The organism is Escherichia sp. WS2035 (assembly GCF_046487065.1).
GTDB lineage: Bacteria > Pseudomonadota > Gammaproteobacteria > Enterobacterales > Enterobacteriaceae > Escherichia > Escherichia coli.
On sequence record NZ_JBJQKD010000017.1, the window covers coordinates 1 to 115,343 of the forward strand.

General features: G+C 51.2%; 104 protein-coding genes and 2 pseudogenes (1 of these 106 running past the window's edge). 57 read left to right on the forward strand and 49 right to left on the reverse strand.

The features are described from left to right. Positions 1-131: 131 nt before the first annotated feature. Together mobB and mobA are read right to left on the reverse strand one after the other, a co-directional pair. Positions 132-659: a molybdopterin-guanine dinucleotide biosynthesis protein MobB gene (mobB, locus tag ACJHX4_RS21970; RefSeq protein ID WP_000907613.1), complete on the reverse strand. Its 528-nt coding sequence runs from the start codon at positions 657-659 to the stop codon at positions 132-134. Then, positions 641-1,225, reverse strand: a complete 585-nt coding sequence (gene mobA / locus ACJHX4_RS21975) for a molybdenum cofactor guanylyltransferase MobA (protein ID WP_001052187.1) — start codon at positions 1,223-1,225, stop codon at positions 641-643. The genes mobB and mobA overlap by 19 nt, the downstream gene beginning before the upstream one ends. 69 nt (positions 1,226-1,294) lie before the next feature. On the opposite strand from mobA, the gene ACJHX4_RS21980 reads away from it, so the two are divergent. The 4 genes from ACJHX4_RS21980 (at position 1,295) to ACJHX4_RS21995 (ending at position 4,854) form a co-directional block, all read left to right on the forward strand. Continuing rightward, entirely contained in the window at positions 1,295-1,564 is a 270-nt protein-coding gene (locus tag ACJHX4_RS21980; protein WP_001295263.1) for a YihD family protein, read from the forward strand. A 76-nt stretch (positions 1,565-1,640) separates the two neighbouring features. Then, positions 1,641-2,627, forward strand: coding sequence for a stress response kinase SrkA (srkA, locus tag ACJHX4_RS21985; protein ID WP_001065497.1), 987 nt, complete (start codon positions 1,641-1,643; stop codon positions 2,625-2,627). A 16-nt stretch (positions 2,628-2,643) separates the two neighbouring features. Beyond that, entirely contained in the window at positions 2,644-3,270 is a 627-nt protein-coding gene (dsbA, locus tag ACJHX4_RS21990) for a thiol:disulfide interchange protein DsbA (protein ID WP_000725344.1), read from the forward strand. 153 nt (positions 3,271-3,423) lie between these two features. Further along, entirely contained in the window at positions 3,424-4,854 is a 1,431-nt protein-coding gene (locus ACJHX4_RS21995; protein WP_001385583.1) for a YdgA family protein, read from the forward strand. A gap of 40 nt (positions 4,855-4,894) precedes the next feature. On the opposite strand, the gene ACJHX4_RS22000 is transcribed toward ACJHX4_RS21995, so the two are convergent. Then, positions 4,895-5,827 (reverse strand): acyltransferase, encoded by a 933-nt coding sequence (locus ACJHX4_RS22000; RefSeq protein WP_001296606.1) that lies wholly within the window; start codon positions 5,825-5,827, stop codon positions 4,895-4,897. Positions 5,828-6,190: 363 nt separating this feature from the next. On the opposite strand from ACJHX4_RS22000, the gene polA reads away from it, so the two are divergent. Beyond that, the gene (gene polA, locus ACJHX4_RS22005) at positions 6,191-8,977 is read left to right on the forward strand and encodes a DNA polymerase I (RefSeq protein ID WP_000249989.1); all 2,787 of its coding nucleotides are present in this window, start codon (positions 6,191-6,193) and stop codon (positions 8,975-8,977) included. 381 nt (positions 8,978-9,358) lie between these two features. On the opposite strand, the gene yihA is transcribed toward polA, so the two are convergent. Next, the gene (yihA, locus tag ACJHX4_RS22010) at positions 9,359-9,991 is read right to left on the reverse strand and encodes a ribosome biogenesis GTP-binding protein YihA/YsxC (RefSeq protein ID WP_000183349.1); all 633 of its coding nucleotides are present in this window, start codon (positions 9,989-9,991) and stop codon (positions 9,359-9,361) included. Positions 9,992-10,287: 296 nt separating this feature from the next. On the opposite strand from yihA, the pseudogene ACJHX4_RS22015 reads away from it, so the two are divergent. The 3 genes and pseudogenes from ACJHX4_RS22015 to hemN all read left to right on the forward strand — a co-directional run bounded on the left by ACJHX4_RS22015 (position 10,288) and on the right by hemN (position 12,644). Continuing rightward, positions 10,288-10,454, forward strand: a pseudogene (locus ACJHX4_RS22015) (hypothetical protein). 118 nt (positions 10,455-10,572) lie between these two features. Beyond that, positions 10,573-11,082 carry a Der GTPase-activating protein YihI gene (gene yihI / locus ACJHX4_RS22020; RefSeq protein WP_001295266.1) on the forward strand — a complete coding sequence of 170 codons (510 nt, stop codon included), beginning with the start codon at positions 10,573-10,575 and terminating at the stop codon, positions 11,080-11,082. A gap of 188 nt (positions 11,083-11,270) precedes the next feature. Continuing rightward, the gene (gene hemN / locus ACJHX4_RS22025; RefSeq protein WP_000116096.1) at positions 11,271-12,644 is read left to right on the forward strand and encodes an oxygen-independent coproporphyrinogen III oxidase; all 1,374 of its coding nucleotides are present in this window, start codon (positions 11,271-11,273) and stop codon (positions 12,642-12,644) included. 232 nt (positions 12,645-12,876) lie between these two features. Here the strand turns inward: hemN and ACJHX4_RS22030 are convergent, their stop codons facing one another. The 4 genes from ACJHX4_RS22030 to glnA form a co-directional block, all read right to left on the reverse strand. Then, on the reverse strand, positions 12,877-12,987 hold the full coding sequence (locus tag ACJHX4_RS22030) for a YshB family small membrane protein (protein WP_000893994.1): 111 nt from the start codon (positions 12,985-12,987) through the stop codon (positions 12,877-12,879). Positions 12,988-13,098: 111 nt separating this feature from the next. Continuing rightward, the gene (glnG, locus tag ACJHX4_RS22035) at positions 13,099-14,508 is read right to left on the reverse strand and encodes a nitrogen regulation protein NR(I) (RefSeq protein WP_001315107.1); all 1,410 of its coding nucleotides are present in this window, start codon (positions 14,506-14,508) and stop codon (positions 13,099-13,101) included. A gap of 11 nt (positions 14,509-14,519) precedes the next feature. After that, positions 14,520-15,569: a nitrogen regulation protein NR(II) gene (gene glnL / locus ACJHX4_RS22040; RefSeq protein ID WP_000190574.1), complete on the reverse strand. Its 1,050-nt coding sequence runs from the start codon at positions 15,567-15,569 to the stop codon at positions 14,520-14,522. A 173-nt stretch (positions 15,570-15,742) separates the two neighbouring features. Next, positions 15,743-17,152, reverse strand: coding sequence for a glutamate--ammonia ligase (gene glnA, locus ACJHX4_RS22045; RefSeq protein WP_001271717.1), 1,410 nt, complete (start codon positions 17,150-17,152; stop codon positions 15,743-15,745). Positions 17,153-17,524: 372 nt separating this feature from the next. Between glnA and typA the strand changes: the two genes are divergently transcribed. Then, positions 17,525-19,348, forward strand: coding sequence for a ribosome-dependent GTPase TypA (gene typA / locus ACJHX4_RS22050; protein ID WP_000570668.1), 1,824 nt, complete (start codon positions 17,525-17,527; stop codon positions 19,346-19,348). Positions 19,349-19,455: 107 nt separating this feature from the next. Here the strand turns inward: typA and ACJHX4_RS22055 are convergent, their stop codons facing one another. Both ACJHX4_RS22055 and ACJHX4_RS22060 read right to left on the reverse strand, forming a co-directional pair. Further along, entirely contained in the window at positions 19,456-20,244 is a 789-nt protein-coding gene (locus tag ACJHX4_RS22055; RefSeq protein ID WP_000022287.1) for a DeoR/GlpR family DNA-binding transcription regulator, read from the reverse strand. 39 nt (positions 20,245-20,283) lie between these two features. Further along, positions 20,284-21,180: a sugar kinase gene (locus ACJHX4_RS22060; RefSeq protein WP_000196715.1), complete on the reverse strand. Its 897-nt coding sequence runs from the start codon at positions 21,178-21,180 to the stop codon at positions 20,284-20,286. A 172-nt stretch (positions 21,181-21,352) separates the two neighbouring features. On the opposite strand from ACJHX4_RS22060, the gene yihU reads away from it, so the two are divergent. From yihU to fabY, 10 genes are all read left to right on the forward strand, one after another. Beyond that, a complete protein-coding gene (gene yihU / locus ACJHX4_RS22065; protein WP_000190782.1) occupies positions 21,353-22,231 on the forward strand; it encodes a sulfolactaldehyde 3-reductase in 879 nt (292 codons plus the stop codon). Between the two features lie 24 nt (positions 22,232-22,255). Beyond that, positions 22,256-23,143 (forward strand): aldolase, encoded by an 888-nt coding sequence (locus tag ACJHX4_RS22070; protein ID WP_000094544.1) that lies wholly within the window; start codon positions 22,256-22,258, stop codon positions 23,141-23,143. A gap of 32 nt (positions 23,144-23,175) precedes the next feature. Next, positions 23,176-24,186, forward strand: coding sequence for a zinc-dependent alcohol dehydrogenase (locus ACJHX4_RS22075; protein WP_000357981.1), 1,011 nt, complete (start codon positions 23,176-23,178; stop codon positions 24,184-24,186). A 69-nt stretch (positions 24,187-24,255) separates the two neighbouring features. Next, positions 24,256-25,689: an MFS transporter gene (locus ACJHX4_RS22080; protein WP_000078433.1), complete on the forward strand. Its 1,434-nt coding sequence runs from the start codon at positions 24,256-24,258 to the stop codon at positions 25,687-25,689. Between the two features lie 98 nt (positions 25,690-25,787). Beyond that, positions 25,788-27,137 carry an MFS transporter gene (locus ACJHX4_RS22085; protein WP_001291196.1) on the forward strand — a complete coding sequence of 450 codons (1,350 nt, stop codon included), beginning with the start codon at positions 25,788-25,790 and terminating at the stop codon, positions 27,135-27,137. After that, entirely contained in the window at positions 27,127-28,014 is an 888-nt protein-coding gene (locus ACJHX4_RS22090) for an aldose 1-epimerase (protein ID WP_001296609.1), read from the forward strand. Before ACJHX4_RS22085 ends, ACJHX4_RS22090 begins: the two co-directional genes overlap by 11 nt. A gap of 140 nt (positions 28,015-28,154) precedes the next feature. Further along, on the forward strand, positions 28,155-28,754 hold the full coding sequence (gene yihX, locus ACJHX4_RS22095; protein ID WP_001296610.1) for a glucose-1-phosphatase: 600 nt from the start codon (positions 28,155-28,157) through the stop codon (positions 28,752-28,754). Beyond that, positions 28,748-29,620 carry a virulence factor BrkB family protein gene (locus tag ACJHX4_RS22100; protein WP_000920762.1) on the forward strand — a complete coding sequence of 291 codons (873 nt, stop codon included), beginning with the start codon at positions 28,748-28,750 and terminating at the stop codon, positions 29,618-29,620. The genes yihX and ACJHX4_RS22100 overlap by 7 nt, the downstream gene beginning before the upstream one ends. Further along, on the forward strand, positions 29,617-30,054 hold the full coding sequence (gene dtd / locus ACJHX4_RS22105) for a D-aminoacyl-tRNA deacylase (RefSeq protein WP_000560981.1): 438 nt from the start codon (positions 29,617-29,619) through the stop codon (positions 30,052-30,054). Before ACJHX4_RS22100 ends, dtd begins: the two co-directional genes overlap by 4 nt. Positions 30,055-30,098: 44 nt before the next feature. Beyond that, complete coding sequence (gene fabY / locus ACJHX4_RS22110) at positions 30,099-31,040, forward strand: fatty acid biosynthesis protein FabY (RefSeq protein ID WP_001297068.1); 942 nt, start codon at positions 30,099-30,101, stop codon at positions 31,038-31,040. Between the two features lie 63 nt (positions 31,041-31,103). Here the strand turns inward: fabY and ACJHX4_RS22115 are convergent, their stop codons facing one another. Further along, complete coding sequence (locus tag ACJHX4_RS22115) at positions 31,104-32,012, reverse strand: alpha/beta hydrolase (RefSeq protein ID WP_001385591.1); 909 nt, start codon at positions 32,010-32,012, stop codon at positions 31,104-31,106. Between the two features lie 228 nt (positions 32,013-32,240). Between ACJHX4_RS22115 and ACJHX4_RS22120 the strand changes: the two genes are divergently transcribed. The 4 genes from ACJHX4_RS22120 to ACJHX4_RS22135 all read left to right on the forward strand — a co-directional run bounded on the left by ACJHX4_RS22120 (position 32,241) and on the right by ACJHX4_RS22135 (position 34,095). After that, positions 32,241-32,552, forward strand: a complete 312-nt coding sequence (locus ACJHX4_RS22120; RefSeq protein WP_000897302.1) for a hypothetical protein — start codon at positions 32,241-32,243, stop codon at positions 32,550-32,552. Then, complete coding sequence (nadS, locus tag ACJHX4_RS22125) at positions 32,553-32,843, forward strand: NadS family protein (protein ID WP_000356397.1); 291 nt, start codon at positions 32,553-32,555, stop codon at positions 32,841-32,843. Between the two features lie 358 nt (positions 32,844-33,201). Further along, a complete protein-coding gene (locus tag ACJHX4_RS22130) occupies positions 33,202-33,480 on the forward strand; it encodes a hypothetical protein (protein WP_001296612.1) in 279 nt (92 codons plus the stop codon). 396 nt (positions 33,481-33,876) lie between these two features. Further along, positions 33,877-34,095, forward strand: a complete 219-nt coding sequence (locus ACJHX4_RS22135; RefSeq protein ID WP_001251293.1) for a CopG family transcriptional regulator — start codon at positions 33,877-33,879, stop codon at positions 34,093-34,095. 184 nt (positions 34,096-34,279) lie between these two features. Here ACJHX4_RS22135 and ACJHX4_RS22140 read toward each other — a convergent pair whose 3' ends face one another. Then, entirely contained in the window at positions 34,280-35,020 is a 741-nt protein-coding gene (locus ACJHX4_RS22140; protein ID WP_000608806.1) for a hypothetical protein, read from the reverse strand. Between the two features lie 24 nt (positions 35,021-35,044). Beyond that, the gene (locus ACJHX4_RS22145; protein WP_001038650.1) at positions 35,045-35,893 is read right to left on the reverse strand and encodes a DUF6708 domain-containing protein; all 849 of its coding nucleotides are present in this window, start codon (positions 35,891-35,893) and stop codon (positions 35,045-35,047) included. Between the two features lie 289 nt (positions 35,894-36,182). Between ACJHX4_RS22145 and ACJHX4_RS22150 the strand changes: the two genes are divergently transcribed. After that, positions 36,183-36,425, forward strand: coding sequence for a CopG family transcriptional regulator (locus ACJHX4_RS22150; RefSeq protein ID WP_001068514.1), 243 nt, complete (start codon positions 36,183-36,185; stop codon positions 36,423-36,425). A gap of 181 nt (positions 36,426-36,606) precedes the next feature. On the opposite strand, the gene fdhE is transcribed toward ACJHX4_RS22150, so the two are convergent. The 4 genes from fdhE to fdnG are packed head-to-tail and all read right to left on the reverse strand — an operon-like array spanning position 36,607 to position 42,130. After that, positions 36,607-37,536 (reverse strand): formate dehydrogenase accessory protein FdhE, encoded by a 930-nt coding sequence (gene fdhE, locus ACJHX4_RS22155; RefSeq protein ID WP_000027696.1) that lies wholly within the window; start codon positions 37,534-37,536, stop codon positions 36,607-36,609. Further along, entirely contained in the window at positions 37,533-38,168 is a 636-nt protein-coding gene (fdoI, locus tag ACJHX4_RS22160; protein ID WP_000829013.1) for a formate dehydrogenase cytochrome b556 subunit, read from the reverse strand. The genes fdhE and fdoI overlap by 4 nt, the downstream gene beginning before the upstream one ends. Beyond that, positions 38,165-39,067, reverse strand: a complete 903-nt coding sequence (fdoH, locus tag ACJHX4_RS22165; protein WP_000331383.1) for a formate dehydrogenase O subunit beta — start codon at positions 39,065-39,067, stop codon at positions 38,165-38,167. The genes fdoI and fdoH overlap by 4 nt, the downstream gene beginning before the upstream one ends. Before the next feature lie 12 nt (positions 39,068-39,079). Then, positions 39,080-42,130 carry a formate dehydrogenase-N subunit alpha gene (gene fdnG / locus ACJHX4_RS22170; protein WP_077633686.1) on the reverse strand — a complete coding sequence of 1,017 codons (3,051 nt, stop codon included), beginning with the start codon at positions 42,128-42,130 and terminating at the stop codon, positions 39,080-39,082. A gap of 193 nt (positions 42,131-42,323) precedes the next feature. Between fdnG and fdhD the strand changes: the two genes are divergently transcribed. The 3 genes and pseudogenes from fdhD (at position 42,324) to ACJHX4_RS22185 (ending at position 45,547) form a co-directional block, all read left to right on the forward strand. Then, the gene (fdhD, locus tag ACJHX4_RS22175; protein ID WP_000753589.1) at positions 42,324-43,157 is read left to right on the forward strand and encodes a formate dehydrogenase accessory sulfurtransferase FdhD; all 834 of its coding nucleotides are present in this window, start codon (positions 42,324-42,326) and stop codon (positions 43,155-43,157) included. Positions 43,158-43,244: 87 nt separating this feature from the next. Beyond that, positions 43,245-43,799 (forward strand): annotated as a pseudogene (locus tag ACJHX4_RS22180) (DUF3829 domain-containing protein); the annotation flags it as partial. Positions 43,800-44,152: 353 nt separating this feature from the next. Next, complete coding sequence (locus tag ACJHX4_RS22185; RefSeq protein WP_000749934.1) at positions 44,153-45,547, forward strand: carbohydrate porin; 1,395 nt, start codon at positions 44,153-44,155, stop codon at positions 45,545-45,547. 40 nt (positions 45,548-45,587) lie between these two features. Here ACJHX4_RS22185 and rhaM read toward each other — a convergent pair whose 3' ends face one another. From rhaM to rhaB, 4 genes are all read right to left on the reverse strand, one after another. Then, on the reverse strand, positions 45,588-45,902 hold the full coding sequence (gene rhaM, locus ACJHX4_RS22190; protein ID WP_000619499.1) for an L-rhamnose mutarotase: 315 nt from the start codon (positions 45,900-45,902) through the stop codon (positions 45,588-45,590). Positions 45,903-45,911: 9 nt separating this feature from the next. Next, positions 45,912-46,736, reverse strand: a complete 825-nt coding sequence (rhaD, locus tag ACJHX4_RS22195) for a rhamnulose-1-phosphate aldolase (RefSeq protein WP_001179746.1) — start codon at positions 46,734-46,736, stop codon at positions 45,912-45,914. A 266-nt stretch (positions 46,737-47,002) separates the two neighbouring features. After that, positions 47,003-48,262, reverse strand: a complete 1,260-nt coding sequence (gene rhaA / locus ACJHX4_RS22200) for an L-rhamnose isomerase (protein ID WP_001296617.1) — start codon at positions 48,260-48,262, stop codon at positions 47,003-47,005. Next, positions 48,259-49,728: a rhamnulokinase gene (gene rhaB, locus ACJHX4_RS22205; protein WP_000144100.1), complete on the reverse strand. Its 1,470-nt coding sequence runs from the start codon at positions 49,726-49,728 to the stop codon at positions 48,259-48,261. The genes rhaA and rhaB overlap by 4 nt, the downstream gene beginning before the upstream one ends. Positions 49,729-50,015: 287 nt before the next feature. On the opposite strand from rhaB, the gene rhaS reads away from it, so the two are divergent. Together rhaS and rhaR are read left to right on the forward strand one after the other, a co-directional pair. Next, positions 50,016-50,852, forward strand: a complete 837-nt coding sequence (rhaS, locus tag ACJHX4_RS22210) for an HTH-type transcriptional activator RhaS (RefSeq protein ID WP_000217147.1) — start codon at positions 50,016-50,018, stop codon at positions 50,850-50,852. Positions 50,853-50,925: 73 nt separating this feature from the next. Beyond that, positions 50,926-51,774 (forward strand): HTH-type transcriptional activator RhaR, encoded by an 849-nt coding sequence (gene rhaR, locus ACJHX4_RS22215; RefSeq protein ID WP_001298410.1) that lies wholly within the window; start codon positions 50,926-50,928, stop codon positions 51,772-51,774. Here rhaR and rhaT read toward each other — a convergent pair. Then, entirely contained in the window at positions 51,771-52,805 is a 1,035-nt protein-coding gene (gene rhaT, locus ACJHX4_RS22220) for an L-rhamnose/proton symporter RhaT (RefSeq protein ID WP_000063507.1), read from the reverse strand. The genes rhaR and rhaT overlap by 4 nt on opposite strands. 284 nt (positions 52,806-53,089) lie before the next feature. Between rhaT and sodA the strand changes: the two genes are divergently transcribed. From sodA to yiiM, 3 genes are all read left to right on the forward strand, one after another. Further along, positions 53,090-53,710: a superoxide dismutase [Mn] gene (gene sodA / locus ACJHX4_RS22225; RefSeq protein WP_001296619.1), complete on the forward strand. Its 621-nt coding sequence runs from the start codon at positions 53,090-53,092 to the stop codon at positions 53,708-53,710. Positions 53,711-53,969: 259 nt separating this feature from the next. Continuing rightward, a complete protein-coding gene (kdgT, locus tag ACJHX4_RS22230; protein WP_001166063.1) occupies positions 53,970-54,953 on the forward strand; it encodes a 2-keto-3-deoxygluconate transporter in 984 nt (327 codons plus the stop codon). A gap of 148 nt (positions 54,954-55,101) precedes the next feature. Beyond that, a complete protein-coding gene (yiiM, locus tag ACJHX4_RS22235; protein ID WP_001270242.1) occupies positions 55,102-55,776 on the forward strand; it encodes a 6-hydroxyaminopurine reductase in 675 nt (224 codons plus the stop codon). A gap of 170 nt (positions 55,777-55,946) precedes the next feature. On the opposite strand, the gene cpxA is transcribed toward yiiM, so the two are convergent. Further along, a complete protein-coding gene (gene cpxA / locus ACJHX4_RS22240) occupies positions 55,947-57,320 on the reverse strand; it encodes an envelope stress sensor histidine kinase CpxA (RefSeq protein WP_000580417.1) in 1,374 nt (457 codons plus the stop codon). Beyond that, positions 57,317-58,015, reverse strand: a complete 699-nt coding sequence (cpxR, locus tag ACJHX4_RS22245) for an envelope stress response regulator transcription factor CpxR (protein ID WP_001033720.1) — start codon at positions 58,013-58,015, stop codon at positions 57,317-57,319. Before cpxR ends, cpxA begins: the two co-directional genes overlap by 4 nt. A gap of 149 nt (positions 58,016-58,164) precedes the next feature. Between cpxR and cpxP the strand changes: the two genes are divergently transcribed. The 5 genes from cpxP to cdh all read left to right on the forward strand — a co-directional run bounded on the left by cpxP (position 58,165) and on the right by cdh (position 63,030). Then, positions 58,165-58,665, forward strand: coding sequence for a cell-envelope stress modulator CpxP (gene cpxP, locus ACJHX4_RS22250; RefSeq protein WP_001223800.1), 501 nt, complete (start codon positions 58,165-58,167; stop codon positions 58,663-58,665). A gap of 148 nt (positions 58,666-58,813) precedes the next feature. Further along, positions 58,814-59,716, forward strand: a complete 903-nt coding sequence (gene fieF / locus ACJHX4_RS22255; protein ID WP_001076748.1) for a CDF family cation-efflux transporter FieF — start codon at positions 58,814-58,816, stop codon at positions 59,714-59,716. Between the two features lie 180 nt (positions 59,717-59,896). Next, a complete protein-coding gene (gene pfkA / locus ACJHX4_RS22260; RefSeq protein ID WP_000591795.1) occupies positions 59,897-60,859 on the forward strand; it encodes a 6-phosphofructokinase in 963 nt (320 codons plus the stop codon). Positions 60,860-61,178: 319 nt separating this feature from the next. Next, positions 61,179-62,168 carry a sulfate/thiosulfate ABC transporter substrate-binding protein Sbp gene (sbp, locus tag ACJHX4_RS22265; protein WP_000758732.1) on the forward strand — a complete coding sequence of 330 codons (990 nt, stop codon included), beginning with the start codon at positions 61,179-61,181 and terminating at the stop codon, positions 62,166-62,168. 106 nt (positions 62,169-62,274) lie between these two features. Then, positions 62,275-63,030 (forward strand): CDP-diacylglycerol diphosphatase, encoded by a 756-nt coding sequence (gene cdh, locus ACJHX4_RS22270; RefSeq protein WP_001296622.1) that lies wholly within the window; start codon positions 62,275-62,277, stop codon positions 63,028-63,030. Between the two features lie 54 nt (positions 63,031-63,084). Here the strand turns inward: cdh and tpiA are convergent, their stop codons facing one another. Both tpiA and ACJHX4_RS22280 read right to left on the reverse strand, forming a co-directional pair. Further along, positions 63,085-63,852 carry a triose-phosphate isomerase gene (gene tpiA, locus ACJHX4_RS22275; protein ID WP_001216325.1) on the reverse strand — a complete coding sequence of 256 codons (768 nt, stop codon included), beginning with the start codon at positions 63,850-63,852 and terminating at the stop codon, positions 63,085-63,087. A gap of 107 nt (positions 63,853-63,959) precedes the next feature. Continuing rightward, complete coding sequence (locus ACJHX4_RS22280) at positions 63,960-64,559, reverse strand: YiiQ family protein (RefSeq protein WP_000802235.1); 600 nt, start codon at positions 64,557-64,559, stop codon at positions 63,960-63,962. Positions 64,560-64,659: 100 nt separating this feature from the next. Between ACJHX4_RS22280 and ACJHX4_RS22285 the strand changes: the two genes are divergently transcribed. The 3 genes from ACJHX4_RS22285 (at position 64,660) to uspD (ending at position 66,066) form a co-directional block, all read left to right on the forward strand. Further along, positions 64,660-65,100 carry a DUF805 domain-containing protein gene (locus tag ACJHX4_RS22285; protein ID WP_000155252.1) on the forward strand — a complete coding sequence of 147 codons (441 nt, stop codon included), beginning with the start codon at positions 64,660-64,662 and terminating at the stop codon, positions 65,098-65,100. A gap of 211 nt (positions 65,101-65,311) precedes the next feature. Next, positions 65,312-65,611 carry a DUF406 domain-containing protein gene (locus ACJHX4_RS22290; RefSeq protein ID WP_000655986.1) on the forward strand — a complete coding sequence of 100 codons (300 nt, stop codon included), beginning with the start codon at positions 65,312-65,314 and terminating at the stop codon, positions 65,609-65,611. A 26-nt stretch (positions 65,612-65,637) separates the two neighbouring features. Continuing rightward, positions 65,638-66,066, forward strand: a complete 429-nt coding sequence (gene uspD / locus ACJHX4_RS22295) for a universal stress protein UspD (RefSeq protein ID WP_000323555.1) — start codon at positions 65,638-65,640, stop codon at positions 66,064-66,066. 4 nt (positions 66,067-66,070) lie between these two features. On the opposite strand, the gene fpr is transcribed toward uspD, so the two are convergent. From fpr to glpF, 4 genes are all read right to left on the reverse strand, one after another. After that, a complete protein-coding gene (gene fpr, locus ACJHX4_RS22300) occupies positions 66,071-66,817 on the reverse strand; it encodes a ferredoxin--NADP(+) reductase (protein WP_000796342.1) in 747 nt (248 codons plus the stop codon). A 96-nt stretch (positions 66,818-66,913) separates the two neighbouring features. Then, positions 66,914-67,924, reverse strand: coding sequence for a class II fructose-bisphosphatase (gene glpX, locus ACJHX4_RS22305; RefSeq protein WP_001250644.1), 1,011 nt, complete (start codon positions 67,922-67,924; stop codon positions 66,914-66,916). 170 nt (positions 67,925-68,094) lie between these two features. Continuing rightward, positions 68,095-69,603 (reverse strand): glycerol kinase GlpK, encoded by a 1,509-nt coding sequence (gene glpK / locus ACJHX4_RS22310; RefSeq protein ID WP_000136804.1) that lies wholly within the window; start codon positions 69,601-69,603, stop codon positions 68,095-68,097. A 22-nt stretch (positions 69,604-69,625) separates the two neighbouring features. Continuing rightward, positions 69,626-70,471, reverse strand: coding sequence for a glycerol uptake facilitator protein GlpF (glpF, locus tag ACJHX4_RS22315; RefSeq protein ID WP_000084268.1), 846 nt, complete (start codon positions 70,469-70,471; stop codon positions 69,626-69,628). A gap of 424 nt (positions 70,472-70,895) precedes the next feature. On the opposite strand from glpF, the gene zapB reads away from it, so the two are divergent. Next, on the forward strand, positions 70,896-71,141 hold the full coding sequence (gene zapB, locus ACJHX4_RS22320) for a septal ring assembly protein ZapB (RefSeq protein ID WP_001296623.1): 246 nt from the start codon (positions 70,896-70,898) through the stop codon (positions 71,139-71,141). 84 nt (positions 71,142-71,225) lie between these two features. On the opposite strand, the gene rraA is transcribed toward zapB, so the two are convergent. The 7 genes from rraA to priA all read right to left on the reverse strand — a co-directional run bounded on the left by rraA (position 71,226) and on the right by priA (position 79,191). Next, positions 71,226-71,711 (reverse strand): ribonuclease E activity regulator RraA, encoded by a 486-nt coding sequence (gene rraA / locus ACJHX4_RS22325; protein ID WP_000872908.1) that lies wholly within the window; start codon positions 71,709-71,711, stop codon positions 71,226-71,228. Positions 71,712-71,803: 92 nt separating this feature from the next. Continuing rightward, a complete protein-coding gene (menA, locus tag ACJHX4_RS22330; protein WP_001305044.1) occupies positions 71,804-72,730 on the reverse strand; it encodes a 1,4-dihydroxy-2-naphthoate polyprenyltransferase in 927 nt (308 codons plus the stop codon). Between the two features lie 66 nt (positions 72,731-72,796). Beyond that, the gene (gene hslU / locus ACJHX4_RS22335) at positions 72,797-74,128 is read right to left on the reverse strand and encodes an HslU--HslV peptidase ATPase subunit (protein ID WP_001293344.1); all 1,332 of its coding nucleotides are present in this window, start codon (positions 74,126-74,128) and stop codon (positions 72,797-72,799) included. A gap of 9 nt (positions 74,129-74,137) precedes the next feature. Beyond that, positions 74,138-74,668, reverse strand: coding sequence for an ATP-dependent protease subunit HslV (gene hslV / locus ACJHX4_RS22340; protein ID WP_000208242.1), 531 nt, complete (start codon positions 74,666-74,668; stop codon positions 74,138-74,140). A gap of 92 nt (positions 74,669-74,760) precedes the next feature. Beyond that, entirely contained in the window at positions 74,761-75,720 is a 960-nt protein-coding gene (ftsN, locus tag ACJHX4_RS22345; protein ID WP_000068834.1) for a cell division protein FtsN, read from the reverse strand. A 91-nt stretch (positions 75,721-75,811) separates the two neighbouring features. Then, entirely contained in the window at positions 75,812-76,837 is a 1,026-nt protein-coding gene (gene cytR, locus ACJHX4_RS22350; protein ID WP_000644908.1) for a DNA-binding transcriptional regulator CytR, read from the reverse strand. Between the two features lie 155 nt (positions 76,838-76,992). Further along, complete coding sequence (gene priA / locus ACJHX4_RS22355) at positions 76,993-79,191, reverse strand: primosomal protein N' (protein ID WP_001296625.1); 2,199 nt, start codon at positions 79,189-79,191, stop codon at positions 76,993-76,995. 202 nt (positions 79,192-79,393) lie between these two features. On the opposite strand from priA, the gene rpmE reads away from it, so the two are divergent. After that, positions 79,394-79,606 carry a 50S ribosomal protein L31 gene (gene rpmE, locus ACJHX4_RS22360; RefSeq protein ID WP_000710769.1) on the forward strand — a complete coding sequence of 71 codons (213 nt, stop codon included), beginning with the start codon at positions 79,394-79,396 and terminating at the stop codon, positions 79,604-79,606. A 60-nt stretch (positions 79,607-79,666) separates the two neighbouring features. Here the strand turns inward: rpmE and ACJHX4_RS22365 are convergent, their stop codons facing one another. Both ACJHX4_RS22365 and metJ read right to left on the reverse strand, forming a co-directional pair. Beyond that, positions 79,667-80,275: a YiiX family permuted papain-like enzyme gene (locus tag ACJHX4_RS22365; protein WP_000702314.1), complete on the reverse strand. Its 609-nt coding sequence runs from the start codon at positions 80,273-80,275 to the stop codon at positions 79,667-79,669. Positions 80,276-80,334: 59 nt separating this feature from the next. After that, positions 80,335-80,652, reverse strand: a complete 318-nt coding sequence (metJ, locus tag ACJHX4_RS22370; RefSeq protein WP_000852812.1) for a met regulon transcriptional regulator MetJ — start codon at positions 80,650-80,652, stop codon at positions 80,335-80,337. A gap of 276 nt (positions 80,653-80,928) precedes the next feature. Between metJ and metB the strand changes: the two genes are divergently transcribed. Together metB and metL are read left to right on the forward strand one after the other, a co-directional pair. Beyond that, positions 80,929-82,089 (forward strand): cystathionine gamma-synthase, encoded by a 1,161-nt coding sequence (metB, locus tag ACJHX4_RS22375; protein WP_000197203.1) that lies wholly within the window; start codon positions 80,929-80,931, stop codon positions 82,087-82,089. Positions 82,090-82,091: 2 nt separating this feature from the next. Further along, the gene (metL, locus tag ACJHX4_RS22380; RefSeq protein WP_000110759.1) at positions 82,092-84,524 is read left to right on the forward strand and encodes a bifunctional aspartate kinase/homoserine dehydrogenase II; all 2,433 of its coding nucleotides are present in this window, start codon (positions 82,092-82,094) and stop codon (positions 84,522-84,524) included. On the opposite strand, the gene ACJHX4_RS22385 is transcribed toward metL, so the two are convergent. Further along, positions 84,488-85,618, reverse strand: coding sequence for a hypothetical protein (locus ACJHX4_RS22385; RefSeq protein WP_000105529.1), 1,131 nt, complete (start codon positions 85,616-85,618; stop codon positions 84,488-84,490). The two genes, metL and ACJHX4_RS22385, sit on opposite strands and share 37 nt — an antisense overlap. 132 nt (positions 85,619-85,750) lie before the next feature. Between ACJHX4_RS22385 and ACJHX4_RS22390 the strand changes: the two genes are divergently transcribed. The 4 genes from ACJHX4_RS22390 to yijE all read left to right on the forward strand — a co-directional run bounded on the left by ACJHX4_RS22390 (position 85,751) and on the right by yijE (position 92,084). Next, a complete protein-coding gene (locus ACJHX4_RS22390) occupies positions 85,751-87,304 on the forward strand; it encodes a bifunctional metallophosphatase/5'-nucleotidase (protein ID WP_000694068.1) in 1,554 nt (517 codons plus the stop codon). A 381-nt stretch (positions 87,305-87,685) separates the two neighbouring features. Continuing rightward, positions 87,686-88,576: a methylenetetrahydrofolate reductase gene (metF, locus tag ACJHX4_RS22395; RefSeq protein WP_000007515.1), complete on the forward strand. Its 891-nt coding sequence runs from the start codon at positions 87,686-87,688 to the stop codon at positions 88,574-88,576. Positions 88,577-88,904: 328 nt separating this feature from the next. After that, the gene (katG, locus tag ACJHX4_RS22400) at positions 88,905-91,085 is read left to right on the forward strand and encodes a catalase/peroxidase HPI (protein ID WP_001296626.1); all 2,181 of its coding nucleotides are present in this window, start codon (positions 88,905-88,907) and stop codon (positions 91,083-91,085) included. A gap of 93 nt (positions 91,086-91,178) precedes the next feature. Continuing rightward, the gene (gene yijE / locus ACJHX4_RS22405; RefSeq protein WP_001271242.1) at positions 91,179-92,084 is read left to right on the forward strand and encodes a cystine transporter YijE; all 906 of its coding nucleotides are present in this window, start codon (positions 91,179-91,181) and stop codon (positions 92,082-92,084) included. A 26-nt stretch (positions 92,085-92,110) separates the two neighbouring features. Here the strand turns inward: yijE and ACJHX4_RS22410 are convergent, their stop codons facing one another. The 4 genes from ACJHX4_RS22410 to ptsP form a co-directional block, all read right to left on the reverse strand. After that, positions 92,111-92,728: a DUF1287 domain-containing protein gene (locus ACJHX4_RS22410; RefSeq protein WP_000647862.1), complete on the reverse strand. Its 618-nt coding sequence runs from the start codon at positions 92,726-92,728 to the stop codon at positions 92,111-92,113. 275 nt (positions 92,729-93,003) lie between these two features. Beyond that, positions 93,004-94,107: a bifunctional L-1,2-propanediol dehydrogenase/glycerol dehydrogenase gene (gldA, locus tag ACJHX4_RS22415; RefSeq protein WP_000374004.1), complete on the reverse strand. Its 1,104-nt coding sequence runs from the start codon at positions 94,105-94,107 to the stop codon at positions 93,004-93,006. A 10-nt stretch (positions 94,108-94,117) separates the two neighbouring features. Then, a complete protein-coding gene (gene fsa / locus ACJHX4_RS22420) occupies positions 94,118-94,780 on the reverse strand; it encodes a fructose-6-phosphate aldolase (RefSeq protein WP_000424857.1) in 663 nt (220 codons plus the stop codon). A gap of 11 nt (positions 94,781-94,791) precedes the next feature. Continuing rightward, positions 94,792-97,293 (reverse strand): phosphoenolpyruvate--protein phosphotransferase, encoded by a 2,502-nt coding sequence (ptsP, locus tag ACJHX4_RS22425; protein ID WP_001185130.1) that lies wholly within the window; start codon positions 97,291-97,293, stop codon positions 94,792-94,794. A gap of 308 nt (positions 97,294-97,601) precedes the next feature. Between ptsP and ACJHX4_RS22430 the strand changes: the two genes are divergently transcribed. The 5 genes from ACJHX4_RS22430 to ACJHX4_RS22450 are packed head-to-tail and all read left to right on the forward strand — an operon-like array spanning position 97,602 to position 102,551. After that, positions 97,602-98,681 carry a PTS fructose transporter subunit EIIC gene (locus ACJHX4_RS22430; RefSeq protein ID WP_001004469.1) on the forward strand — a complete coding sequence of 360 codons (1,080 nt, stop codon included), beginning with the start codon at positions 97,602-97,604 and terminating at the stop codon, positions 98,679-98,681. 14 nt (positions 98,682-98,695) lie between these two features. Next, a complete protein-coding gene (locus tag ACJHX4_RS22435) occupies positions 98,696-99,016 on the forward strand; it encodes a PTS fructose-like transporter subunit IIB (protein WP_000161265.1) in 321 nt (106 codons plus the stop codon). A 50-nt stretch (positions 99,017-99,066) separates the two neighbouring features. Next, positions 99,067-101,364 carry a formate C-acetyltransferase gene (locus tag ACJHX4_RS22440; protein WP_000184861.1) on the forward strand — a complete coding sequence of 766 codons (2,298 nt, stop codon included), beginning with the start codon at positions 99,067-99,069 and terminating at the stop codon, positions 101,362-101,364. Further along, positions 101,330-102,208, forward strand: a complete 879-nt coding sequence (locus ACJHX4_RS22445) for a [formate-C-acetyltransferase]-activating enzyme (RefSeq protein ID WP_000204099.1) — start codon at positions 101,330-101,332, stop codon at positions 102,206-102,208. The genes ACJHX4_RS22440 and ACJHX4_RS22445 overlap by 35 nt, the downstream gene beginning before the upstream one ends. Before the next feature lies 1 nt (position 102,209). Next, positions 102,210-102,551: a PTS fructose-like transporter subunit IIB gene (locus ACJHX4_RS22450; protein ID WP_000323849.1), complete on the forward strand. Its 342-nt coding sequence runs from the start codon at positions 102,210-102,212 to the stop codon at positions 102,549-102,551. Here ACJHX4_RS22450 and ACJHX4_RS22455 read toward each other — a convergent pair. From ACJHX4_RS22455 to argE, 4 genes are all read right to left on the reverse strand, one after another. Next, positions 102,538-103,389, reverse strand: coding sequence for an AraC family transcriptional regulator (locus ACJHX4_RS22455; RefSeq protein ID WP_000274617.1), 852 nt, complete (start codon positions 103,387-103,389; stop codon positions 102,538-102,540). The genes ACJHX4_RS22450 and ACJHX4_RS22455 overlap by 14 nt on opposite strands. A 225-nt stretch (positions 103,390-103,614) precedes the next feature. Further along, positions 103,615-105,348, reverse strand: a complete 1,734-nt coding sequence (locus ACJHX4_RS22460; protein WP_000556298.1) for a phosphoethanolamine transferase CptA — start codon at positions 105,346-105,348, stop codon at positions 103,615-103,617. Between the two features lie 182 nt (positions 105,349-105,530). Then, on the reverse strand, positions 105,531-108,182 hold the full coding sequence (ppc, locus tag ACJHX4_RS22465) for a phosphoenolpyruvate carboxylase (protein WP_001005578.1): 2,652 nt from the start codon (positions 108,180-108,182) through the stop codon (positions 105,531-105,533). A 301-nt stretch (positions 108,183-108,483) separates the two neighbouring features. Continuing rightward, positions 108,484-109,635, reverse strand: coding sequence for an acetylornithine deacetylase (argE, locus tag ACJHX4_RS22470; RefSeq protein ID WP_001296627.1), 1,152 nt, complete (start codon positions 109,633-109,635; stop codon positions 108,484-108,486). A 153-nt stretch (positions 109,636-109,788) separates the two neighbouring features. Between argE and argC the strand changes: the two genes are divergently transcribed. The 4 genes from argC to oxyR all read left to right on the forward strand — a co-directional run bounded on the left by argC (position 109,789) and on the right by oxyR (position 114,195). Next, positions 109,789-110,793, forward strand: coding sequence for an N-acetyl-gamma-glutamyl-phosphate reductase (argC, locus tag ACJHX4_RS22475; protein WP_000935352.1), 1,005 nt, complete (start codon positions 109,789-109,791; stop codon positions 110,791-110,793). Positions 110,794-110,800: 7 nt separating this feature from the next. Then, positions 110,801-111,577 carry an acetylglutamate kinase gene (argB, locus tag ACJHX4_RS22480; protein ID WP_001296628.1) on the forward strand — a complete coding sequence of 259 codons (777 nt, stop codon included), beginning with the start codon at positions 110,801-110,803 and terminating at the stop codon, positions 111,575-111,577. Positions 111,578-111,637: 60 nt separating this feature from the next. Beyond that, entirely contained in the window at positions 111,638-113,011 is a 1,374-nt protein-coding gene (argH, locus tag ACJHX4_RS22485) for an argininosuccinate lyase (protein WP_001230098.1), read from the forward strand. Positions 113,012-113,277: 266 nt separating this feature from the next. Further along, entirely contained in the window at positions 113,278-114,195 is a 918-nt protein-coding gene (gene oxyR, locus ACJHX4_RS22490) for a DNA-binding transcriptional regulator OxyR (protein WP_001025939.1), read from the forward strand. Here oxyR and sthA read toward each other — a convergent pair. Next, a protein-coding gene (gene sthA, locus ACJHX4_RS22495; protein WP_001120810.1) for a Si-specific NAD(P)(+) transhydrogenase crosses the window boundary here: on the reverse strand, positions 114,178-115,343 show its 3' portion. The gene runs 235 nt beyond the window's last position; only the last 1,166 of its 1,401 coding nucleotides appear in the window; its start codon lies beyond the right edge, outside the window; the stop codon is at positions 114,178-114,180. The two genes, oxyR and sthA, sit on opposite strands and share 18 nt — an antisense overlap.

Consider the following 115,343-nt stretch of genomic DNA (forward strand, 5'->3'; position numbering starts at 1 on the left):
CCATGCGAGAGTAGGGAACTGCCAGGCATCAAATTAAGCGAAAGGCCCAGTCGGAAGACTGGGCCTTTTTGCATATGTGCGGAATAAATGCCGGATGCGACGCTGGCGCGTTTGCTTCAGCCTATTCTTGCTTATCCGTCCTGCTTTTGCATCCACTCCACCACAAAATCAGCCAGCCCCTCAACATCATTAATATCCAGTAACGCGACATCAAGATTAAGCGGCACATCACTGGCTACAGCAATAACATGCCTGTCTATCACTAATTCTTCCGGTCGATGTCCGGCTCCATCGCGAAACAGCACAATCTTTGCGATCTCTTCATGCTTAAACCCTTCGACCAGAATCAAATCCAGCTTTGAGGTATCCATTCGACTTGCGAGAAAATGTAGATCCAGCTCTTCTTCGTCTGGTGTTTCCGTCATCAAGGCCCATCGCTGCTGGCTGGCAACGATGGTTTGCGCCGCGCCAGCCTTGCGCAGCTCATAGCTATCTTTGCCCGGTTTATCAACATCCATATCATGGTGCGTATGCTTAATCAGCCCCGGACGGATCCCTCTGGCGCATAATGCCGGGATCAATTTTTTCAGCAGCGTTGTTTTTCCGGTGCCACTCCATGCAGCAAAGGCGAGTAACGGTATCATCGTTTTTCCTGCCATCGGGCAAGCTCCTCTGGCGTATTCACGTTTATAAATGCCTCTTTACGATCGCTGAAATCAACCGCATGACCGCCAGCCAGACGCATAAATGCCATAACCCGGCGTTCTCCTGCTTGCAGATATTCCAGTAATAAAGGCTCAATTGCGCGGTTTACCAGAGCAATAGTCGGGTGATCGCGTTCACCGTCGTGGACCCACACGACAGGCGCATCTTTGCGCTGATGAGTAAGCCGGGCGGCTAAATCATGGGGAATGTAAGGCGTATCGCACGGGCAAAACAAAAACCACTCACCCGCTTCCTGCTGCATTACTGAAAGCATTCCTGCCAGAGGGCCAGGGTAATCCGCCAGTGAATCTTCAATCACTTTCAGACCGCTTACCTGATAGATTTCCTGATGACGATTAGCATTAACCACGACGTGAGAAAGCTGCGTCATAAGCGCGTCAGCGACATGTTGCCATAATGGTTTGCCGTTTAATTCAAGCAATCCTTTATCTACGCCGCCCATTCGTCTGGCTTTACCGCCCGCCAGCACAACGCCTGTTATCGTCGTCATCAGATTCACCGATATCGCCTCTTTTATTGTGGGATTGACCCTGCTAACGTGTCTGTCTCAAGAGTAAGGAGCATTACTATGAAATGTAAACGTCTGAATGAAGTTATTGAACTCCTCCAGCCAGCCTGGCAAAAAGAGCCAGACCTTAACCTGCTGCAATTTTTGCAGAAACTGGCGAAAGAGTCAGGTTTTGACGGCGAACTGGCGGATTTGACGGATGACATTCTGATCTATCACCTGAAAATGCGTGATTCCGCGAAAGATGCGGTGATCCCGGGTTTGCAGAAAGATTATGAAGAAGATTTCAAAACGGCGCTATTACGCGCACGTGGCGTAATTAAAGAGTAAAAGCTTGTAAGCGGCGCAACCAAAATCATCGTGAAATGATATCCTTCATCATTCGTAATGTTTTCCGGATGATGGGATGAACAACAGCGCTTTTACTTTCCAGACACTACACCCGGATACCATCATGGACGCTCTGTTTGAGCATGGGATCCGGGTGGATTCCGGTCTTACCCCGCTTAACAGCTATGAAAACCGTGTCTATCAATTTCAGGACGAAGATCGTCGACGTTTTGTCGTCAAATTTTATCGCCCTGAACGTTGGACAGCCGATCAAATCCTCGAAGAACATCAATTTGCGTTGCAGCTGGTTAACGATGAAGTTCCGGTCGCAGCACCTGTGGCCTTTAATGGTCAGACTTTATTGAACCATCAGGGATTTTATTTCGCTGTTTTTCCAAGCGTCGGTGGTCGCCAGTTCGAAGCTGATAATATCGATCAGATGGAAGCGGTTGGGCGTTATTTAGGGCGTATGCACCAGACGGGGCGCAAACAGCTTTTTATCCATCGCCCGACCATCGGTTTGAATGAATATCTCATTGAGCCACGCAAGCTGTTTGAGGACGCTACACTGATACCTTCCGGGTTGAAAGCGGCATTCCTGAAAGCGACAGATGAGCTGATTGCCGCCGTTACAGCACACTGGCGGGAAGATTTCACCGTTCTGCGGCTACATGGAGACTGCCACGCCGGGAATATTCTCTGGCGCGATGGCCCAATGTTTGTTGATCTGGATGATGCACGTAATGGTCCAGCCGTTCAGGATTTGTGGATGTTGCTCAATGGCGATAAAGCCGAGCAGCGGATGCAACTGGAAACTATTATTGAGGCTTATGAAGAATTTAGCGAGTTCGACACCGCTGAAATCGGACTGATTGAACCTTTACGCGCCATGCGTTTGGTTTATTATCTTGCCTGGCTAATGCGGCGTTGGGCTGATCCCGCGTTCCCGAAAAATTTCCCGTGGTTAACCGGGGAAGATTACTGGCTACGACAGACGGCGACTTTTATAGAACAGGCAAAAGTTCTACAAGAACCCCCTTTGCAATTAACACCTATGTATTAATCGGAGAGAGTAGATCATGAAAAAGATTTGGCTGGCGCTGGCTGGTTTAGTTTTAGCGTTTAGCGCATCGGCGGCGCAGTATGAAGATGGTAAACAGTACACTACCCTGGAAAAACCAGTTGCTGGCGCGCCGCAAGTGCTGGAGTTTTTCTCTTTCTTCTGCCCGCACTGCTATCAGTTTGAAGAAGTTCTGCATATTTCTGATAACGTGAAGAAAAAACTGCCGGAAGGCGTGAAGATGACTAAATACCACGTCAACTTCATGGGGGGTGACCTGGGCAAAGAGCTGACTCAGGCATGGGCTGTGGCGATGGCGCTGGGCGTGGAAGACAAAGTCACAGTTCCGCTGTTTGAAGGCGTACAAAAAACCCAGACCATTCGTTCAGCATCTGATATCCGCGATGTATTTATCAACGCAGGTATTAAAGGTGAAGAGTACGACGCGGCGTGGAACAGCTTCGTGGTGAAATCTCTGGTCGCTCAGCAGGAAAAAGCCGCAGCTGACGTGCAATTGCGTGGTGTTCCGGCGATGTTTGTTAACGGTAAATATCAGCTGAATCCGCAGGGTATGGATACCAGTAATATGGATGTTTTTGTTCAGCAGTATGCTGATACTGTGAAATATCTGTCCGAGAAAAAATAATTCAATGTAAATAACATAAAGCCCGTGAATATTCATGGGCTTTTTTATTATTTAATAAATATAAATACATTCTGATAATGCGTCCTGCTGCTGGACATTATTTCAGCATAAGTGGATATTCAAAGTTTTGCTGTTTTATCAGGGAATATTTATATGATACGTAAGTCAGCTACAGGTGCCATTGTTGCGTTATCCGTAATCTGGGGTGGTGGCACATGGTACACAGGTACGCAAATTCAGCCAGGTGTCGAAAAGTTTATTAAAGATTTTAACGATGCTAAAAAGAAAGGTGAACATGCCTACGACATGACGTTAAGTTATAAAAATTTTGACAAAGGTTTTTTTAATTCCCGTTTTCAAATGCAAATGACATTTGATAACGGTGCACCCGATCTCAATATCAAGCCAGGCCAGAAAGTTGTATTTGATGTGGATGTTGAGCACGGTCCGTTGCCCATCACAATGTTAATGCATGGTAATGTCATCCCAGCACTGGCAGCGGCAAAAGTGAACTTAGTGAATAATGAGCTGACACAACCGCTATTTATCGCCGCGAAAAATAAATCGCCCGTGGAAGCGACATTGCGATTCGCGTTTGGTGGCTCATTCTCCACGACATTAGATGTTGCCCCTGCAGAGTATGGAAAGTTTTCTTTTGGTGAAGGCCAGTTTACTTTTAATGGTGATGATAGTTCATTGTCTAACCTGGATATTGAAGGCAAAGTTGAAGATATTGTTCTGCAATTATCACCAATGAACAAAGTAACGGCGAAAAGTTTTACCATTGATTCTCTGGCGCGATTAGAAGAAAAGAAATTTCCGGTTGGTGAAAGCGAGTCGAAATTTAATCAGATTAACATTATCAATCACGGGGAAGACGTTGCCCAAATCGATGCTTTCGTTGCAAAAACCAAGCTGGATCGCGTTAAAGACAAAGATTATATCAATGTCAATCTGACCTACGAACTTGATAAGTTAACAAAAGGGAATCAGCAACTCGGTAGTGGTGAGTGGTCATTGATTGCTGAATCTATTGATCCCTCAGCGGTGCGCCAATTTATCATCCAGTATAACATTGCGATGCAGAAGCAGCTTGCTGCACACCCTGAGTTAGCAAACGATGAAGTTGCTCTGCAAGAAGTGAATACTGCATTGTTCAAAGAGTATTTACCGTTATTACAAAAAAGTGAGCCGACCATTAAACAACCGGTAAGATGGAAGAATGCACTCGGCGAACTAAATGCCAATCTGGATATCAGTATTGCCGACCCAGCCAAATCTTCATCATCCACAAACAAAGATATTAAATCGCTCAATTTTGATGTGAAATTACCGCTTAATGTCGCCACAGAAACCGCAAAACAGCTTAATTTATCTGAAGGAATGGATGCGGAAAAAGCGCAAAAGCAGTCTGATAAACAAATCAGCGGGATGATGACCTTAGGTCAGATGTTGCAGTTAATCACGATTGACAACAATACCGCCTCGCTGCAACTGCGTTATACACCGGGTAAAGTTGTTTTTAACGGACAGGAGATGAGCGAAGAAGAATTTATGTCTCGTGCCGGACGTTTTGTTCATTAAAATACTCACTCGCCTCTGCTCATTCAGAGGCGAGCAAAATTTACTTGTCCTGCCGCTGTGATGACATCAACGACGTCAGAAGCCGGTCTTTTTCCTGCCACAGTGAGTTCAGCCATTGCTGAAAATGGCGCTTAAAGCTTTTGTCATTGATGTAGTCGCCATGTAACTCATCGGCAATAGGCTGCAAATCCACATGTACGACAATTCGCGTCAGTTTACCGCTTAACATATCGAAGAACGGCTGACGGTTATTGTCCGGATAACACAGCGTAACATTAAGCAGTTTATCGAATTGTTTACCCAGTACATTTAGCGCCATCGCAATGCCTGCCGCCTTTGGTGGCAACAAGTTTTGAAAAGTGGAGTGCGTTTGCTGATGTTTTTCTTGCGTGAAACGGGAGCCTTCAACGAAATTAACAATGGTGGTGGGATGCAGGCGAAACTTTTCACAAGAACGCCGAGTGGTTTCAACATCTTTACCACGTCTCTCCGGATGACGTAATAAATAAGCGCGGGAATAACGCTTCATAAACGGCATATCCAGCGCCCAGCATGCCAGGCCAAGAAAAGGCACCCAGGCCAGCTGCTGCTTGAGGAAATATTTATTCATCGGAATGTGCTTACGAAACAGCACGCACAGTACGACAATATCTGCCCAACTACGGTGGTTACAAATAAGCAGATACCAGTTTTTCTTACTTAACCCTTCCAGCCCGCGAACTTCCCATTGCAGGTGTGGGTTCAGATGCAGTAATACCGCCAGACCTTCACACCAGCAATACATCATAAAATCACAAAAACGCGAAACCTTTCGCCAAATGACTGGCACAGGAAGCAATAGTTTTACAATCCCGGCAATGATGATCGGGACGGAGCAAAAAATAGTGACCAAAATGGTCAATACGATACTCAGCAAAAGGGTTATCGCAGCGAGTATTCTCGTCATAATGAATTTATTCAAAAGGTTAGCCATAGACAGTGCGCTAAAGAAGCGCAAGGCGCAGATTTTAGCAGAAAACGACCCAAATAACGGATGATCCTTAAGGAGAAAAATAATTCATATCTATCCACATTAGAAAAAATCCCATTATCTCAATTATTAGGGATGGCTTTATTTTTAACTGCATGAAAATCAAAGACAAACATCATGCTGTAAAAAGCATGATAATAAATTAAAAGCGATGTAAATAATTTATGCACAAAGTTATCCACATGACGATTTGCGAGCGATCCAGAAGATCTACAAAAGATTTTCACGAAAAGCGGTGAAAAACTCATGTTTTCATCCTGTCTGTGGCATCCTTTACCCATAATCTGATAAACAGGCACGGACATTATGGTTCAGATCCCCCAAAATCCACTTATCCTTGTAGATGGTTCATCTTATCTTTATCGCGCATATCACGCGTTTCCCCCGCTGACTAACAGCGCAGGCGAGCCGACCGGTGCGATGTATGGTGTCCTCAACATGCTGCGCAGTCTGATCATGCAATATAAACCGACGCATGCAGCGGTGGTCTTTGACGCCAAGGGAAAAACCTTTCGTGATGAACTGTTTGAACATTACAAATCACATCGCCCGCCAATGCCGGACGATCTGCGAGCACAAATCGAACCTCTGCACGCGATGGTTAAAGCGATGGGACTGCCGCTGCTGGCGGTTTCTGGCGTAGAAGCGGACGACGTTATCGGTACTCTGGCGCGCGAAGCCGAAAAAGCCGGGCGTCCGGTGCTGATCAGCACTGGCGATAAAGATATGGCGCAGCTGGTGACGCCAAATATTACGCTTATCAACACCATGACGAATACCATCCTCGGACCGGAAGAGGTGGTGAATAAGTACGGCGTGCCGCCAGAACTGATCATCGATTTCCTGGCGCTGATGGGTGACTCCTCCGATAACATCCCTGGCGTACCGGGCGTCGGTGAAAAAACCGCGCAGGCATTGCTGCAAGGTCTTGGCGGGCTGGATACGCTGTATGCCGAGCCAGAAAAAATTGCTGGGTTGAGCTTCCGTGGCGCGAAAACAATGGCAGCCAAGCTCGAGCAAAACAAAGAAGTTGCTTATCTCTCATACCAGCTGGCGACGATTAAAACCGACGTTGAACTGGAGCTGACCTGTGAACAACTGGAAGTGCAGCCACCGGCGGCGGAAGAGTTGTTAGGGCTGTTCAAAAAGTATGAGTTCAAACGCTGGACTGCTGATGTCGAAGCGGGCAAATGGCTACAGGCTAAAGGGGCGAAACCCGCAGCCAGGCCGCAGGAAACCAGTGTTGCAGACGAAGCGCCAGAAGTGACGGCAACGGTGATTTCTTATGACAACTACGTCACCATCCTTGATGAAGAAACACTGAAAGCGTGGATTGCGAAGCTGGAAAAAGCGCCGGTATTTGCATTTGATACCGAAACCGACAGCCTTGATAACATCTCTGCTAACCTGGTCGGGCTTTCTTTTGCTATCGAGCCAGGCGTAGCGGCATATATTCCGGTTGCTCATGATTATCTTGATGCGCCCGATCAAATCTCTCGCGAGCGTGCACTCGAGTTGCTAAAACCGCTGCTGGAAGATGAAAAGGCGCTGAAGGTCGGGCAAAACCTGAAATACGATCGCGGTATTCTGGCGAATTACGGCATTGAGCTGCGTGGGATTGCGTTTGATACCATGCTGGAGTCCTACATTCTCAATAGCGTTGCCGGGCGTCACGATATGGACAGCCTCGCGGAACGTTGGTTGAAGCACAAAACCATCACTTTTGAAGAGATTGCTGGTAAAGGAAAAAATCAACTGACCTTTAACCAGATTGCCCTCGAAGAAGCCGGACGTTACGCCGCCGAAGATGCAGATGTCACCTTGCAGTTGCATCTGAAAATGTGGCCGGATCTGCAAAAACACAAAGGGCCGTTGAACGTCTTCGAGAATATCGAAATGCCGCTGGTGCCGGTGCTTTCACGCATTGAACGTAACGGTGTGAAGATCGATCCGAAAGTGCTGCACAATCACTCTGAAGAGCTCACCTTGCGTCTGGCTGAGCTGGAAAAGAAAGCGCATGAAATTGCAGGTGAAGAATTTAACCTTTCTTCCACCAAGCAGTTACAAACCATTCTGTTTGAAAAACAGGGCATTAAACCGCTGAAGAAAACTCCGGGTGGCGCGCCGTCAACGTCGGAAGAGGTACTGGAAGAACTGGCGCTGGACTATCCGTTGCCAAAAGTGATTCTGGAGTATCGTGGTCTGGCGAAGCTGAAATCGACCTACACCGACAAGCTGCCGTTGATGATCAACCCGAAAACCGGGCGTGTACATACCTCTTATCACCAGGCAGTAACCGCAACGGGACGTTTATCGTCAACCGATCCTAACCTGCAAAACATTCCGGTGCGTAACGAAGAAGGTCGCCGTATCCGCCAGGCGTTTATTGCGCCAGAGGATTATGTGATTGTCTCAGCGGACTACTCGCAGATTGAACTGCGCATTATGGCGCATCTCTCGCGTGACAAAGGCTTGCTGACCGCATTCGCGGAAGGAAAAGATATCCACCGTGCAACGGCGGCAGAAGTGTTTGGTTTGCCACTGGAAACCGTCACCAGCGAGCAACGTCGTAGCGCGAAAGCGATCAACTTTGGTCTGATTTATGGCATGAGTGCTTTCGGTCTGGCGCGGCAATTGAACATTCCACGTAAAGAAGCGCAGAAGTACATGGACCTTTACTTCGAACGCTACCCTGGCGTGCTGGAGTATATGGAACGCACCCGTGCTCAGGCGAAAGAGCAGGGCTACGTTGAAACGCTGGACGGACGCCGTCTGTATCTGCCGGATATCAAATCCAGCAATGGGGCTCGTCGTGCAGCGGCTGAACGTGCAGCCATTAACGCGCCAATGCAGGGAACCGCCGCCGACATTATCAAACGGGCGATGATTGCCGTTGATGCGTGGCTACAGGCTGAGCAACCGCGTGTGCGTATGATCATGCAGGTACACGATGAACTGGTATTTGAAGTCCATAAAGATGATGTCGATGCCGTCGCGAAGCAGATTCATCAACTGATGGAAAACTGTACCCGTCTGGATGTGCCGTTGCTGGTGGAAGTGGGGAGTGGCGAAAACTGGGATCAGGCGCACTAAGATTCGCCTGAACATGCCCTTTTTTCGTAAGTAAGCAACATAAGCTGTCACGTTTTGTGATGGCTATTAGAAATTCCTATGCAACAACTGAAAAAAAATTACAAAAAATGCTTTCTGAACTGAACAAAAAAGAGTAAAGTTAGTCGCGTAGGGTACAGAGGTAAGATGTTCTATCTTTCAGACCTTTTACTTCACGTAATCGGATTTGGCTGAATATTTTAGCCGCCCCAGTCAGTAATGACTGGGGCGTTTTTTATTGGGCGAAAGAAAAGATCCGTAATGCCTGATGCGCCCTGTTTATCAGGCCAACGGTAGAATTGTAATCTATTGAATTTACGGGCCGGATACGCCACATCCGGCACAAGCATTAAGGCAAGAAAATTATTCGCCGTCCTGCGTTTCTTCTACAGGCTGCATCTCGCTAAACCAGGTATCCAGTTTCTGCCGCAGCTTGTCCACGCCTTGTTTCTTCAGCGAAGAAAACGTTTCAACCTGCACATCACCGTTAAACGCCAGCACCGCTTCACGCACCATATTCAATTGCGCTTTACGTGCGCCGCTTGCCAGTTTGTCCGCTTTGGTCAGCAGTACCAGCACGGCGATATTGCTGTCTACCGCCCACTCAATCATCTGCTGATCCAAATCTTTCAGCGGATGGCGAATATCCATTAGCACCACCAGACCTTGCAGGCTCTGACGTTTTTCGAGGTACTCGCCGAGCGCGCGCTGCCATTTGCGCTTCATCTCTTCCGGGACTTCCGCATAACCGTACCCAGGCAAGTCAACCAGACGCTTGCCGTCAGCCACTTCAAACAGGTTGATAAGCTGGGTGCGCCCTGGGGTTTTTGAGGTACGAGCCAGGCTTTTCTGGTTAGTCAGCGTGTTCAGCGCGCTGGATTTACCTGCGTTGGAACGGCCTGCAAAAGCCACTTCAATTCCGGTATCGGAAGGTAGGTGGCGAATATCAGGCGCACTCATCACAAAATGCGTCTGTTGATAATTCAAATTAGTCAAAGCGGTCGTCTCCATCAGTCAAAGCTTTGCGGCGATTATACCTGAACCATAATAAAAGGCGGATTTTTCGGCGTGAGCGTTGTAAGTAAAAGCCATATGCTTTGTGAGACATTGCCGATAGTCTTTATGCGAAATAGCAGAGAAAATTCTGCGACGTATGTCAAATAAGCTATATAAATCAGTGAATTGCTTTTATATAAAACTCTGAAAATGTGCAAATACTGATGGCGGTTGATTGTTTATTTAAAGCAAAGGCGTAAAGTAGCACCCATAGAGCGAGGACGCTAACAGGAACAATGACTCAGGATGAGGGTCAGGAGCGCCAGGAGGCGAAGACAGAGGATTGTCAGGAAGATAAACGTCCGGAGACGTAATTAAATGGAAATGGAATCAACACGGATTGTTCCGGCTAATGGAAAAACAGGGTGTGTTGGCGGCCTGCAAGGATTGTAAGACCCGTTAAGGGTTATGAGTCAGGAAAAAAGGCGACAGAGTAATCTGTCGCCTTTTTTCTTTGCTTGCTTTCTGTTAGATTCCGCCGCAAATCTATACTGAATAAAACGGCTAAAAGACGAACCATTATGAAACCATCATCTTCAAACTCACGCAGCAAAGGTCATGCAAAAGCGCGTCGAAAAACACGCGAGGAGCTGGATCAGGAAGCTCGTGACCGTAAGCGTCAGAAAAAACGTCGTGGTCATGCGCCGGGCAGCCGCGCAGCGGGCGGTAACACCACGTCAGGCAGCAAAGGTCAGAACGCACCAAAAGATCCACGTATTGGCAGTAAAACCCCTATTCCATTGGGCGTGACTGAAAAAGTCACCAAACAGCACAAACCGAAGAGTGAGAAACCTATGCTTTCACCGCAGGCGGAGTTGGAGTTACTGGAAACGGATGAGCGTCTGGATGCGCTGCTGGAACGTCTGGAAGCAGGCGAAACCCTGAGCGCCGAAGAGCAATCCTGGGTGGATGCCAAACTGGATCGTATTGATGAGTTGATGCAGAAACTCGGCCTCTCTTATGACGATGACGAAGAAGAGGAAGAAGACGAGAAGCAAGAAGACATGATGCGTCTGCTGCGGGGCAACTAACGGATTGCCGCCGTGGGCCTTCCCGTTCTGCTGATAACCCTTCCGGTTATATGTTATCTGGTGTGGTTATTCGTTAAACTACAGCGGTTGTCGCGGCGACAAAAGTGGCTGCGCAACCGGCTGATGACTCGAAACGGGCATCCGCCGGTACGCCGTAGCCGCCAGAGACGCCATCGGAAGGAGTGAGCATGTCTGTACAGCAAATCGACTGGGATCTGGCCCTGATCCAGAAATATAACTATTCCGGGCCACGATACACCTCGTACCCGACCGCGCTGGAGTTTTCAGAAGACTTCGGCGAACAGGCGTTTTTACAAGCTGTGGCGCGCTATCCTGAGCGTCCATTATCTCTCTATGTACATATTCCGTTCTGCCATAAGCTTTGTTACTTCTGCGGTTGCAATAAGATTGTTACTCGCCAGCAGCACAAGGCCGATCAGTATCTGGACGCGCTGGAGCAAGAAATCGTCCATCGTGCACCGCTGTTCGCCGGGCGTCACGTCAGCCAATTGCACTGGGGCGGCGGAACGCCGACGTATCTGAATAAAGCGCAAATCAGCCGTCTGATGAAGCTGCTGCGCGAAAACTTCCAGTTCAATGCCGATGCGGAGATCTCGATCGAAGTCGATCCGCGGGAAATCGAACTGGATGTACTCGATCATTTACGCGCCGAAGGCTTTAATCGGCTGAGCATGGGCGTGCAGGACTTCAACAAAGAAGTGCAACGTCTGGTTAACCGCGAGCAGGATGAAGAGTTCATCTTTGCACTGCTTAACCATGCGCGTGAGATTGGCTTTACCTCCACCAACATTGACCTGATTTACGGCCTGCCGAAACAGACGCCGGAGAGTTTCGCCTTTACCCTGAAGCGTGTGGCGGAACTGAACCCTGACCGTCTGAGCGTCTTTAACTACGCGCATTTGCCGACCATTTTTGCCGCCCAGCGCAAAATCAAAGATGCTGACCTGCCGAGTCCGCAGCAAAAACTCGATATCCTGCAGGAAACCATCGCCTTCCTGACACAATCGGGCTATCAGTTTATCGGTATGGATCACTTTGCCCGTCCGGATGACGAGCTGGCGGTGGCCCAGCGTGAAGGCGTGCTGCATCGTAACTTCCAGGGCTACACCACTCAGGGCGATACCGATCTGCTGGGGATGGGCGTTTCCGCCATCAGCATGATTGGCGACTGCTACGCGCAGAACCAGAAAGAGTTGAAGCAGTACTATCAGCAAGTGGATGAACAAGGCAATGCGCTGTGGCGTGGTATTGCGCTAACGCGTGATGACTGTATTCGCCGCGATGTGATTAAGTCGCTCATCTGCAACTTCCGTCTGGATTACGCCCCTATTGAGCAACAGTGGGATTTGCTCTTCGCTGATTACTTTGCGGAAGATCTCAAGCTGCTCGCCCCGTTAGCAAAAGATGGGCTGGTGGATGTGGATGAGAAGGGAATACAGGTGACGGCGAAAGGTCGCTTGCTGATCCGCAACATTTGCATGTGCTTTGATACCTATCTGCGCCAGAAAGCGCGGATGCAGCAGTTCTCTCGGGTGATTTAAATTGTGAATGGCGCTTCGTTTACAAAGTAGAAAACGAAAGCGCCATCAATGTGCTGAGAACAAGATTGCCTGATGCGCTACGCTTATCAGGCCTGCAAAATCTGTTGAAATTATTGCTTTTGTAGGCCGGATAAGGCGTTTACGCCGCATCCGGCAATCAACGCCTGATGCGACGCTGGTTGCGTCTTATCAGGCCTACGACTTTCTCCGCATCCGGCGTAAACAACGAGCTTCAGCTAAACAGCCCTATCATCGCGGCACACAGCACGGCAGCAACAGCAGTTTGCGGTGTGTGGCTGTCAACTGCGCCACTCGATACCAGATTAATTATTGATTCCAGCATAATGACTCTCCCCGTTTTCCGGGCAAGATCATACTGAACTTATCGGAACAGTAAAGCGCAAAATACCAGCAATTTGCGCTCAATAATCAATCTTTACACACAAGCCGTGAATCACTCCATCCCCAGCTCTTTTAACTTACGCGTCAGGGTGTTGCGACCCCAGCCAAGTAGCCGCGCCGCTTCCTGTTTATGCCCCTGCGTATGTCGCAGCGCGGTGGTCAGTAACGTCCGTTCCAGCTCTGGCTGTGCTTCGGAAAGCAGGTTTTGATGACCGGAACGCAGCGCTCTGTCTGCCCACTGTGCTAACAGCGTTGCCCAACTGTCCGGCTGCATGTGTGAAGTGCTTTCCGGTACGTTTGATTCAAACAGTTCGCCAGGCAAATCCTGAATCAACACTTCCTGCCCGGCAGCCATCACCGTTAGCCAGCGACAGGTGTTTTCCAGCTGGCGCACGTTGCCTGGCCACGCCAGACGCGTCAGCGCGGCTTCGGTTTCCGGATGCAGCAACTTCGCTTCTACGCCCAGCTCTCGCGCGGCAACCTGTAAAAAATGGCGCGCCAGACGGGGAATATCTTCCCGACGTTCGCGCAGCGGCGGCAGATGAACGCGGATGACGTTCAGGCGGTGGAACAGATCCTCACGGAACTTGCCTTCCTGCACCCGCTGTTCAAGATTCTGGTGAGTGGCAGCGATAATCCGCACATCTACTTTCACCGGCGCATAGCCGCCAACGCGATAAAACTGACCGTCTGCCAGCACGCGCAGCAAACGCGTCTGCACATCTAGCGGCATATCGCCAATTTCATCGAGAAATAACGTGCCGCCATCAGCCTGTTCAAAACGCCCCTGACGAATGGTATTCGCGCCGGTAAATGCGCCTTTCTCGTGACCAAACAGTTCGGATTCGATCAAATCCTTCGGGATAGCCGCCATATTGAGCGCGATAAACGGCGCTTTGGCTCGCGGACTGTGGCGATGCAGGGCATGAGCGACCAGTTCTTTACCGGTGCCGGATTCGCCGTTAATCAGCACGCTAATAGAAGAACGCGAAAGCCGACCGATAATCCGGAACACGTCCTGCATGGCTGGCGCTTCACCGATGATATCGGTCGTTGGGCCGTTAAGCTGAACATTACGCGGCTGCTGCTGTTCCTGGTAATGACTGATGGCGCGCTCAACCAGCGCCACGGCTTCGTCGATATCAAACGGTTTGGGCAGATAATCAAATGCCCCTTGTTGATAGGCGCTGACGGCAGCATCCAGATCGGAATGTGCGGTCATAATGATGACCGGAAGCATCGGATGGCGCTGTTTAATCTGCTTGAGCAGCGCCAGCCCGTCCATTCCCGGCATACGGATATCTGAAAGCAGCACATCCGGCGTTTTGCTCGCCAGCGCCTCCAGTACTTCCGCGCCGTTCTCAAATGTCGTACAGGTTAAACCCGCTCCAGCGAGCGCACGTTCAAGCACCCAACGGATGGAACTATCGTCATCGACTACCCAGACTATCCCTCGTTGCATAAACGTCACCTTTATTTCCTGATAGGCAGGTAAACCGAGAACTCGGTATGACCTGGCCAACTGGTAAATTCAATTTTGCCTGAATGCTGATCAATCAAATTACGGGCGATGGATAAGCCAAGCCCGGTGCCACCTTCGCGGCCGCTGACCATCGGGTAAAACAGCGTATCCTGCAAATGAGGCGGAATGCCCGGCCCGTTATCTTCCACATCAATCCGCGCCGCCAGCCGATAGCGCTCGCCGTGTAAGGTCAGTTGAAACGCTGTGCGGGTACGTAGAATGATTTCACCACCCTCCGGCCCCAGCGCCTGTAGCGCATTGCGCACAATATTCAGCAAGACCTGTTCAATTTGATCCGGGTCGTGCGCCAGTTCCGGCAGGCTGGGGTCGTAATCCCGAATCAACCGCACGTTGTTCGGCAGTTCCATCGACACCAGCGTCACCACGCGTTCAGCCACTTTGTGAATACTTTCGGTAATGCGCGTACCGGGCAGCTGCGGCCCCAACAGACGGTCGACCAGATTTCGCAGCCGGTCCGCCTGTTCGATAATCACTTTGGTATATTCGAGTAGTGACGGATCAGGTAATGCTTTGCTGAGCAGCTGCGCCGCGCCACGTAAACCGCCAAGCGGATTTTTAATCTCATGTGCCAGGCCGCGCACTAAATCACGGGCAGCAACCTGCTGGGCGTGCTGTAGCTGTTCCTGACTTAAGCGGCGCTGGTTATCCATCGGTGCCATCTCCAGCAGGATCATGCCGTCCGGCATACGCTGAGCCGTCACAGAAAGGATATGCGAGCGCCCGTCGATGACCAGCGTCACTTCGTTATCGGTAAAACCTTGCCCCGCCTCCAGACTTTCTTGCATCAGCTCGATATTTAATGAGAAGTAGCTCAACAGTTCCGGTAACGGTGTACCAAACAATTTGCGGGAGCTTTGGGCGAGCAGTTGTTGCGCGGCGGGGTTGGCGTAATGGATCGCCAGGTTGTCATCGATTAACAAAATACTGTTAATCAGCGAGTTAAGGATCTGCCCAGCATCGGGCTGCGTGCCTGTTGCCATAAAGCAGTCTCCTGAACAGGTTGCACCATTTTAGTGCATTATAGCTTTTTACGGATAAAAAGCGCGAAGCATCAGAGAATTGACGGAGAAAAAAGCCCATGCAGAGATGGGCTGAAAGTTTCCACGGCAACTAAATCCCGGCGTTGTTGCGCCGGGTAGTACAACTTCAACTATTAGACGCTGTAGTACAGCTCAAACTCTACCGGATGCGGAGTCATACGCACGCGGTCATCTTCTTCGCGACGCAGAGCGATGTACGCATCGATCGCTTCATCCGTGAACACGCCACCGGCTTTCAGGAACTCGCGATCCAGATCCAGTTCGTTCAGTGCTTCTTCCAGAGAGCCTGCAACCTGTGGGATCTCTTTCGCTTCTTCTGGCGGCAGGTCATACAGGTTTTTGTCCATGGCTTCGCCCGGATGGATCTTGTTCTTGATGCCATCAAGACCGGCCATCAGCAGGGCAGCAAAGCACAGGTACGGGTTAGCCGCCGGGTCCGGGAAACGTACTTCGATACGACGTGCTTTCGGAGAAGAAACCACCGGAATACGGATAGACGCAGAACGGTTACGCGCAGAGTAAGCCAGCATTACCGGTGCTTCGTAGCCCGGGACCAGACGCTTGTAAGAGTTGGTGGTCGGGTTTGCCAGGGCGTTAATCGCTTTAGCGTGTTTGATTACGCCGCCAATGTAGTACAGCGCCTGTTCAGACAGACCTGCGTATTTGTCGCCAGCAAACAGGTTGACGCCGTTTTTAGACAGCGACATGTGGCAGTGCATACCGGAACCGTTATCACCGAACATCGGTTTTGGCATAAAGGTCGCGGTCTTACCGAAACGGTGCGCCACGTTGTGCACGACATATTTGTAGATCTGAATTTCGTCAGCTTTTTTGGTCATGGTATTGAAGCGGGTAGCCACTTCGTTCTGACCTGCGGTAGCGACTTCGTGGTGATGAGCTTCAACCACCAGACCCATCTGTTCCATCACCAGGCACATTTCAGAACGGATATCCTGAGCTGAGTCTACCGGCGGAACCGGGAAGTAACCGCCTTTCACTGCCGGACGGTGACCTTTGTTACCACCTTCATATTGGGTGGAGGAGTTCCATGCACCTTCGATATCATCGATAGCAACGTGGGAACCGGAGATAGACGATCCGAAACGGATGTCATCGAACAGGAAGAATTCAGGTTCTGGCCCGAACAGTACGGTGTCGGCAATGCCAGTAGAACGCAGGTAATCTTCAGCGCGCTTCGCAATAGAGCGCGGGTCACGGTCATAGCCTTGCAGGGTGCCAGGTTCAAGGATGTCGCAACGGATAATCAGGGTAGAATCGGCGAAGAACGGGTCAATCACTGCGGTGGATGCGTCTGGCATCAGCACCATGTCGGATTCGTTAATGCCTTTCCAGCCGCCAATCGAGGAGCCGTCAAACATTTTGCCTTCTTCGAAGAATTCGGCATTCACCTGATGAGCAGGGATAGTGACGTGCTGTTCTTTACCTTTGGTATCGGTGAAGCGCAAGTCAACAAACTTCACTTCGTGCTCGTTCAGCATCGTCAGTACGTGTTCAGCGGACATACTTTAACTCTCCTGGATTGGTCATTGTCGTCGTGGTAACGAAATCTGCAATTAAATGGGCCGTGTCGCCGTAAAAAAGATAAAGCGAAAACTGTGCCAACTTTTAAATTGCCCCTAAAAGGCGTTATCATGCTTAACATCGTGCAAAAGGGCTGCACCATGATGTGAATGTTGCACCAATATAGTGCTTCAATGGGAACATTAAGCACCATATTGGTGCAATGACCTTTGGATAACCCTTTTTATGCTCCGTGAAAGCGATCACAAAGGGACTCTGCAATACTTGTTTGCGGAGGATGTTTGTGATCCTGTTTTGTAGTGCGATTAATCCGTGTACAATAACGCGCTATTTCTAATGCCTGAGGCAAAGTTGTGATCGAAAAATTGCGTAATATCGCCATCATCGCGCACGTAGACCATGGTAAAACCACCCTGGTAGACAAGCTGCTCCAACAATCCGGTACGTTCGACTCTCGTGCCGAAACCCAAGAGCGCGTGATGGACTCCAACGATTTGGAGAAAGAGCGTGGGATTACCATCCTCGCGAAAAACACCGCTATCAAATGGAATGATTACCGTATCAACATCGTTGATACCCCGGGGCACGCCGACTTCGGTGGTGAAGTTGAACGTGTAATGTCCATGGTAGACTCAGTGCTGCTGGTGGTTGACGCATTTGACGGCCCGATGCCGCAAACGCGCTTCGTAACCAAAAAAGCGTTTGCTTACGGCCTGAAGCCGATTGTTGTTATCAACAAAGTTGACCGCCCTGGCGCGCGTCCTGATTGGGTTGTGGATCAGGTATTCGATCTGTTCGTTAACCTCGACGCGACCGACGAGCAGCTGGACTTCCCGATCGTTTACGCTTCTGCGCTGAACGGTATCGCGGGTCTGGACCACGAAGATATGGCGGAAGACATGACCCCGCTGTACCAGGCGATTGTTGACCACGTTCCTGCGCCGGACGTTGACCTTGACGGTCCGTTCCAGATGCAGATTTCTCAGCTCGATTACAACAGCTATGTTGGCGTTATCGGCATTGGCCGCATCAAGCGCGGTAAAGTGAAGCCGAACCAACAGGTTACTATCATCGATAGCGAAGGCAAAACCCGCAACGCGAAAGTCGGTAAAGTGCTGGGCCACCTCGGTCTGGAACGTATCGAAACCGATCTGGCGGAAGCTGGCGATATCGTGGCGATCACGGGCCTGGGCGAACTGAACATTTCTGACACCGTTTGCGACACGCAAAACGTTGAAGCGCTGCCGGCACTCTCCGTTGATGAGCCGACCGTTTCTATGTTCTTCTGCGTTAACACCTCGCCGTTCTGCGGTAAAGAAGGTAAGTTCGTAACGTCTCGTCAGATCCTGGATCGTCTGAACAAAGAACTGGTACACAACGTTGCGCTGCGCGTAGAAGAAACCGAAGACGCCGATGCGTTCCGCGTTTCTGGTCGTGGCGAACTGCACCTGTCTGTTCTGATCGAAAACATGCGTCGTGAAGGTTTCGAACTGGCGGTATCCCGTCCGAAAGTTATCTTCCGTGAAATCGACGGTCGTAAACAAGAGCCGTATGAAAACGTGACTCTGGACGTTGAAGAACAGCATCAGGGTTCTGTAATGCAGGCGCTGGGCGAACGTAAAGGCGACCTGAAAAACATGAATCCAGACGGTAAAGGCCGTGTACGTCTCGACTACGTGATCCCAAGCCGCGGTCTGATTGGCTTCCGTTCTGAGTTCATGACCATGACTTCCGGTACTGGTCTGCTGTACTCCACCTTCAGCCACTACGACGACGTACGTCCGGGTGAAGTGGGCCAGCGTCAGAACGGCGTACTGATCTCTAACGGTCAGGGTAAAGCGGTCGCGTTCGCACTGTTCGGTCTGCAGGACCGCGGTAAGCTGTTCCTCGGTCACGGTGCAGAAGTTTACGAAGGTCAGATTATCGGTATTCACAGCCGCTCTAACGACCTGACTGTAAACTGCCTGACCGGTAAGAAACTGACCAACATGCGTGCTTCCGGTACTGACGAAGCCGTTGTTCTGGTTCCGCCTATCCGCATGACTCTGGAACAAGCTCTGGAGTTCATCGATGATGACGAACTGGTAGAAGTGACTCCGACCTCTATCCGTATTCGTAAACGTCACCTGACGGAAAACGATCGTCGTCGCGCTAACCGCGCACCGAAAGACGATTAATTTCGTTTTTCAGTCATAAAAAACCTGCCAGCGATGGCAGGTTTTTTTTTGGCTTATGGAAAACAAAATCCGCTGAAATTCCCAGCGGATTTTCCGAAGTTTCAATTTCAGGATACTTCTTGCTCGGCAACCACCAGTTCAACATTCTCTTCACTTAACAACTGGCAGAAAGAATTGGGAGGCGGGGCATCAGTAAAAAAAGCCCTGACATTCCGTGCATTGCCAATTGAAACGGCAGCAGACGCGGTAAACTTCGTATGATCGGCCACTAACAATGTATTCCGCGCATGTTTAATCATCGTTCTCGCGACTAACGCTTCATTGACATCAAATTCCAGTAGGGTGCCGTCATGTTCAATGGCACCTATACTGGTGATTAAATAATCTGCGCGGAAGCCTTCAATAAAATCCACGGCTCCTGGGCCGATAATCCCACCGTTATGAGCGCGTAAAGTGCCTCCCGGCACCATCACTTCAATATCCTGATTCTTATAAAGAATCTGTGCCACACGCAGGCTATTAGTGATAATGCGTAAATCACGCCGGTTGAGTAATGCCCTGGCAACGGCTTCTACGGTTGTACCGATGGTGATAAAGACGGTACAGCGTTCGGGAAGGTAATCGGCGACTGCCTCAGCGATCGCCCGTTTCTCGGCGGTGAGCGAAAGTTCCCGTTGCTCAAAAGCGGTATTCATGACGCTGGAGACGCGCCCGGCCCCTCCATGATGACGGGTGATCAAGCCCTGCTCACTGAGTTTTCGGATATCCCGGCGCACGGTTTGCGTTGAAACATCCAGCAGTTGTGCCAGTTCTTCAATATTCATATAACCGCGTTCTGCGATTAGATGAACGAGTTGGTCATGGCGTGGATTACCTGTCACTTCGATGATACTCATGAATACTCCCTTGCCCCTCCTCGGTAGATGTTTACCATTTTACGCATAAAGTGACAAAAATGATTCGGTTTGCTCACGATTAGGAATGCCGGCCCGACCGCCAGGCTGGGTACATTTCATCGCGGCAACCGCACTGGCAAAACGAATAGCCTCTTTTGTTGGCATTTTTTCTGCCAACGCTACCGCGAGTGCGCCGTGAAAAACATCGCCTGCTCCAGTGGTATCAACCACATTGACAGAAAATGCCTCCTGTTGACACAAATGACCATCTTCAATCCACAACGATCCTTCAGAACCCAGCGTAACATACACTTTACCTGCTGTTTGTGTCGTTGCCTGGAACAAACCTTCTTCAGGTGACTGCAGGCCAGTCATGCGTTTCAGCCCTGGTGTTGAGAACACGGCGTGATCGGCAAGCGCGACAAGTGGAGAAATATCCTGCGGTGTCATATCGGCGTCTAAAAGCGTTGTCACACCCGCAAGGCGCGCTAGCGAGAATGCTTTTTCAGTACCGCTATGCCAGCGAACATCGGCCAGAATCAGATCATAACGAGAGAAATCGATCGCTTCTAACCATTCGGCATCAGTACCGAGATCAGGACTTGGATAATTAACGATAATCCGTTCGCCATGCTGATCAACGAGGATCGCTGATTGCGACGAACGGGCGTTAGGATATCGGCGGCAAAATGCGGTATTGACGCCCCAACCCTCAAGTTCTGCAAGTAAGGTATTTCCACAACTGTCATCGCCGACGCGACCGATGAAATCAACCTCCACGCCAAGCTTTGCGATTGCAACAGCGGCTGTTGCTGCCGGGCCGCCACCAATCTCAAGATAATGATTTGCCTGATATTTCCCGCCACCCTCCGGCAGAGTGGGCAAAGAATAAATTCTGTCCTGAACTGTGATACCCACGCATGCAATTCTGGTCATATTTGTCTTGTCCTGTTTAATTTTGTCGTCTTTGGTCAATTTAAATGACACAAATGATCAAATTAGTGATGCGTGTCGTGTTTTTGAACATAAATTACAAATATGCTCAAAAACAGACGAAAACGAATTTTCAATTGTCATTATTTTGTCAATGTCAGACAGGAGAGTATTCATGGCAACCATTGCATTTCTCGGGCTGGGGCAGATGGGTAGCCCAATGGCTAACAATCTATTGCAAAAAGGGCATTCATTACAGGTATTTGATGTCAATACACAGGCCGTCGATGCGCTAGTTACGCAGGGGGCCACTGCGGCACAAACCCCAGCGGAAGCGGCAGCAAGCGCTGAATTTATCATCACTATGCTTCCCAATGGGGACATTGTTCGACAGGTGCTGTTGGGGGAAAAAGGCGTCTGTGAAACTGTTTCATCTGACGCGTTAGTGATTGATATGTCGACTATTCATCCCTTACAGACCGATGCATTAATACGGGAATTACAAGAAAAAGGCATCAATATGATGGACGCCCCCGTGGGCAGAACGTCAGTGAATGCGATTGATGGCACATTGCTGATTTTAGCGGGCGGCACTGATGAGCAGATTGCGCGTGCACGCCCGATTCTCATGTGCATGGGTAATGAGCTGGTCGAGGCTGGTGGCCCAGGAATGGGGATCCGCGTGAAGCTAATTAACAACTATATGAGCATTGCGCTTAATGCGCTGTCCTCCGAAGCCGCTGTGTTATGTGAGTCACTGGGATTAAATCTTGATGTCGCAATTAAGGTGATGAGTGGTACGGCAGCAGGGAAAGGACATTTTACGACCACCTGGCCTGGCAAAGTGCTGAAAGGCGATCTTTCTCCCGCCTTCATGGTGGACCTGGCATTGAAAGATCTGCGTATTGCAGTTGACGTCGCTCGGAAAACGGGGGCGCCGCTCAATATGGGGATTGCAGCAGAAAGTTATTACGCCGCAGCAAGTCAAGACGGCAAAGGGCGGCAGGACTGGAGCGCCCTGCTAAATCAGGTTCGCCAGCAGGCTGGTCTTTAATTTTATCTATTAACAGGAGTTTCTATGTCATCCCACTTCACCCCATTTACGCTGAAAGATATCTCCCGCCCAGGTGGTGGATTCGCCATGTTAGCTGTCGATCAGCGTGAGGCCATGCGCCTGATGTTTGCGGCAGCAGGGCAGCCAAAACCCATCGCCGACAGTGTACTCACCGATTTTAAAGTTGCCGCGACCCGAATCCTTTCTCCTTATGCTTCTGCCGTTCTGGCGGATAAACAATTTTGTCTTGAACAAATAGTCGAGCAGGGCGCTGTGGCTAATTCTTGCGGCCTGATTGTCGCTGCCGATCTTTTTATCCCAGGTAATGGCATCCCGGTTGATAGCGTTGAAATAGATATGTCCGTCGACCCGCATAAAGCCCGTGAAATGGGGGCTAAGGCAATGAAATTACTTGTACTCTGGCGTGAAGATGAACCCGCAGAGGAACGTCTGGCAATGGTTGATAAATTTGTTCGTCGCTGCCGTAGTGCCGGGCTGGTTAGCATTATTGAACCTGTGGTGCGTCCACCTCGTCGCGGTTGGGACTTTGATCGTGAAAGCGCCATTGTTGCCGCCGCCGCAGAGCTTGGTGGAACAGAGGCTGATCTTTACAAAGCCGAGATGCCATTAGGGGGCAAAGGCGATGAAAAAACCTTACTTGCTGCCTGTCAGCAACTTAACGATCAGATGAAGATGCCGTGGGTAATTCTTTCTTCTGGCGTTGATGCCGATATTTTTGGCCGTGCAGTAAGTATTGCCATGAAAGGTGGTGCGTCGGGCTTCCTGGCTGGACGAGCGGTTTGGGCGTCGGTTGTTGGTGCACAAGATCCACAAACCATGCTGCGCGATGTCTCCGTTCCACGCTTGCAACGGCTGGCTGAAATTGTCGATGAAGGTATCGCGCAACGCTAATCCCCTATGGATATCGATTCTGGAGAATAACAATGGATAAAATTACCCAGGTTTTATTTTCAGATATTGGGAAAGTCACCACTCAATATGTTGAAGTACCACACCAGCAACTTAAACCGCACGAAGTACGGATTGCGCCCGTGTTCTACGGGATATGCGGTTCGGATCTGCATGTTCTGAAAGGCGGTCATCCGTTTGCCAAACCGCCTGTCGTCCCCGGTCATGAAATTGCAGCGCGCGTTACGGAAGTGGGCAGCGACGTTAAAAATGTACAGCCGGGCGATCATGTTGTGGTCGATCCCATCATGGCTTGCATGGAATGCCGAGCCTGCAAAGCAGGACGTTTTAATCTTTGTGAACCACCGCAGGTTGCTGGTTTTCGCGCACCGGGCTTTGCTCGCTCACAACACATTGTTCCTGCGCGTAATTGCCATGTCGCACCAGCCTCTTTACCGCTAAAAGTGTTGGCCTTTGCCGAACCGGCGGCTTGTGCTCGTCACTGCGTTAACCGAATGCCGAAAGCTTCTCTGGAAAGCGTACTGGTGATTGGTGCCGGAACGATAGGCTTATCCATCGTGCAGGCACTGCGCATTATGGGGGCAGGTAAGATTACCGTGATTGAACCTGACGCTGCCAAACGCGCGCTGGCGTTAAAACTGGGCGCAGCAGAAGTTTGGGCACCAGGTGAGCTGGCCGCAGATGTGCGATTTACGGGGGCGATTGATGTCGTTGCAGCGCAGGCCACGCTTAACGATGCATGTACCCGTGTATATGCCGGAGGCACCGTCGTGTGCATGGGCGTACCAAGTGGGCCGCGTGAAATACCATTACCGATGATGCAACGTTTCGAGCGTGACTTGCTCAACTCTGGCATGTACATCCCTGAAGATTTCGATGCTGTTATCGAATGGCTGGCGGATGGGCGGTTTGATACCAGTGAACTGGTTACCGATTTATTTGCCATTGAGGATGCAGCGGCGGCATTCGAACGCGCGCAGCAAAATGACTCCATAAAGGTCATGCTGCAATTTGCGCCGGAATGATTTTCTAAATCTCTGTCTGGCGCTGCGTCACGTCAGCGCCACCCTACAACAATTAAAAAGGACACTGCGATGAGTCAAATCACCAGTCCTGCAACTTATTCAATTAGTCGGCCACAGGACGTAATTGATATTGTTAATAAGAACTCTGCAATCAACACCAGTATCGGCGTTATTTTTATTGCTTTGGGCGGCATATTGATTGATGCCTACCAGGCGGCGATGGTGGGGTTTGGTAATAAATACATTGCCGCTCAATTCGGCATTTCGCCGGGTCTTGCTGCAACCGTCAATGCATCAGTATTAATCGCCGCGTTAATTGGCGGTTTATTAGCGAACCGAGTAATAAACCGCTTTGGGCAAAAGCGGGCATTTATTATTGGCATGGGGCTGTGCACCATCGGTGCTGCAGCGGTAGCTATTGCTCCCAGTATCTGGTGGGTGCTGGTGTGCCGCGTCATCATGGGCTTTGGTTTAGGCATCGACTTCCCTTTGGCAACCAATGCCGTGGCAGAGCTTCGTGGTTCAACGTCGAAGAAAACCGGAACGTCGGTCAACCTCTGGCAAATGGCCTGGTATGTTTCGACAACCGTTGTTTATTTGGTGCTTTTGCCGCTGCTTCTGTCGGGTATCGCTGAAGAACAATTGTGGCGTTACGGAATATTCATCGGAGCTATTTTTGCAGTCATCTTCATGATTTTGCGTTACTTCTTTATTGGTGAATCCGCAATGTGGGCCGCACGCGTCGGGCGTTACCAGGAAGCGTGCGACATTCTGGGAAAACGTTATGGTGTTCAGGCTCGCGTTGCGGCATCGGGTACAACAGAAGCGAAATTCTCGGAAAAAGCAGAGAATAAATACAGTGGTGGATATGGCATCTTATTTAATGATCGTTACCGCAAACGCACCATTCTTGGCTGTGTCGTGGCAACCATGCAGGCGTGGCAATATAACGCCGTAGGTGTTTATCTTCCTCTTACGTTGGCGGGAATAATAAGTGGCGGGCTTACTGGCGCGTTGACCGGTTCTGCCGTCGTGAATGCCCTTTGTGGGGTGACAGGCGGGATGATCGGCTCGTTTATTCTCCAACGACTGGGTACTCGCCGACAGTCGATGTATGGATTTGCTGTTGTGACCTTAGCATTGCTGTCGTTAGGCGCACTGGCAACGACTAATCCCTGGCTGTCTTTAGGGTTATTGGGATCAATTATTTTCTTCCATTCAGCGGGTCCTGGTGGGCTGGGCATGACCATTGCCACACTCTCTTATCCTCCCGCTATTCGCCCTACTGGGGTCGGATTTGCCCGCGCTATTATGCGCACAGGGGCAATTGCAGGACTCATTTTCTGGCCGATGCTGTGGGGTGCGTTGAAAACCGAAGCGTTTTACTGGTTGGCAATCGTGCCATTCCTGGGATTCCTGACCTGTGTATTGATTAATTGGGAACCACTGGGTGCAAATGTTGATGCTGAGGACGCAGAGGTTCTGGCTGAATTGAAGAAATAATTTAATGCGCATCGGTTTAAGCCGATGCGCATTAATTCAAACTGCCCACGTTTAGTGGTTCGTATCCCAGATTTCTCGCCTACCAGGAGAGGAAAATTATGTCTGAAAAGTTACCCGCACCGCGTGAAGGGCTTTCCGGTAAAGCCATGAGACGTGTCGTTATGGGCAGTTTCGCAGGCGCGTTAATGGAATGGTATGACTTCTTTATTTTTGGCACGGCAGCAGGACTGGTATTTGCACCGCTGTTTTATCCAGACAGCGATCCTTTTATAGGTCTTATAGCTTCCTTTGCGACCTTTGGTGTCGGTTTTCTGACTCGTCCTTTAGGTGGCATCGTCTTTGGTCATTTTGGCGATAAAATAGGGCGAAAAATAACGCTTATCTGGACGTTGGCTATTGTCGGTTGCTCCACATTTTTGATTGGTTTTATTCCGACGTATCAGGAAATTGGGATCTGGGCACCGCTCATATTAATGGTGCTACGTTTAATTCAGGGCTTTGGTCTTGGTGGCGAGTACGGCGGAGCGGCATTGATGACCATAGAATCAGCGCCCGAATCCCGACGCGGATTTTTAGGTTCACTCCCGCAAACGGCTGCGTCTGTGGGTATTATGCTGGCAACCGGTATTTTTGCTCTCTGTAACCATTTTCTTACTTCGGAGCAGTTTCTCTCCTGGGGATGGCGCATTCCGTTTTGGCTTTCTGCGGTGATGTTGATCGTTGGGCTGTTTATCCGCCTGCATACCGAAGAAACGCTGGATTTTCAAAAGCAAAAAACGACGAATAATAAAGAAAAGTCCGTTCCTCCGTTGATTGAATTATTCAAAAAACATCCACGAAATATTTTATTGGCACTGGGTGCGAGGCTGGCGGAAAGTGTCTCCTCTAATATTATTAACGCCTTTGGTATTGTCTATATTTCCAGCCAATTAGCATTGTCGCGAGATATTCCCCTGACGGGTATGTTGATTGCCTCGGCGATCGGTATTTTCAGTTGTCCATTGGTTGGATGGTTATCAGATCGTATAGGTCAAAAAAGTCTGTATTTGTCGGGAGCAGGGTTTTGTGTCCTGTTCGCGTTTCCTTTCTTCTTATTACTGGATAGCAAAAGTACGCTCATCATCTGGTGCAGTATGATCCTTGGCTACAACTTAGGTCCGACGATGATGTTTGCCGTGCAGCCAACACTTTTCACCCGCATGTTCGGTACCAAAGTACGATATACCGGCCTTTCTTTTGCTTATCAATTTTCCGCGATTCTTGGCGGACTAAGCCCCCTTATCGCCTCAAGTTTGCTGGCGCTAGGGGGAGGAAAACCGTGGTATGTCGCTCTGTTTTTATTTGCTGTCTCAGTTCTTTCCTTTGTTTGCGTCTGGCTGATTGAGCCAACCGATGAACAAGAAACCGCTTCTTACCGCTACATCAGGGAACAATCTCATGAAAACTGAACGAAAAAACGAGCATTACCTGGCGCTACAACAGGCGTTTGACGCGCCATGGCCTGGGCCTGTAGGAGAGTTAGTGACGCTGGAAAAAGGCAATATTCACCTGCAGATTTATCCGCATGATGGTGCCAGGATAACCTCGTTAAAGGCATTTGGTTCTGAAGTATTACGCCAATGGCAGCCGCAGCGCAGAGCTTTTCAGTATGGCTGTTTCCCAATGGTGCCGTGGGCAGGGCGACTGGGGAATGCGACGCTGAATGCTGGTGGGCAATGTTATTCTTTACCCGCCAATAAACCACCACATGCGTTGCATGGTATGGCTTGTTACTCAACGTGGGAAATCATCGACAAAACAGCAGATTCCCTGACTTTACGTATGCCCCTGACTTCACCGTGGCCCTGGCAAGGGGAAGTGATTCAGACTTTTTTGCTGGAGAACGATGCGCTGGTTTTGCAACTGGAAGTCCATTCATATGCCGATACATTCCCGGCCTCCGCAGGCTGGCATCCGTGGTTTGCGAAAAAGCTGACTCCGCAAAATACAGAATCGTTGCAGGTGCTTTTTGATGCGGACTGGCAAGAAGAAGCGGGTAGTGATGAACTGCCAACTGGAAATCGTATCTCTCCTCAAGTTGGTCCCTGGGATGACTGTTTTGGTTTTTATGACGGGGTGAAGGTTAAGTTACTGTGGCCTGGTAAACTCGCGATGACCATGACCTCTTCTGCAAACAGTCTGGTGGTATTTGATAAACAGCCCGATGCCACCTGTATTAACCCGCTGACTCAGGCACCTAACGCAATAAATCTAACGCCGGAATTTGTGACACCAGATAAGCCGCTGGTCATCGAAACTCGTTGGCAATTTACACCTGAATCTTAACCATTCATCTATTGCGAAAAAGCCAGTGAAATTACTCTGCTTTTTCGCAATCAGCATCACAAGATTACCCTTATTGCCACATAGCCAAACCCATCCTTTCCCGCTACAGTTAATTTCTTGTGGCGCGAAAGGAGGCAAAAATGCTCTATATCTTTGATTTAGGTAATGTGATTGTCGATATCGACTTTAACCGTGTGCTGGGGGCCTGGAGCGATTTAACGCGTGTTCCACTGGCTACGCTTAAGAAGAGTTTCCACATGGGCGAGGCGTTTCATCAGCATGAGCGTGGGGAAATTAGCGACGAAGCGTTCGCAGAGGCACTGTGTCATGAGATGGCCCTGCCGCTAAGCTATGAGCAGTTCTCCCACGGTTGGCAGGCGGTATTTGTTGCGCTACGACCGGAAGTGATCGCCATCATGCATAAACTGCGTGAGCAGGGGCATCGCGTGGTGGTGCTTTCCAATACTAACCGCCTGCATACTACCTTCTGGCCGGAGGAATACCCGGAAATCCGTGATGCTGCTGACCATATCTATCTGTCGCAAGACTTGGGTATGCGCAAACCTGAAGCACGAATTTATCAGCATGTTTTGCGGGCAGAAGGTTTTTCACCAGACGATACGGTCTTTTTCGACGATAACGCCGATAATATAGAAGGAGCTAATCGGCTAGGCATTACTAGTATTCTGGTGAAAGATAAAACCACCATCCCGGACTATTTCGCGAAGGTGTTATGCTAAAAACCATTCAGGACAAAGCCAGGCATCGTACCCGTCCACTATGGGCCTGGCTAAAACTACTCTGGCAACGCATTGATGAGGACAACATGACAACCCTGGCAGGTAACCTTGCCTATGTGTCGTTGCTCTCATTAGTGCCGCTGGTTGCCGTTGTTTTTGCGCTTTTCGCCGCTTTTCCCATGTTTTCCGACGTCAGCATTCAGTTGCGTCACTTTATTTTTGCCAACTTTCTGCCTGCTACTGGCGATGTTATCCAGCGATATATCGAACAGTTTGTCGCCAATTCCAACAAAATGACCGCCGTCGGGGCGTGCGGGCTGATCGTCACGGCGTTATTGTTGATGTACTCCATCGATAGCGCGTTGAATACCATCTGGCGCAGTAAACGAGCGCGACCCAAAATTTACTCGTTTGCCGTGTACTGGATGATTTTAACGCTGGGGCCGCTGCTGGCAGGGGCCAGTCTGGCGATCAGCTCCTATCTGCTTTCCCTGCGCTGGGCGAGCGATCTCAATACTGTCATCGACAACGTGCTGCGTATTTTTCCGCTGCTGTTATCGTGGATCTCCTTTTGGTTGCTGTACAGCATCGTTCCTACCATTCGCGTACCTAACCGCGACGCGATTGTCGGCGCGTTTGTCGCCGCGCTCCTGTTCGAAGCAGGAAAGAAAGGTTTCGCGCTTTATATCACCATGTTCCCGTCATATCAGCTCATTTACGGCGTGCTGGCGGTGATCCCCATTCTCTTTGTTTGGGTCTACTGGACATGGTGTATCGTCTTGCTTGGCGCGGAAATTACTGTCACTCTCGGGGAATACCGCAAATTAAAACAAGCTGCTGAACAAGAAGAAGACGACGAACCATGATTGCATTAATTCAACGCGTAACCCGTGCCAGCGTCACCGTGGAGGGAGAAGTGACGGGTGAAATTGGCGCGGGACTTTTGGTGTTATTGGGTGTCGAAAAGGATGACGACGAACAGAAAGCAAACCGTCTGTGCGAGCGTGTACTCGGCTACCGCATCTTTAGCGATGCCGAAGGCAAGATGAATCTCAACGTGCAACAGGCGGGCGGCAGTGTACTGGTGGTTTCCCAGTTTACCCTTGCCGCAGATACCGAACGGGGGATGCGCCCAAGTTTCTCCAAAGGCGCATCACCGGATCGCGCAGAGGCGTTATATGACTATTTCGTCGAACGCTGCCGTCAGCAAGATATGAACACGCAAACAGGACGCTTCGCTGCGGATATGCAGGTATCGCTGGTCAATGATGGCCCCGTGACATTCTGGTTGCAGGTATGAGCCAGCTTCCAGGGTTGTCACGGGAAACAAGAGAGAGTATCGCTATGTATCACCTTCGGGTTCCACAAACAGAAGAAGAATTAGAGCGTTACTATCAGTTTCGCTGGGAAATGTTGCGTAAGCCCCTGCATCAACCAAAAGGTTCGGAACGCGACGCGTGGGATGCGATGGCGCATCACCAGATGGTCGTCGACGAGCAGGGTAATCTGGTAGCGGTAGGCCGACTGTATATTAATGCCGACAATGAAGCGTCCATTCGCTTTATGGCCGTTCATCCCGACGTGCAGGACAAAGGGTTAGGCACGCTGATGGCGATGACCCTGGAGTCGGTGGCACGTCAGGAAGGCGTTAAGCGCGTGACCTGTAGCGCCCGTGAAGACGCGGTGGAGTTTTTCGCCAAGCTGGGGTTTGTTAATCAGGGTGAAATCACCACGCCAACCACCACGCCGATTCGCCATTTTCTGATGATTAAACCCGTCGCCACTCTGGATGATATTCTTCATCGCGGCGACTGGTGCGCCCAGCTCCAGCAAGCGTGGTATGAACATATCCCGTTAAGCGAAAAAATGGGTGTGCGCATTCAGCAATATACCGGGCAAAAATTTATCACCACCATGCCGGAAACCGGCAATCAGAATCCGCATCACACGCTGTTTGCCGGGAGTTTATTCTCGCTGGCTACGCTCACCGGTTGGGGGCTTATCTGGCTGATGCTGCGCGAACGCCACCTCGGCGGAACGATTATTCTGGCGGATGCGCATATCCGCTACAGCAAGCCGATTAGCGGAAAACCCCATGCGGTAGCCGACCTTGGTGCCTTAAGTGGCGATCTCGACCGTCTGGCGCGCGGACGAAAAGCACGGGTGCAGATGCAAGTAGAAATCTTTGGCGACGAGACGCCGGGTGCAGTGTTTGAAGGCACGTATATCGTTCTGCCCGCGAAGCCATTTGGCCCGTATGAAGAGGGCGGGAACGAAGAAGAGTAGGGGCGTTTTACTTGACTGAAAAGGTTTTCAATCTGAAAACCTTTTCTGGGCCCTGGTCCGGAGTTACCTTCCCGCTCTCCAGGCAACATCCCGTAACGCCGATCGCGCAGCCTCACTGATACCACCTAACTGAAAAAATCCGTGGATAACGCCAAGGTAGCGTTGGCAGGTGCATTGCACTCCTTGCCCTGTCATGCGGTGATACAACGCTTCACCTTCATCGCAAAGTGGGTCGTATTCAGCGGTAATGATATGTACAGGTGGCAAGCCATTGAAATCATTGCGCCAAATAGGGCTGGCTTCAGGATGCCTGCGTTCAATGCCTGGCAGGTACATCTCAAAGCCGCTCAGTAAAGTGTCGCGTGTGATGATGTAATCGTGACCATTGCGTATGTAGCTTTCGAAATGCGCAGTCGCATCAAGCATAGGATAAATTAAGATGAGTTGTGCTGGTTGCCACTCGCCAGCACGCTTCAATCGCAAAGCAGTTACCAGCGCCAGATGCCCTCCCGCACTGTCACCGGCAAGAGTTATTCGTTGTTTATCAACGCCGAGTCGTTCGGCGTGTTGCCGGACTAATTCTGCACCTCGTTGTGCATCATCATGGGCGGCGGGGAAAGTATGTTCCGGTGCCAGCCGATACTGGACGGCAATAACCCGACATTGCCCGTAATAGGCTAACTGGCGCAGCTGGTTGTCGTGAGTTGCGAACCCGCCGCTAACAAAACAGCCACCGTAGTAATAAATTATCGTCGGGAGTAATGTCGGGGCATTCAGCGGTGACACTATTCGTAAGGTCATCCCTTCAAGTTCGATAGTCTGAATATCTACCCGCGTTTCTGTCTCACCCGCAAGGACAGCGCTGGCGATATAGCCCTCTCTGCGCTGCGTAATACTTTGTTGGCGCGATGAGGGGCGACCCGCAGCGATAAACTCTTCGACTAACTCTGCAATTCCTTTTTCCAGTGCCATAGTAGAACTCATTTTGCTGTATGAATGTACAGTTTTATACACCCGTTTTTGCTGGATGGATACAGGGAAATTCACGGGCGTGAAAAATCTGGAAAGCGCCTCGCAAATGTAAAGACAAACCCGGCAGAGACGTGGTTTTGCTGGAGCACTATCAGTAAGCTAGTGGTTTCAATGGTACGTCAATGACGTACAAAAAGGATTGTTGCTCTAAGCCAATGGCGTATAATTATGCTCTTCATCGAAACGGAAATTTTTACTGAAGATGTTCAAAAACTGCTGAACGACGATGAATTCAGTCGTTTTCAGTTTTTCCTGGCCTTGAATCCTGACTATGGTGAGGTAATACCTGAAACTGGTGGGTTAAGAAAGGTTCGATGGGTCTCAGGAGGAAAGGGGAAACGTGCTGGTGTCAGGGTTATTTACTTTCATCAGGTTAAACATTATGAGATCAGATTACTGCTTATTTATCGTAAGGGTATTAAAGATGATCTGTCTCCCCAGGAAAAAGCAATGCTCCGGTTGTTAAATACGAGGTGGTAAATGGATAAGGCACTTTTTGAGCGGTTGACTCACAGCATGGCCCAGATGAATGAAATTATTGAAGGAACGCGACAGCCTTCACGGACTTTTGAAGTTGATGCTATGAAAATCAAAGAAATACGCCGCGCTTCAGGGTTGTCACAATCTAAATTTGCCGATCTTATTTCCGTAAGCGTAGACACGTTGCGTAACTGGGAGCAGGGGCGACGTTCACCGACCGGGCCTGCAAAGGCTTTGCTGCGAGCGATTGCCAATGATCCGCAACATGTGCTGCAAGCACTTAACCGTTAGAGGCATGGTTATGCCATACAGAAAGCACCAGCATTCAGAACTCCTATGAAAGCGGCATAGTGCCGCCTGTTCAGGAGTTTTGCTATGACCCGTAATCGTGCTGAACGTCGCCATCATATGGTGCGATTAAAAAAAATCCGCTGTCGTTATCGCACTGCAGGCGATGGAAGCAAAAAAGCATCAGGTATTTGCTTTCGTACTCCCTGTATTTGTTCTTGTTGGATGTGTGGGCATCGACGCTATCATAATGGTCCCCGCGTATCGGAAATTCGTGCAAAAGCACGCTATGCGAATTAAGGGAAAATGATGAACTATTTTAAGGAAGCACATTTTTAGAACTCTTAACAGGAGACTAAAAATGTCCACGTTTAATACGCGTAAAGATAGGGATCGTAATGGTAAAGCGAAGCCGCATAAGCATTCAGGGATCCCAACACTTACAGGTAAATGGCGTCACCCTTCAATGGATTGTTGGGTAAACTACAGTACACCGGGCGATCATGAATGGAAGCGGCTCTATACTACGCTTCGCCGTCGCGCAGATGATCGACGCCAATGTCATCGGGTAATGCAGGGGGATGATCCGGAAGGAATCGTCTGGTTCCCGGACTGTTATCCACAAATTTACTACTACTAACAATTAAAGACCGGTTGGTGCGGCACTGACCGGTCGTTATGAATGGTAGATTTCACCTTAACCCCTGGTGCGGTAAAGCTGCTGACTTTTTCGGGTACACCATCCTGATGAAGCAAATGAAGACCCAATCAAAAAAATATTCTTGAATATAAAATATTTATAGCATCCATAATTCATCCTTATTATTTGTTGTTTCTTTTCTGTAGATGTGCCCCCGCTTAATTAAAAGTAATAAACCATTTTTGAGTAACAATTGAAATAACTGCAACTGTTACATTATCTTTGGATGCAGTCTCGCAAAAACAAAACGACATGCAAAAATCCGCTTTTTTTAAATGATTTTTCGGCGTAATTTTCGCACATACATTAATGAGTAATATATGTAAGGTGGTGGCAATGGCGATGAATACGGTTTTTCTTCATTTATCAGAAGAGGCAATTAAACGGCTGAACAAGCTTCGGGGCTGGCGTAAGGTTTCGCGCTCTGCAATTTTACGCGAAGCGGTAGAGCAATATCTGGAGCGTCAGCAATTTCCGGTGCGTAAGGCAAAAAGTGACAGGCAAAGGGGTGAGGTAGTTGGTGTTGAAGAACAGGGTAAGTGGCATGAGGAATGACAAAAAGAGTCGTGCTTATTAACAGCAATGTTTTGTCATTCTGGAACATAAAATCAACATGCCAGATGCCTTTATTCTGGCATCAATCAGATTGAATTTGTGCTCACTAACAGGAAAAATTGATCACAGGGAATGCATAAACTTTATAGATATCGCTCCTGATATCATCCAGGATAATAAACTATCAAAAGCTGTATCTGGACCGGTTTTTACGGAAATCATAAGTGGTAAATTTTTCGTTACATAATATTCTGCTATCGTATTCACTTTTATCGTCATGAGATTTTAGGTAAACATCCTTATGCAACCCATGATTTTTCACAAATAAAACCAGATTAAGATTCGGCTGGTAGTGATTATGTGCTTCATCATAACCAAATAAAAGCTCTTCCCGGCGGCAGAGAAAACAAGCTGTTTTTCCTGGTGCGATTTTTAATTTGATGTGGGGACGTGGGAAATTAGTCCAAAGATTGCCATCGTCATCACACTGGTTAATGTTAAAGCCATAGGGTGCGAAAGAAGCAACTGACGCAGGGTGTACACTAGTTTTAAGCTGGTTTTTGCGGCGAATCCATTCATTAGCAGACAGAAATTCCCCCGCCATGATGACAGCGGTATGAATATTATCCTTCATCCATTTATCCGCTAATTCTCTGGAATTAAATGTGGGTCGGTTAGCGGTAAATGTAAGCGGAAGCGAGGGTAGAGGAAACGGTACAATATCACCTATATCATCATGCCATATATAGTTTGGCCATTGGTTTCCTGGTTGTAGGTGATAACGCAGGGCTTTTGACCCACCGGTATAAAAATGGGCATCTGCTGGTAATGTAGAACGAACAATTCCCTTACCCTTAAAGGCAACTTCTCGCACAAAAAATTCTAAAAATAATACCGGCCAAGGAAGAGTAAGTTTGTTAATCATAGTCGAAATCCTTCATTATTATGCTTATTCAGACAGTATCTTTGAGCTTCTGGAACGTTTATCCATTTCTTTTGGCCATTTAAATAGCCAATTGTTTCTTAAAAAAATAAATGGTTGTGGTTTGTTCTTTGCACCAGACACAGTTTTATAAGCCATATAATTATGGCAATAAAGCCATATTTGGGGGATATAGTTCTTTTGTCTTGCCATTTCTTGTGCACTCCACGGTGCACGGGTTGTATAAACGCGTGTCTGTCGCAGTGCATTTATATCATTTTCTCTATTAACTACCAGATGTAATCCATTGTAAGGCATACTTTTACTGAAATGTCTACTCACCTCCCAACCTTCAACATCTTTCCAGTCATATTCATGAAAAGTGAGTTTTATTTTTCCAAAGAAGATATTGCCTTCAATAATTAAATCTGAAACATAAATTTTTTGTGTTTTTCTGTTAAATCTTATAGGAAGATAATGTGGCGTGAAAAAAGCAATTTTTGCAGCGCCAGGTAATATAAAACAGCCAAGCACAAATGCAAGTAGATACAGAAATAACAAGTCACTATTAAAGCCCATCTCATAAAATGAGAATGCAACAATAGATAATATCGAGATGGAAAGTAGTGAAAGCATAAATCCCAGGAATACATAACCGGCAACCATCCAGAATGGTGAGCGTCTGAACTCCATATAGATATCATTAACTTCGGTATACCACGGCATTTCTGGCGCAGAAAGGTTTTCCCTGGCGTGAATGGGTAGCAGACTTAACTCTAAATTCTTAGAAGTGATGGGCCTACCGCCTACTTCCTTAATTTCTCTGGCAAAAAATTTTTGCATTTCGGTGTAAGAAATTGATTCGTTTTTATTCATTATATCTGTTCCGTTCCCTGACGACTTATCGTTTTTTCTTGGTAGATGACATTAAGCTATTGGATGTGAGAAAGGCAACTTTATAGAGTAAATTCAGAAAGAGTAGAAATTTTCACACGACTGTTTTCACTTCCATTTTTTACTGGTTTTCGTAATAACTGCAACTGTTACATCGTATCTGGAAAACGCCTCGCAAAAATAAAAAGTGATGCGTAAATGCGCTTTCTTTAAAGATTCGACAAGGGTACTTTTCTCTCCATAGATTCAAAATGATATTGGCGAGATATTTATGAACCCTCTGGCAGGTATGGATATGAGCAGAATTTTACTCGATTTATCGAATGAGGTGATTAAGCAACTTGATGATCTTGAGGTGCAGCGTAATCTTCCGCGTGCAGACCTATTACGGGAAGCGGTAGATCAATACCTGGTAAATCAATCGCAAACAGCAAGAACCAGTGTTCCTGGCATCTGGCAAGGGTGTGAGGAAGATGGTGTCGAATACCTGCGTAAGCTGCGCGAGAAATGGTAATGGCAAAAAGATTTGGCTATTTGATATCGATATCCTTATCGATTTTCTCAGCGTGAAAATTGAGGCCAAACAGGCACTGGCGGCATAGCTTGAGGAGGTAACGCGGAATACGAGAGATAGTGTCGTCACACCCTATGAACTGTAATCCGGGCGACCTGCGCCACCCGGAAAACGTCAGAGATTACTCCCCTTCACCCGGAAACAGGAACGGGTTGATGGAACTACGGGCATAGCCTTCTTGCTCCATTCGCGCGTCCAGTACCAGAGAGGCGAGGTCATCTGCCACGGCTTCAACTTTCGGTTCTTTTTCCTGATAAAGAATCTTCAGGTAAGTGCCGCAGTCATCGCAGCTTTCGGCTTTAATCGCGGCCTGTTCGTCATCCAGCGACCAGTAATGCAGTTTGCCGCTCTGTTCACAGTTGCTGCATTTTACGCGCACTACGTGCCATTCAGTTTCACACAGGTTGCAGTGCAGGTAACGCAGACCCTGAGTGGTGCCAATTTGCACCATGCTGGACACCGGCATAGAGCCACATACCGGGCAATATTGACGTTGTTCGCCGTATTCAGCGCGGGCTTTGCCGGGGATCAGATTAGCCATCTGCGCCCAGTAGAGCGACAGCGCAGCCCAGATAAACGGCGCTTTATCGCTGCTGACGGACGAGAAATCAGAGGCAAACAGTGCGCTGGCCATATCTTCCAGCTCCTGAGTCGATGCCTTCTCCAGATTCTCAATCACTGCCAGCGCCGGGCCGCTCATTTCAGGTTTCAGCTCAGCAATCAGCGCCATCAGCAGCTTTTGCCAGTGCTTATCACGCGGCAGAACGTGAATATCCAGCGGGGGCTTGCCTTGTGCGCTGGCTTCTTTAATGCGCGTGGTCAGATCCATCTCCAGCGGATGGTCGTACAGCACCACTTCCTGGGCGTGGGCGATAAGCGCAGCAAAGCGCAGGTAATCACCCAGCGGATTATGTTCTGCCAGCTCGCGCAGACGCTCGGCGCGGCGGTTGTATAAATTCTTGAGCCGAGGGAACAATAACGGCGGAATCATATCCGCCGTACGTTTCTCGCTCGAACCCAGCTCATCTTGCGGGATTATGCGAATACTCATTCAGCTTTCTTTTCCGTTGTCTTGCGGACCTCACGGTACCAGCGCGGGTGATGTTTCTTTGCCCATGCGCTGGTCACCCATCCTTCCACCATGGCGGTAATCGTGCCTTTCACCCAAAGGGCGGCGTAGATATGCACCATGATAACCACAATTAACGCCACTGCGGCAAATGAATGCAGCATTAACGCGAATCGGATCACCGGGATTGAGAAAGCAGGCGCAAAATAAGGACGCCAGATAATCACGCCGCTCACCAGCAACAGGACCAGGAAAATAATCGCCGCCCAGAAAACGCATTTCTGACCGAAGTTATAACGCCCGGTGTCACCTACTTCCTCGTTGACGACGATCTTACGAATATTCTTCGCCCAAAAGATATCATCCCGATTGATTAGGTTGTGATGCCAGTAACGGAAAAACATGATGATGAACGAGGCAAACATAACCACGCCGACAAACGGATGCAGAATTCGTGCCAGCTGCGGTGTGCCCATGATTTGCATCAACCAGTTGAAGGACGGGAACAAAAAGCCCAGCCCGCTCACCGCCGCCAGGATGAAGCAGAAGGCGGTGATCCAGTGGTTGATACGTTCCGGCGCGGTGTAGCGCACGATGGTGTCACGTCGTTTCATTTGCGCTCCTCGTCTTTCTCTTCGTGCAGATTATTCTCTTCCTCATCCGCACGGTTCGGACCGACACCCACGTAGTGGAAGATACTGGCTGCGAAGGTAGCCGCAAAGCCAACAGCTGCGAGTGGTTTCCAGATGCCTTTCCAGAATTTCACGGTTTCGCTGATTTCCGGGTTCTCCGGCAAGCCATGATACAGATTTGGCTTGTCAGCATGGTGCAGTACGTACATAACGTGTGTACCACCGACGCCTGCCGGATCGTACAGACCCGCATTGTCGTAACCGCGGGTTTTCAGCTCCGCCACGCGCTCGCTCGCCAGCGTTTTCATCGACTCTTTCGTACCGAAGTGAATCGCGCCCGTTGGGCAGGTCTTCACGCAGGCCGGTTCTTGCCCAACCACCACGCGGTCAACGCACAACGTACATTTGTAGACGCGGTTGTCTTCCGGGTTGAGGCGTGGCACGTTGAACGGGCACCCTGCGATGCAATAACCGCAGCCGATGCACTGCTCGGACTGGAAGTCGACGATACCATTGGCATACTGAATAATTGCCCCTTCCGCCGGGCATGCTTTCAGGCAGCCTGGATCGGAACAGTGCATACAGCCGTCTTTGCGGATCAGCCATTCCAGTTTGTCGTTCTGCTCCACTTCCGAGAATCGCATCACCGTCCACGATTTGGCACTTAAATCATTGGGGTTGTCGTACACCCCAATGTTATTGCCGACGGTATCGCGAATGTCGTTCCACTCTGAACACGCCACCTGACAGGCTTTACAGCCGATACAGGTGGTAACGTCGATGAGTTTCGCCACTTCTTCCTGGAAGTCCCGCGCCTGAGGCGCGGGGGTCAGACCGTTAGTCGCGGAACGACGAATGATATCTTGCGATTGATAAGCCATATGTCGTCTCCGTTACACCTTTTCCACATTCACAAGGAAGGACTTAAACTCCGGCGTCTGCGTGTTCGCATCACCGACGAATGGCGTCAACGTATTGGCAATAAAGCCTTTTTTCGCAACACCTTCATAGCCCCAGTGAATCGGAATACCGATGGTATCGATATCTTTGCCGTTTGCTTTCAGCGTGCGAATACGTTTGGTCACTACCGCTTTGGCTTTGATATAGCCACGGTTGGAGGAGACTTTCACAGTATCGCCCTGGGCAATGCCAAGTTTATTCGCCAGCGACTCCCCGATTTCCACAAACTGCTCTGGTTGCAAAATCGCGTTCAACAGCGCGTGTTTGGTCCAGTAGTGGAAGTGCTCGGTCAGACGATAGGTGGTTCCGACATACGGGAACTTATCGGCTTTCCCCAATGCTTCGGCATCGTCTTTAAAGATACGCGCCGCCGGATTCGAGATAACGTTTGGATGCAGCGGGTTAGTTCCCAGCGGCGTTTCAAACGGCTCGTAGTGTTCCGGGAACGGACCTTCCGCCATCTTATCGAGGGCAAACAGACGCCCCATGCCTTCCTGCTGCATGATAAACGGCCCGACGCCACTGCCCGGAGGCGCTGCGCTGTAGTCCGGAATATCCCAGCCGGTCCACTTAGTGCCGTCCCATTTCAGCAACTGACGCTTCGGATCCCACGGGTTACCCTGCGGATCTGCGGAGGCGCGGTTATACAGAATGCGGCGGTTAAGCGGCCATGCCCATGCCCAGCCCAGCGTGTTACCGAGGCCAGACGGATCGGCGTTATCACGACGCGCCATCTGGTTGCCTTCTGGCGTCCAGCTACCGGCGAAAATCCAGCAGCCACAGGAGGTTGTACCGTCATCGCGCAGTTGAGCGAACGAGCTAAGTTGTTGGCCTTTCTTGACAATAACCGCACCGGTTGCCGGATCGGTAATATCGGCCAGCGCCTTACCGTTGCTCTCCATCGCCACTTCTTCCGACTTCGGCTCATGCGGGATGGCGTAGTTCCAGGTCATGTTCAGCACCTGGTCCGGGTTCGCGCCACCCTGTTCGGCATACATCTTGCGCAAGCGCAGGAAGATACCGGAGAGGATCTCGCCATCAGTCAGCGCAATCCCCGGGGCGTCCGCACCTTTCCAGTGCCACTGCAACCAGCGACCAGAGTTAACGATTGAACCGTTCTCTTCCGCGAAGCAGGTCGATGGCAGACGGAACACTTCGGTCTGGATCTTCGACGAGTCAACTTCGTTCAGTTCACCGTGGTTCTGCCAGAAGTTAGAGGTTTCAGTGTTCAGCGGGTCGATAGTCACGAGGAATTTCAGCTTCGACAGACAGCCGATCACTTTGTTTTTGTTCGGGAATGAGGCAACAGGGTTAAAGCCCTGGCAGATATAGCCATTGACCTTGCCCTCTTTCATCATCTCGAAGTATTGCAGGACGTCGTAGCCTTTATCCCACTTCGGCAACCAGTCAAAGCCCCAGCTATTTTCCGCCGTCGCTTTATCACCAAAGAAGGCCTTCATCATAGAGACGAAGAATTTCGGGTAGTTGCCCCAGTAGTTAACCTGGCCTTCCAGCAGTGGTTTCGGCGTGTTGGCGGTAAGGTAAGTTTGCAGATCGGTCTGCTTCTCGCTTGGCAGCGTCATGTAACCTGGCAGACTCTGCGACAGCAGCCCCAGGTCCGTCAGCCCCTGAATATTGGAGTGACCGCGCAGGGCGTTAACGCCGCCGCCAGCCATCCCCATATTGCCGAGCAGCAACTGGATCATCGCCATCGTACGGATGTTCTGCGCACCGATGGAGTGTTGCGTCCAGCCGAGGGCGTAAAGGAACGAGGCAGTTTTATCGTGAGCACTGGTCTCTGCGATGTATTCGCAGACTTTCAGGAATGCGTCTTTTGGCGTACCGCAGATGTTTTCAACCACATCTGGCGTGTAGCGGGAAACGTGCTGTTTCAGCAAGTTCCACACGCAACGTGGATGTTGCAGGGTAGTATCGCGTTTGGCGAAGCCGTTTTCGTCCAGTTCGTAAGTCCAGGTGGACTTATCGTACTTGCGTTTTTCCGCGTCGTAGCCGGTGAACAGGCCATCTTCAAAGCCGTAATCCTCACGCACGATCAGGCTAGCGTTGGTATAGGCTTCGGTGTATTCGCGGTTGAATTTTTCATTGTTCAGCAGGTACAGCAATACGCCTGACAGGAAAGCAATGTCAGTACCGGAACGGATAGGGGCATAGTAGTCAGCCACCGCCGCTGTACGCGTAAAGCGAGGATCGATCACAATCAGCTTCGCGCCGTTGTGAATTTTGGCTTCCATCGCCCAGCGGAACCCGACCGGGTGAGCTTCAGCGGCGTTACCGCCCATCACCACGACGAGGTTGGCATTCTTGATGTCGACCCAGTGGTTGGTCATCGCACCGCGACCAAATGTTGGAGCAAGACTTGCTACCGTTGGTCCGTGTCAGACACGCGCCTGGTTGTCGACCGCGAGCATACCCAGCGCGCGGGAGAATTTTTGCGTTAAATAGCCGGTTTCGTTGCTCGACGCGGAAGCACACAGCATCCCGGTGGAGAGCCAGCGGTTAACAGTCACGCCTTCGGCGTTTTGCGCAATGTAGTTTGCATCGCGGTCTTCTTTCATCAGTTTGGCGATGCGATCAAACGCCTCTTCCCAACTGATTTGCTGCCATTTATCAGAACCTGGCGCACGGTATTCCGGAAACTTCAGACGGCTTTCGGAGTGGATGAAATCCACCAGGCCAGCGCCTTTCGGACAAAGTGCTCCGCGGTTGACCGGGTGATCCGGGTCACCTTCGATATGGAAGATAGATGCTTTGGCGTTTTTTGCTCCGTCACCGAGGCTGTACATCAACAGCCCACAGCCTACGGAACAATAGGTGCAGGTATTACGGGTTTCGCGGGTGCGCAGCAGTTTATACTGCCGGGTTTCCGCGAGTGCTACGCTGGGTGCAAAACCCAGTGCCGCTGCCGTGGTGCCTGCCATACCGCCAGCGCAGATCTTAAAGAACTGCCTTCTGCTGACCTGCATGGATTGCTCCTTGTTTCGACATTGTCACGTCCCATTTACATTCGCTTGCTGCGTGTGCAGGGAGTGGGAGTTATTTTTCTTTGCGGAAGGGGCCGCAAAGGTCCAGAATTGGCTCAATTTCCCTCCATCCAGGAAGGGTTTGTAACAGAATACCATAATGTTGGTGTGTGTGTTCTTATCTGGTTAATAGAAAGTGAAAAAAACACAGCAAAAAGAAATCGAGAATGTGACAAATATCACAGGTGTTCGTCAAATTGAGTTATGGCGGCGTGATGATTTACAACACCCACGGTTAGATGAGGTGGCGGAAGAAGTTCCCGTTGCGCTGGTCTACAACGGCATTTCGCACGTGGTGATGATGGCGTCGCCCAAAGACCTTGAGTACTTTGCGCTCGGTTTTTCGCTTTCCGAAGGAATTATCGAAAGCCCGCGCGATATCTTCGGCATGGATGTCGTTCCTTCCTGTAATGGCCTGGAAGTACAAATTGAGCTTTCCAGCCGCCGCTTTATGGGGTTGAAGGAACGTCGCCGGGCGCTGGCGGGACGTACGGGCTGTGGCGTATGCGGTGTAGAACAGCTTAACGATATCGGTAAACCGGTGCAGCCGCTGCCGTTCACCCAGACGTTTGATCTCAACAAACTGGATGATGCATTACGTCATCTCAATGATTTCCAGCCAGTGGGGCAACTGACTGGTTGTACTCACGCCGCTGCATGGATGTTGCCATCTGGCGAACTGGTCGGCGGGCATGAAGACGTGGGTCGCCATGTGGCGCTGGACAAACTGTTAGGCCGCCGATCACAAGAAGGGGAAAGCTGGCAGCAAGGTGCGGTGCTGGTTTCCAGCCGTGCCAGTTATGAAATGGTGCAAAAGTCGGCGATGTGCGGCGTAGAGATTTTGTTTGCGGTGTCTGCCGCGACCACACTTGCTGTAGAAGTGGCTGAGCGCTGTAATCTGACGCTGGTGGGCTTTTGTAAACCGGGTCGGGCGACGGTTTATACCCATCCGCAGCGTTTGAGCAATTAATTAAAATAAGTCCTGCGATATATATTAAATTACAGGACTTATTCATTTCGTGAATTTTGTTATTTTTTTATAAACAAAACGCGTGTAGTGGCGTTAATGCCTGCGCTGCAACCTATTGATGGCGTGGCGGTGAGTTATATTGATGCTGCCGTAGCGTTGGGTAATACCATTAACGAAATGGATAAATATTACACCCAGGAAAATTATAAAGACGATGCGTTTGCGAAAGGGAAAACATTCCACTACTACTCTCTGGCAGTCATGATTTCAGCGAAACAAATTAATAACCTGATATCGCAAGATAAGTTTGATGCAGAAGCGGCAATGAAGAAAGTGTCTGAACTGGAAACGCTGGTGGCGCAAGCCAAAGAAGCGGATAAAAGCGGCATGAATTTCTCGTTTATTAATTCGGCAGGCCAGTATCAACTCGAGGCTAAAAAATACGTTCGCCGCATCAGAGATAAAGTCCCGTACTCTGACTGGGATAAAGAGCAACTTCAGGACGCAAACTCAAGCTGGATGGCCGAAGACTCATTTCCACGAGCGTTATGCGATTACAACGAAATGGTCGATGAAATATTTCAGTTAATTGTAATCGCGGGGCGGGTTTGTGATGAGCACGGATATGTCACGAAGTCGTAACAATATAAAGCAGAGTGAAGGATAAATTTTGTGAATAAAGTATCATTATTTAATGATTTTGTGAATGTTAAAATATCTCAGATAATTTGTTTAAGCGTTATTTATATTTGTGGCTTATGAGTCAGCGTGAATCATATCTAATATTTTTTACGATATTTAGTTAAAAACGGCACTATTGTTATATTCCTCACGTTCCAGGAAATCAGCGGATTTACTCATATTATATGGCGGGATACTATCCATCGGCCTGCTGAAGTTGGATTAAAAATTCGAAAGTGCACACCTTATATTTCTCTATATACGTATTCCTTTTGGAAAGCGTAGGGTCTCCTTTATTTCAGGGAACGTAAATAATGAAAAAATCGACATTATCTTTAGCCATCGGTTTATTATTGGCATGTAGTACCGGTATGGCAAAAACACAGCATTTAACGCTGGAACAACGCATGGCATTGCTGGAAGAACGCCTGGAAGCGGCAGAAATGCGGGCAGCAAAAGCAGAGGGGCAGGTTAAACAGCTTCAGACACAACAAGCCGCCGAGATCCGCGAAATTAAAACCGCACAGGGCAACACGCCGGTAAACGGTCAATCAACGACGGAGTCAGAGAAGAAAAACGCCACCCCGCCTAATCTCCTGCTTTCAGGGTATGGCGATTTAAAAATCTACGGTGACGTAGAATTTAATATGGATGCGGAAAGTAATCATGGCCTGCTGGCAATGACCAACGCTGATGTGAATAGCGATCCCACTAATGAACAGTGGAATCTCAATGGTCGTATTCTGTTAGGTTTTGATGGTATGCGAAAACTGGATAATGGCTATTTCGCTGGGTTCTCCGCACAACCGCTGGGGGATATGCACGGTTCAGTAAATATCGATGATGCGGTTTTCTTCTTTGGCAAAGAAAACGACTGGAAGGTCAAAGTAGGCCGTTTTGAAGCCTACGATATGTTCCCGCTGAATCAGGATACCTTTGTTGAACATTCCGGTAATACTGCGAACGATCTTTATGACGATGGCAGCGGTTATATCTATATGATGAAAGAGGGCCGCGGGCGTTCTAACGCTGGCGGTAATTTCCTCGTCAGCAAACAACTCGATAACTGGTATTTTGAATTAAACACGTTACTGGAAGACGGAACATCTTTATATAACGACGGTAATTATCATGGACGCGATATGGAACAGCAGAAAAATGTTGCTTATCTGCGTCCGGTAATTGCCTGGTCGCCGACGGAAGAATTCACCGTTTCCGCAGCGATGGAAGCGAACGTGGTAAATAATGCTTATGGTTATACCGATAGCAAGGGTAATTTTGTCGATCAGTCCGATCGTACCGGTTATGGCATGAGCATGACCTGGAATGGCCTGAAAACCGATCCGGAAAATGGCATCGTGGTTAATCTTAATACCGCCTATTTAGATGCTAATAATGAGAAAGATTTCACCGCTGGGATTAACGCGCTGTGGAAACGTTTCGAGCTGGGTTATATCTACGCACATAATAAGATTGATGAATTTAGTGGCGTGGTTTGTGATAACGATTGCTGGATTGATGATGAAGGAACATACAACATTCACACCATTCATGCGTCTTATCAGTTCGCTAATGTGATGGATATGGAGAACTTTAATATTTACCTCGGCACGTATTACTCCATTCTGGATAGCGACGGCGATAAGATACACGGCGACGATAGTGATGACCGTTACGGCGCACGCGTTCGCTTTAAATACTTCTTCTGATGAAAGGGCGGTGCTGGATATTTTCCGGCACCGCAACTCATTAAGGCAGGTAAAACACTTCTTGCAGTTCGCTACTGACTGGGCTGTTATCCGCATTAGCGGGCATAACGTCGGTCATATATTTCCACCAACGTTGGCAAACATCTGTACTGGCAACCGCATTCCACCGCTCTTCAGATTCAATCTCTATCGTGGCAAATAGCAGATTACGCGCTTTGTCGAGATAGATGGCGTAGTTATGCGCACCGTGAGATTTCAGCACTGCTTCCAGTTCCGGCCAGATGGGATTATGCCGACGCTGATACTCTTCGTGGGCGTCGGGGTTTACCTGCATGACAAAGGCTTTGCGGATCATGTTTGCTCCTTACAGCGCCAGCGCACTGGCGAGTGGTGTAACGCCGAAACGCTGGCCGAGCGCTATCAACTCTTCACGGCTGATGGTCTGTTTCATGCCGCCCATCGAATAAACCTTCACTAATACTTGTGCTGATTTTTCTGCGGTGTCGATTAAACCGAAGGTTTCATCCAGCGTCGGCCCGCTGCCGAACACACCGTGGAAGGGCCACAACACCAGCGAATGTTTTTGCATCTCTTGTGCAGTTGCCTGGCCGATTTCGTCCGTGCCGGGCACCATCCACGGCAGAATGCCAACGCCATCCGGGAATACCACCAGACACTCGGTGCTGCCTTCCCACAGTTGGCGAGTGAAGACCGCGGTGTCGTTTTCAAGTACATAGGTGAGGGCGATCAGGTTGGTGGCGTGGCAGTGCATGATCACCCGATCTTTACCGTTGGTGGCTTTAATGCGCTCGCAGTGGGAGAGAAAGTGAGCCGGAAGTTCAGAAGTGGGAACGGCTTCGTTGGTTAACCCCCAAAGAATGTGGTAGCCCGCGCCGTCGCTGTCGACTTTTACGATGCCTAAGTTAGCCGCAGGATCAAGCTGGACGTTACGGAAGAATTTGCCGGAGCCGGTGACAATAAACGGTGTATTTGCCAGTAAAGGCATGGGCTGGCTGAGCGGGATATAGCGCGGTTGTTGGTGAAAATTGTCGTGATATGGTGCGATATCGGCGTCATCCAGGCGCAGCGTCAGGTTGCCGCCGTTGCGCTCGTCCCAGCCTTTCAGCCAGGCATCGGTGGTGGCTTTGATCATTCCCTGGACAAACCAGGACTGGGTTATGTTTTGCATGTTCTGTGTTCCTGTTAATTCGGTGTTGTCGGATGCACGACCTGTAGGCCGGATAAGGCACTCGCGCCACATCCGGCAATCAATGCCTGATGCGACGCTGTCGCGTCTTATCAGGCCTACAACTGTTGCTGACCCGTAGGCCGGATAAGGCACTCGTGCCGCATCCGGCAATCAATGCCTGATGCGACGCTGTCGCGTCTTATCAGGCCTACAACTATTGCCGACCCGTAGGCCGGATAAGGCACTTGTGCCGCATCCGGCAGTGTTTACCCGCGGCGACTCAAAATTTTTTTCTCATAAGTCCGCACGTTCTCCAGCCATTCGCTACCCGCTGGCGTATCGTGACGCTGACAATACATTTCCCATACCGCCTGCCACGGCAACGATTTCTGCTCTTCCAGTAGCGCCAGACGCGCAGTGTAATCGCCCGCCGCTTCCAGCTTGCGTAGCTCAGCGGTAGGTTCCAGCAACGCACGCAGCAGGGCTTTTTTCATATTGCGTGTACCAATGACCCACGCGGCAATGCGGTTGATAGAGGCATCGAAGAAGTCGAGGCCGATATGCACCCGGTCGAGCAGATCGTGACGAACAATCTCACTGGCAATCGCCTGGGTTTCATCATCCAGCAGCACTACGTGATCGCTGTCCCAGCGAACCGGACGGCTGACGTGCAGCAGCAACTGCGGCACATACAGCATGGCGGCGGAAATCTTGTCGGAAATCACTTCAGTCGGGTGGAAATGCCCGGCGTCCAGGCACAGCGCCGTCTGGCGGCTGGTGGCATACCCCAGGTAAAACTCATTGGAGCCAACCGTGTAGCTCTCCGCGCCAATGCCAAACAATTTGCTCTCAACGGCGTCGATATGGTGCGCAGGGTTTAGCTTCTCGCTGATCACTTCATCCAGTGCTGCCAGCAAACGCTGACGCGGGGCGAGACGGTCAACGGTGATATCTTTCATGCCATCCGGGATCCAGATGTTCATCACCGACGGTGTGCCGAGTTGCTCACCAAAATAGGCTGAAACACGGCGGCTGGCTTTACAGTGGTCAATCCAGAACTGGCGAATGCGGTCGTCGGCATGGGAAAGTGTAAAGCCATCGGCGCTTAGCGGATGTGAAAAACAGGAGGGGTTAAAATCCAGACCGAGCTGATTGGCTTTCGCCCATTCAACCCAGTTTTTGAAGTGCTCTGGTTTGATTTGGTCACGTGAGACTGGCGTGTCTGACTCCAGATAAATGGCATGCAAATTAAGCCGTTTTGGCCCCGGAATCAGCCGCATAGCCTGTTCCAGATCGGCACGCAGCTCGCTGGCATTACGCGCTTTGCCCGGATAATTACCAGTAGCCTGAATACCACCGGTCAGCGAACCTTCCGGGTTTTCAAAACCGGAAACATCATCGCCCTGCCAGCAGTGCATTGAAACGGGTAAACGATCAAGTTGGCGCAGTGCCTCCTCGACATCAATCCCTACTGCCGCGAAACGCTGTTTCGCAAGCTCCCAGGCCTGTTCCAGTTGAGTGGTCATGCGCAAAGCTCCTTTGTCTGTCGTGTAGAGTGAATCTGCGCCACATAGTGGGCAATTTCACTGTCAGGATTAGGGGTAAAGGTGGTCAGATTCGCGGTAGTGCTGACGACCTGACGGAAATCATCCACATTGTTGAGTTCATCCAGCGTCATTAACTGGATGCCGATATTGCCGAGCGTCGAGGCTTCAACAGGCCCGGCGATCACCCGAATACCGCAGGCATCGGCACACAGCTGGTTGAGCAGCGTGTTCTGGCAGCCGCCGCCGACAATATGCAGTTGCGAGAAATCTTCACCACGCAGCTGCGCCAGCTCATGCAACACATCGGCATACAGCAGCGCCAGACTGTCGAAAATACAGCGCGCCAGTTCAGCATCACTTTCCGGGATCGGTTGCGCCGTTTCCCGACACGCAGCCTGAATTTCGCTGCACATCTCGTCAGGATTAATAAAGCGATCGTCATTGGGATTGATGATGAAGCGGCAGGCCGGAAGTGCCTGTGTTGCGGCGATAAGCGCCGGAAGATCGTTGATTTGCCGCTCCTGAAGCACTCGCTGAAGCAGCCATAAGCCCATAATATTTTTCAGCACCCGATAGCGACCTTCCGCCCCGCCTTCGTTGGTGATATTGGCTGCCAGCGCCGTGTCATTGGTAAATGGCGTCTGGCTTTCGAAGCCCATCAATGACCAGGTGCCAGAAGAGAGATAAGCGGCGCGTGAACCGTTTAACGGCGAGGCGATAACCGCGCTGGCGGTATCATGGCTGGCAACGGCGACCACCGGAATCTCATTACCCTGCGGGCAAATCCAGTGACCTATGACATTACCCGGATGCGTCGGGCGACCAAACCAGGCTTTGTTGGCACCGCTCCACGCCAGTAGCGACTCGTCCCAGTCGTCGCTATTGATATTGACCAGTTGCGTGGTCGTGGCGTTGGTATATTCCCAGTTCATCTTGCCGGTCAGGCGATAACTAAAGTAATCCGGTATCAGCAAAGCGTGAGCAATGTGTGGAATAAGTTCTGGTTGCTGCTCTGTCAGTGCACGTAGCTGATAGATCGTATTGAAGGGCAAAAACTGGATGCCGCTACGTTGATAAATATCGCGTTTGCCGAGTTGCTGTTGTGCCTGCGCCATTAGGCCATTGGTGCGGCTATCGCGGTAAGCAACGGGCAGACCCACGCGCTGACCGTGCTGGTCGAGCAGCACAAAGTCCACGCCCCAGGTATCAATCCCAATGCTATCGATACGAATCCCTTCCTCGCACACCTTGTTTAATCCAAGGCGAATGGCACTTTCCAGGCTATCCACATTCCAGGTGACATAACCGTTCTGGCTATGCAGGCCATTGTTAAAACGATGGATTTCGCGCAGCGTCAGGCTGCGGCATTCACGCTCGTAACGCGCCAGCATCACGCGCCCACTGGATGCGCCGAGATCGACGGCGACACAATTGCGAAAGGTCATAATGTGATCCTGCTGAATTTCATTACGACCAGTCTAAAAAGCGCCTGAATTCGTGACCTTCTCGTTACTGACAGGAAAATGGGCCATTGGCAACCAGGGAAAGATGAACGTGATGATGTTCACAATTTGCTTCATTGTGGTGATGTGATGCTCACCGCATTTCCTGAAAATTCACGCTGTATCTTGAAAAATCGACGTTTTTTACGTGGTTTTCCGTCGAAAATTTAAGGTAAGAACCTGACCTCGTGATTACTATTTCGCCGTGTTGACGACATCAGGAGGCCAGTATGACCGTATTACATAGTGTGGATTTTTTTCCGTCTGGTAACGCGTCCGTGGCGATAGAACCCCGGCTCCCGCAGGCGGATTTTCCTGAACATCATCATGATTTTCATGAAATTGTGATTGTCGAACATGGCACGGGTATTCATGTATTTAATGGGCAGCCCTATACCATCACCGGTGGGACGGTTTGTTTCGTACGCGATCATGATCGGCATCTGTATGAACATACCGATAATCTGTGTCTGACCAATGTGCTGTATCGCTCGCCGGATCGATTTCAGTTTCTCGCCGGGCTGAATCAGTTGCTGCCACAAGAGCAGGATGGGCAGTATCCGTCTCACTGGCGCGTTAACCATTGCGTATTACAGCAGGTGCGCCAACTGGTTGCACAGTTGGAACAACAAGAAGAGGGAAATGATTTACCCTCGACCGCCAGTCGTGAAATTCTGTTTATGCAATTACTGCTCTTACTGCGTAAAAGCAGTTTGCAGGAGAGCGTGGAAAACAGCGCATCACGTCTCAACTTGCTTCTGGCCTGGCTGGAGGACCATTTTGCCGATGAGGTGAATTGGGATGCAGTGGCGGCTCAATTTTCTCTTTCATTGCGTACGCTACATCGGCAGCTTAAGCAGCAAACGGGACTGACGCCTCAGCGTTACCTGAACCGCCTGCGACTGATGAAAGCCCGACATCTGCTACGCCACAGCGAGGCCAGCGTTACTGACATCGCCTATCGCTGCGGATTCAGCGACAGTAACCACTTTTCGACGCTTTTTCGCCGAGAGTTTAACTGGTCACCGCGTGATATTCGTCAGGGACGGGATGGTTTTCTGCAATAACGCGAATCTTCTCAACGTATTTGTACGCCATATTGCGAATAATCAACTTCGTTCTCTGGCCGAGGTAGCCACGGTGGCGCATCAGTTAAAACTTCTCAAAGATGATTTTTTTGCCAGCGACCAGCAGGCAGTCGCTGTGGCTGACCGTTATCCGCAAGATGTCTTTGCCGAACATACACATGATTTTTGTGAGCTGGTGATTGTCTGGCGCGGTAATGGTCTGCATGTACTCAACGATCGCCCTTATCGCATTACCCGTGGCGATCTCTTTTATATTCATGCTGACGATAAACACTCCTACGCTTCCGTTAACGATCTGGTTTTGCAGAATATTATTTATTGCCCGGAGCGGCTGAAGCTGAATCTTGACTGGCAGGGCGCGATTCCGGGATTTAGCGCCAGCGCAGGGCAACCACACTGGCGCTTAGGTAGCGTGGGGATGGCGCAGGCGCGGCAGGTTATCGGTCAGCTTGAGCATGAAAGTAGTCAGCATGTGTCGTTTGCTAACGAAATGGCTGAGTTGCTGTTCGGGCAGTTGGTGATGTTGCTGAATCGCCATCGTTACACCAGTGATTCGTTGCCGCCAACATCCAGCGAAACATTGCTGGATAAGCTGATTACCCGGCTGGCGGCTAGCCTGAAAAGTCCCTTTGCGCTGGATAAATTTTGTGATGAGGCATCATGCAGTGAGCGTGTTTTGCGTCAGCAATTTCGCCAGCAGACTGGAATGACCATCAATCAATATCTGCGGCAGGTCAGAGTGTGTCATGCGCAATATCTTCTCCAGCATAGCCGCCTGTTAATCAGTGATATTTCGACCGAATGTGGCTTTGAAGATAGTAACTATTTTTCGGTGGTGTTTACCCGGGAAACCGGGATGACGCCCAGCCAGTGGCGTCATCTCAATTCGCAGAAAGATTAATTCGCCATGCCGATGCCGACGATGTTAGCGGCGACAATAATCACCACACAACCGAGGCTCAACACCGTTACCGGACGGCGTCCTGCATTGTTCCACTCTTTCAGCACCAGCCCGACGATACCGCCGCACAATACATAGAAGCTCATATGCAGCATCCAGCTGATGTAGTCATACTGCGCCGGAATGCGGGCGTGGCCCCAGGCATAGAAAAAGAATTGCAGATACCACATCAACCCGCCCAGTGCTGAGAGTAACACATTGTGAATGATCAGCGGTTTTGCCAGCGAGAAGTCGGCTTTTAGCGACAAATCTTTCACTTTGGCCAGACGAATGAAGCAGAAGCCGAGGTTGATGATTGCGCCGCCGCCCATGATGACAACATAGCTTGGCAAAGCGACATACAGGGGATCGACGCCCAGCGCGGCAGCGGCTTCATGCATCGGTTTTGCGGCGTTCATCGCAAAGGACATCCCGGCAGAGAAAATGCCGCACATCACCGCCAGCACCAGCCCTTTTTTCAGATTGAACTCTTCGGCTTTAATGCCCATCTTGCGCTCTTTCAACTGCCCGGCGCGAGTTACAATCCCTACGCCAATCAGCGCCACCAGAACGCCGAGCAACGTCATGCGTCCGCCTTCGGTATTAATCAGCACATCGAAATTGCCGTTGATAATTGGCGTCATCAGCGTACCGACAATCAACGTAATGCCAATGGCGATGCCAATTCCCATCGACATGCCGAGATAACGCATGGTCAGGCCGTAGTTGATATTACCGATCCCCCACATAGCGCCGAACAGAAAAACAGGCAGCAGCGTAGAGAGACTAAATGAGCTGTAATACGCCCAGAAATTCGGTAGTAACAGGGCGCTGATGGCCCACGGCAGGATAATCCACGAAACAATCCCACCGACTGACCACATGGTTTCCCATGACCACTTTTTTACTTTTTTGAACGGCGCGTAAAAACAGGCTGCACTGGCCGCGCCGATCAAATGCCAAAATATCCCCATCGTAATCGCGTTACTCATCTTCTTATCCTCATCATTTTTCGTCGCGTCACATCTCCGACGAGATGAGTGTAAAAATTGAGCTGTCGATTAACCTTTCGCCTGTTGCCGCCGCTGCCGATTTACTGGCAATCACGGCATTAAGTGGGTGATTTGCTTCACATCTTGGGCATTTTCCTGCAAAACCATACCCTTATGAAAAGTACGGCATTGATAATCATTTTCAATATCATTTAATTAACTATAATGAACCAACTGCTTACGCGGCATTAACAATCGGCCGCCCGACCACACTGGAGATGAATATGAGTTATACCCTGCCATCCCTGCCGTATGCTTACGATGCCCTGGAACCGCACTTCGATAAGCAGACCATGGAAATCCACCACACCAAACACCATCAGGCCTACGTTAACAACGCCAATGCGGCGCTGGAAAGCCTGCCAGAATTCGCTAACCTGCCGGTTGAAGAGCTGATCACCAAACTGGACCAGCTGCCAGCAGACAAGAAAACCGTACTGCGCAATAACGCTGGCGGTCACGCTAACCACAGTCTGTTCTGGAAAGGTCTGAAAAAAGGCACCACCCTGCAGGGCGACCTGAAAGCGGCTATCGAACGTGATTTCGGTTCCGTTGATAATTTCAAAGCAGAATTTGAAAAAGCGGCAGCTTCCCGCTTTGGTTCCGGCTGGGCATGGCTGGTGCAAAAAGGCGATAAACTGGCGGTGGTTTCTACTGCTAACCAGGACTCTCCGCTGATGGGCGAAGCCATTTCTGGCGCTTCCGGCTTCCCGATTGTGGGCCTGGATGTGTGGGAACATGCTTACTACCTGAAATTCCAGAACCGCCGTCCGGACTACATTAAAGAGTTCTGGAACGTGGTGAACTGGGACGAAGCAGCGGCACGTTTCGCGGCGAAAAAATAATCATTTGACGCCTGCTGCAATGAGGCGTTTACGCCGCATTGCAGCTTAAAAAATGAACCATCGCCAACGGCGGTGGTTTTTTTGTGATCACTTTCAAAATAAAAACAACGATCCGATAAAAATAAAACATCGTTTCAATTGATGTGGTTTTGATCACTTTTATTGATCAAATGAATGTTTATCTTCGTTTCCATCAACACTGATGCTCCGTTGAGGAATGACGCATCAGCCCTTAAAAATATGCCGACAGGTGATGGAAATGCAGATAAAACGCTCGATTGAGAAAATCCCGGGGGGGATGATGCTCGTCCCGCTATTCCTTGGCGCACTGTGCCACACCTTCTCGCCGGGGGCGGGGAAATATTTTGGATCATTCACCAACGGGATGATTACCGGTACGGTGCCCATTCTGGCGGTGTGGTTTTTTTGCATGGGGGCGTCAATAAAATTAAGCGCGACGGGAACGGTACTGCGTAAATCCGGTACGCTGGTGGTAACTAAAATTGCCGTCGCGTGGGTGGTTGCGGCAATTGCCTCGCGCATTATTCCGGAACATGGTGTTGAAGTTGGATTTTTTGCCGGACTTTCAACGTTGGCGCTGGTGGCGGCGATGGATATGACCAACGGCGGACTTTACGCTTCCATCATGCAGCAGTACGGCACAAAAGAAGAAGCTGGGGCATTTGTGTTGATGTCGTTGGAGTCCGGGCCGCTCATGACGATGATTATTCTGGGCACTGCCGGGATTGCCTCGTTTGAACCGCATGTTTTCGTCGGCGCAGTATTGCCGTTCCTGGTGGGCTTTGCCCTGGGGAACCTTGACCCTGAGTTACGAGAATTTTTCAGCAAAGCGGTGCAGACGCTGATTCCATTCTTTGCCTTCGCACTGGGCAATACCATTGATTTGACTGTAATTGCCCAGACAGGTTTGCTGGGGATCCTGTTGGGTGTGGCAGTAATTATCGTGACCGGTATTCCGTTGATTATCGCCGATAAATTGATTGGCGGTGGCGATGGCACTGCCGGAATTGCCGCTTCCAGTTCCGCTGGGGCCGCGGTAGCGACACCTGTGCTGATTGCAGAAATGGTGCCTGCGTTTAAACCTATGGCTCCGGCAGCAACTTCGCTGGTAGCGACGGCGGTCATTGTGACTTCGATTCTGGTGCCAATTCTTACCTCTATCTGGTCACGTAAAGTCAAAGCCAGAGCGGCGAAAATCGAAATTTTAGGTACGGTGAAATAAACCAGCTTCCTTAATCCCCACAGCCGGATGAACTAACGTTCGTCCGGTTTTCAATTGCGTTTCTGCCTGGATACTTACCGCGAAAACAGCACGCCTGACATAAAATAAATATGGTCTAATGGGGAAATTTCTCGTGGAGAGGGAACAGATGCGATATCCGGTTGATGTATACACAGGCAAGATTCAGGCTTATCCCGAAGGCAAACCCAGCGCAATTGCCAAAATCCAGGTTGATGGTGAGTTGATGCTGACGGACCTGGGGCTGGAAGGTGACGAACAGGCGGAGAAAAAGATCCACGGCGGGCCAGACAGAGCGCTGTGTCATTATCCTCGTGAGCATTATCTCTACTGGGCGCGGGAATTTCCGGAACAGGCGGAGCTGTTTGTTGCGCCTGCGTTTGGCGAAAATCTCTCAACCGACGGTCTGACGGAAAGTAATGTTTATATTGGTGATATTTTCCGCTGGGGAGAGGCATTAATTCAGGTCAGCCAGCCACGCTCACCTTGCTATAAACTCAATTACCATTTTGATATCAGCGATATAGCGCAGTTGATGCAAAACACGGGTAAAGTGGGGTGGTTGTATAGCGTAATTGCACCAGGGTTGGTATCTGCTGATGCGCCACTGGAGTTGGTTTCCCGTGTCAGCGATGTGACCGTGCAGGAGGCTGCCGCCATCGCATGGCATATGCCGTTTGATGACGATCAGTATCACCGTTTACTCTCCGTTGCAGGGTTATCGAAAAGCTGGACGCGAACGATGCAAAAGCGCCGACTGAGCGGCAAGATCGAAGATTTTTCCCGCCGTTTGTGGGGAAAATAACCCCGGAGTGTAGGCCTGATAAGACGCTATCAGCGTCGCATCAGGCATCCTGCTCAAATGCCGGATGCGGCGTAAACGCCTTATCCAGCCTACAAAACCCATAAATTCAACAGGTTTTGTAGGCCTGATAAGCGTAGTGCATCAGGCATTTTTTTACCTGAAGGTTGACGTTATGACCGCTTATACAGCGGCAACCAAATCACCAGCCGTAAACCGCCCAGCGGGCTGTCTTCTGCCTTCACCCAGCCACGATGCTGCTGAATGGCGGTTTCAACAATCGCCAGCCCCAAACCTGTACCGCCAGATTCACGATCGCGTGCTTCATCGGTCCGATAGAACGGACGGAAAATCTGTTCGCGATCTTCCGGGCTAACGCCAGGACCATCGTCGTCCACCGTAATGGTGATACCGTCTTTATCTACCGCAAAGCCCACTTCAATCTTCGTATGGGAATAACGCAGAGCATTACGAACAATGTTTTCCAGCGCACTTTCCAGGGCGTTCGGGTTGCCGTACAGCGGCCACGGCCCAGGTGGGAAGTTAACCGTCAACGACTTGCCCATTTGCTCGGCTTCGAACGCCGCGTTATCCAGCACTTCACTCCACAACTGGTTGGCTTTGATGGTCTCGCTAACCAGCGCATTTTTCTGCTGATTACGTGACATCACCAACAGATCGTTGATCATGCTGTCCAGACGTTGCGCTTCGGTTTCAATACGCTCCAGTTCCTTGCTTTCACCGCTACGACGGCGCAGTAACGCCGTACCCAGTTGCAGACGCGTCAGCGGGGTGCGCAGTTCGTGAGAGATATCAGAAAGTAGACGCTGCTGAGAGGTCATCATGCGCTCCAGCGCGGTGACCATCTGGTTAAAACTGGCACCGGCGGCAAGGAATTCCTGTGGCCCCGCTTCCAGTTCCGGGTGCTGGCGTAAGTTTCCCTGGGCAACTTCATCGGCAGCGTTTTTCAGCTTACGCGCCGGTTTTGCCAGACTCCAGGCCAACCACAACAGCAGCGGCGTACTGACCAGCATGGTGACAATCAGCAGTAATAGCGGGCGGTCAAACAGTAAGTTTATGAAATCGGATTGAGAACTGCTGGCCGGACGAATCAGATAAAGTTGGTAATTATCTTCGCCATCACGCACGGAGAACGGACCGACCAGTTCCACGCGGCCATACTTTTTCTTCTGCGGATGATCGGCGTTATCGGCCTGACCAATAAAGTTACGAATGATCTGCATTTCGCTGCGTTCAGCGCCGATCACGCGGCCTTCGGTGGTCACCAGTAACAAACGCTGTCCTGGCGGTGCCCACTTATCAATCGCCCGGAACAGACGCCGCCACCACATTAAATCGTTGGGCGGATCGTTCGCCAGCTCCGCTTCGACATGCTGCTCAATCATCAGACCCTGACGCTGTTCGCTATCCAGAAGCTCGGTCATCTGGCGTGAATCGAGCTTGGGTAACATCAAAACCAACATCAACACCAGCGCCAGCGTCAGCCAGAAGATGGCGAAGATGCGCGCGGTTAAGCTGCCTATCATGAAGCAGAAACCATCAGATAGCCGCGACCACGCAAGGTTTTAAACCACGGGTGACCATCTTTACGATCCGGCAGTTTACGACGCAGGTTGGAAATGTGCATATCGATAGCGCGGTCGAAAGGCGTCAGGCGCTTGCCCAGCACTTCCTGGCTTAAATGCTCACGGGAAACCACCTGACCCAGATGCTGTGCCAGCAAATAGAGCAGGGTAAACTCCGTACCGGTTAACTCCAGCGTTTGCCCGTCGAAGGTGGCTTCCTGGCGACCAGGATTGAGACTTAAGGCATCAACTTCCAGTGTCGGTGAACCGTTGTCGTTGTTTTGCTGTTGTTCGCTCCAGTGCGAACGGCGCAGGATCGCGCGAATACGTGCCACCAGCTCACGATCATTAAACGGTTTCGGGAGATAGTCATCTGCGCCCAGCTCAAGGCCGAGAACGCGATCAAGTTCACTGCCGCGCGCCGTCAACATAATGACAGGCGTCTGGTGTGTCTGGCGAAGTGCTTTTAATGTGTCGATACCATTTTTCTTCGGCATCATTACATCAAGCAAAAGTAAATCAATGCTGTCGTCCAGAAGATCAAGCGCCTGTTCCCCATCGTGGGCAACAATCACGTTGAAGCCTTCCATCTCGAGCAGCTCCTTTAATAGGGAAGTCAGCTCTCGGTCATCATCAACTAACAGGATTTTATTCATTGTTTAAATACCTCCGAGGCAGAAATTACGTCATCAGACGTCGCTAATCCATGACTTTACGTTGTTTTACACCCCCTGACGCATGTTTGCAGCCTGAATCGTAAACTCTCTATCGTTGAATCGCGACAGAAAGATTTTGGGAGCAAATGATGCGCATAGTTACCGCTGCCGTCATGGCCTCAACGCTGGCAGTCAGTTCATTAAGCCACGCTGCTGAAGTCGGTTCAGGCGATAACTGGCATCCGGGTGAAGAACTTACGCAGCGCAGTACGCAGAGCCATATGTTCGACGGCATAAGTTTAACCGAACATCAGCGTCAGCAGATGCGAGATCTTATGCAACAGGCCCGGCACGAACAGCCTCCTGTTAATGTTAGCGAACTGGAGACAATGCATCGCCTTGTCACCGCAGAAAATTTTGATGAAAACGCTGTGCGCGCACAGGCAGAAAAAATGGCGAATGAGCAAATTGCTCGTCAGGTTGAGATGGCAAAAGTCCGCAACCAAATGTATCGCCTGTTAACGCCGGAGCAGCAAGCGGTTTTAAACGAGAAACATCAACAACGAATGGAGCAGTTGCGCGACGTGACGCAATGGCAAAAAAGTTCATCGTTGAAGCTATTGAGTAGTAGCAACTCACGTTCCCAGTAGTAAACCCTGTTTTCCTTGCCATAGACACCATCCCTGTCTTCCCCCACATGATGTGGGGGTTTTTTTTATCCTCAATTTGCCTGCTGCTTAATGCATTGCAGATGATTTGCTTCCGTTATACTACCGTCAGTTGATAGCGGGAGTATTTATGAATCAATCTTATGGACGGCTGGTCAGTCGGGCGGCGATTGCTGCGACGGCGATGGCTTCGCTGCTATTGCTGATTAAAATTTTTGCATGGTGGTATACCGGGTCGGTGAGTATTCTCGCCGCGCTGGTGGATTCGCTGGTGGATATCGGTGCGTCGTTGACGAATTTACTGGTGGTGCGATATTCCCTGCAACCTGCCGACGATAATCACTCGTTTGGTCACGGTAAAGCTGAGTCCCTCGCGGCGCTGGCGCAAAGTATGTTTATCTCCGGTTCGGCACTATTCCTGTTTTTGACGGGTATTCAACATCTGGTATCTCCAACACCGATGACAGATCCAGGCGTCGGGGTTATCGTGACAATTGTGGCGCTAATTTGTACGATTATCCTTGTCTCGTTTCAGCGTTGGGTGGTGCGCCGGACGCAAAGCCAGGCGGTGCGGGCTGATATGCTACATTACCAGTCTGATGTTATGATGAACGGCGCAATTCTGCTGGCGCTGGGGTTGTCCTGGTACGGCTGGCATCGCGCCGATGCTCTGTTTGCATTGGGGATCGGCATCTATATTTTATATAGCGCGTTACGCATGGGATATGAGGCGGTACAGTCATTACTGGATCGCGCATTGCCTGATGAGGAACGGCAAGAAATTATTGATATCGTGACTTCCTGGCCGGGTGTTAGCGGCGCTCACGATCTTCGCACGCGGCAGTCAGGGCCGACCCGCTTTATTCAGATTCATTTGGAAATGGAAGACTCTCTGCCTTTGGTTCAGGCACATATGGTGGCGGATCAGGTAGAGCAGGCTATTTTACGGCGTTTTCCGGGATCGGATGTGATTATCCATCAGGACCCCTGTTCCGTCGTACCCAGGGAGGGTAAACGGTCTATGCTTTCATAATCAGTATAAAAGAGAGCCAGACCCGCATTTTGTGTATAAAATACCGCCATTTGGCCTGACCTGAATCAATTCAGCAGGAAGTGATTGTTATACTATTTGCACATTCGTTGGATCACTTCGATGTGCAAGAAGACTTCCGGCAACAGATTTCATTTTGCATTCCAAAGTTCAGAGGTAGTCATGATTAAGAAAATCGGTGTGTTGACAAGCGGCGGTGATGCGCCAGGCATGAACGCCGCAATTCGCGGGGTTGTTCGTTCTGCGCTGACAGAAGGTCTGGAAGTAATGGGCATTTATGACGGCTATCTGGGTCTGTATGAAGACCGTATGGTACAGCTAGACCGTTACAGCGTTTCTGACATGATCAACCGTGGCGGTACGTTCCTCGGTTCTGCGCGTTTCCCGGAATTCCGCGACGAGAACATCCGCGCCGTGGCTATCGAAAACCTGAAAAAACGTGGGATCGACGCGCTGGTGGTTATCGGCGGTGACGGTTCCTACATGGGTGCAATGCGTCTGACCGAAATGGGCTTCCCGTGCATCGGCCTGCCGGGCACTATCGACAACGACATCAAAGGCACTGACTACACTATCGGTTTCTTCACTGCGCTGAGCACCGTTGTAGAAGCGATCGACCGTCTGCGTGACACCTCTTCTTCTCACCAGCGTATTTCCGTGGTGGAAGTGATGGGCCGTTATTGTGGCGATCTGACGTTGGCTGCGGCCATTGCCGGTGGCTGTGAATTCGTTGTGGTTCCGGAAGTTGAATTCAGCCGTGAAGACCTGGTAAACGAAATCAAAGCGGGTATCGCGAAAGGTAAAAAACACGCGATCGTGGCGATTACCGAACATATGTGTGATGTTGACGAACTGGCGCATTTCATCGAGAAAGAAACCGGTCGTGAAACCCGCGCAACTGTGCTGGGCCACATCCAGCGCGGTGGTTCTCCGGTGCCTTACGACCGTATTCTGGCTTCCCGTATGGGCGCTTACGCTATCGATCTGCTGCTGGCAGGTTACGGTGGTCGTTGCGTAGGTATCCAGAACGAACAGCTGGTTCACCACGACATCATCGACGCTATCGAAAACATGAAGCGTCCGTTCAAAGGCGACTGGCTGGACTGCGCGAAAAAACTGTATTAATGATTTCGGAAAAAGGCAGATTCCTTTAGCCTGAAACCGATGACAGAAGCAAAAAGGCCTGATGCGCTTCGCTTATCAGGCCTACATGAATTCTGTAATCTATTGAATTTGCAAACTTTTGTAGGCCGGATAAGGCGTTTGTGCCGCATCCGGCATGGACAAAGCGCACTTTGTCAGCAATATGAGGCGGATTTCTTCCGCCTTTTTAATCCCCCAACATATACTCGCAAGTTATAGCCAATCTTTTTTTATTCTTTAATGTTTGGTCAACCTTCTGGCACGCTTTGCTCATCACAACACAACATAAGAGAGTCGGGCGATGAAAAAGTGGGGCGTAGGGTTAACATTTTTGCTGGTGGCAACCAGCGTTATGGCAAAGGATATTCAGCTTCTTAACGTTTCATATGATCCAACGCGCGAATTGTACGAACAGTACAACAAGGCATTCAGCGCCCACTGGAAACAGCAAACTGGCGATAACGTGGTGATTCGTCAGTCACACGGTGGTTCAGGCAAACAAGCGACGTCGGTAATCAACGGTATTGAAGCTGATGTTGTCACGCTGGCTCTGGCCTATGACGTGGACGCAATTGCGGAACGCGGGCGGATTGATAAAGAGTGGATCAAACGTCTGCCGGATAACTCCGCACCGTACACTTCCACCATTGTTTTCTTGGTACGTAAGGGTAATCCGAAGCAGATCCATGACTGGAACGATCTGATTAAACCGGGTGTTTCGGTGATCACGCCTAATCCGAAAAGCTCTGGTGGCGCGCGCTGGAATTACCTGGCAGCCTGGGGCTACGCGCTTCATCACAACAACAACGATCAGGCAAAAGCACAGGATTTTGTTCGGGCACTGTATAAAAACGTCGAAGTTCTGGATTCTGGCGCGCGTGGATCCACTAACACTTTTGTCGAGCGCGGAATTGGCGATGTACTGATTGCCTGGGAAAACGAAGCTCTGCTGGCAGCGAATGAACTGGGGAAAGATAAATTCGAAATCGTCACGCCGAGTGAGTCTATCCTCGCAGAGCCAACCGTGTCGGTGGTCGATAAAGTGGTCGAGAAAAAAGGCACCAAAGAGGTGGCGGAAGCCTACCTGAAATATCTCTACTCGCCAGAAGGTCAGGAAATTGCAGCGAAAAACTACTACCGTCCGCGCGACGCTGAGGTAGCGAAAAAGTACGAAAATGCGTTTCCAAAATTGAAGTTATTCACCATTGATGAAGAGTTCGGCGGCTGGACGAAAGCGCAAAAAGAGCATTTTGCTAACGGCGGTACGTTCGATCAGATCAGCAAACGCTGATTTCCCCAGGATAATTATCAAGCCCGGTGGTTTCTCGCCACTGGGTTTTTTATTTGTCACGATTTTGCGTTACCCTTGCATCTCTTTGAGGTACAGGGAAAAAAAGATGAAAAAAGCGGGTCTTCTTTTTTTGGTGATGATAGTTATCGCCGTTGTGACTGCCGGTATTGGTTACTGGAAATTAACCGGTGAAGAGTCAGACACGTTACGTAAGATAGTTCTTGAGCAATGTTTGCCCAACCAGCAGGAAAACCAAAACCCGTCGCCATGTGCGGAAGTCAAACCCAACGCCGGATACGTGGTTTTAAAAGATCGTCATGGCCCACTGCAATATCTGTTAATGCCAACGTACCGTATTAACGGTACTGAAAGCCCATTGTTGACCGATCCGTCAACGCCTAATTTTTTCTGGTTAGCCTGGCAGGCGCGTGATTTTATGAGCCAAAAATACGGCCAGCCTGTTCCCGATCGCGCGGTATCTCTGGCGATCAACTCCCGCACCGGGCGTACGCAAAACCATTTTCATATTCATATTTCTTGTATTCGTCCTGATGTGCGCGAACAGCTGGATAACAATCTGGCGAACATCAGTAGCCGCTGGTTGCCACTGCCAGGTGGTTTGCGTGGGCATGAGTACCTGGCGCGTCGGGTAACGGAAAGCGAACTGGTACAACGCAGCCCATTTATGATGCTGGCGGAAGAAGTGCCTGAGGCGCGGGAACATATGGGAAGCTACGGGCTGGCGATGGTACGGCAGAGTGATAACTCATTTGTATTGCTGGCGACACAACGAAATCTACTGACGCTGAACCGTGCTTCAGCCGAAGAAATCCAGGATCATCAGTGTGAGATTTTGCGTTAAGGCGAGGAGTTTAGGAAAGTAAGTGCCGGATATGAAATCCGGCACCTGTCAGACTTAAGCCTGTTTAGCCGCTTCTGCAGCTTTAACGATCACGGCGAAAGCGTCAGCTTTCAGAGAAGCACCGCCAACCAGCGCGCCGTCGATGTCTGGCTGAGCAAACAGTTCTGCAGCGTTAGACGCGTTTACAGAGCCGCCGTACTGAATGATCACTTGTTCAGCGATGTTAGCGTCAACTTTAGCAATGTGGTCACGGATGAATTTGTGAACAGCCTGTGCCTGAGCCGGAGTTGCAGATTTGCCAGTACCGATTGCCCATACAGGTTCGTAAGCGATAACCGCACCTTCGAATGCCGCAGCACCCTGGGTTTTCAGTACCGCGTCGATCTGACGTGCACAAACTTCTTCAGTTTTGCCCGCTTCGTTTTCCGCTTCGGTTTCACCGATGCACAGAACCGGAGTTAGACCCTGCTCTTTCAGCACCGCGAATTTTTTCGCGATCAGTTCGTCAGATTCTTTGTGGTAAGTACGACGTTCAGAGTGGCCGATGATGATGTACTGTGCGCCGATGTCTTTCAGCATAGCAGCAGAGGTTTCACCGGTGAATGCGCCGGACAGGTTCAGGTCCACGTTTTGCGCACCCAGCATGATGTGGCTGCCTTCAGCTTCACGCTTCGCCATATCGATGTACATTTCCGGTGGTGCGATTGCAACCGCACAGCCAGCAACACCTGCCAGCTCTTTACGCAGGTTAGAAACCAGCTCGTGAACCATGTGGCGGCTGCCGTTCAGTTTCCAGTTACCCATCACTAAAGGATGTCGCATTTTAATTCTCCACGCTTATAAGCGAATAAAGGAAGATGGCCGCCCCGCAGGGCAGCAGGTCTGTGAAACAGTATAGAGATTCATCGGCACAAAGGCTTTGCTTTTTGTCATTTATTCAAACCTTCAAGCGATTCAGATAGCGCCAGCTTAATCGGTTCAACAGCGAAGGTCAGCCCCTTTTCGCCGTTGTCCGCGACAACATAACGCAGTGCACCTTCTGTCTCGGTGTAATAACGTTTGTTTTTCCCCGCCGTTAGTAGCGACTGCAGTTTTTTCTGGCTTTGAGTTTTGGTCATTAATGGGGTGAGTGTGCGGATCACCGCTGCCATGTATGCCTGAGCTTTCGCTTTCGCGGCTTTTTGCTCTGGCCCCTGGATGGGTAGCCAGGTTATTTGAATGCTTTTGATTTTTAAGGTACCGCGCTCCAGCGCAGTAGAAGCATACAAGTTCTCGTTAATTTTACTTGCTGCACGAGTGAGATTGGCTTTGTCGGGACTGCTGTCGATGGCACGAAATTCGTTCAGTGGCAGGCTGGGATTCTGGCTGTTAAAGTCTTCTCGAAACTGGCTGATGGAGAGATCGAAAGTAGGGGCTCCAGCCAGCAGATAAGGCGCGGTCGTTGCCGTATCTGGTGTTTGTGCATGCGCCGTTGTTGTAACGGTTAATGCAGAACATAAGAGAATAAACAGCGTACACCCTGGCTTCATTGACAGTACCTTTTGTTATGACTGGCTCCGATTAAAACGATATCTGTCGCCCTTGTCAAAAGGGTAGAATCCTGGAAAAGACAACCATCAAGGAACTTACATGACCATACAGCAATGGTTATTCTCATTTAAAGGGCGTATTGGACGCCGTGATTTCTGGATTTGGATAGGCCTGTGGTTCGCAGGCATGCTGGTGCTTTTCTCACTGGCGGGTAAAAATTTACTCGATATTCAGACCGCGGCGTTTTGCCTTGTGTGCTTGCTTTGGCCAACAGCGGCAGTAACCGTTAAGCGCTTGCATGATCGCGGGCGTTCCGGCGCATGGGCATTTCTGATGATTGTGGCGTGGATGCTGCTGGCGGGTAACTGGGCAATTTTGCCGGGGGTATGGCAATGGGCGGTGGGGCGTTTTATCCCAACACTGATTCTGGTGATGATGCTTATCGATCTTGGTGCGTTTGTTGGCACACAAGGCGAAAATAAATATGGTAAAGATACCCAGGATGTGAAGTATAAAGCCGACAATAAATCAAGTAATTAACCTTTAATATATCTCTTATCGCTATTTTTTTCCGGGATTGTTATTTCCACGATGCAAGTGACAATGCCCGGAAAATCCTTCTGAACTCTTCACCTTAAGCAATATCAAAAAAAATGGTAATCCATAAGATCATTACTTGTTTGTTCTTCCTTTAACGGCGCATTATTCTTAAGTCGTAATCGACAGAGAGGCGAATATACAGAGGTGCCCTATGAAAGATGTCGTAGATAAATGCAGTACTAAAGGATGTGCGATTGATATCGGTACGGTGATTGATAACGACAACTGTACCAGTAAGTTTTCGCGCTTTTTTGCCACCCGCGAAGAAGCAGAGTCCTTTATGACCAAACTGAAAGAGCTTGCCGCCGCTGCATCCTCTGCAGATGAAGGGGCCAGCGTGGCCTATAAGATTAAAGATCTGGAAGGGCAAGTTGAGCTTGATGCGGCCTTCACCTTCTCATGCCAGGCCGAGATGATTATTTTTGAGTTATCACTGCGTTCGTTAGCTTGATGGAGTTGCTTTAGAAGGAGTTAAACATGGCTTATAAACACATTGGCGTGGCAATTTCCGGGAATGAAGAAGATGCCTTACTGGTGAATAAAGCCCTGGAGCTCGCCAGACATAATGACGCTCACCTGACGTTAATTCATATTGATGATGGCTTAAGCGAGTTGTATCCGGGTATCTACTTCCCTGCAACAGAAGATATTCTTCAATTGTTGAAGAATAAGTCGGATAACAAGCTGTATAAACTGACGAAAAATATTCAATGGCCGAAGACAAAACTGCGTATTGAACGCGGAGAAATGCCGGAAACACTGCTGGAAATTATGCAAAAAGAGCAGTGCGACCTCCTTGTCTGTGGTCATCACCACTCATTTATCAACCGTTTGATGCCGGCATATCGCGGGATGATCAATAAGTTGAGTGCGGATCTCTTGATCGTGCCGTTTATCGACAAGTAACCGCTTACCAGTAATGCTCCGCTGTCATATGGCCCGGTCGGCGACGTAAATGTTTCGTCATCTGCCGGGTCTCTTTCAGCAACTGTTGTGTATCGCGCACCATCTGTGGATTGCCGCACAGCATCACATGGCTGGTTTCTTTATTCATCGGCAGGCCAACCGCGCTTTCCAGTTCACCACTTTCAATTAACGCCGGTATCCGCCCAGTGAGCGAACCCGCAGCCGTTTCCCGACTGACCACCGTCTGAATGCGCAGTTTCCCCTCGTAGCGTTTTTCCAGTTCCTGCATCAGAGGTAGATAGCTTAAGTCGGCGGCATATCGTGCGGCGTGAACCAGCACCATGTTTTTGAAGCGTTCTAAATCTTTGCCCAATTGCAGAATCGATAAATAAGGGCCAATCGCCGTACCAGTCGCCAGCATCCACAGTGTTTCGCAGTCAGGGACTTCATCCAGCACAAAGAAGCCTGCCGCCTCACTAACCACTTGCACTTCATCACCCGGTTTTAGCGCCGCCAGTCGCGGGCTTAATTTGCCATCGGGGACGGTGACCAGGTAAAACTCCAGATCGGGATTGTCGGGCGAGTTAACGTAAGAGTAGGCACGCTGAACGCGTTCGCCTTCAATTTCAAGGCCAAGTTTGGTGAATTGCCCGGCGGTAAACGGAAGCACGGGAGCGTGAACGGTGAGACTAAACAGGGCGTCGGTCCAGTTCTGCACTTTAGTGACTTTGCCTGTTACCCAATCAGCCATGTTTTTCTCCTGTTTTGATTGACTTGCCTTATCTTCGTTCTCCGAACAAAAAAATTCCAGTCCCGAAGGACTGGAAGGCTCAATCGATCAAATCACTCAGAGAATGTGCACCTGCATTTCCGGGTCTTTACGATCCAGATAGTGGATGGACTGAATGCGACGAATGGTGCGTGATTTACCACGGATCAGCAGCGTTTCGGTGGTGGCGATATTGCCTTTGCGGCTAATGCCTTCCAGCAGATCGCCTTTGGTAATACCGGTGGCAGAGAAGATGACGTTGTCGCTGCGCGCCATATCGCCCAAACGCAATACTTTACCGGCTTCGATGCCCATCGCTTTGCAGCGTGCCAGCTCCTGCTCGCCAATGCGACGATTCTCTTCGTTGTCGCCTTTGACGTCATGACGTGCCAGCAGACGACCATTCATGTCGCCATCTAATGCGCGGATCACCGCCGCAGAAACCACGCCTTCCGGCGCGCCGCCAATGCCGTACAGCACATCGACTTCACTGTCCGGCATACAGGTGAGAATTGAGGCTGCAACGTCGCCGTCCGGAATAGCAAATACGCGTACGCCGAGTTGTTGCATTTCAGCGATAACGGCATCGTGGCGCGGTTTTGCCAGAATCGTTACCGTCAGTTCGCTCAACGGTTTGCCGAGCGCCGCCGCAACATTGCGCAGGTTATCCGCCAGCGGCAGGTTCAGATCAATGGTGCCTTTGGCTCCCGGTCCGACGATCAGCTTCTCCATATACATATCTGGCGCGTTGAGGAAACAGCCTTTATCGCCTACTGCCAGCACCGCCAGCGCGTTAGCCTGGCCCATCGCCGTCATGCGCGTGCCTTCAATCGGATCAACAGCAATATCTACCGCGTCGCCGCGACCAGTACCGACTTTTTCACCAATGTAGAGCATCGGTGCTTCGTCGATTTCACCTTCACCAATGACGATGGTGCCGTCAATGTTGACCTGGTTGAGCATAATACGCATGGCGTTTACCGCCGCGCCGTCCGCGGTGTTTTTATCGCCGCGTCCTAACCATTTGTAGCCAGCCAGCGCCGCTGATTCGGTGACGCGGGAAAATTCGATGGCAAGTTCTCGTCTCATAGCAAACTCTAAGCAGTAAGGAATGGCGCGAAGTGTAGCACAGGGGAAGGGCGGGATTATTGATGTGTGCGGGGTTGCCCCCGCACGGTTTCAGAGTCTGCGTGATGCCGGATGTGTATCCGACTCGTAGGCCTGATAAGACGCGCAAGCGTCGCATCAGGCAATCATTATTACTCGTCGTGTTCTTCCCATGCCATCGCGCGTTTGACCGCTTTTTTCCAGCCTGCGTAACGGTAATTACGCTCAGTGGTTTCGATGCCTGGACGGAACTCGCGTTCAATCACCGCTTTCTCTTGCAGCTCGTCAAGATTCTGCCAGAAGCCAACCGCCAGACCAGCAAGATAGGCCGCACCCAAAGCGGTGACTTCGCGCACTTCCGGGCGCTCAACGCGCGTACCGAGAATATCGGACTGGAACTGCATCAGGAAATTGTTCGCCACCGCACCGCCGTCCACGCGCAGCGCGTGCAGACGAATACCGGAGTCGGCCTGCATTGCTTCCAGCACGTCACGCGTCTGATAAGCAATAGACTCCAGCGTCGCGCGTATAATGTGGTTAGCGTTCACCCCACGAGTCAGACCGAAAATCGCCCCGCGTGCATACGGATCCCAGTATGGCGCACCCAGCCCGGTAAAGGCCGGAACCACATACACACCATTGGTGTTTTGCACTTTGGTGGCAAAATATTCGGAATCGTAGGCGTCGTTAATCAACTTCATCTCATCGCGCAGCCACTGAATGGACGCGCCCGCCATAAACACCGCACCTTCCAGCGCATAGTTTACTTCGCCAGTCGGGCCGCAGGCGATGGTGGTCAGCAGGCCGTTTTCTGATTTCACCGCTTTCTCGCCAGTGTTCATCAGCATAAAGCAGCCGGTACCGTAGGTGTTCTTCGCCATTCCTTCTTTCACGCACAACTGACCAAACAGCGCCGCCTGCTGGTCACCGGCGATCCCGGAGATTGGAATACGCGTGCCGCCTTTGCCGCCAATGTTAGTCTGACCGTATACTTCGGAAGAACGACGCACTTCTGGCAGCATCTCGCGTGGAATATCCAGCACCTCCAGCATTTTGTCGTCCCAGTCCAGAGTATGGATGTTAAACAACATGGTACGAGAGGCGTTGGTGTAATCGGTCACATGGACACGGCCCTGAGTCATTTTCCAGATAAGCCACGTATCAACCGTACCAAACAGCAATTCACCACGACGCGCACGCTCGCGAGAGCCTTCCACATGGTCGAGGATCCACTTCACTTTGGTGCCAGAGAAGTACGGGTCAATCACCAGACCGGTGTTGTTACGAATGTACTCTTCCATGCCATCGCGTTTGAGATGTTCGCAGATCTCGGCGGTACGACGGCACTGCCAGACAATGGCGTTATAGATAGGTTTGCCGGTTTCTTTTTCCCAGACAATAGTGGTTTCACGCTGGTTCGTAATACCGATAGCTGCAATTTGATCGGAACTGATATCAGCTTTCGCCAGCACTTCTACCAGCGTGGAGCTTTGGGTGGCCCAGATTTCCATTGGGTCGTGTTCTACCCAGCCTGGTTTTGGGTAGATTTGCTCAAATTCGCGCTGCGACACGCTAATGATATTGGCATCGTGATCCATTACGACCGCGCGGGAGCTGGTGGTGCCCTGGTCGAGCGCAACGATATATTTTTTTTCAGTCATGTTTAATTGTCCCGTAGTCATATTACAGCGAAGCTTTTTGTTCTGAAGGAGTTGTGGTCTCCTTTTCTTCCACAACACAGATATCGCAAGGCAAATGGCGACCAATCAGTTTGCGGTAGGCAAATGCACCTACAATCGCGCCAACGATAGGGCCAAAAAGCGGCACCAGGAAGTAAGGAATGTCTCTGCCGCCGGTAAAGGCGACATTGCCCCAGCCCGCCAGCCAGGCAAAGACTTTCGGACCGAAGTCACGCGCTGGGTTCATGGCAAAGCCCGTCAATGGGCCCATAGATGCGCCAATGACCGCAATCAGTAGACCAATCAGCAAGGGAGCCAAAGGGCCGCGTGGTACACCGTTGCCATCGTCCGTTAACGCCAGGATCAGCCCCATCAGAATAGCGGTAATCACCATCTCAACTGCGAAAGCCTGCACAAAATTGATATGAGGATTAGGGTAAGTAGAGAAAGTGCCAGCCAGATCAACACTTTCAACGCTGCCGCGAACAATGTGATGAGTCTGCTCGAAGTCGAAAAATAAATTGTAGTAAAGCCCGTAAACTAAAGCCGCAGCACAGAAAGCGCCGGCAACTTGTGAAACGATAAAAGGAATAACTTTGCGCTTGTCGAAACAGGCAAACAGCCACAATGCAATGGTAACAGCGGGATTAAGATGCGCACCGGAAACCCCTGCGGTCAGGTAGATGGCCATTGCCACCCCCAGTCCCCAAATGACACTGATTTCCCACTGACCAAAAGACGCACCAGCGACTTTTAGTGCTGCAACGCAACCCACACCGAAAAAAATCAACAACCCGGTACCGAGGAATTCAGCAATGCACTGGCCTTTCAAGGTTGATGTTTGACTCATAATCGGATCCTGAAGAGTTAATGTTTGTTGTATGCGTGAAAGTCACGGACCTCCACGATGCTTGTAGGCATGCTGTAAACTTATCGTTAACGAGCAAAAACGAGAAATATCGAACTTAAAATGTGTGTGCTCCGTCATAAAATGAGCGTTATCGCGCCATTTATTCCATCTGATTGTACATGATGCATGTTTGTTAGATCATTCGCGCAACAAATTTATTAACATTTTCGATTGATGTGGATTATGTCACCAGGAGAAGGATGAAAAGTGTGGCAAACCGTAATCTGCAAGGCGTGCCGCTGGACAGCGATGGCGCGGCTTCATACAATCGGAGCTAACTAAAGTGCGCTCGTATTTATTAAGGCGTCACCGGTAATCGGGACGAGGATTTTTATCCATCAACGCCTTGCAATTCAGGAGAGGTATGACAATGTCATTAGAAGTGTTTGAGAAACTGGAAGCAAAAGTACAGCAGGCGATTGATACCATCACTCTGTTGCAGATGGAAATCGAAGAGCTGAAAGAAAAAAACAACTCACTGTCGCAGGAAGTTCAAAATGCCCAGCATCAGCGCGAAGAGCTGGAGCGTGAGAACAACCATCTGAAAGAACAGCAGAACGGCTGGCAGGAACGTCTGCAGGCCCTGCTGGGTCGCATGGAAGAGGTCTGATTACACTTCATCTTTCGCGTAATTTCTTTACTGTGTAGGCCAACAGGTAACGCAGAAAAAAGGCACCTTGCGGTGCCTTTTTTATCATTCAATATCCAGCGGATCTTCTGAAAGAATAATCCCGGTATTGTCGGCATAAAGATGGTCGCCGGAGAAGAAGGTGACACCGCCAAAATTGACGCGGACATCGCTTTCGCCAATGCCTTCGCCAGCGGCACCAACCGGAATTGCCGCCATCGCCTGGATGCCGATATCCAACTCTTCCAGGTCATCTACCTGACGCACCGCGCCGTAAATGACCAGGCCTTCCCATTCATTTTGTACTGCCAGACGCGCCAGTTCAGCATCGACCAGTGCGCGGCGAACAGAACCTCCGCCATCGACGACAAGAACACGACCACGGCCATTCTGTTCGAGCAGATCGTACAGCAACCCGTTGTCCTCGAAACATTTTACCGTGATTATTTGTCCGCCAAACGACGCCCGTCCGCCAAAGTTGGAGAACAGCGGTTCCACGACGTTAACATCTTCTTGATAGATGTCACAAAGCTCGGAAGTATCGTATTTCATAGGCTTAACATTCAGTTGCTGCGAGAATTTTCAGTATATCGCGCTATGTGGGCTGTTGGCAAAATCATCAATTGTTAATTGATATTTGTCAGTTATGCTGCCCACTGGCTTAGGAATATCCCTAAAACAAACAGCAGGTTAGTCAGTAACGCTCCTTTGACAGTGCGTTCCAGCATTGGTCGCATCGCCACCGGGTCCATTTCGCGCATCACATAACGAGCTTGCTTCACCAGCAACGGTGCCGCCAGCAGGAACAGCCAGCCCCACAGGCTATGCAGCGAAAAGAGATTAAACAGCGCTAGACACACCAGTGAGCCCATCAGCAGGCAGGCATGATAACGACGCGCGTTTACTGCACCTAAGCGCACCACCAGCGTGTTTTTGCCGTTTTCGCGGTCGCTATTGATATCACGCAGGTTATTAATGTTCAGTACTGCTGTTGCCAGCAGGCCGCATGCGGTTGCCGGAAGGATCAGTGCCGGAATCAATGTATGAGCCTGTAAATACCAGCTCCCCATGACGCTCAACCAGCCAAAGAAAACCAGTACGGAAATATCACCCAAACCGATATAACCATAAGGACGATTGCCCACGGTGTAGGTGATAGCGGCAATGATCGACAACCCGCCAAGAATCAGGAAACCGACAAAATCGGCCAGCGTATGGCACGCCACTGCAACCAGTGCCAGCCCGGAGAGACAGATGAGCACGACGGTAATAATGAGCGCCCGTTTCATCTCTTGCTGGGTAATGACCCCTTTTTGCATGCCGCGTAGCGGCCCAATGCGGTCAGGTTTATCGCTGCCTTTTACCGCATCGCCGTAATCATTGGCGAGGTTAGAAAGGATCTGTAATAGCCCGGCGGTAATCAATGCCAGCAGGGCGACCAGTGGATCGAAGTGACCTTGCCACCATGCCAGCGCCGTCCCGACGATAATTGCAGCAAAGGCGAGGGGGAGGGTTTTAGGTCGTAAACTTTCCAGCCACGCCTGAGTTCGGCTAATTTGTTGTTCAGTCATAATACGCGCCAATAAAAATGGGGCCTTTCAGCCCCATCAAACAATGATGAAAATGATTGAACGCGATTATAGGATAAAACGGCTCAGATCTTCATCTGCCACCAACGCATCCAGATGTTTGCTCACATAATCTGCGTCAATAGTGATAGTTTGACCGCTTAAATCGCTGGCGTCGTAGGAAATCTCTTCCATTAAACGCTCCAGAACGGTATGTAAACGACGAGCACCGATGTTTTCGGTAGATTCGTTCACCTGCCATGCCGCTTCCGCGATGCGCTTAATACCGGAGTCGGTAAACTCGATATTTACGCCCTCAGTTGCCATCAGTGCTTTGTACTGCACGGTGATAGAGGCATTCGGCTCGGTCAAAATACGCTCAAAGTCGCTGGTGGTCAGTGCCTGCAGCTCAACGCGGATTGGCAGACGACCTTGCAGTTCCGGGATCAGGTCAGACGGTTTCGCAATCTGGAACGCGCCAGAAGCGATAAACAGAATGTGGTCAGTTTTGACCATCCCGTGTTTGGTGGAAACAGTGCAACCTTCTACCAGCGGCAGCAGGTCACGCTGAACGCCTTCACGAGAAACATCCGGACCGGAAGACTCGCCGCGCTTACAGATTTTGTCGATTTCGTCGATAAACACGATCCCGTGCTGCTCAACAGCGTCGATAGCATCTTGCTTCAGCTCTTCCGGGTTCACCAGTTTCGCCGCTTCTTCTTCAATCAGCAGCTTCATGGCGTCTTTGATTTTCAGCTTACGCGCCTTTTGCTTCTGACCGCCCAGGTTCTGGAACATGGACTGCAGCTGGCTGGTCATCTCTTCCATGCCCGGAGGAGCCATAATTTCAACGCCCATCGGTGCTGCGGCAAGATCGATCTCAATTTCTTTGTCATCAAGCTGGCCTTCACGCAGTTTTTTGCGGAATGCCTGACGAGCAGCGGACGGCTCCTGCTGCTGTTCGGTCTGTCCCCAGTTATTTTTAGCCGGTGGGATCAGTACGTCGAGAATACGTTCTTCTGCCAGTTCTTCAGCGCGATAACGGTTTTTCTCGATAGCCTGGACGCGTACCATTTTCACGGCGGCATCGGTCAGATCGCGAATAATAGAATCCACTTCCTTACCGACATAGCCCACTTCGGTGAATTTGGTCGCTTCAACTTTGATGAACGGCGCATTCGCCAGCTTAGCCAGACGACGGGCGATTTCAGTTTTACCGACACCGGTCGGGCCGATCATCAGGATATTTTTCGGGGTCACTTCATGGCGCAGCTCTTCGTTGAGCTGCATGCGACGCCAGCGGTTACGCAGAGCAATCGCCACGGAACGCTTGGCGTTGTCCTGGCCGATGATGTGCTTATCCAGTTCGCTGACGATTTCGCGTGGGGTCATTTCAGACATGGGAGATCCTTACGCTTTGTAGCTTAATTCTTCGATGGTGTGGAAATGGTTGGTATAGATGCAAATGTCGCCTGCAATATCCAACGCCTTTTCAGCAATTTCACGGGCGCTAAGTTCAGTGTTTTCTAACAGCGCGCGCGCCGCAGCCTGGGCGTAAGGGCCGCCGGAGCCGATAGCAATAAGATCGTTTTCTGGCTGCACCACGTCACCGTTACCGGTGATGATAAGCGATGCAGTTTCATCCGCGACTGCCAGCAGTGCTTCAAGTTTGCGCAGCATGCGATCGGTACGCCAGTCTTTCGCCAGCTCAACGGCGGCTTTGACCAGATGGCCCTGATGCATTTCCAGTTTACGTTCAAACAGTTCGAACAGCGTAAAAGCATCCGCAGTACCGCCCGCAAAGCCCGCGATGACTTTGTCGTTGTACAGACGGCGGACCTTTTTCACGTTGCCTTTCATTACGGTATTGCCCAACGTGGCCTGACCATCACCAGCGATGACCACATGGCCGTTACGGCGTACGCTTACTATAGTTGTCACGAGCTGACCCCTTGGTTACGAATACAGAGTACAAACCCCGTACAAAAGTACGGGGCATAATGCAATTATAGATGGGGGGGATTTTGAGGGTTTCAACCCCCGGCGGCGAGCCGAATGCAGTTTGTATGACCCGCCATCTTCAAGCGATTGAGGGTGCTGTCTGCGTTCTCTTTGCCTTTCACCGGGCCAATCACCACACGATTCCAGCCATTGTTGGTGGTAATTTTTGAGTCAAAGCCTTCGAACGCCAGCTGAGCACGTACCGTCTCTGCCTGTTCCGCGCCTCTGAACGAACCGCACTGCACCATCCAGCGGCGTTCGTCTTTTTTCTCCGCCGTCGGTTTTGGCGCGTCAGCGGCACGAGCAACCGGCGCAGCTTGCTGCGGCTTCGACTGCGCGGTCGTGTGCGCAGGGGTTTGCAGCAGATCCTGGTACGGCTGCTGAGTAGAAGCCGGTTTAGACTGGCGCGGTTGCGCCTGTACCGGCGCGGCTTGCGACGTACGCGTCTGCTGCTGCCAGCTTTGTTCAGTCGTACGCGACTGCTGAGCCAGGCGTTGCTGCTCCGCTAATTGCTGCGCCTGACGCTGGCGCTGTAGCGTTTGCTGACGCTGTTCCGGCGTCTGCTCATTCCACGGAACTTCAACCAGCTGCGTTGGCTGCTGGCGCATATCGGCCTGCATTTGTTCAAGAAGCTGGCGTTGTTCTGGTGTCAGTTGCTCCGGCGTTTTCACTTCACCACCGGCAGAAGGTTCTGTGGGCGCACGCACACCCGGCTGGCGACTTTCCAGCTCTTTAATGTAGCGCCAGCGTTCTTCTGGTTTTGGTGGTAGTCCGTTTCCGGTCACTTTCTGGCTTTGCAGCGTCTCGGACTCTTCTTTCTTGTGATGCGTAATGAAGTACAGACCACCGATAAAGGTCACAAGAACGGCGGCAGCAATAGCGACCATAGCGGGAGAAACCGCAGGCAGATTTCGTTGCTTTTTCCGTGAGGTGCTCTTTTTTCGCCGCGAAGGTGCCGGTTGGCTGCGGCGTACATAATCTCGTTGTGCCACTATCGTTTCGCTGTATTTATTCGTTCGTCAGCCCGCCATGTTACTTAAGCGGCGGGCCTTTGACCAGTCACGGCAGTCTTAAAGGTTTACTTTAAGGTAACGCGCGTGTTGATCCCCGGATGATAAGTTCGCAGTCCATTAAACGAGAGCCACTGCCAACGTGTTGCCCCTGCATTTGATCAAGCAATAACAGCATAGCTTCCCGACCGATTTCGTAACGCGGCTGCGCGATGGTTGTCAGCGGCGGATCACAAAATTGCGTCAGGTCGATGTTATCAAAACCGATTATGGAAAGGTCTTCCGGGACTTTCAGCCCCTGACGTTTTGCCTGAGAAAGTGCGCCGAGCGCCATCACATCGCTATGGCAGAAGACAGCAGTAGGCGGTTGTGGAAGATCAAGCAGCTGTTGCATTGCTCTGCTTCCGGCTTCGAAGGTGAAGTCGCCACGGGCGATGTATTGCGGATCAACCATAATGCCGCAGCGACGCAGCGCCTGAACATAGCCTTGCAGGCGGTAGTGACACAGCGGCATCTCTTCGGGACCGGCTATACAGCCAATCCGTTTATGCCCTTGCTCATATAAATAATTTACTGCATCAAATGCGGCGGTCAGATTGTCGATATGAACGGTAGGCAGCTCCAGTTCCGGTGCAAATTCGTTCGCCATCACCATCGGCGGCAGATTACGCTGTTCCTCAATGCTGGCATCAAACGGCAGCCTTGAACCCAGCAACAACATGCCATCAATTTGCTTGGTGATGATCAAATCGATAAAGGTTTTTTCCTGCTGATTTTGATGCGCACAGTCGCCAATCAGCACCAGATATCCGTGATTTGCCGCCGTAACTTCGATACCGCGAATAATTTCGCTAAAGAAAGGGTCGCAGATATCCGGGACAATCACCAGAATGGTGCGGGATTCATTACGCTTGACGTTGCGCCCCATAGGCTGCGGTAAATAACCCACTTCCCGGGCCGCTTTTTCAACCCGATTACGGGTGGCCTGGGAGACTTTATCGGGATTCATTAATGCTCGGGAGACAGTCGCTGTAGAGACTTTTGCCTTGAGGGCAACGTCTTTCATGGTCGCGGCAGTTTCCTGCTTCTTCGCTTTCACACTCACTCCTCGCCTGGCACGTCAGGCGTACTACATCCATGTTTACTTCACATCGGCAACATTTTTAGCAGATAGCGCGTGAAAACGGTTACAGAATTTTCATGAAAAGTGTGATGAATATTGAATTTTTCGATCCGCCTCGCATCGTGAGCGGTTTAGCCCTCGATGGGATCGACATCCAGCACCCATTTCACTTTACGGGAATCCGGTATTGTATTAATAAGCGCCAGCGTACCATTGATGATGTGCTGTAATCGCACGCGGGAAGGGTGCTGCAACAAAATTTGCCAGCGCCAGCGGCCACCACGCTTAGGGGCCAGTGCCGGAACCGGACCGAGAACCCACAGTTTGTCGTCTGCAAGCGGGCTGGCGAGGATCAGATTACGCAACTGTTGCAGGAACAGCGGCGCGTGCTGATTGTTATGATCTTCCGCACGCACAATCACATGGCTGGTCCATGGCGGCAGCTGCATCATCCGTCGCTCAGCCAGCGCCTGTTCGGCAAAGTCGTCGTAGCCTTTATAGAGCAACGTTTGCAACAGAGGATGTTCCGGATGGTGCGTTTGCAGCACCACTTCGCCCTGTTTACCCGCACGCCCGGCACGACCAGCGACCTGGGTGTAAAGCTGAGCGAAACGCTCTGCCGAGCGAAAATCGGCAGAAAACAGCGCGCCGTCCACATCCAGTAACGCTACCAGCGTCACATCCGGAAAGTGGTGACCTTTCGCCAGCATTTGCGTGCCAATCAAGATCCTCGCGCCGCCGCGATGCACTTCCGCCAGTTGCTGTTCCAGCGCCCCTTTGCGGCTGGTGGTATCGCGGTCGATACGAGAAATGGGCACGCCGGGGAACAGCGGCGCGAGCGTCTGTTCAAGCTGTTCGGTGCCCAGCCCCACGGGTACCAGGTGTGTGGAACCGCAGGAAGGGCACTGGCGCGGCACCGGGCGTTGGCTGTCACAGTGGTGACAGCGCAAATGCTGTTGTGCCTGATGCAGCGTGTAGTAGTGATCGCAACGCGGGCATTCGGCAATCCAGCCACAGTCGTGGCACAGTAGCGCAGGCGCAAAACCCCGGCGGTTAAGAAAGAGGATAACCTGGTTGTCGGCCTGTAAATGCTGGCGCATACGGGTGATCAACGCCGGAGCCAGACCTGCCTGCACCTTCTGACCTTTTAAATCCAGCACATGTTGAATTGCCGGGCGCGCATTGCCCGCCCGACGGGTCAGGCGCAGCAGGCGGTATTTTTTCTGCTGCACGTTGCATAACGTTTCCAGTGCGGGCGTTGCGGAGCCAAGAATAATTGGGATTTGCTCGCTATGCGCGCGATACACCGCCAGGTCGCGGGCATGATAGCGCCAGCCTTCCTGCTGTTTGTAGGAACTGTCGTGCTCTTCATCAATAACAATCACGCCGAGATTTTTAAACGGCGTAAACAGCGCGGAGCGGGTGCCGATGACAATCGCCGCCTCGCCATTTTTCGCTTTCAACCACGCCGAAAGACGCTCGCTGTCGTTCAGGCCGGAATGCAGAACTTCCACCGGGGCATTAAAACGTTCACGAAAACGGGCGATAGTTTGCGGTGTCAGGCCGATTTCCGGCACCATCACCAGCGCCTGTTTGCCCTGAGCGAGCACGTTTTCCAGTACACTGAGATAAACCTCCGTTTTACCGGAACCGGTAACGCCCGCCAGCAGCCAGGCAGAAAAAGTATCTGCCGCGCTATGAATTGCGCCAACGGCGGTGGCCTGTTCGGTATTCAACCGCAACCGCTCACCAGAAACGGCATAGTTCGTTCGCCAGTCGCTAAACTCTGGTGTTTCACTTGCTAAATCACACAGACCTTTTTTGCGCAGTGCCTGCAACGCGGCATCATTAAATTCGAGCGTGGCAACCTGATCGCGCCAGATTTTGCCTTGCCGTAACGCTGCCAGCGCCTGTTGTTGCTTTGGCGAACGTTTCAGGCTGTTCAGATCCACCGCCTGACCTTGTTCAGTGGCAAACCAGTACCACATAGGCGCGTTTGCCGCAGGCCGCCCCTGGCGCAGTAAAATCGGCAAGGCATGAAACAGCACATCGCCAATCGGATGATGATAGTAATCTGCCGCCCAGAGCAGTAATCGCCAGACGGAGTGAGTAAATACCGGCTCAACGTCCAGCACTTCAACTACCGCTTTCAGCTCGTTAAGCGGCAGCTCACTGACATCGCTCACTGACACCACAACCCCGATGCGCTCCTGTTGTTTGCCAAACGGCACGCGCACGCGACTCCCGGCTTTAACCGTCATGCCTTCTGGCAGCAGATAGTCAAAGGTACGAGGAAGCGGAACGGGCAAGGCAACGTGGGCAACGGGCATAGCATCATCCTGACTTGAAATTCGGTGGGTTAGTATACACATTGCCGTAGAAGAGTGCGGATCAGTTTGCATACGCTGGTTAATTTCTGTATGATTTCGCGCCTTCGTACGAAATGATCGTATTGAAGCTATACTTTTAACATCGCGTGGTGTCTGGCGTTAGGGCTGGAAGAGCGACGCGGCCTTAAACCGAGGTTTTCCCATGAAAAAAGATATTCACCCGAAATACGAAGAAATTACTGCTAGCTGCTCTTGCGGTAACGTAATGAAAATCCGCTCCACCGTTGGTCATGACCTGAACCTCGACGTGTGCAGCAAGTGCCACCCGTTCTTCACTGGCAAACAGCGTGATGTTGCTACCGGTGGCCGTGTTGACCGCTTCAACAAGCGTTTCAACATCCCGGGCAGCAAATAAGACCGGATTTCCGAAAAAAGCGCCGCACGGCGCTTTTTTTGTGCCTGAATTTTGGTCGTATTACCAGGAAAACAGCGGCCATTCTTTGGCGACCGTGGTGAGTTGTGGCGCGTCGAAAACGGCTTGTGGTGAAACTACCGTTTCCTCAAGCGGAATATTTTTGCCGTAGCGTTCTTTGAGCTTTGCCTGAACTAGCGGGTTACTAAGATCGAACTCTTTCAGCTTCTGCTGCTCGCCCACACGCATTCCCAGCGCATTCTGGTAGACCTTCCACACCACTTCCGAACAGTACTGGCGATCGTCGCTCCACGAGAAGCTGGAGTCATACGGTTTACCGAGATAACGTTTTGCCGTTTGCGCCAGTTTTTGCTGTTGTTCGGCATTTAGCTCGCCTTTAACGCGACGCACGATGTACTTGCTATCTTCACCGTGGGCGATCCACTGTTTCAGCGGGGTATATTTTACCGGGCCGACGGCTTCAAAGACGTAGGGCTTTTTGTTGCGTATCACCAGCATACCGGTGTGGCTGTAATCGGAATGGGTCGCCAGTTGGATCGCTTTACTTTGCGATGAGCGAGAGATCTGAAAGATGATGTCGCCGGTTTGTGGTTGCCAGGCAAATGCAGGCACAGAAACCAGCAGGCCGGGGATCAGTAGCCTGATTTTCATCGTTAAACGTCCATGTATGAAAAAAGCGGCTGGTTAACTCCGCGCCGCTCTTTTCCGCTTTAGTATTCCCACGTCTCCGGGTTAATCCCCATCTCACGCATGATCTCTTTTGCCGCCTCCGGAATTTCGTCGCTGCGCTCTTTACGCAGATCGGCATCATCCGGCAAAGGTTGCCCGGTAAAGGCATGCAGAAACGCTTCGCACAGCAGCTCGCTGTTGGTAGCGTGACGCAGGTTGTTCACCTGACGACGCGTGCGTTCATCGGTGAGGATTTTTAACACCTTAAGAGGAATGGAAACCGTAATCTTTTTGACTTGTTCACTCTTCTTGCCGTGCTCAGCGTATGGGCTGATATATTCGCCGCTCCATTCAGCCATGAGATACTTAATCCTCTTCGTCAATAAATTGAGACCAGACCACACAGTTAATGTGGGTACTGACCGTAAACCCGCATAGTTTACCGTACAGGCGTTACCGTGACATCGTGTAATGCACCTGTCGGCGTGATAATGCATATAATTTTAACGGCTATTTGGGATTTGCTCAATCTATACGCAAAGAAGTTTAGATGTCCAGATGTATTGACGTCCATTAACACAATGTTTACTCTGGTGCCTGACATTTCACCGACAAAGCCCAGGGAACTTCATCACATGACGCGTAAACAGGCCACCATCGCAGTGCGTAGCGGGTTAAATGACGACGAACAGTATGGTTGCGTTGTCCCTCCCATCCATCTTTCCAGTACCTATAACTTTACCGGATTTAATGAACCACGTGCGCATGATTACTCGCGTCGCGGCAACCCAACGCGCGATGTGGTTCAGCGTGCGCTGGCAGAACTGGAAGGCGGTGCCGGTGCCGTACTTACTAATACCGGCATGTCCGCGATTCACCTGGTAACGACCGTCTTTTTGAAACCTGGCGATCTGCTGGTTGCGCCGCACGACTGCTACGGCGGTAGCTATCGCCTGTTCGACAGCCTGGCGAAACGCGGTTGCTATCGCGTGTTGTTTGTTGATCAAAGCGATGAACAGGCATTACGGGCAGCGCTGGCAGAAAAACCCAAACTGGTACTGGTAGAAAGCCCAAGTAATCCATTGTTACGCGTCGTGGATATTGCGAAAATTTGCCATCTGGCAAGGGAAGTCGGGGCGGTGAGCGTGGTGGATAACACCTTCTTAAGCCCGGCATTACAAAATCCACTGGCATTAGGTGCCGATCTGGTGTTGCATTCATGCACGAAATATCTGAACGGTCACTCTGACGTGGTGGCAGGCGTAGTGATTGCTAAAGACCCGGACGTTGTCACTGAACTTGCCTGGTGGGCAAACAATATTGGCGTGACGGGCGGCGCGTTTGACAGCTATCTGCTGCTGCGCGGGTTGCGAACGCTGGTGCCGCGTATGGAGCTGGCGCAGCGCAACGCGCAGGCGATTGTGAAATATCTGCAAACCCAGCCGTTGGTGAAGAAACTGTATCACCCGTCGCTGCCGGAAAATCAGGGGCATGAAATTGCCGCGCGCCAGCAAAAAGGCTTTGGCGCAATGTTGAGTTTTGAACTGGATGGCGATGAGCAGACGCTGCGTCGTTTCCTGGGCGGGCTGTCGTTGTTTACGCTGGCGGAATCATTAGGGGGAGTGGAAAGTTTAATCTCTCACGCCGCAACCATGACACATGCAGGCATGGCACCAGAAGCGCGTGCTGCCGCCGGGATCTCCGAGACGCTGCTGCGTATCTCCACCGGTATTGAAGATGGCGAAGATTTAATTGCCGACCTGGAAAATGGCTTCCGGGCTGCAAACAAGGGGTAAAAATGAGTGTGATTGCGCAGGCAGGGGCGAAAGGTCGTCAACTGCATAAATTTGGTGGCAGTAGTCTGGCTGATGTGAAGTGTTATTTGCGTGTCGCGGGCATTATGGCGGAGTACTCTCAGCCTGACGATATGATGGTGGTTTCCGCCGCCGGTAGCACCACTAACCAGTTGATTAACTGGTTGAAACTAAGCCAGACCGATCGTCTCTCTGCGCATCAGGTTCAACAAACATTACGTCGTTATCAGTGCGATCTGATTAGCGGCCTGCTACCCGCCGAAGAAGCCGATAACCTCATTAGCGCTTTTGTCAGCGATCTTGAGCGCCTGGCGGCGTTGCTCGACAGCGGTATTAACGATGCGGTGTATGCGGAAGTGGTGGGCCACGGTGAAGTGTGGTCGGCGCGCCTGATGTCTGCGGTGCTTAATCAACAAGGGCTGCCATCGGCCTGGCTTGATGCCCGCGAGTTTTTACGCGCTGAACGCGCTGCGCAACCGCAGGTTGATGAAGGGCTTTCTTACCCGTTGCTGCAACAGCTACTGGTACAACATCCGGGCAAACGTCTGGTGGTGACCGGGTTTATCAGCCGTAACAACGCCGGTGAAACGGTGCTGCTGGGGCGTAACGGTTCCGACTATTCCGCGACACAAATCGGTGCGCTGGCGGGTGTTTCTCGCGTAACCATCTGGAGCGACGTCGCCGGGGTATATAGCGCCGACCCGCGTAAAGTGAAAGATGCCTGCCTGCTGCCGTTGCTGCGTCTGGATGAAGCCAGCGAACTGGCGCGTCTGGCGGCTCCCGTTCTTCATGCCCGTACTTTACAGCCCGTTTCTGGCAGCGAAATCGACCTGCAACTGCGCTGTAGCTACACGCCGGATCAAGGTTCCACGCGCATTGAACGCGTGCTGGCCTCCGGTACTGGTGCGCGTATTGTCACCAGCCATGATGATGTCTGCTTGATTGAGTTTCAGGTGCCCGCCAGCCAGGATTTCAAACTGGCGCATAAAGAGATCGACCAGATCCTGAAACGTGCTCAGGTACGTCCACTGGCGGTTGGCGTGCATAACGATCGCCAGTTGCTGCAATTTTGCTACACCTCAGAAGTGGCCGACAGTGCGCTGAAAATCCTCGACGAAGCGGGATTACCTGGCGAACTGCGCCTGCGTCAGGGGCTGGCGCTGGTGGCGATGGTTGGGGCGGGCGTCACCCGTAACCCGCTGCATTGCCACCGCTTCTGGCAGCAACTGAAAGGCCAGCCGGTCGAATTTACCTGGCAGTCCGATGACGGCATCAGCCTGGTGGCAGTACTGCGCACCGGCCCGACCGAAAGCCTGATTCAGGGGCTGCATCAGTCCGTCTTCCGCGCGGAAAAACGCATCGGCCTGGTATTGTTCGGCAAGGGCAATATCGGTTCCCGCTGGCTGGAACTGTTCGCCCGTGAGCAGAGTACGCTTTCGGCACGTACCGGCTTTGAATTTGTGCTGGCAGGCGTGGTGGACAGCCGCCGTAGCCTGTTGAGCTATGACGGTCTGGACGCCAGCCGCGCGTTAGCCTTCTTCAACGATGAAGCGGTCGAGCAGGATGAAGAGTCGCTGTTCCTGTGGATGCGCGCCCATCCGTATGATGATTTAGTGGTGCTGGACGTTACCGCCAGCCAGCAGCTCGCTGACCAGTATCTTGATTTCGCCAGCCACGGTTTCCACGTCATCAGTGCCAACAAACTGGCAGGAGCAAGCGACAGCAATAAATATCGCCAGATCCACGACGCCTTCGAAAAAACCGGGCGTCACTGGCTGTACAACGCCACCGTCGGTGCGGGTTTGCCGATCAACCATACCGTGCGCGATCTGATCGACAGCGGCGATACCATTTTGTCGATCAGTGGGATCTTCTCCGGCACGCTCTCCTGGCTGTTCCTGCAATTCGACGGTAGCGTGCCGTTTACCGAACTGGTGGATCAGGCGTGGCAGCAAGGCTTAACCGAACCTGACCCGCGTGATGACCTTTCCGGCAAAGACGTAATGCGCAAGCTGGTGATTCTGGCGCGTGAAGCGGGTTACAACATTGAACCGGACCAGGTACGTGTTGAATCACTGGTGCCTGCCCATTGCGAAGGCGGCAGCATCGACCATTTCTTTGAAAATGGCGATGAACTTAACGAGCAGATGGTGCAACGACTGGAAGCGGCCCGCGAAATGGGGCTGGTGCTGCGCTACGTGGCGCGTTTCGATGCCAATGGCAAAGCGCGTGTGGGCGTGGAAGCGGTGCGTGAAGACCATCCGCTGGCATCACTACTGCCATGCGATAACGTCTTTGCCATCGAAAGCCGCTGGTATCGCGACAACCCGCTGGTGATCCGCGGGCCAGGTGCAGGGCGCGACGTCACCGCCGGGGCGATTCAGTCGGATATTAACCGACTGGCGCAGTTGTTGTAATCCTGAGCCAGAGAAAGCAGTATTTGCGTAACGCGCCCTGCGGAAAGCGGGGCGCTGTGAGTAAATACTGCTTGTTTATGTAGCCAGTCGATAAAATGTCTGCTGGTTGCTAAAGAGAGCATTTCTGCTTTGCTACTCTTTCCGCCCGTTAATGCACATACCATTTTACGATTTTTTCCCTGAACCCAGAGTTGCCACTGATTTTTCCACCAGCCGTGATAAGTTTTTCCCTGAAAACGCCAGGGCATATTATCGGTATCGTCAGCTATTTCCTCTTCAATAAACCAAATTTCACCTTGCTGTTGGCGAAACAGATCAGCCCAGGCCGTAATAATGGCACCTCTTAAAAAACACTCGTGTGAAATTACATGTGTTTTTACTGTAGGGAATAAAATATTCAGTACTCTGAAATGCCCGTGTGCAGTGATAACCGGACGCAGAATAGCGCCTTTGGCATTGCGCTTGAGCGCTGCGCTGCCATACTGAATTTCATCAAACTGACTGCGGCGTAGAAATTGTGCTTCGCGCATATCAACGCGTTGTACAATATTATTGTCGTGTAACTCTGGTTCTGCATTTCCTCTGTATCGATAATGCAGACTTTCTCCAGCCTGATGCTGCGTGTAATTAGTAGAAAGATGAAGAATATTACCGCGAAGAGCATCAAAACTGATTAAAACATACAGTTTCTGCCCGCTGCTGACTCCCTGAAATGGCACGAGCAAAGCAACCGTTTCGATTATTTCGGGAGTCGTTATTTCTTTCTGATATTGTTTGGGTGTCCATACTTTTTTGCAGTTACGGCATTGAATGCGTTGCGAACCCTGTGGATTGTGACCATAACAAATCGTCTCTGTGCCATAACATACCGGGCAAAAATGGCCTTTCTCTGTTGCAAAAGTAGATAAGTGAACTGTCAACCAGTCACGAAATTGTTGCTCGTCAAACAACGGCGGGTAACTGCCACATGCCCGACAGTGCAGTGCCGGATAACCCAGTCGATAGTCGGGCCAGCTATAATCTGTCGATGTTGGCTGCCCTAAATTACGGCAACCAAACGACTTACAGGCATTAATCGTAAACAGAGTCGACATATATCACCAACGATTTCACAAGGTCGTTGATTTTGTCCGGCAACTATCCCCTGCGGATGTGATTACTCTCACATAAATAAGTCTTTCAGAACGTAATGTAGCAATCCTTTATCTCACTGAAAGGGACTGTTTATGAAAATTAAAATACTTGCTGCGGGTATCGCATTAACACTGCCATTCTGGGCTTGCGCTAAAGATGTCACCATCATTTATACCAACGACCTCCATGCACATGTCGAGCCTTATAAAGTGCCGTGGATCGCTGACGGTAAACGGGATATTGGCGGCTGGGCAAATATCACTACGCTGGTTAAGCAAGAAAAAGCAAAAAATAAAGCGACATGGTTTTTTGATGCGGGCGACTATTTTACCGGGCCATATATCAGCAGCCTGACCAAAGGTAAGGCTATTATCGATATTATGAATACTATGCCGTTTGATGCCGTCACAATAGGCAACCATGAATTTGACCACGGCTGGGACAACACATTATTACAGTTGAGCCAGGCAAAATTCCCTATTGTGCAGGGCAATATTTTTTATCAGAACAGCAGTAAATCATTCTGGGATAAGCCCTATACCATCATCGAAAAAGACGGTGTGAAAATAGGCGTTATTGGTTTGCACGGAGTATTTGCCTTTAATGATACGGTATCTGCTGCCACGCGCGTGGGTATTGAAGCGCGCGATGAAATTAAATGGCTACAACGTTATATCGATGAACTCAAAGGCAAGGTTGATTTGACCGTCGCCCTGATCCACGAAGGTGTTCCAGCCCGCCAGTCCAGTATGGGAGGCACAGATGTGCGTCGCGCGTTGGATAAAGATATTCAGACGGCAAGTCAGGTGAAAGGGCTGGATATTTTGATCACCGGACATGCACATGTGGGTACGCCGGAACCGATTAAAGTCGGCAATACGCTCATCCTCTCCACTGACAGCGGCGGGATTGATGTGGGCAAACTGGTTCTCGACTACAAAGAGAAGCCGCATAATTTTACGGTGAAAAACTTCGAGCTTAAAACCATTTACGCTGACGAGTGGAAGCCCGATCCGCAAACGAAACAGGTGATCGACGGCTGGAATAAAAAGCTTGATGAAGTGGTGCAACAAACGGTGGCGCAATCGCCGGTTGAATTAAAACGTGCCTATGGTGAATCGGCTTCCCTCGGGAACCTGGCGGCTGACGCTTTATTGGTAGCGGCGGGTAAAAACACCCAACTGGCGTTAACAAACTCTGGTGGTATCCGCAATGAGATCCCCGCAGGGGCGATCACGATGGGCGGCGTCATCAGTACGTTTCCGTTCCCCAACGAACTGGTGACGATGGAACTCATGGGTAAACAATTACGCAGTCTGATGGAACACGGCGCAAGTTTAAGCAATGGCGTTTTACAGGTATCGAAAGGCCTGGAAATGAAGTACGACAGCAACAGGCCGGTTGGTCAGCGGGTAATCACACTGACTTTGAATGGCAAACCCATTGAAGATGCGACGGTTTATCACATTGCTACTCAGAGTTTCCTTGCTGATGGTGGAGATGGTTTTACCGCCTTTACCGAAGGGAAAGCGCGTAACACAACGGGCGGTTATTACGTTTATCACGCGGTGGTTGATTACTTCAAAGCGGGCAACACCATTACGGATGAACAGCTCAACGGTATGCGCGTGAAGGATATCAAATAAAAGTGCGCACTGAATTGACTCAACTGTTTGTTACCCGTTGATTGCGCAGATCCTGTATTCGGCCTACGCGAGGGCGCAGGCCGAATCAGATGCCTTAACATCACCATCCGGTGGCAGGACGTTGTTTTTCGAATTAGCCCAGGTGTCGCTGTGTTGTCAGAATATGAGTCAAAACGTGCGAGGTGGATTGCGCTATAGAGAAATCTTTTATCGCCTCTAATTAAGATGAGTTTTTTTCATCTTCCCTGATTTTTCCTCACCATCATTGGTTATTTTTCGGTTGACGCCCTTCGGCTTTTCCTTCATCTTTACATCTGGACGTCTAAACGGATAGATGTGCACAACACAACATATAACGATAAGCGATTGATGAGGTAAGGTATGAGCTTTTTTCACGCCAGCCAGCGGGATGCCCTGAATCAGAGTCTGGCAGAAGTCCAGGGGCAGATTAACGTTTCGTTCGAATTTTTCCCGCCGCGTACCAGTGAAATGGAGCAGACCCTGTGGAACTCCATCGATCGCCTTAGCAGCCTGAAACCGAAGTTTGTATCGGTGACCTATGGCGCAAACTCCGGCGAGCGCGACCGTACGCACAGCATTATTAAAGGCATTAAAGATCGCACCGGCCTGGAAGCGGCACCGCATCTTACCTGCATTGATGCGACGCCTGCCGAGCTGCGGATCATTGCACGCGACTACTGGAATAACGGTATTCGCCATATCGTGGCGCTGCGTGGCGACCTGCCGCCGGGAAGTGGTAAGCCAGAAATGTATGCTTCTGACCTGGTGACGCTGTTAAAAGAAGTGGCAGATTTCGATATCTCCGTGGCGGCGTATCCGGAAGTACATCCAGAAGCGAAAAGTGCCCAGGCCGATTTACTCAACCTGAGACGAAAAGTGGATGCCGGAGCCAACCGCGCCATTACTCAGTTCTTCTTCGATGTCGAAAGCTACCTGCGTTTTCGCGATCGCTGCGTCTCGGCAGGCATTGATGTGGAAATCATTCCGGGAATTTTGCCGGTTTCGAACTTTAAACAGGCGAAGAAATTTGCCGACATGACCAACGTGCGTATTCCGGCGTGGATGGCACAAATGTTCGACGGCCTGGATGACGATGCTGAAACCCGCAAGCTGGTGGGCGCGAATATCGCCATGGATATGGTGAAGATTTTAAGCCGTGAAGGAGTGAAAGATTTCCACTTCTATACGCTTAACCGCGCTGAAATGAGTTATGCGATTTGCCATACACTGGGAGTTCGACCTGGTTTATAAGTATTGTGCCTTTTGTGAAAATCACACAGTGTTCACAAATTTTAAACAGAGCACAAAATGCTGCCTCGAAATGAGGGCGGGAAAATAAGGTTATCAGCCTTGTTTTCTCCCTCATTACTTGAAGGATACAAATCTAAAACCCTTTTTTATAAAGCATTTGTCCTAAATCGGACATAATCAAAAAGTCTTAATTACGATCAATTTGATCTACATCTCTTTAACCAACAATATGTAAGATCTCAACTATCGCATCCGTGGATTAATTCAATTATAACTTCTCTCTAACGCTGTGTATCGTAACGGTAACACTGTAGAGGGGAGCACATTGATGAGCACGTCAGACGATATCCATAACACGACAGCCACCGGCAAATGCCCGTTCCATCAGGGCGGTCACGACCAGAGCGCAGGTGGGGGCACAACCACGCGCGACTGGTGGCCAAATCAACTCCGTGTTGACCTGTTAAACCAACATTCTAATCGTTCTAACCCGCTGGGTGAGGACTTTGACTACCGCAAAGAATTCAGCAAATTAGATTACTACGGCCTGAAAAAAGATCTGAAAGCCCTGCTGACAGAATCTCAGCCGTGGTGGCCTGCCGACTGGGGCAGCTACGCTGGTCTGTTTATTCGTATGGCCTGGCACGGCGCGGGTACTTACCGTTCAATCGACGGTCGCGGCGGCGCGGGTCGTGGTCAGCAACGCTTTGCACCGCTGAACTCCTGGCCGGATAACGTAAGCCTCGATAAAGCGCGTCGCCTGTTGTGGCCAATCAAACAGAAATATGGTCAGAAAATCTCCTGGGCCGACCTGTTTATCCTCGCGGGTAACGTGGCGCTGGAAAACTCCGGCTTCCGTACCTTCGGTTTTGGTGCCGGTCGTGAAGACGTCTGGGAACCGGATCTGGATGTTAACTGGGGTGATGAAAAAGCCTGGCTGACTCACCGTCATCCGGAAGCGCTGGCGAAAGCACCGCTGGGTGCAACCGAGATGGGCCTGATTTACGTTAACCCGGAAGGCCCGGATCACAGCGGCGAACCACTTTCGGCAGCAGCAGCTATCCGCGCGACCTTCGGCAACATGGGCATGAATGACGAAGAAACCGTGGCGCTGATTGCGGGTGGTCATACGCTGGGTAAAACCCACGGTGCCGGTCCGACATCAAATGTAGGTCCTGATCCAGAAGCTGCACCGATTGAAGAACAAGGTTTAGGCTGGGCGAGCACTTACGGCAGCGGCGTTGGCGCAGATGCCATTACCTCTGGTCTGGAAGTGGTCTGGACCCAGACGCCGACCCAGTGGAGCAACTATTTCTTCGAGAACCTGTTCAAGTATGAGTGGGTACAGACCCGCAGCCCGGCTGGCGCAATCCAGTTTGAAGCGGTAGACGCACCGGAAATTATCCCGGATCCGTTTGATCCGTCGAAGAAACGTAAACCGACGATGCTGGTGACCGACCTGACGCTGCGTTTTGATCCTGAGTTCGAGAAGATCTCTCGTCGTTTCCTCAACGATCCGCAGGCGTTCAACGAAGCCTTTGCTCGTGCCTGGTTCAAACTGACGCACAGGGATATGGGGCCGAAATCTCGTTACATCGGGCCGGAAGTACCGAAAGAAGATCTGATCTGGCAAGATCCGCTGCCGCAGCCGATCTACAACCCGACCGAGCAGGACATTATCGATCTGAAATTCGCGATTGCGGATTCTGGTCTGTCTGTTAGTGAGCTGGTATCGGTGGCCTGGGCGTCTGCTTCTACCTTCCGTGGTGGCGACAAACGTGGTGGTGCCAACGGTGCGCGTCTGGCATTAATGCCGCAGCGTGACTGGGATGTGAACGCCGCAGCCGTTCGTGCTCTGCCAGTTCTGGAGAAAATTCAGAAAGAGTCTGGCAAAGCTTCGCTGGCGGATATCATCGTGCTGGCAGGTGTGGTTGGCGTTGAGAAAGCCGCAAGCGCCGCAGGTTTGAGCATTCATGTACCGTTTGCGCCGGGTCGCGTTGATGCGCGTCAGGATCAGACTGACATTGAGATGTTCGAACTGCTGGAACCAATTGCTGACGGTTTCCGTAACTATCGCGCTCGTCTGGACGTTTCCACCACCGAGTCACTGTTGATTGATAAAGCACAGCAACTGACGCTGACCGCGCCGGAAATGACTGCGCTGGTGGGCGGGATGCGCGTACTGGGTGCCAACTTCGATGGCAGCAAAAACGGCGTCTTCACTGACCGCGTTGGTGTATTGAGCAATGACTTCTTCGTGAACTTGCTGGATATGCGTTACGAGTGGAAAGCGACCGACGAATCGAAAGAACTGTTCGAAGGCCGTGACCGCGAAACTGGCGAAGTGAAATACACAGCCAGCCGTGCGGATCTGGTCTTTGGTTCTAACTCTGTCCTGCGTGCGGTGGCGGAAGTCTACGCCAGCAGCGATGCCCACGAGAAGTTTGTTAAAGACTTCGTGGCAGCGTGGGTGAAAGTGATGAACCTCGACCGTTTCGACCTGCTGTAATCTGACCTTCTTCAGCGACTGCCTTTCATGCAGTCGCTGAAGTTTCTTTACCGGCGTATAGTGTCCACAGGAAAACTACACACTGGATCTCTCATGTCTGCCGCAGGAAAGAGCAACCCACTGGCAATCAGTGGCCTGGTTGTGCTCACACTTATCTGGAGTTATAGCTGGATTTTCATGAAGCAAGTCACCAGCTACATCGGTGCCTTCGACTTCACCGCCTTACGCTGCATTTTCGGCGCTCTCGTTTTATTCATCGTTCTTTTATTACGTGGTCGCGGAATGCGCCCGACGCCGTTTAAATACACCTTAGCCATTGCCCTGTTACAAACCTGCGGGATGGTTGGCCTGGCACAGTGGGCGCTGGTCAGCGGCGGAGCGGGGAAGGTGGCAATCCTGAGCTATACCATGCCGTTCTGGGTGGTGATTTTCGCCGCGTTGTTTCTCGGTGAACGCCTGCGACGTGGGCAATATTTCGCGATACTGATTGCCGCTTTCGGCTTATTTTTGGTGTTGCAGCCGTGGCAACTCGATTTCTCTTCGATGAAAAGTGCCATGCTGGCAATCCTCTCCGGTGTGAGTTGGGGGGCGAGCGCGATTGTTGCTAAACGTCTGTATGCCCGCCATCCGCGCGTGGATTTATTGTCGCTAACATCCTGGCAGATGCTGTATGCGGCGCTGGTGATGAGCGTGGTCGCTTTACTGGTGCCGCAACGTGAAATTGACTGGCAACCCACCGTGTTCTGGGCGCTGGCCTACAGTGCGATTCTGGCGACAGCGCTGGCGTGGAGCTTATGGTTGTTTGTATTGAAAAACTTGCCTGCCAGTATTGCCAGCTTAAGCACACTGGCCGTTCCCGTTTGCGGCGTACTCTTTTCCTGGTGGCTGCTCGGTGAGAATCCGGGGGCAGTTGAAGGTAGCGGTATTGTGCTGATTGTACTGGCACTGGCGCTGGTGAGCCGTAAGAAAAAAGAAGCCGTCAGTGTAAAAAGGATCTGAATTTTTTCTTCATGTGGGGAGATCTCTTATTTAGCAAAATACCGATAGTGCCCCACCATCCGCCAGCTAAACAGTACATCTTCTTCCTGCGCGCCTGCGCCAATGTTATGTATCACCAGCGGCGTACCGTCGCGGGCGAAGCCATCTGACACCACCCCAATATGTGCCAGCCCGTTATCTAATCGCCAGGAGACAATATCGCCCGCTTGATAGTCACTGGGGTTCTTGCTGGTGGGGCGTGTTTTATCGTGGCGGGTAAACCAGGTTTCCAGATTAGGCACCCGACGGTGATCGATGTTGCTGTCCGGGCGCTTTAACTGCCATTTTTGCGGGTACGCAGCAAAATTCTTCGCCATATCTTCGTGCACCAGTTTCTGCAAATCGACCTTCTGGCTGCGCAATGCACGGATCACCACATCGGAACATACGCCGCGTTCTTGCGGGACATCACCGCCAGGATAGGTAAGCTGCACATACGCCGGATCGTAAAATAGCGTGCTGCCGATTTGCTGTCTGGCGCCGTCTGCGATGGCAAGATTGGTGTTGGCCTGGATTTGTACCACGGTTGGTGGAACGGCGGGAGATTTTAAGGAGTAACTGGTAAATACCGTCAGAAGACTGAATAACGCCAGTGAAGCTTTCATCTGTTTCGTCCGTGAAAATAAGAGTCACAGATTCGACCTTCCGGGCTAACGATTGTTCTGTGGAGAAAATGTCCAGAAGCGGATAAAAAAACACCCGAACAACGTGGAAGTTTCAGATTACTGGCACAGCGTGCCGGATGCGGCGTGAACGCCTTATCCGGTCTACAAAAGTACGTAAATTTACTATATTGCAGAGATTGCGTAGGCCTGATAAGCGTAGCGCATCAGGCAATTTTGCGTTCAAACTCCCGGACAAGCCGGGAGTTTGGAGTAGATTATTCCCACTCTTGCAGGAAACGCTGACCATACTGGTCGGCTACCAGCAGTGCGGCGTAAACCTGATCTGGCGTCGCGCCGCCAGGCATGTTGTGGATGGTTTCACCTTCTGCACATGCCGCTTCTGCCACAATTCGCATTTTTGCCGGGACATCTTCTTTAATATCCAGTTGAGCGAGAGTTATTGGCAAACCTACCGCATGGCTAAGCGCAGCTACGGTTTCGATTTCCTCCACCGGCGCGTTTTCCAGAACCAGCTGCGTCAGCGTACCGAATGCCACTTTTTCACCATGATAATAGTGATGCGCGTCCGGGATAGCGGTCAGGCCGTTATGTACCGCGTGTGCCGCCGCCAGCCCGCCGCTTTCAAAACCAACGCCACTCAAATAGGTGTTCGCTTCAATCACGCGCTCCAGCGCCGGAGTCACTACATGCTGTTCGGCGGCAAGCATCGCTTTTTCGCCTTCTTCCAGCAGGGTGTTGTAGCACAGTTCAGCCAGTGCCAGCGCTGCCTGAGTGCACTTGCCACCCGCCATGGTGGTCGCGCCGCTACGGGAACAGGCACGCGCTTCAAACCAGGTTGCCAGCGCATCGCCAATACCCGCCGCTAACAGACGCGCGGGCGCGCCAGCGACGATTTTGGTGTCGACAATGACCATATTCGGGTTATTTGGCAACAGCAGATAGCGGTCAAACTCACCCTCATCGGTGTAGATAACAGACAATGCGCTGCACGGTGCGTCGGTAGAAGCGATAGTCGGTGCGATCGCTACCGGAACACCCATGAAATGTGCCAGTGCTTTGGCAGTATCGAGGGTTTTTCCGCCACCAATACCGAGAATTGCGCCACACTGCGCAGTCTCCGCGATGCCACGCAGACGGTCGATCTCATTTTGCGAACATTCACCGCCAAACGGCGCAATTTCTACTACCAGTCCAGCATCTTTAAAGCTTTTCTCGACAGTGGATTGAGCAAAACCTAAAACAAATTTGTCACCCACCACTAACCAGCGTTCCGCCAGTGGCTTCAGGTACTCGCCCAGACGATTAATTACATCTGCGCCCTGGATGTATTTACCTGGTGATTGAATAATGCGGTCCATAATTACTCCTTTAGAGATGAGTAGTGCCAAATGCGGCATTCCAGTCGTGCTCGAACTTCTCTATAGCTGACTCTACCGCAGGGGTGTTAAGCATTTGTTGCGCTACATCTAAGGGCAGTGTGATGGATTCACATCCTGCCAGCAAACAATCCAGCGCCTGACGTGGTGTTTTAAAGCTGGCAGCCAGCACCATGCTTTCTGGCGCATGCATTTCCAGTAACGCTTGCAACTCCTGTACAGTACGAATGCCGTCACCGCCCTGGGCATCTACGCGGTTAACGTATGGAGCAACGTATTTGGCTCCAGCCAGCGCCGCCAGTAATCCTTGCGCGGCGCTGTACACTGCGGTTCCCAGCGTAGTAATGCCTTCTTTCTTCAGCATTTTAATTGCTGCCAGACCTTCAGAGGTTACCGGAATTTTCACCACAATGCCCGGAATAGCGTCGCGCAGGCGTTTCGCTTCTTTCACCATACCCTGCGCGTCGCGGCTCATGGTCTGAGCAAACAGAATGCCCTCATCACCGATCGCTTTTTGCAGGCGCGGCAGCACTTCCCAGATGGACTCCTTGCTGGCAGCGATAATGCTCGGGTTAGTTGTCACCCCGGCAATCGGGAATATGCGTGCCAGACGTTCGACTTCTGCGACGTTAGCGGTGTCCAGATACAGTTCCATGATGTTTCCTTTTACAGTTCCAGTTCATGTTGCAGCAGGCTGGCGATAGCGTCGGCAGAGGCGGCGTTAACCAGCGCATTACGGAATTCTTCGTGCATGATGCGACGAGCGAGGCGCGAGAAAATGCGCATATGTTGATCGCCCGCGGCGTGTTTGTTCAGGGTTAACATAATGATGAATTGCGCTTCATCATCGCCCCAGCGCACTGGCGCTTGCAGACGCGCTACGCTGATGGTGGATTGCTCAATGTGTTCCGATTTACTGTGGGGAATGGCGAAACTAAAGCCCAGTCCGGTAGAGAAAACGGCCTCGCGCGCCCACAAGTCGGCTTCCAGTTTACGCGGATAGCGGCAGCGGCCCGCCAGCAGCAGGTTATCGGTCATGCCTTTGAGCACTTCTTCTTTGCTGCGCCAGTCGCTTTCCAGTGTGATGCACTCGGCGGTGACCAGCGGTGCGTCCTGTTGGGTCATGCGGAATTGCGCCAGCAGGTGTTCCACTTCCAGCGAAGTACGGCAGGCCATTGCCTGGTTGAGCAACTGGCGGCACTCACGGCTATCAAGTTGCGCCATCCGCGCTTTCGCCGCCGGAATTGATGGTGCGCTCATGCTGAGTTCATCCAGCCCTAAACCGACCAGCAACGGCAGCACGGAACCTTTCGCTCCCAGTTCACCGCACAGACCAATCCATTTGCCCTGGCGATGCACCGCCTGCACGGCGTAATCGAGCGCCCGCAAGAAGGCCGGATTCAGGCTGTTGTAGTGACGAGTCACCTTAGCGTTATCGCGATCCACTGCCAGTAGATATTGCGTCAGGTCATTACTACCAATACTAAAGAAATCAATCTCTTCGCAGCATTGATCGATGATGAACATCACCGACGGCACTTCCAGCATGATGCCGAGCTGGATCTTCTCATCAAACGGAATGTGTTCGTTACGCAGTTGCTGTTTGGCTTCCGCCAGTTTTTCTTTCACCCATAAGATCTCTTCCATTGAGGAGATCATCGGGATCATGATTTTCAGGCTGCCGTGAGCAGAGGCGCGCAGGATCGATCGTAGTTGTGTGGTAAACAACGACGCGTATTCTTCATAAATACGCACCGCGCGATAACCGAGGAACGGGTTAGCTTCTGCGGGAATGTTCAGATAATCAACGGGTTTGTCACCACCAATGTCCATAGTGCGCACAATAATGCTGCGTCCGTTGGCAGACTCCAGCGCCTGACAAAAGATGTTGTACAGCTCGCTTTCACCCGGTGCACTGGTGCGATCCATATAGAGCATTTCAGTGCGGAACAAACCAACGCCTTCCGCACCATTGCCGAATGCGGCCTGCGCTTCCACGGAGTGAGCGATGTTAGCGGCAATTTCAATGCGGATACCGTCAGCGGTACGCGCTTGCTGGGTCAGCCAGACACGCTGTTGCTCACGCAGAGCGTCCTGTACGCGGGCTTCTTGCTGATAATAACGGGCCACGGATTCCCCTGGCTCAACCACAATCGCCCCTGCGTTGCCGTCGATATAAATCGTCTGATGCTGCCACGGAGTAAGGGCATCAATATCCACACCTACCAGCGTCGGAATGTTGAACGAACGGGCAAGGATCACCGTATGTGATGTGGTGCCGCCACTTTTCAGTAACAGACCTTTGAGATGATTTTTATCCAGTTCGAGGAACTGGCTGGGGGTCAGTTCATCAGCCATACAAATGGCGGGCTGCGTCAGTTTGCCCGGTGCCGGGAAGCGTTGCTCACCGTAGATTTGCTGGAGTAACTGGAAGCAGACGTCGCGTACGTCCAGGGCACGTTCTTGCAGGTAACTGCTGCTGGAACGGGCGAACTCTTCGCAAAAGTGATTCGCACTGGCAACAATCGCTTCGGCGCAGCTTAATCCGGCGCTGACACCTGCCAGTAAATGTTCGCGCAGGGAAGTATCGCCAGCCAGGGATCGGTGCGCTTCCAGAATCGCGCTGGTAGCACCGTCGCTATCCAGCAGACGAAACTCTATGTTTTTCAGTACCAGCGTCAGACCGTTTTCCAGTGCGGATTGTTCGGCGTCAACGCCTTTGGCTGCGGGAAGATTACCCAGCGCATTGAGATCTAAAGAAGAGATCGGCGTCAGAATGCCGCCTGCGCTACCGCTGCACACGGTGCGAGCGCGGATAATTTGCGGATTCAGATTGGTCAGTGAAACCGGCAGTGGTTCCAGTTCGTCAGATTTTACTTCCGCCAGCGGTGCGTCGCAGTGGGGGAATTCATCGCGCAGCCATTGGCTTAAACGCTGGTGCGCTTCCTGTTCGTCGGCCCCGGAAATCAGTAACTGGCAGTTATCGCCCACCAGCGTATCGGTGCCAATCAGCGCAAGGGCGCTTTTGGCGTTGCCCTTGCGGTCAGTGCGCAGGTTATGCCACTCAATTTGTGATGAAAAAGTATTACACAGCGTTTCAACGTGGCTTGCCGGACGCGCATGGACGCCGTTAGGTAGCTCACAAATAAATTCCACAATCAGGGCCATTGCCTTTCTCCCGGTACGGTTTTCTGTTTACAGGATAAGAGCGCACGGCAACGGCCTGCCATGTGACAAATCTGCCAAAAGCTGGACAAATGTAATGTAACCGTCAATTTGCGACGCGTCTCACAAGACGCCGTTTTGCGGCGTACTTCCGGATTATCGCAAGTTATGAGGCGGATCGCATTTTTGTACTGATATTACAAAAGTCCAGTAAATGGCCTTTTTATCCACTGTTTGCTCCGCCTGCGATTGCCTATTGTTTCTTCCATCAAAAATATGGACATGGGCTTTCGCAAGCCCGGGAGCAGCTTATGAATGAGTTGGTGCAGATCCTGAAAAATACCCGTCAGCATTTAATGACGGGCGTTTCACACATGATTCCCTTCGTGGTATCGGGCGGTATTTTGCTGGCGGTTTCCGTCATGTTGTATGGCAAAGGCGCAGTGCCGGATGCCGTAGCCGATCCGAATCTGAAAAAACTGTTTGATATCGGCGTTGCAGGTTTGACGCTGATGGTGCCTTTCCTCGCCGCTTACATCGGTTATTCCATTGCAGAACGTTCTGCGCTGGCTCCATGCGCTATCGGTGCCTGGGTTGGTAACAGCTTTGGCGCGGGCTTCTTTGGTGCGCTGATCGCCGGGATTATCGGCGGCATCGTGGTGCATTACCTGAAGAAAATTCCAGTGCATAAAGTTCTGCGCTCGGTAATGCCAATCTTCATCATTCCAATCGTCGGCACACTGATTACCGCTGGCGTCATGATGTGGGGGCTGGGCGAGCCGGTGGGGGCGTTGACCAACAGCCTGACCCAGTGGCTTCAGGGGATGCAGCAGGGCAGCATTGTTATGCTGGCGGTGATCATGGGTCTGATGCTGGCGTTCGATATGGGCGGCCCGGTTAACAAAGTGGCCTATGCCTTCATGCTGATTTGCGTTGCTCAGGGTGTTTATACCGTGGTGGCTATTGCCGCTGTTGGGATTTGTGTTCCACCGCTGGGGATGGGGCTGGCGACGCTGATTGGTCGTAAAAATTTCTCCGCAGAAGAGCGCGAAACCGGCAAGGCGGCACTGGTGATGGGCTGTGTTGGCGTTACTGAAGGGGCGATTCCTTTCGCCGCTGCCGATCCGCTGCGTGTCATTCCTTCCATCATGGTCGGTTCAGTTTGTGGTGCGGTAACTGCGGCGCTGGTCGGTGCGCAGTGCTATGCAGGCTGGGGTGGTCTGATTGTGCTGCCGGTGGTTGAAGGTAAGTTGGGTTACATCGCGGCAGTGGCTGTCGGGGCGGTTGTGACGGCAGTCTGCGTGAACGTGCTGAAAAGTCTGGCGCGTAAAAATGGGTCTTCAACTGAAGAGAAGGAAGACGACCTGGATCTGGATTTTGAAATTAATTAATTGAGGAACGAGCCATGACGAAAATTATCGCAGTAACCGCATGTCCTTCAGGTGTTGCCCATACTTATATGGCGGCAGAGGCGCTGGAAAGCGCCGCGAAAGCGAAAGGCTGGGAAGTAAAAGTAGAAACCCAGGGGTCGATTGGTCTGGAAAATGAACTGACTGCGGAAGACGTGGCAAGCGCCGATATGGTGATTTTGACCAAAGATATCGGCATCAAATTTGAAGAGCGTTTTGCTGGCAAGACTATCGTGCGTGTCAACATCAGCGACGCGGTAAAGCGTGCTGACGCCATTATGAGCAAAATTGAAGCTCACCTGGCACAAACCGCTTAAGTTCTTATCCCGCCCGCAAGGGCGGGTTCGCTTTCCCACAGGAGTTCCTCATGACGAATCGTATCTCTCGCCTCAAAACTGCACTGTTTGCCAATACCCGTGAAATCTCGCTGGAGCGGGCGTTGCTTTATACCGCCAGCCATCGGCAAACCGAAGGGGAGCCGGTGATAATGCGTCGGGCGAAAGCAACAGCGTATATCCTTGAACACGTTGAAATTTCGATTCGTGATGAAGAACTGATTGCCGGTAACCGCACCGTAAAACCACGCGCCGGGATTATGTCGCCGGAAATGGACCCTTACTGGCTGCTGAAAGAACTGGATCAATTCCCGACGCGTCCGCAGGACCGCTTTGCTATCAGCGAAGAAGATAAACGTATCTACCGCGAAGAGTTGTTCCCGTACTGGGAAAAACGTTCGATGAAAGATTTCATCAACGGGCAGATGACGGATGAAGTAAAAGCCGCGACCAGCACGCAGATTTTCAGCATCAACCAGACGGATAAAGGCCAGGGGCACATTATTATTGATTACCCGCGCCTGCTGAATCACGGGCTGGGGGAGCTGGTGGCACAGATGCAGCAACATTGTCAGCAACAGCCGGAGAATCACTTTTATCAGGCAGCGCTGTTACTGCTGGAAGCCTCGCAGAAACATATTTTGCGTTACGCCGAACTGGCGGAAACGATGGCGGCAAGCTGCACTGATGGCCCGCGTCGCGAAGAATTGCTGACTATTGCGGAGATCTCCCGCCATAACGCCGAACATAAGCCGCAGACGTTCTGGCAGGCGTGCCAGTTATTCTGGTACATGAACATCATTCTGCAATACGAATCCAACGCCAGTTCGCTATCGTTGGGGCGCTTCGACCAGTATATGTTGCCGTTCTATCAGACATCATTAACCCAGGGCGAAGATCCGGCATTCCTGAAAGAACTGCTCGAATCTTTATGGGTGAAATGCAACGACATCGTGCTGTTGCGCTCCACCAGTAGCGCGCGTTATTTCGCCGGTTTCCCTACCGGCTATACCGCACTGCTCGGCGGGTTAACCGAGAACGGACGTAGCGCGGTGAACGTGCTTTCGTTCCTTTGCCTTGACGCTTATCAAAGCGTGCAATTACCGCAACCGAACCTCGGCGTGCGCACTAACGCCTTGATCGACACGCCGTTCCTGATGAAAACCGCAGAAACCATTCGCCTCGGCACCGGTATTCCGCAAATCTTTAACGATGAAGTGGTAGTGCCAGCGTTCCTCAACCGTGGCGTTTTGCTGGAAGATGCGCGCGACTATTCCGTAGTGGGCTGTGTGGAATTATCTATTCCCGGCAGAACCTACGGCTTGCATGACATCGCGATGTTTAACCTGCTGAAAGTGATGGAAATCTGCCTGCATGAAAATGAAGGCAACGCTGCGCTGACTTATGAAGGTTTACTGGAACAGATCCGCGCCAAGATCAGCCACTACATCACCCTGATGGTTGAGGGCAGCAATATTTGTGATATCGGCCATCGCGACTGGGCACCTGTACCGCTACTCTCGTCTTTTATCAGCGATTGTCTGGAAAAAGGTCGCGATATTACCGATGGCGGCGCGCGTTATAACTTCTCCGGCGTACAGGGGATCGGTATCGCCAACCTGAGCGATTCTCTCCATGCGTTGAAAGGGATGATTTTTGATCAACAGCGTTTAAGTTTTGACGAATTGCTGTCGGTATTAAAAGCCAACTTCGCCACGCCAGAAGGCGAAAAAGTCCGCGCTCGCTTAATTAACCGCTTCGAGAAATACGGTAACGATATCGACGAGGTGGATAACATTAGCGCCGAACTGTTACGCCACTACTGCAAAGAAGTGGAAAAATACCAGAACCCGCGCGGCGGCTACTTCACGCCGGGATCGTATACCGTTTCTGCTCATGTCCCGTTGGGAGCGGTGGTTGGCGCGACGCCAGACGGTCGCTTTGCCGGAGAGCAACTGGCAGACGGTGGCTTGTCACCCATGCTGGGTCAGGACGCACAAGGACCAACGGCGGTACTGAAATCAGTCAGTAAGCTCGATAACACACTGCTTTCTAACGGTACATTGCTGAACGTGAAATTCACTCCGGCGACCCTCGAAGGTGAAGCGGGATTACGCAAACTGGCCGACTTCTTACGGGCGTTTACCCAGCTTAAGTTGCAGCATATTCAGTTTAACGTGGTGAACGCCGACACGTTACGGGAAGCGCAACAGCGCCCACAAGATTATGCCGGGCTGGTGGTGCGCGTTGCCGGATACAGCGCCTTCTTTGTCGAACTGTCGAAGGAGATCCAGGATGACATCATCCGCCGGACAGCGCATCAGCTGTAACGTTGTGGAAACGCGCCGCGATGATGTGGCGCGCATTTTCAACATTCAGCGTTATTCACTGAATGACGGCGAGGGCATTCGTACGGTGGTCTTTTTTAAAGGCTGTCCGCATCTTTGCCCATGGTGTGCTAATCCGGAGTCGATCTCCGGCAAAATCCAGACGGTGCGCAGAGAGGCGAAATGTCTGCACTGCGCGAAATGTTTGCGTGATGCGGATGAATGCCCCTCCGGGGCATTTGAACGGATTGGCCGCGATATCAGCCTTGACGCGCTGGAACGGGAAGTGATGAAAGATGACATTTTCTTTCGCACGTCCGGCGGCGGCGTCACGCTTTCTGGCGGCGAAGTGTTAATGCAGGCGGAGTTTGCGACCCGTTTTTTACAGCGACTGCGGCTATGGGGTGTGTCATGCGCCATCGAAACTGCCGGAGACGCGCCAGCCAGCAAGCTGTTACCGCTGGCGAAATTGTGCGATGAAGTGTTGTTCGATTTAAAAATTATGGATGCGGCTCAGGCGCGGGATGTGGTGAAGATGAACCTGCAACGCGTGCTGGAGAATCTGCGTTTGCTGGTGAGTGAGGGTGTCAACGTGATCCCGCGTTTACCGCTGATCCCTGGTTTCACGCTCAGCCGGGAGAATATGCAGCAGGCGCTGGACGTGCTGATCCCGCTGAATATCAAGCAGATCCATCTGTTACCGTTTCATCAGTACGGCGAGCCGAAATACCGCCTGCTGGGGAAAACATGGTCGATGAAAGAGGTTGCTGCGCCGTCGTCAGCCGATGTGGCAACGATGCGTGAAATGGCAGAACGGGCCGGATTTCAGGTTACCGTGGGAGGTTAAAATGGCATATCTGGTGGCAGTAACCGCCTGCGTAAGCGGCGTGGCGCATACTTATATGGCGGCGGAACGGCTGGAAAAGTTGTGCCAGTTAGAGAAGTGGGGCGTCAGCATTGAAACTCAGGGCGCGTTGGGAACGGAGAATCGTTTAGCGGACGAGGATATCCGCCGGGCGGATGTTGCGCTGTTAATTACGGATATCGAGCTTGCCGGTGCTGAGCGATTTGAACATTGTCGCTACGTGCAATGCAGCATCTACGCTTTCCTGCGTGAGCCGCAGAGGGTGATGAGCGCAGTGCGCAAAGTGCTTTCTGCGCCGCAGCAAACCCATCTTATTCTGGAGTAGTCGGTTTTTCTGTCAGTTGGCTGTGGTACTGCCGACGATATTCCGACGGCGAGCGTTCGGTATTTTTACGAAACAGACGGCAGAAGTAGTTGCTGTCGACAAAGCCGCAGGCGTGCGCCACTTCTTTTACCTTCAGGTCATAGCCTTTCAATAATGTCTTAGCGTGCTCCAGTCGCGTGTGATTCAGGTATTCGTTAAAACCAATGGCCCCCGTTTTTTGAAACAGGTGCGAGAGGTAATTTGGCGAAATATAGAACGCCTGTGCGACAGATTCGCGGGTAAGTGCGGAGGCATAGCGTTCGTCGATATAATCACGAATAGCTTCGAATAGAGCCTGGCTGCGTGAGGCGGTCTGTATTTGGCTGCCGAGCAAATCGCGGCAGTGGCTAAGCAGGCTGGCGACGATAAGTCTGGCCGTTTGCTGCTCCTGCGACTGCATTTGCATTTCATTGAGCGTTTGTAGCAGAAAAGAACCAATGCGTGGGCCGCGTCGGGCGACGTGTTGCTTCGCCAGATTTTGATATTGTTTGCCATCCCATTGCACGACGCTGAAGCCGAGTTGCTGTTTGCCAAATAGCACGCTAAAGGTCGTGGCGGGGGCTTGCCATTGTGGAAAATTCCAGCCACCAGCAGGGACGTACAGCACATCGCCGGGAACTAACGCTGCTCCAGCGCCGGTATCAATAAACTCACCTTCCAGCACAATTTCCAGACGTGGAAAATCGACCTGATACGCAAGATCGGGCACCGGGCCGTTGCTGCTGGCAAAGTAAATCTGGCGCAGGGACAGCGGGCCGTTGATCAGGCGGGAGAGCAGATAGCTGACGTCGTGATACATGTTATTCCCTTAGGTATGTAGACGGGAAAACAGTAACTGGCATTATGAAAAAAGGCCACCTGAAAAGTGTGGCCTGATGGGAGTGAGATGTAAACATTGCGGCAGTTTCAGTCGACTTGTATTGCCGGATGCGGCGTAAACGCCTTATCCGGCCTACCGCCGCGATCTGTAGGCCGGATAAGACGCGTCAAGCGTCGCATCCGGCAAATAACATCTGGCTGATAATTACTGATTACCCACCTGATCGCCATACGGCAGAGTGTCGTAATCGATCAGTGCGTTTTTCTTATACGGGTTACCAATCCAGCGGGTAGTTTCTTTGAACTGCGGATTCACCACTGAACGGGTTGGATCGTAACCGTCGTAAGATAAGCCCGCCAAATCTGACCAGGTGTGGATCAGTTCCGCCAGGCTGTATTTACGATCAACATCCTGTGAGAAATCACGCGGATGAGTCGCTTGCCATTTTTCTGACGTCCACAGCAGGAACGGAATGGTGTACATATGACGCGTCGGATTGTCTTCATTACGCCCCTGAGTTTTGTGCGGCGGCGTGTCGTAAACCTCTTCACCGTGGTCAGAGAAATAAACCAGGAAACCGTTCGGATCGGTCGCTTTAAAGTCTTTAATCAGGCTGGCAACCACGTGATCGTTGTACAGGTTAGCATTGTCATAATCATTATATGACTCCAGCTCTTCTGCGTTTAATCCCGGTGGAACATGCTCTGTATTACCGTCAAATTTGCCCTGATCTTCCGGATAACGGTACTTGTACTTGATATGCGTACCCAGCAGATGAACGATGATCAGTTTCTTCGGCGCAGGGTCCTTCAGCACTTCCTGGAACGGCTTCAGCACGTTGGTGTCGTATTCACGCGCACTCTGCGTACGTTGCTGGTTCATGTAGTACTGCTTGTCGGTCTGGCGCGAAAATACCGTCAGCATCGTATTGCGGGCGGTCATTGTCTGCTGGTTGGTGATCCAGAAGGTTTTATAACCCGCCTGTTTCATCATGTTCATCAGCGACGGCTGCGTCAGATACAGATCCGGGTTCTTTTCATTGGCAAAGGTCAGCGCCTGTTGCAGGATTTCAATGGTGTACGGACGAGACGTAACCACGTTATTAAACACGGTCAGATTCGGATCGGTTTTATGCAGCGCATCCAGCTCCGGCGTGGTTTCACGCGGATAACCGTACAGGCTCATGCGTCCACGCTGGGTCGATTCGCCAATTACCAGCACTAAGGTGCGCGGTTCGTTACCCGATTCATCTTTGAAATTAGCCAGCGGCGGCAATGCATTATTTTCATTCAGTAGCTTTGTTAGCGAGTTTAGTTGCTGACGATACTGATAATAGCCGGTCAGGAATTGCCACGGTGCGGCAGGCTCCATACGCGATGCCAGGTTATCCAACGTTTTCTCAAACGGCTTGTTTTTGATAAACGTATTCATGGCGATCGGATGCAGAATCAAGCCATAAAGTAGGGCAAAAGAGACAACATAACGCCACGGCTTTGGAATATAGACCGGGCGCAGGCGTGTCCACAGCAGAACTGCCACCGCCGTATAGGCCAGCGCGATAAGCACAATTTTCAGGCTGAAATACTGGCTTAAATACTCGCTGGCTTCGTTGGTGTTGGTTTCGAACATCACAAACAGAACGCTCTGCGAGAACTCCTGACCGTAGATGACGTAATAGCACAGCGCCGCCAGAGAGGCCGCCCATAGCACCACGCCGATCACTGCGGCAATAATTTTAATCCGCTTCGGAAAGAGGAATACCGGGATCAACCACAGCGAACTGAATAACAGCGAGTCGCGAATGCCGTTAGTGCCACTATAACCACTGATGTAAATAATGGCCTGTAGCAGAGTAGAGAAAAACCAAAAGTAGAGCAGTGCCCAACCCAGGGCTTTCCAGCTAAAAAGGGGTTTAGCCTGGACTTCTGTGGAATGCATAGTAAGAACCTGTCTTGAAAAAAATATCGCCGAATGTAACGACAATTCCTTAAGGATATCTGAAGGGATATCCAGATTTTGAATAAAATGCAGACAGAAATATATTGAAAACGAGGGTGTTAGAACAGCAGTATTTCAGAAAACCCTCGCGCAAAAGCACGAGGGTTTGCAGGAGAGGAAGATTAGCCGGTATTACGCATACCTGCCGCAATCCCGGCAATAGTGACCATTAACGCCTGCTCGACGCGAGGATCCGGTTCATGGCCTTCTTTTTCTGCCTGGCGGGAGCGGTGCAGCAACTCGGCCTGCAATACGTTCAGCGGGTCGGTGTAAATATTCCGTAGCTGAATAGACTCTGCAATCCACGGCAGATCGGCCATCAGGTGAGAATCGTTGGCAATCGCCAGCACCACTTTGATGTCTTCTTCTTGCAGATTGCGTAACTCTTTACCTAACGGCCACAGTGCTTTGTCGACCAGGCGTTGGTCATAGTATTCTGCCAGCCACAGGTCTGCTTTGGCGAAGACCATCTCCAGCATGCCGAGACGCGTCGAGAAGAATGGCCAATCGCGGCACATGGCTTCCAGCTCGCTCTGTTTGCCATCTTCGACCACTTTTTGCAGCGCCGTACCTGCACCCAGCCAGGCGGGGAGCATCAGGCGGTTTTGCGTCCAGGCAAAAATCCACGGAATGGCGCGCAGCGACTCGACGCCGCCGGTCGGGCGACGTTTCGCCGGACGTGAACCCAACGGCAGTTTACCCAATTCTTGTTCCGGCGTAGCGGAGCGGAAGTAAGGCACAAAATCTTTGTTTTCACGTACGTAGCCACGGTAGAGATCGCAGGAGATGACTGACAGTTCATCCATAATGCGACGCCAGCTCTCTTTCGGCTCAGGCGGTGGCAGCAGGTTGGCTTCCAGAATCGCCCCGGTGTACAGCGACAGGCTGCTGACGGTGATTTCTGGCAGACCATATTTAAAGCGGATCATCTCGCCCTGTTCGGTCACGCGCAGGCCACCTTTCAGGCTTCCTGGCGGTTGTGACAGCAGCGCCGCATGGGCAGGTGCGCCGCCGCGACCAATGGAACCGCCGCGACCGTGGAACAACGTCAGCTCAATACCCGCTTTTTCGCAGGTTTTGATTAATGCATCCTGTGCCTGATATTGCGCCCAGGAAGCTGCCATCACGCCCGCATCTTTTGCTGAGTCGGAATAGCCAATCATCACCATCTGTTTGCCCTGAATCAGGCCGCGATACCAGTCGATATTCAGCAGCTGGGTCATGACATCGTTGGCGTTGTTCAGGTCATCGAGGGTTTCAAACAGCGGAGCAACCGGCATCGCAAACCCGATACCCGCTTCTTTCAGCAGCAGGTGGACAGCCAGCACGTCGGACGGCGTTTTCGCCATCGAGATCACGTAGGCGGCAATGGAGCCTTGCGGCGCTTCGGCAATCACCTGGCAGGTATCGAGCACTTCGCGCGTTTCGGCGCTTGGTTGCCAGTTGCGCGGTAGAAGCGGACGTTTGGAGTTCAGTTCGCGGATCAGGAACGCCTGTTTGTCGGCTTCTGACCAGCTCTCGTAGTCGCCGATACCGAGGTAGCGGGTCAGCTCGCCCAGCGCTTCGGTATGGCGGGTGCTCTCCTGACGGATATCAATACGCACCAGCGGTACGCCGAAACATTTCACGCGGCGCAGGGTGTCGAGCAGATCGCCATTGGCGATAATACCCATGCCACACGCCTGAAGTGACTGGTAGCAAGCGTAGAGCGGTTCCCACAGTTCTTCGTTTTGTGTCAGCAGACCTTCTGGTTTTGGCAGTTCTTCGCCTTTCAGGCGCGCTTCCAGCCATGCCTGTGTCGCCATCAGGCGAGAACGCAGGTTTTTCATCAGATAGCGATACGGTTCTGCGGCACCCTCTTCGCCAACCAGTGCCAGCAGTTCAGGGGTGGCTTCAACCATCGACAGTTCAGAAACCAGAACCTGAATATCTTTCAGGAACAAATCGGTGGCTTTCCAGCGGCTGAGTAGCAGGACGTGGCGGGTGATATCGGCAGTGACGTTCGGATTGCCGTCGCGGTCACCGCCCATCCACGAGGTAAAACGTACCGGAACAAATTCGACGGGCAGTTTGTAGCCGAGGTTCTCTTCCAGTTGTTCGTTCAGTTCGCGCAGGTAATTCGGTACGCCTTGCCACAGGCTGTTTTCTACTACGGCAAAGCCCCATTTGGCTTCATCTACCGGGCTTGGGCGCAGTTTACGGATTTCATCGGTATGCCATGACTGGGCGATCAACTGGCGCAGGCGGCGCATCAGCTGGTTGTGTTCGTAGTCGGCGATATCTTTGTTATCGAGCTGTTTTAAACAGGCGTTCACTTCCACCATTTTGTGGATCAGTGTACGACGGGTAATTTCGGTTGGGTGAGCCGTGAGGACCAGTTCCAGCGACAGCGATTCCACTGCTTTTTTGATGGTGTCTTCGCTCAGTTCCGGCTGGTTTTTCAGTTTACGCAGGGTGCGGGCGATCACTTCCGGGTTGCTGGCAGCTTCGCCTTTCGGCGAAATGCTGTGGTATTGCTCAGCGGTGTTGGCCAGGTTCAGAAACTGACTAAACGCACGCGCAACGGGCAGCAGCTCGTCGTTCGACAAATTTTGTAAGGTGGTGAGCAACTCCTGGCGGTTAGCATCATTGCCAGCGCGTGAAGATTTGGACAACTTACGGATAGTTTCTACGCGTTCAAGAATGTGTTCTCCCAACGCATCCTTGATGGTTTCTCCCAGCACTTTGCCGAGCATACTGACATTACTACGCAATGCGGAATATTGTTCGTTCATATTACCCCAGACACCCCATCTTATCGTTTGATAGCCCTGTATCCTTCACGTCGCATTGGCGCGAATATGCTCGGGCTTTGCTTTTCGTCGTCTTTTATAAAGCCACGTAAAAGCGGTGACGTCAAATGCTGCGAAATCGCTTCAGCAAACGAATAAATAGCAGGAATTTACGCCATTAAATTCACGACGCTTTAAATAAGCGTAACTTATGGGAATGTTAAAAAATCGCCTCGAGTAACACCAAAGGTGTAGGTCGGATAAGATGCGCAAGCATCGCATCCGACATTGTTTGGCCTACGTTTTAATGCCAGCAAAAATGGTGAATCACCTGGGTGATCAGTTCGCGGGTGGGCTTGATAAACCTCGTCTCCAGATATTCATCAGGCTGATGAGCCTGATTAATTGAGCCAGGCCCCAGAACCAGCGTCGGGCATAACGTTTGAATAAACGGCGCTTCGGTACAGTAATTCACCACTTCGGTCTTTGCTCCGAGCAATTTCTCAACCACTTCAACCAGTTTATGATTCGGTGGGCATTCATAGCCAGGGATCGGCGGGTGCAGCTCGTCGACCGTCAGACGACCCGGCCAGCGTTCGCTCACTGGAGCCAATGCATCGTTGAGCAAACCATTAAGTTCATTGAGTGTCATGCCTGGCAGCGGACGAATATCCATATGCAACTCACAACAAGCGCAAATACGGTTAGAGGCGTCGCCGCCGTGAATATGCCCGAGGTTGAGTGTGGGGTATGGCACGGTAAACGCTTCATAGTGATAGCGTTCTTTCAGGTTATCGCGCAATTGCAAAATATGGCCGATGGCGTCGTGCATCAGTTCGATAGCGTTAACCCCGCGCGACGGATCGCTGGAGTGGCCCGACTGACCCATAATTCGAATGGCATTTGAGATGTGGCCTTTATGTGCGCGTACCGGTTGCAGCGACGTTGGCTCGCCAATGATGGCGCAATCCGGGCGCAGGGCGGTAGTTTCGGCAAAATAACGCGCTCCGGCCATACTGGTTTCTTCATCGGCAGTCGCCAGAATGTAGAGCGGTTTTGCAAGCTTCGTGACGTCGACATCGCGTAGCGCATCAAGGATAAACGCAAAAAAGCCTTTCATGTCGGCGGTGCCTAAGCCGTAAAGCTTGCCGTCATGCTCCGTCAACGTAAATGGATCGCGCGTCCAGCGTCCGTCATCAAATGGCACCGTATCGGTATGCCCCGCCAGCAACAAACCGCCAGCCCCCTGTCCGCAACTGGCCAGCATATTAAATTTGTTGCGAGTTCCTGGCACAGACTGCACTTCCACATTGAAGCCTAAATCCTTAAACCAGTCCGCCAGCAGAGTGATTAAATCTGCATTGCTTTGATCGAGTGCCTCTTCCGTGGCGCTTATTGAAGGTGTGGCAATCAGAGCACGGTAAATCTCGATAAATGGCGGTAATTTGTTTTTCATTGTTGACACACCTCTGGTCATGATAGTATCAATATTCATGCAGTATTTATGAATAAAAATACACTAACGTTGAGCGTAATAAAACCCACCAGCCGTAAGGTGAATGTTTTACGTTTAACCTGGCAACCAGACATAAGAAGGTGAATAGCCCCGATGTTGAATACGCTGATTGTGGGTGCCAGTGGCTACGCTGGCGCAGAGCTAGTGACCTATGTAAATCGCCATCCGCATATGAACATAACCGCTTTGACTGTTTCAGCGCAAAGCAATGATGCGGGAAAGTTAATCTCCGATTTGCATCCGCAGCTAAAAGGCATCGTTGATCTGCCGTTGCAGCCGATGTCGGATATCGGCGAGTTTAGCCCAGGGGTGGACGTGGTGTTTCTCGCCACCGCCCATGAAGTCAGCCACGATTTAGCGCCGCAATTTCTTGAAGCAGGCTGTGTGGTGTTCGACCTTTCCGGCGCGTTTCGTGTTAACGATGTCGCCTTCTATGAAAAATATTACGGCTTTACCCATCAATACCCGGAACTGCTGGAACAGGCAGCCTACGGTCTGGCGGAGTGGTGCGGTAATAAATTAAAAGAAGCGAACTTGATTGCCGTGCCAGGCTGTTATCCGACGGCAGCACAGCTGGCGCTGAAACCGTTGATTGATGCCGATCTTCTTGACCTCAATCAGTGGCCGGTGATCAACGCCACCAGCGGCGTGAGCGGTGCAGGACGTAAGGCAGCGATTTCAAATAGTTTTTGTGAAGTTAGCCTGCAACCGTATGGCGTCTTTACCCATCGCCATCAACCAGAGATCGCCACACACCTCGGTGCTGACGTTATCTTCACCCCGCATCTGGGCAATTTCCCGCGCGGCATTCTCGAAACCATTACCTGCCGCCTGAAACCGGGTGTGAGCCAGGTGCAAGTGGCGCAAGCGTTACAGCAGGCGTATGCCCATAAACCACTGGTGCGGCTGTATGACAAAGGCGTTCCGGCGCTGAAAAATGTCGTTGGACTGCCATTCTGCGATATCGGTTTTGCCGTTCAGGGCGAGCATCTGATTATTGTGGCGACCGAAGACAACTTACTGAAAGGCGCGGCGGCACAAGCGGTGCAGTGCGCCAATATTCGTTTCGGCTATGCGGAAACGCAGTCTCTTATTTAAGGGTGCAATGATGAATCCATTAATTATCAAACTGGGTGGCGTACTGCTGGATAGTGAAGAGGCGCTGGAACGTCTGTTTAGCGCACTGGTGAATTATCGCGAGTCACATCAGCGTCCGCTGGTGATTGTGCACGGCGGCGGTTGTGTGGTGGATGAGCTGATGAAAGGGCTGAATCTGCCGGTGAAAAAGAAAAATGGCCTGCGGGTGACGCCTGCGGATCAGATAGACATTATCACCGGAGCACTGGCGGGAACGGCAAATAAAACCCTGCTGGCATGGGCGAAGAAACATCAGATTGCGGCCGTAGGTTTGTTTCTCGGTGACGGCGACAGCATCAAAGTGACCCAGCTTGATGAAGAGTTAGGCCATGTTGGACTGGCGCAGCCAGGTTCGCCTAAGCTTATCAACAGTTTGCTGGAGAACGGTTATCTGCCGGTGGTCAGCTCCATTGGCGTAACAGACGAAGGGCAACTGATGAACGTCAATGCCGACCAGGCGGCGACGGCGCTGGCGGCAACGCTGGGCGCGGATCTGATTTTGCTCTCTGACGTCAGCGGCATTCTCGACGGCAAAGGGCAACGTATTGCCGAAATGACCGCCGCGAAAGCAGAACAACTGATTGAGCAGGGCATTATTACTGACGGCATGATTGTGAAAGTGAACGCGGCGCTGGATGCTGCGCGCACGTTGGGCCGTCCGGTAGATATCGCCTCCTGGCGTCATGCGGAACAGCTTCCGGCACTGTTTAACGGTATGCCGATGGGGACGCGGATTTTAGCTTAAGTTTTGTTGGCCGGAGGCGCAGCTTTCCGGCATTGAATTTCAAAATAAGGAAACAGAGTTATGGCACTTTGGGGCGGGCGTTTTACCCAGGCAGCAGATCAACGGTTCAAACAATTCAACGACTCACTGCGCTTTGATTACCGTCTGGCGGAGCAGGATATTGTTGGCTCTGTGGCCTGGTCCAAAGCCCTGGTAACGGTCGGCGTGTTAACCGCAGAAGAGCAGGCGCAACTGGAAGAGGCGCTGAACGTGCTGCTGGAAGATGTTCGCGCCAGGCCACAACAAATCCTTGAAAGCGACGCCGAAGATATCCATAGCTGGGTGGAAGGCAAACTGATCGACAAAGTGGGTCAGTTAGGCAAAAAATTGCATACCGGGCGTAGCCGTAATGATCAGGTAGCAACTGACCTGAAACTGTGGTGCAAAGATACCGTTAGCGAGTTGCTGACGGCTAACCGGCAGTTACAATCCGCTCTGGTCGAGACCGCGCAGAACAATCAGGACGCGGTGATGCCGGGTTACACCCACCTGCAACGCGCCCAGCCGGTGACGTTCGCGCACTGGTGCCTGGCCTACGTTGAGATGCTGGCGCGTGATGAAAGCCGTTTGCAGGATGCGCTTAAGCGTCTGGATGTCAGCCCGCTAGGCTGTGGCGCACTGGCAGGAACGGCCTATGAAATCGACCGTGAACAGTTAGCAGGTTGGCTGGGCTTTGCTTCGGCGACCCGTAACAGTCTCGACAGCGTTTCTGACCGTGACCATGTGTTGGAACTGCTTTCTGCTGCCGCTATCGGCATGGTGCATCTGTCGCGTTTTGCTGAAGATCTGATTTTCTTTAACACCGGCGAAGCGGGGTTTGTGGAGCTTTCTGACCGTGTGACTTCCGGTTCATCATTAATGCCGCAGAAGAAAAACCCGGATGCGCTGGAGCTGATTCGCGGTAAATGCGGTCGGGTGCAGGGGGCGTTAACCGGCATGATGATGACGCTGAAAGGTTTGCCGCTGGCTTACAACAAAGATATGCAGGAAGACAAAGAAGGTCTGTTCGACGCGCTCGATACCTGGCTGGACTGCCTGCATATGGCGGCGCTGGTGCTGGACGGCATTCAGGTGAAACGTCCGCGTTGCCAGGAAGCGGCGCAGCAGGGTTACTCCAACGCTACTGAACTGGCGGATTATCTGGTGGCGAAAGGCGTACCGTTCCGCGAGGCGCACCATATTGTGGGTGAAGCGGTGGTGGAAGCCATTCGTCAGGGCAAACCGCTGGAAGATCTGCCACTCAGTGAGTTGCAGAAATTCAGCCTGGTGATTGGCGAAGATGTCTATCCGATTCTGTCGCTGCAATCGTGCCTCGACAAGCGTGCGGCAAAAGGCGGTGTCTCACCGCAACAGGTGGCGCAGGCGATTGCTTTTGCGCAGGCGCGGTTGGGGTAAGAACATTTATATGTATAAATTTGAGCCTGGCTTATCGCTGGGCTTTTTTATGGCAAAAAAAAGCGGATCCTGGAGATCCGCAAAAGTTCACGTTGGCTTTAGTTATTCGAGCTGAGAAACTCTCGAAACGGGCTGTGACTTCAAGGGTTAAAAGAGGTGCCGCTCCGTTTCTGTGAGCAATTATCAGTCAGAATGCTTGATAGGGATAATCGTTCATTGCTATTCTACCTATCGCCATGAACTATCGTGGCGATGGAGGATGGATAATGAATATTCGTGATCTTGAGTACCTGGTGGCATTGGCTGAACACCGCCATTTTCGGCGTGCGGCAGATTCCTGCCACGTTAGCCAGCCGACGCTTAGCGGGCAAATTCGTAAGCTGGAAGATGAGCTGGGCGTGATGTTGCTGGAGCGGACCAGCCGTAAAGTGTTATTCACCCAGGCGGGAATGCTGCTGGTGGATCAGGCGCGTACCGTGCTGCGTGAGGTGAAAGTCCTTAAAGAGATGGCAAGCCAGCAGGGCGAGACGATGTCCGGACCGCTGCATATTGGTTTGATTCCCACGGTTGGACCGTACCTGCTACCGCATATTATCCCGATGCTGCACCAGACCTTTCCAAAGCTGGAAATGTATCTGCATGAAGCACAGACCCACCAGTTACTGGCGCAACTGGACAGCGGCAAACTCGATTGCGTGATCCTCGCGCTGGTGAAAGAGAGCGAAGCATTCATTGAAGTGCCGTTGTTTGATGAGCCAATGTTGCTGGCTATCTATGAAGACCACCCGTGGGCGAACCGCGAATGCGTACCGATGGCCGATCTGGCAGGGGAAAAACTGCTGATGCTGGAAGATGGTCACTGTTTGCGCGATCAGGCAATGGGTTTCTGTTTTGAAGCCGGGGCGGATGAAGATACACACTTCCGCGCGACCAGCCTGGAAACTCTGCGCAACATGGTGGCGGCAGGTAGCGGGATCACTTTACTGCCTGCGCTGGCTGTGCCGCCGGAACGCAAACGCGATGGGGTTGTTTATCTGCCGTGCATTAAGCCGGAACCACGCCGCACTATTGGCCTGGTTTATCGTCCTGGCTCACCGCTGCGCAGCCGCTATGAGCAGCTGGCAGAGGCCATCCGCGCAAGAATGGATGGCCATTTCGATAAAGTGTTAAAACAGGCGGTTTAAGCCATTTAGCGCAGCTACCCGATAGGCTTCCGCCATCGTCGGGTAGTTAAAGGTGGTGTTGACGAAGTACTCAATAGTGTTGCCGCCACCTTTCTGTTCCATAATCGCCTGACCGATATGAATAATTTCGGCAGCGCGCTCGCCAAAGCAGTGAATACCCAGAATCTCTTTTGTTTCCCGATGGAACAAAATTTTCAGCGTGCCCACGTTCATGCCGACGATTTGTGCACGTGCCAGATGTTTAAACTGGGCGCGGCCTACTTCATATGGCACTTTCATCGCGGTCAGCTGCTGTTCGGTTTTGCCTACAGAGCTGATTTCCGGGATGGTGTAAATGCCGGTAGGGATATCTTCAATCAGATGTGCGGTGGCTTCACCTTTCACCAGCGCCTGCGCGGCAATGCGCCCCTGGTCATAGGCTGCCGACGCCAGGCTCGGATAACCAATCACGTCGCCCACCGCGTAAACGTGCGGCTGTGCGGTCTGATACATGCTGTTGACCTTCAGCTGTCCGCGACTGTCAGTTTCCAGCCCAATGTTCTGTAACGCCAGCGAATCGGTATTACCGGTGCGACCGTTGGCATAGAGCAGACAGTCAGCTTTCAGTTTTTTACCCGACTTCAGATGCATGATCACACCGTCATCACAGCCTTCGATCTTCTCGTACTCTTCGTTGTGACGAATCACTACGCCACTGTTCCAGAAGTGATAGGAGAGAGAATCTGACATCTCTTGATCGAGAAATGCCAGCAGGCGATCGCGGGTGTTGATCAGATCCACTTTTACATCCATACCGCGGAAGATCGACGCATATTCACAGCCGATCACTCCAGCACCGTAAATAAGTACATGGCGCGGTTCGTGGTGCATGCTAAGAATTGAGTCGCTGTCATAAATGCGTGGATGGGTGAAATCAACATCTGTTGGATGATATGGACGAGAACCGCAGGCAATAACAAATTTTTCAGCAGTTAGTGTTTCGACGCTGCCGTCCGGGCAATCCAGCGCCAACGTATGCTCATCAACAAAGCGAGCGTTCCCCTGCAATATTTCACAGTGATTACGTTCGTAAAATCCCTGACGCATGCGCGTTTGTTGATTAATCACGTTATCGGCATGGTTAAGGATATCGGCAAAAGAAGAGCGGA

Bases quoted from the DNA above. Each gene is read 5' to 3' on its own strand.
- ACJHX4_RS22120 (WP_000897302.1), top strand. From the start codon at position 32,241: ATGCTCTTCATCGAAACGGAAATTTTTACTGAAGATGTTCAAAAACTG.
- ACJHX4_RS21995 (WP_001385583.1), top strand. From the start codon at position 3,424: ATGATACGTAAGTCAGCTACAGGTGCCATTGTTGCGTTATCCGTAATC.
- ACJHX4_RS22385 (WP_000105529.1), bottom strand. From the start codon at position 85,618: ATGTCGACTCTGTTTACGATTAATGCCTGTAAGTCGTTTGGTTGCCGT.
- ACJHX4_RS22390 (WP_000694068.1), top strand. From the start codon at position 85,751: ATGAAAATTAAAATACTTGCTGCGGGTATCGCATTAACACTGCCATTC.
- priA (WP_001296625.1), bottom strand. From the start codon at position 79,191: ATGCCCGTTGCCCACGTTGCCTTGCCCGTTCCGCTTCCTCGTACCTTT.
- ACJHX4_RS22145 (WP_001038650.1), bottom strand. From the start codon at position 35,893: ATGAATAAAAACGAATCAATTTCTTACACCGAAATGCAAAAATTTTTT.
- katG (WP_001296626.1), top strand. From the start codon at position 88,905: ATGAGCACGTCAGACGATATCCATAACACGACAGCCACCGGCAAATGC.
- rraA (WP_000872908.1), bottom strand. From the start codon at position 71,711: ATGAAATACGATACTTCCGAGCTTTGTGACATCTATCAAGAAGATGTT.
- ACJHX4_RS22135 (WP_001251293.1), top strand. From the start codon at position 33,877: ATGGCGATGAATACGGTTTTTCTTCATTTATCAGAAGAGGCAATTAAA.
- rhaA (WP_001296617.1), bottom strand. From the start codon at position 48,262: ATGACCACTCAACTGGAACAGGCCTGGGAGCTTGCGAAACAGCGTTTC.
- cdh (WP_001296622.1), top strand. From the start codon at position 62,275: ATGAAAAAAGCGGGTCTTCTTTTTTTGGTGATGATAGTTATCGCCGTT.
- metB (WP_000197203.1), top strand. From the start codon at position 80,929: ATGACGCGTAAACAGGCCACCATCGCAGTGCGTAGCGGGTTAAATGAC.
- ACJHX4_RS22080 (WP_000078433.1), top strand. From the start codon at position 24,256: ATGAGTCAAATCACCAGTCCTGCAACTTATTCAATTAGTCGGCCACAG.
- sbp (WP_000758732.1), top strand. From the start codon at position 61,179: ATGAAAAAGTGGGGCGTAGGGTTAACATTTTTGCTGGTGGCAACCAGC.
- rpmE (WP_000710769.1), top strand. From the start codon at position 79,394: ATGAAAAAAGATATTCACCCGAAATACGAAGAAATTACTGCTAGCTGC.
- fdhE (WP_000027696.1), bottom strand. From the start codon at position 37,536: ATGAGTATTCGCATAATCCCGCAAGATGAGCTGGGTTCGAGCGAGAAA.
- glnL (WP_000190574.1), bottom strand. From the start codon at position 15,569: ATGGCAACAGGCACGCAGCCCGATGCTGGGCAGATCCTTAACTCGCTG.
- menA (WP_001305044.1), bottom strand. From the start codon at position 72,730: ATGACTGAACAACAAATTAGCCGAACTCAGGCGTGGCTGGAAAGTTTA.
- ACJHX4_RS22455 (WP_000274617.1), bottom strand. From the start codon at position 103,389: ATGTATCACGACGTCAGCTATCTGCTCTCCCGCCTGATCAACGGCCCG.
- rhaB (WP_000144100.1), bottom strand. From the start codon at position 49,728: ATGACCTTTCGCAATTGTGTCGCCGTCGATCTCGGCGCATCCAGTGGG.
- fabY (WP_001297068.1), top strand. From the start codon at position 30,099: ATGTATCACCTTCGGGTTCCACAAACAGAAGAAGAATTAGAGCGTTAC.
- ACJHX4_RS22280 (WP_000802235.1), bottom strand. From the start codon at position 64,559: ATGAAGCCAGGGTGTACGCTGTTTATTCTCTTATGTTCTGCATTAACC.
- oxyR (WP_001025939.1), top strand. From the start codon at position 113,278: ATGAATATTCGTGATCTTGAGTACCTGGTGGCATTGGCTGAACACCGC.
- argE (WP_001296627.1), bottom strand. From the start codon at position 109,635: ATGAAAAACAAATTACCGCCATTTATCGAGATTTACCGTGCTCTGATT.
- cpxR (WP_001033720.1), bottom strand. From the start codon at position 58,015: ATGAATAAAATCCTGTTAGTTGATGATGACCGAGAGCTGACTTCCCTA.
- cpxP (WP_001223800.1), top strand. From the start codon at position 58,165: ATGCGCATAGTTACCGCTGCCGTCATGGCCTCAACGCTGGCAGTCAGT.
- ACJHX4_RS22365 (WP_000702314.1), bottom strand. From the start codon at position 80,275: ATGAAAATCAGGCTACTGATCCCCGGCCTGCTGGTTTCTGTGCCTGCA.
- ACJHX4_RS22410 (WP_000647862.1), bottom strand. From the start codon at position 92,728: ATGAAAGCTTCACTGGCGTTATTCAGTCTTCTGACGGTATTTACCAGT.
- ptsP (WP_001185130.1), bottom strand. From the start codon at position 97,293: ATGGCCCTGATTGTGGAATTTATTTGTGAGCTACCTAACGGCGTCCAT.
- metJ (WP_000852812.1), bottom strand. From the start codon at position 80,652: ATGGCTGAATGGAGCGGCGAATATATCAGCCCATACGCTGAGCACGGC.
- ACJHX4_RS22285 (WP_000155252.1), top strand. From the start codon at position 64,660: ATGACCATACAGCAATGGTTATTCTCATTTAAAGGGCGTATTGGACGC.
- ACJHX4_RS22430 (WP_001004469.1), top strand. From the start codon at position 97,602: ATGAATGAGTTGGTGCAGATCCTGAAAAATACCCGTCAGCATTTAATG.
- ACJHX4_RS22450 (WP_000323849.1), top strand. From the start codon at position 102,210: ATGGCATATCTGGTGGCAGTAACCGCCTGCGTAAGCGGCGTGGCGCAT.
- srkA (WP_001065497.1), top strand. From the start codon at position 1,641: ATGAACAACAGCGCTTTTACTTTCCAGACACTACACCCGGATACCATC.
- fdoI (WP_000829013.1), bottom strand. From the start codon at position 38,168: ATGAAACGACGTGACACCATCGTGCGCTACACCGCGCCGGAACGTATC.
- fpr (WP_000796342.1), bottom strand. From the start codon at position 66,817: ATGGCTGATTGGGTAACAGGCAAAGTCACTAAAGTGCAGAACTGGACC.
- dsbA (WP_000725344.1), top strand. From the start codon at position 2,644: ATGAAAAAGATTTGGCTGGCGCTGGCTGGTTTAGTTTTAGCGTTTAGC.
- yihI (WP_001295266.1), top strand. From the start codon at position 10,573: ATGAAACCATCATCTTCAAACTCACGCAGCAAAGGTCATGCAAAAGCG.
- nadS (WP_000356397.1), top strand. From the start codon at position 32,553: ATGGATAAGGCACTTTTTGAGCGGTTGACTCACAGCATGGCCCAGATG.
- argB (WP_001296628.1), top strand. From the start codon at position 110,801: ATGATGAATCCATTAATTATCAAACTGGGTGGCGTACTGCTGGATAGT.
- ACJHX4_RS22440 (WP_000184861.1), top strand. From the start codon at position 99,067: ATGACGAATCGTATCTCTCGCCTCAAAACTGCACTGTTTGCCAATACC.
- ACJHX4_RS22085 (WP_001291196.1), top strand. From the start codon at position 25,788: ATGTCTGAAAAGTTACCCGCACCGCGTGAAGGGCTTTCCGGTAAAGCC.
- metF (WP_000007515.1), top strand. From the start codon at position 87,686: ATGAGCTTTTTTCACGCCAGCCAGCGGGATGCCCTGAATCAGAGTCTG.
- ACJHX4_RS22075 (WP_000357981.1), top strand. From the start codon at position 23,176: ATGGATAAAATTACCCAGGTTTTATTTTCAGATATTGGGAAAGTCACC.
- polA (WP_000249989.1), top strand. From the start codon at position 6,191: ATGGTTCAGATCCCCCAAAATCCACTTATCCTTGTAGATGGTTCATCT.
- uspD (WP_000323555.1), top strand. From the start codon at position 65,638: ATGGCTTATAAACACATTGGCGTGGCAATTTCCGGGAATGAAGAAGAT.
- ACJHX4_RS22055 (WP_000022287.1), bottom strand. From the start codon at position 20,244: ATGAGTATCATCGAAGTGACAGGTAATCCACGCCATGACCAACTCGTT.
- yiiM (WP_001270242.1), top strand. From the start codon at position 55,102: ATGCGATATCCGGTTGATGTATACACAGGCAAGATTCAGGCTTATCCC.
- rhaS (WP_000217147.1), top strand. From the start codon at position 50,016: ATGACCGTATTACATAGTGTGGATTTTTTTCCGTCTGGTAACGCGTCC.
- fdoH (WP_000331383.1), bottom strand. From the start codon at position 39,067: ATGGCTTATCAATCGCAAGATATCATTCGTCGTTCCGCGACTAACGGT.
- glnG (WP_001315107.1), bottom strand. From the start codon at position 14,508: ATGCAACGAGGGATAGTCTGGGTAGTCGATGACGATAGTTCCATCCGT.
- argC (WP_000935352.1), top strand. From the start codon at position 109,789: ATGTTGAATACGCTGATTGTGGGTGCCAGTGGCTACGCTGGCGCAGAG.
- yihX (WP_001296610.1), top strand. From the start codon at position 28,155: ATGCTCTATATCTTTGATTTAGGTAATGTGATTGTCGATATCGACTTT.
- ACJHX4_RS22000 (WP_001296606.1), bottom strand. From the start codon at position 5,827: ATGGCTAACCTTTTGAATAAATTCATTATGACGAGAATACTCGCTGCG.
- rhaD (WP_001179746.1), bottom strand. From the start codon at position 46,736: ATGCAAAACATAACCCAGTCCTGGTTTGTCCAGGGAATGATCAAAGCC.
- ppc (WP_001005578.1), bottom strand. From the start codon at position 108,182: ATGAACGAACAATATTCCGCATTGCGTAGTAATGTCAGTATGCTCGGC.
- ACJHX4_RS22460 (WP_000556298.1), bottom strand. From the start codon at position 105,348: ATGCATTCCACAGAAGTCCAGGCTAAACCCCTTTTTAGCTGGAAAGCC.
- zapB (WP_001296623.1), top strand. From the start codon at position 70,896: ATGACAATGTCATTAGAAGTGTTTGAGAAACTGGAAGCAAAAGTACAG.
- argH (WP_001230098.1), top strand. From the start codon at position 111,638: ATGGCACTTTGGGGCGGGCGTTTTACCCAGGCAGCAGATCAACGGTTC.
- glpX (WP_001250644.1), bottom strand. From the start codon at position 67,924: ATGAGACGAGAACTTGCCATCGAATTTTCCCGCGTCACCGAATCAGCG.
- ACJHX4_RS22090 (WP_001296609.1), top strand. From the start codon at position 27,127: ATGAAAACTGAACGAAAAAACGAGCATTACCTGGCGCTACAACAGGCG.
- dtd (WP_000560981.1), top strand. From the start codon at position 29,617: ATGATTGCATTAATTCAACGCGTAACCCGTGCCAGCGTCACCGTGGAG.
- hslU (WP_001293344.1), bottom strand. From the start codon at position 74,128: ATGTCTGAAATGACCCCACGCGAAATCGTCAGCGAACTGGATAAGCAC.
- rhaT (WP_000063507.1), bottom strand. From the start codon at position 52,805: ATGAGTAACGCGATTACGATGGGGATATTTTGGCATTTGATCGGCGCG.
- glpF (WP_000084268.1), bottom strand. From the start codon at position 70,471: ATGAGTCAAACATCAACCTTGAAAGGCCAGTGCATTGCTGAATTCCTC.
- ACJHX4_RS22435 (WP_000161265.1), top strand. From the start codon at position 98,696: ATGACGAAAATTATCGCAGTAACCGCATGTCCTTCAGGTGTTGCCCAT.
- glnA (WP_001271717.1), bottom strand. From the start codon at position 17,152: ATGTCCGCTGAACACGTACTGACGATGCTGAACGAGCACGAAGTGAAG.
- ACJHX4_RS22030 (WP_000893994.1), bottom strand. From the start codon at position 12,987: ATGCTGGAATCAATAATTAATCTGGTATCGAGTGGCGCAGTTGACAGC.
- ACJHX4_RS22060 (WP_000196715.1), bottom strand. From the start codon at position 21,180: ATGACCAGAATTGCATGCGTGGGTATCACAGTTCAGGACAGAATTTAT.
- ACJHX4_RS22445 (WP_000204099.1), top strand. From the start codon at position 101,330: ATGACATCATCCGCCGGACAGCGCATCAGCTGTAACGTTGTGGAAACG.
- ACJHX4_RS21980 (WP_001295263.1), top strand. From the start codon at position 1,295: ATGAAATGTAAACGTCTGAATGAAGTTATTGAACTCCTCCAGCCAGCC.
- metL (WP_000110759.1), top strand. From the start codon at position 82,092: ATGAGTGTGATTGCGCAGGCAGGGGCGAAAGGTCGTCAACTGCATAAA.
- ACJHX4_RS22290 (WP_000655986.1), top strand. From the start codon at position 65,312: ATGAAAGATGTCGTAGATAAATGCAGTACTAAAGGATGTGCGATTGAT.
- fieF (WP_001076748.1), top strand. From the start codon at position 58,814: ATGAATCAATCTTATGGACGGCTGGTCAGTCGGGCGGCGATTGCTGCG.
- hemN (WP_000116096.1), top strand. From the start codon at position 11,271: ATGTCTGTACAGCAAATCGACTGGGATCTGGCCCTGATCCAGAAATAT.
- ACJHX4_RS22140 (WP_000608806.1), bottom strand. From the start codon at position 35,020: ATGATTAACAAACTTACTCTTCCTTGGCCGGTATTATTTTTAGAATTT.
- ACJHX4_RS22100 (WP_000920762.1), top strand. From the start codon at position 28,748: ATGCTAAAAACCATTCAGGACAAAGCCAGGCATCGTACCCGTCCACTA.
- gldA (WP_000374004.1), bottom strand. From the start codon at position 94,107: ATGGACCGCATTATTCAATCACCAGGTAAATACATCCAGGGCGCAGAT.
- fsa (WP_000424857.1), bottom strand. From the start codon at position 94,780: ATGGAACTGTATCTGGACACCGCTAACGTCGCAGAAGTCGAACGTCTG.
- pfkA (WP_000591795.1), top strand. From the start codon at position 59,897: ATGATTAAGAAAATCGGTGTGTTGACAAGCGGCGGTGATGCGCCAGGC.
- ACJHX4_RS22115 (WP_001385591.1), bottom strand. From the start codon at position 32,012: ATGGCACTGGAAAAAGGAATTGCAGAGTTAGTCGAAGAGTTTATCGCT.
- ACJHX4_RS22130 (WP_001296612.1), top strand. From the start codon at position 33,202: ATGTCCACGTTTAATACGCGTAAAGATAGGGATCGTAATGGTAAAGCG.
- rhaM (WP_000619499.1), bottom strand. From the start codon at position 45,902: ATGATCCGCAAAGCCTTTGTCATGCAGGTAAACCCCGACGCCCACGAA.
- kdgT (WP_001166063.1), top strand. From the start codon at position 53,970: ATGCAGATAAAACGCTCGATTGAGAAAATCCCGGGGGGGATGATGCTC.
- ACJHX4_RS22150 (WP_001068514.1), top strand. From the start codon at position 36,183: ATGAACCCTCTGGCAGGTATGGATATGAGCAGAATTTTACTCGATTTA.
- yijE (WP_001271242.1), top strand. From the start codon at position 91,179: ATGTCTGCCGCAGGAAAGAGCAACCCACTGGCAATCAGTGGCCTGGTT.
- mobB (WP_000907613.1), bottom strand. From the start codon at position 659: ATGGCAGGAAAAACGATGATACCGTTACTCGCCTTTGCTGCATGGAGT.
- glpK (WP_000136804.1), bottom strand. From the start codon at position 69,603: ATGACTGAAAAAAAATATATCGTTGCGCTCGACCAGGGCACCACCAGC.
- ACJHX4_RS22185 (WP_000749934.1), top strand. From the start codon at position 44,153: ATGAAAAAATCGACATTATCTTTAGCCATCGGTTTATTATTGGCATGT.
- sodA (WP_001296619.1), top strand. From the start codon at position 53,090: ATGAGTTATACCCTGCCATCCCTGCCGTATGCTTACGATGCCCTGGAA.
- yihU (WP_000190782.1), top strand. From the start codon at position 21,353: ATGGCAACCATTGCATTTCTCGGGCTGGGGCAGATGGGTAGCCCAATG.
- ACJHX4_RS22070 (WP_000094544.1), top strand. From the start codon at position 22,256: ATGTCATCCCACTTCACCCCATTTACGCTGAAAGATATCTCCCGCCCA.
- cpxA (WP_000580417.1), bottom strand. From the start codon at position 57,320: ATGATAGGCAGCTTAACCGCGCGCATCTTCGCCATCTTCTGGCTGACG.
- tpiA (WP_001216325.1), bottom strand. From the start codon at position 63,852: ATGCGACATCCTTTAGTGATGGGTAACTGGAAACTGAACGGCAGCCGC.